97 protein-coding genes, 1 pseudogene and 1 riboswitch (2 of these 99 cut by a window edge) are annotated in these 115,343 nt (G+C 38.6%); of the genes and pseudogenes, 21 read left to right on the forward strand and 77 right to left on the reverse strand.

The features are described 5' to 3' along the window. Positions 1-1,272 carry the 5' portion of a methyl-accepting chemotaxis protein gene (locus ACIQXI_RS15855; protein WP_402926760.1) on the reverse strand. The gene continues 402 nt to the left of window position 1, outside the view, so 1,272 of the gene's 1,674 nt are visible here — the first part of the coding sequence; the start codon lies at positions 1,270-1,272; its stop codon lies off the left edge, out of view. A gap of 186 nt (positions 1,273-1,458) precedes the next feature. On the opposite strand from ACIQXI_RS15855, the gene ACIQXI_RS15860 reads away from it, so the two are divergent. Beyond that, positions 1,459-2,622 carry an FtsW/RodA/SpoVE family cell cycle protein gene (locus ACIQXI_RS15860; protein ID WP_402926761.1) on the forward strand — a complete coding sequence of 388 codons (1,164 nt, stop codon included), beginning with the start codon at positions 1,459-1,461 and terminating at the stop codon, positions 2,620-2,622. Between the two features lie 57 nt (positions 2,623-2,679). Here the strand turns inward: ACIQXI_RS15860 and ACIQXI_RS15865 are convergent, their stop codons facing one another. The 14 genes from ACIQXI_RS15865 to ACIQXI_RS15930 form a co-directional block, all read right to left on the reverse strand. Then, positions 2,680-3,657, reverse strand: coding sequence for an N-acetylglucosamine kinase (locus tag ACIQXI_RS15865; protein WP_402926763.1), 978 nt, complete (start codon positions 3,655-3,657; stop codon positions 2,680-2,682). Between the two features lie 12 nt (positions 3,658-3,669). Beyond that, the gene (locus ACIQXI_RS15870; RefSeq protein ID WP_402926765.1) at positions 3,670-4,671 is read right to left on the reverse strand and encodes an asparaginase; all 1,002 of its coding nucleotides are present in this window, start codon (positions 4,669-4,671) and stop codon (positions 3,670-3,672) included. Positions 4,672-4,689: 18 nt separating this feature from the next. Continuing rightward, on the reverse strand, positions 4,690-5,838 hold the full coding sequence (locus ACIQXI_RS15875) for an ROK family transcriptional regulator (RefSeq protein WP_402926768.1): 1,149 nt from the start codon (positions 5,836-5,838) through the stop codon (positions 4,690-4,692). A gap of 14 nt (positions 5,839-5,852) precedes the next feature. After that, positions 5,853-6,734 (reverse strand): sugar phosphate isomerase/epimerase family protein, encoded by an 882-nt coding sequence (locus tag ACIQXI_RS15880; protein ID WP_402926771.1) that lies wholly within the window; start codon positions 6,732-6,734, stop codon positions 5,853-5,855. Between the two features lies 1 nt (position 6,735). Continuing rightward, positions 6,736-7,794, reverse strand: coding sequence for a Gfo/Idh/MocA family protein (locus ACIQXI_RS15885; protein WP_402926774.1), 1,059 nt, complete (start codon positions 7,792-7,794; stop codon positions 6,736-6,738). 13 nt (positions 7,795-7,807) lie between these two features. Then, complete coding sequence (locus ACIQXI_RS15890) at positions 7,808-8,686, reverse strand: sugar phosphate isomerase/epimerase family protein (protein ID WP_402926777.1); 879 nt, start codon at positions 8,684-8,686, stop codon at positions 7,808-7,810. Positions 8,687-8,704: 18 nt separating this feature from the next. After that, on the reverse strand, positions 8,705-9,670 hold the full coding sequence (locus ACIQXI_RS15895; RefSeq protein ID WP_402926780.1) for an ABC transporter ATP-binding protein: 966 nt from the start codon (positions 9,668-9,670) through the stop codon (positions 8,705-8,707). Next, a complete protein-coding gene (locus ACIQXI_RS15900) occupies positions 9,663-10,655 on the reverse strand; it encodes an ABC transporter ATP-binding protein (protein ID WP_402926783.1) in 993 nt (330 codons plus the stop codon). The genes ACIQXI_RS15895 and ACIQXI_RS15900 overlap by 8 nt, the downstream gene beginning before the upstream one ends. A gap of 11 nt (positions 10,656-10,666) precedes the next feature. Further along, positions 10,667-11,563 carry an ABC transporter permease gene (locus ACIQXI_RS15905; RefSeq protein ID WP_402926785.1) on the reverse strand — a complete coding sequence of 299 codons (897 nt, stop codon included), beginning with the start codon at positions 11,561-11,563 and terminating at the stop codon, positions 10,667-10,669. Between the two features lie 13 nt (positions 11,564-11,576). Continuing rightward, entirely contained in the window at positions 11,577-12,500 is a 924-nt protein-coding gene (gene nikB, locus ACIQXI_RS15910) for a nickel ABC transporter permease (RefSeq protein WP_402926788.1), read from the reverse strand. 72 nt (positions 12,501-12,572) lie between these two features. Then, positions 12,573-14,156 carry a glutathione ABC transporter substrate-binding protein gene (locus ACIQXI_RS15915; protein ID WP_402926790.1) on the reverse strand — a complete coding sequence of 528 codons (1,584 nt, stop codon included), beginning with the start codon at positions 14,154-14,156 and terminating at the stop codon, positions 12,573-12,575. Between the two features lie 437 nt (positions 14,157-14,593). Next, entirely contained in the window at positions 14,594-15,949 is a 1,356-nt protein-coding gene (locus ACIQXI_RS15920; protein WP_402926792.1) for an aspartate aminotransferase family protein, read from the reverse strand. Positions 15,950-15,997: 48 nt separating this feature from the next. After that, complete coding sequence (locus ACIQXI_RS15925) at positions 15,998-17,530, reverse strand: CoA-acylating methylmalonate-semialdehyde dehydrogenase (protein WP_402926795.1); 1,533 nt, start codon at positions 17,528-17,530, stop codon at positions 15,998-16,000. A gap of 14 nt (positions 17,531-17,544) precedes the next feature. Next, the gene (locus tag ACIQXI_RS15930) at positions 17,545-18,966 is read right to left on the reverse strand and encodes an amino acid permease (RefSeq protein WP_402926796.1); all 1,422 of its coding nucleotides are present in this window, start codon (positions 18,964-18,966) and stop codon (positions 17,545-17,547) included. Between the two features lie 236 nt (positions 18,967-19,202). Between ACIQXI_RS15930 and ACIQXI_RS15935 the strand changes: the two genes are divergently transcribed. Further along, positions 19,203-20,780 (forward strand): PucR family transcriptional regulator, encoded by a 1,578-nt coding sequence (locus ACIQXI_RS15935; RefSeq protein WP_402926798.1) that lies wholly within the window; start codon positions 19,203-19,205, stop codon positions 20,778-20,780. A gap of 140 nt (positions 20,781-20,920) precedes the next feature. Here ACIQXI_RS15935 and ACIQXI_RS15940 read toward each other — a convergent pair whose 3' ends face one another. Next, positions 20,921-21,712, reverse strand: coding sequence for a carbon-nitrogen family hydrolase (locus ACIQXI_RS15940; RefSeq protein WP_402926800.1), 792 nt, complete (start codon positions 21,710-21,712; stop codon positions 20,921-20,923). Positions 21,713-22,009: 297 nt separating this feature from the next. On the opposite strand from ACIQXI_RS15940, the gene ACIQXI_RS15945 reads away from it, so the two are divergent. Together ACIQXI_RS15945 and ACIQXI_RS15950 are read left to right on the forward strand one after the other, a co-directional pair. Beyond that, entirely contained in the window at positions 22,010-22,708 is a 699-nt protein-coding gene (locus ACIQXI_RS15945; protein ID WP_402926802.1) for a polysaccharide deacetylase family protein, read from the forward strand. A 163-nt stretch (positions 22,709-22,871) separates the two neighbouring features. Then, positions 22,872-24,041, forward strand: coding sequence for a pyridoxal phosphate-dependent aminotransferase (locus ACIQXI_RS15950; RefSeq protein ID WP_402926805.1), 1,170 nt, complete (start codon positions 22,872-22,874; stop codon positions 24,039-24,041). Between the two features lie 61 nt (positions 24,042-24,102). Here ACIQXI_RS15950 and ACIQXI_RS15955 read toward each other — a convergent pair whose 3' ends face one another. The 29 genes from ACIQXI_RS15955 to ACIQXI_RS16095 all read right to left on the reverse strand — a co-directional run bounded on the left by ACIQXI_RS15955 (position 24,103) and on the right by ACIQXI_RS16095 (position 53,900). Beyond that, positions 24,103-25,302 (reverse strand): glycine C-acetyltransferase, encoded by a 1,200-nt coding sequence (locus tag ACIQXI_RS15955; RefSeq protein ID WP_402926807.1) that lies wholly within the window; start codon positions 25,300-25,302, stop codon positions 24,103-24,105. 235 nt (positions 25,303-25,537) lie between these two features. Continuing rightward, positions 25,538-26,614: a nucleotide kinase gene (locus tag ACIQXI_RS15960; protein WP_402926810.1), complete on the reverse strand. Its 1,077-nt coding sequence runs from the start codon at positions 26,612-26,614 to the stop codon at positions 25,538-25,540. A 263-nt stretch (positions 26,615-26,877) separates the two neighbouring features. Then, complete coding sequence (locus ACIQXI_RS15965; RefSeq protein WP_402926813.1) at positions 26,878-27,510, reverse strand: YczE/YyaS/YitT family protein; 633 nt, start codon at positions 27,508-27,510, stop codon at positions 26,878-26,880. A gap of 99 nt (positions 27,511-27,609) precedes the next feature. Continuing rightward, positions 27,610-28,104, reverse strand: a complete 495-nt coding sequence (gene ybaK, locus ACIQXI_RS15970; RefSeq protein WP_402926816.1) for a Cys-tRNA(Pro) deacylase — start codon at positions 28,102-28,104, stop codon at positions 27,610-27,612. Positions 28,105-28,128: 24 nt separating this feature from the next. Next, on the reverse strand, positions 28,129-28,869 hold the full coding sequence (locus ACIQXI_RS15975; protein WP_402926819.1) for a hypothetical protein: 741 nt from the start codon (positions 28,867-28,869) through the stop codon (positions 28,129-28,131). A 339-nt stretch (positions 28,870-29,208) separates the two neighbouring features. Continuing rightward, a complete protein-coding gene (locus ACIQXI_RS15980) occupies positions 29,209-29,784 on the reverse strand; it encodes a VanZ family protein (protein ID WP_402926821.1) in 576 nt (191 codons plus the stop codon). A gap of 247 nt (positions 29,785-30,031) precedes the next feature. After that, entirely contained in the window at positions 30,032-31,570 is a 1,539-nt protein-coding gene (locus ACIQXI_RS15985; RefSeq protein WP_402926823.1) for an acyl-CoA carboxylase subunit beta, read from the reverse strand. A 24-nt stretch (positions 31,571-31,594) separates the two neighbouring features. After that, positions 31,595-32,380: an enoyl-CoA hydratase gene (locus ACIQXI_RS15990; protein WP_402926826.1), complete on the reverse strand. Its 786-nt coding sequence runs from the start codon at positions 32,378-32,380 to the stop codon at positions 31,595-31,597. Beyond that, positions 32,377-33,294: a hydroxymethylglutaryl-CoA lyase gene (locus tag ACIQXI_RS15995; protein WP_402926828.1), complete on the reverse strand. Its 918-nt coding sequence runs from the start codon at positions 33,292-33,294 to the stop codon at positions 32,377-32,379. Before ACIQXI_RS15995 ends, ACIQXI_RS15990 begins: the two co-directional genes overlap by 4 nt. 12 nt (positions 33,295-33,306) lie before the next feature. Continuing rightward, positions 33,307-33,519, reverse strand: a complete 213-nt coding sequence (locus ACIQXI_RS16000) for an acetyl-CoA carboxylase biotin carboxyl carrier protein subunit (protein WP_402926830.1) — start codon at positions 33,517-33,519, stop codon at positions 33,307-33,309. Between the two features lie 170 nt (positions 33,520-33,689). After that, on the reverse strand, positions 33,690-35,048 hold the full coding sequence (locus ACIQXI_RS16005; protein ID WP_402926833.1) for an acetyl-CoA carboxylase biotin carboxylase subunit: 1,359 nt from the start codon (positions 35,046-35,048) through the stop codon (positions 33,690-33,692). 15 nt (positions 35,049-35,063) lie between these two features. Beyond that, the gene (locus ACIQXI_RS16010; RefSeq protein WP_402926836.1) at positions 35,064-36,704 is read right to left on the reverse strand and encodes an AMP-binding protein; all 1,641 of its coding nucleotides are present in this window, start codon (positions 36,702-36,704) and stop codon (positions 35,064-35,066) included. Positions 36,705-36,737: 33 nt separating this feature from the next. Then, positions 36,738-37,880, reverse strand: coding sequence for an acyl-CoA dehydrogenase (locus tag ACIQXI_RS16015; RefSeq protein WP_402926838.1), 1,143 nt, complete (start codon positions 37,878-37,880; stop codon positions 36,738-36,740). Positions 37,881-37,968: 88 nt separating this feature from the next. Then, a complete protein-coding gene (locus ACIQXI_RS16020) occupies positions 37,969-38,619 on the reverse strand; it encodes a TetR/AcrR family transcriptional regulator (protein ID WP_402927262.1) in 651 nt (216 codons plus the stop codon). A 350-nt stretch (positions 38,620-38,969) separates the two neighbouring features. After that, positions 38,970-39,908 carry an ROK family protein gene (locus ACIQXI_RS16025; RefSeq protein WP_402926840.1) on the reverse strand — a complete coding sequence of 313 codons (939 nt, stop codon included), beginning with the start codon at positions 39,906-39,908 and terminating at the stop codon, positions 38,970-38,972. 26 nt (positions 39,909-39,934) lie between these two features. Continuing rightward, complete coding sequence (locus tag ACIQXI_RS16030) at positions 39,935-40,627, reverse strand: copper homeostasis protein CutC (protein WP_402927263.1); 693 nt, start codon at positions 40,625-40,627, stop codon at positions 39,935-39,937. After that, positions 40,627-42,072, reverse strand: coding sequence for a leucyl aminopeptidase family protein (locus tag ACIQXI_RS16035; protein WP_402926843.1), 1,446 nt, complete (start codon positions 42,070-42,072; stop codon positions 40,627-40,629). The genes ACIQXI_RS16030 and ACIQXI_RS16035 overlap by 1 nt, the downstream gene beginning before the upstream one ends. A gap of 171 nt (positions 42,073-42,243) precedes the next feature. Beyond that, on the reverse strand, positions 42,244-44,238 hold the full coding sequence (locus ACIQXI_RS16040; protein WP_402926846.1) for an alpha-amylase family protein: 1,995 nt from the start codon (positions 44,236-44,238) through the stop codon (positions 42,244-42,246). A 42-nt stretch (positions 44,239-44,280) separates the two neighbouring features. Next, a complete protein-coding gene (locus tag ACIQXI_RS16045; protein ID WP_402926849.1) occupies positions 44,281-45,096 on the reverse strand; it encodes a carbohydrate ABC transporter permease in 816 nt (271 codons plus the stop codon). Further along, positions 45,093-45,980 carry a carbohydrate ABC transporter permease gene (locus tag ACIQXI_RS16050; protein ID WP_402926852.1) on the reverse strand — a complete coding sequence of 296 codons (888 nt, stop codon included), beginning with the start codon at positions 45,978-45,980 and terminating at the stop codon, positions 45,093-45,095. Before ACIQXI_RS16050 ends, ACIQXI_RS16045 begins: the two co-directional genes overlap by 4 nt. Before the next feature lie 197 nt (positions 45,981-46,177). Next, a complete protein-coding gene (locus ACIQXI_RS16055) occupies positions 46,178-47,488 on the reverse strand; it encodes an ABC transporter substrate-binding protein (RefSeq protein WP_402926855.1) in 1,311 nt (436 codons plus the stop codon). Between the two features lie 30 nt (positions 47,489-47,518). Continuing rightward, entirely contained in the window at positions 47,519-48,532 is a 1,014-nt protein-coding gene (locus tag ACIQXI_RS16060; RefSeq protein WP_402926857.1) for an asparaginase, read from the reverse strand. A 56-nt stretch (positions 48,533-48,588) separates the two neighbouring features. Continuing rightward, the gene (fucU, locus tag ACIQXI_RS16065) at positions 48,589-49,017 is read right to left on the reverse strand and encodes an L-fucose mutarotase (protein WP_402926859.1); all 429 of its coding nucleotides are present in this window, start codon (positions 49,015-49,017) and stop codon (positions 48,589-48,591) included. A 20-nt stretch (positions 49,018-49,037) separates the two neighbouring features. After that, on the reverse strand, positions 49,038-49,931 hold the full coding sequence (locus tag ACIQXI_RS16070; protein WP_402926861.1) for a fumarylacetoacetate hydrolase family protein: 894 nt from the start codon (positions 49,929-49,931) through the stop codon (positions 49,038-49,040). Between the two features lie 27 nt (positions 49,932-49,958). Then, positions 49,959-50,732, reverse strand: a complete 774-nt coding sequence (locus ACIQXI_RS16075) for an SDR family NAD(P)-dependent oxidoreductase (RefSeq protein ID WP_402926864.1) — start codon at positions 50,730-50,732, stop codon at positions 49,959-49,961. Further along, positions 50,729-51,544, reverse strand: coding sequence for an SDR family NAD(P)-dependent oxidoreductase (locus ACIQXI_RS16080; protein WP_402926866.1), 816 nt, complete (start codon positions 51,542-51,544; stop codon positions 50,729-50,731). Before ACIQXI_RS16080 ends, ACIQXI_RS16075 begins: the two co-directional genes overlap by 4 nt. A 23-nt stretch (positions 51,545-51,567) precedes the next feature. Then, the gene (locus ACIQXI_RS16085; protein WP_402926869.1) at positions 51,568-52,728 is read right to left on the reverse strand and encodes a UxaA family hydrolase; all 1,161 of its coding nucleotides are present in this window, start codon (positions 52,726-52,728) and stop codon (positions 51,568-51,570) included. A 4-nt stretch (positions 52,729-52,732) separates the two neighbouring features. Next, positions 52,733-53,053, reverse strand: a complete 321-nt coding sequence (locus tag ACIQXI_RS16090) for a UxaA family hydrolase (RefSeq protein ID WP_402926871.1) — start codon at positions 53,051-53,053, stop codon at positions 52,733-52,735. 16 nt (positions 53,054-53,069) lie between these two features. Continuing rightward, the gene (locus tag ACIQXI_RS16095; protein WP_402926873.1) at positions 53,070-53,900 is read right to left on the reverse strand and encodes an amidohydrolase family protein; all 831 of its coding nucleotides are present in this window, start codon (positions 53,898-53,900) and stop codon (positions 53,070-53,072) included. A gap of 590 nt (positions 53,901-54,490) precedes the next feature. Here ACIQXI_RS16095 and ACIQXI_RS16100 point away from each other — a divergent pair. The 3 genes from ACIQXI_RS16100 (at position 54,491) to ACIQXI_RS16110 (ending at position 58,561) form a co-directional block, all read left to right on the forward strand. Next, positions 54,491-55,507 (forward strand): LacI family DNA-binding transcriptional regulator, encoded by a 1,017-nt coding sequence (locus ACIQXI_RS16100; RefSeq protein ID WP_402926876.1) that lies wholly within the window; start codon positions 54,491-54,493, stop codon positions 55,505-55,507. Positions 55,508-55,843: 336 nt separating this feature from the next. Beyond that, on the forward strand, positions 55,844-58,033 hold the full coding sequence (locus ACIQXI_RS16105; protein ID WP_402926878.1) for a DNA topoisomerase III: 2,190 nt from the start codon (positions 55,844-55,846) through the stop codon (positions 58,031-58,033). A 372-nt stretch (positions 58,034-58,405) separates the two neighbouring features. Then, on the forward strand, positions 58,406-58,561 hold the full coding sequence (locus tag ACIQXI_RS16110; protein ID WP_402926880.1) for a hypothetical protein: 156 nt from the start codon (positions 58,406-58,408) through the stop codon (positions 58,559-58,561). A gap of 503 nt (positions 58,562-59,064) precedes the next feature. Here ACIQXI_RS16110 and ACIQXI_RS16115 read toward each other — a convergent pair. From ACIQXI_RS16115 to ACIQXI_RS16135, 5 genes are all read right to left on the reverse strand, one after another. Continuing rightward, a complete protein-coding gene (locus ACIQXI_RS16115; RefSeq protein WP_402926883.1) occupies positions 59,065-60,132 on the reverse strand; it encodes a tetratricopeptide repeat-containing glycosyltransferase family 2 protein in 1,068 nt (355 codons plus the stop codon). Positions 60,133-60,223: 91 nt separating this feature from the next. Further along, positions 60,224-60,970, reverse strand: coding sequence for a hypothetical protein (locus tag ACIQXI_RS16120; protein WP_402926886.1), 747 nt, complete (start codon positions 60,968-60,970; stop codon positions 60,224-60,226). A gap of 1 nt (position 60,971) precedes the next feature. Continuing rightward, on the reverse strand, positions 60,972-64,754 hold the full coding sequence (locus tag ACIQXI_RS16125; protein WP_402926888.1) for an AAA domain-containing protein: 3,783 nt from the start codon (positions 64,752-64,754) through the stop codon (positions 60,972-60,974). Between the two features lie 130 nt (positions 64,755-64,884). After that, a complete protein-coding gene (locus ACIQXI_RS16130) occupies positions 64,885-65,439 on the reverse strand; it encodes an NADPH-dependent FMN reductase (protein WP_402926891.1) in 555 nt (184 codons plus the stop codon). A 131-nt stretch (positions 65,440-65,570) separates the two neighbouring features. Further along, on the reverse strand, positions 65,571-66,407 hold the full coding sequence (locus ACIQXI_RS16135) for an NAD-dependent epimerase/dehydratase family protein (protein ID WP_402926894.1): 837 nt from the start codon (positions 66,405-66,407) through the stop codon (positions 65,571-65,573). Between the two features lie 221 nt (positions 66,408-66,628). On the opposite strand from ACIQXI_RS16135, the gene ACIQXI_RS16140 reads away from it, so the two are divergent. From ACIQXI_RS16140 to ACIQXI_RS16160, 5 genes are all read left to right on the forward strand, one after another. Further along, entirely contained in the window at positions 66,629-67,675 is a 1,047-nt protein-coding gene (locus tag ACIQXI_RS16140) for a PseG/SpsG family protein (RefSeq protein ID WP_402926897.1), read from the forward strand. 208 nt (positions 67,676-67,883) lie between these two features. Next, positions 67,884-68,069 carry an SE1832 family protein gene (locus tag ACIQXI_RS16145; protein WP_402926900.1) on the forward strand — a complete coding sequence of 62 codons (186 nt, stop codon included), beginning with the start codon at positions 67,884-67,886 and terminating at the stop codon, positions 68,067-68,069. Positions 68,070-68,142: 73 nt separating this feature from the next. Further along, positions 68,143-69,708: an ABC-F family ATP-binding cassette domain-containing protein gene (locus tag ACIQXI_RS16150; RefSeq protein WP_402926903.1), complete on the forward strand. Its 1,566-nt coding sequence runs from the start codon at positions 68,143-68,145 to the stop codon at positions 69,706-69,708. A gap of 376 nt (positions 69,709-70,084) precedes the next feature. Then, positions 70,085-70,489, forward strand: a complete 405-nt coding sequence (spx, locus tag ACIQXI_RS16155) for a transcriptional regulator Spx (protein ID WP_036117523.1) — start codon at positions 70,085-70,087, stop codon at positions 70,487-70,489. A 23-nt stretch (positions 70,490-70,512) separates the two neighbouring features. Then, entirely contained in the window at positions 70,513-70,959 is a 447-nt protein-coding gene (locus ACIQXI_RS16160) for a MarR family winged helix-turn-helix transcriptional regulator (protein WP_402926905.1), read from the forward strand. 132 nt (positions 70,960-71,091) lie between these two features. Here ACIQXI_RS16160 and ACIQXI_RS16165 read toward each other — a convergent pair whose 3' ends face one another. Then, a complete protein-coding gene (locus ACIQXI_RS16165) occupies positions 71,092-71,640 on the reverse strand; it encodes an RNA polymerase sigma factor (protein ID WP_402926907.1) in 549 nt (182 codons plus the stop codon). A 619-nt stretch (positions 71,641-72,259) separates the two neighbouring features. Here ACIQXI_RS16165 and ACIQXI_RS16170 point away from each other — a divergent pair. Then, positions 72,260-73,642, forward strand: coding sequence for a dipeptidase (locus tag ACIQXI_RS16170; RefSeq protein ID WP_402926909.1), 1,383 nt, complete (start codon positions 72,260-72,262; stop codon positions 73,640-73,642). A 104-nt stretch (positions 73,643-73,746) separates the two neighbouring features. Here ACIQXI_RS16170 and ACIQXI_RS16175 read toward each other — a convergent pair whose 3' ends face one another. Next, on the reverse strand, positions 73,747-74,319 hold the full coding sequence (locus ACIQXI_RS16175; RefSeq protein ID WP_402926912.1) for a nitroreductase family protein: 573 nt from the start codon (positions 74,317-74,319) through the stop codon (positions 73,747-73,749). A 100-nt stretch (positions 74,320-74,419) separates the two neighbouring features. Then, positions 74,420-74,914 (reverse strand): amidase domain-containing protein, encoded by a 495-nt coding sequence (locus ACIQXI_RS16180; RefSeq protein ID WP_402926915.1) that lies wholly within the window; start codon positions 74,912-74,914, stop codon positions 74,420-74,422. 184 nt (positions 74,915-75,098) lie between these two features. On the opposite strand from ACIQXI_RS16180, the gene ACIQXI_RS16185 reads away from it, so the two are divergent. After that, the gene (locus ACIQXI_RS16185) at positions 75,099-76,121 is read left to right on the forward strand and encodes a DUF2804 domain-containing protein (protein ID WP_402926918.1); all 1,023 of its coding nucleotides are present in this window, start codon (positions 75,099-75,101) and stop codon (positions 76,119-76,121) included. A 96-nt stretch (positions 76,122-76,217) separates the two neighbouring features. On the opposite strand, the gene ACIQXI_RS16190 is transcribed toward ACIQXI_RS16185, so the two are convergent. Continuing rightward, positions 76,218-76,940 carry a glycerophosphodiester phosphodiesterase gene (locus ACIQXI_RS16190; protein WP_402926921.1) on the reverse strand — a complete coding sequence of 241 codons (723 nt, stop codon included), beginning with the start codon at positions 76,938-76,940 and terminating at the stop codon, positions 76,218-76,220. Between the two features lie 137 nt (positions 76,941-77,077). On the opposite strand from ACIQXI_RS16190, the gene helD reads away from it, so the two are divergent. Further along, positions 77,078-79,306, forward strand: coding sequence for an RNA polymerase recycling motor HelD (gene helD, locus ACIQXI_RS16195; RefSeq protein WP_402926924.1), 2,229 nt, complete (start codon positions 77,078-77,080; stop codon positions 79,304-79,306). 80 nt (positions 79,307-79,386) lie between these two features. Here helD and ACIQXI_RS16200 read toward each other — a convergent pair whose 3' ends face one another. From ACIQXI_RS16200 to ACIQXI_RS16220, 5 genes and pseudogenes are all read right to left on the reverse strand, one after another. After that, positions 79,387-79,512 (reverse strand): hypothetical protein, encoded by a 126-nt coding sequence (locus ACIQXI_RS16200; RefSeq protein WP_402926926.1) that lies wholly within the window; start codon positions 79,510-79,512, stop codon positions 79,387-79,389. Positions 79,513-79,654: 142 nt separating this feature from the next. Continuing rightward, positions 79,655-80,521, reverse strand: a complete 867-nt coding sequence (locus ACIQXI_RS16205; RefSeq protein WP_402926929.1) for a GNAT family N-acetyltransferase — start codon at positions 80,519-80,521, stop codon at positions 79,655-79,657. A 523-nt stretch (positions 80,522-81,044) separates the two neighbouring features. Beyond that, positions 81,045-82,877 (reverse strand): annotated as a pseudogene (locus ACIQXI_RS16210) (ABC transporter ATP-binding protein). Continuing rightward, the gene (locus ACIQXI_RS16215; RefSeq protein WP_402926930.1) at positions 82,877-84,601 is read right to left on the reverse strand and encodes an ABC transporter ATP-binding protein; all 1,725 of its coding nucleotides are present in this window, start codon (positions 84,599-84,601) and stop codon (positions 82,877-82,879) included. Before ACIQXI_RS16215 ends, ACIQXI_RS16210 begins: the two are co-directional and overlap by 1 nt. A 75-nt stretch (positions 84,602-84,676) precedes the next feature. After that, entirely contained in the window at positions 84,677-85,570 is an 894-nt protein-coding gene (locus ACIQXI_RS16220; RefSeq protein ID WP_402926933.1) for a DMT family transporter, read from the reverse strand. A 186-nt stretch (positions 85,571-85,756) separates the two neighbouring features. Between ACIQXI_RS16220 and ACIQXI_RS16225 the strand changes: the two genes are divergently transcribed. Further along, the gene (locus ACIQXI_RS16225; protein ID WP_402926936.1) at positions 85,757-87,778 is read left to right on the forward strand and encodes an EAL domain-containing protein; all 2,022 of its coding nucleotides are present in this window, start codon (positions 85,757-85,759) and stop codon (positions 87,776-87,778) included. A gap of 59 nt (positions 87,779-87,837) precedes the next feature. On the opposite strand, the gene ACIQXI_RS16230 is transcribed toward ACIQXI_RS16225, so the two are convergent. Next, positions 87,838-88,305, reverse strand: a complete 468-nt coding sequence (locus ACIQXI_RS16230; RefSeq protein WP_402926938.1) for a threonine/serine exporter family protein — start codon at positions 88,303-88,305, stop codon at positions 87,838-87,840. 12 nt (positions 88,306-88,317) lie between these two features. Next, positions 88,318-89,070, reverse strand: a complete 753-nt coding sequence (locus ACIQXI_RS16235; RefSeq protein WP_402926941.1) for a threonine/serine exporter family protein — start codon at positions 89,068-89,070, stop codon at positions 88,318-88,320. Between the two features lie 371 nt (positions 89,071-89,441). On the opposite strand from ACIQXI_RS16235, the gene ACIQXI_RS16240 reads away from it, so the two are divergent. Continuing rightward, on the forward strand, positions 89,442-90,851 hold the full coding sequence (locus ACIQXI_RS16240; protein ID WP_402926944.1) for a polysaccharide deacetylase family protein: 1,410 nt from the start codon (positions 89,442-89,444) through the stop codon (positions 90,849-90,851). Positions 90,852-91,050: 199 nt separating this feature from the next. Here the strand turns inward: ACIQXI_RS16240 and ACIQXI_RS16245 are convergent, their stop codons facing one another. From ACIQXI_RS16245 to ACIQXI_RS16260, 4 genes are all read right to left on the reverse strand, one after another. Then, positions 91,051-93,150 (reverse strand): beta-propeller domain-containing protein, encoded by a 2,100-nt coding sequence (locus tag ACIQXI_RS16245; RefSeq protein ID WP_402926946.1) that lies wholly within the window; start codon positions 93,148-93,150, stop codon positions 91,051-91,053. A 214-nt stretch (positions 93,151-93,364) separates the two neighbouring features. Next, positions 93,365-94,558 carry an acyl-CoA dehydrogenase family protein gene (locus ACIQXI_RS16250; protein ID WP_402926948.1) on the reverse strand — a complete coding sequence of 398 codons (1,194 nt, stop codon included), beginning with the start codon at positions 94,556-94,558 and terminating at the stop codon, positions 93,365-93,367. A 10-nt stretch (positions 94,559-94,568) separates the two neighbouring features. Continuing rightward, entirely contained in the window at positions 94,569-95,741 is a 1,173-nt protein-coding gene (locus ACIQXI_RS16255) for a saccharopine dehydrogenase family protein (protein ID WP_402926951.1), read from the reverse strand. A 26-nt stretch (positions 95,742-95,767) separates the two neighbouring features. Next, positions 95,768-97,246, reverse strand: coding sequence for an aldehyde dehydrogenase family protein (locus ACIQXI_RS16260; RefSeq protein WP_402926953.1), 1,479 nt, complete (start codon positions 97,244-97,246; stop codon positions 95,768-95,770). Positions 97,247-97,614: 368 nt separating this feature from the next. On the opposite strand from ACIQXI_RS16260, the gene ACIQXI_RS16265 reads away from it, so the two are divergent. After that, complete coding sequence (locus ACIQXI_RS16265) at positions 97,615-98,415, forward strand: TIGR00266 family protein (RefSeq protein WP_402926956.1); 801 nt, start codon at positions 97,615-97,617, stop codon at positions 98,413-98,415. A 98-nt stretch (positions 98,416-98,513) separates the two neighbouring features. Here ACIQXI_RS16265 and ACIQXI_RS16270 read toward each other — a convergent pair whose 3' ends face one another. The 4 genes from ACIQXI_RS16270 to ACIQXI_RS16285 form a co-directional block, all read right to left on the reverse strand. Beyond that, entirely contained in the window at positions 98,514-99,476 is a 963-nt protein-coding gene (locus tag ACIQXI_RS16270) for a 2-hydroxyacid dehydrogenase (RefSeq protein WP_402926958.1), read from the reverse strand. 549 nt (positions 99,477-100,025) lie between these two features. After that, positions 100,026-101,318, reverse strand: coding sequence for a protoglobin domain-containing protein (locus tag ACIQXI_RS16275; protein WP_402926961.1), 1,293 nt, complete (start codon positions 101,316-101,318; stop codon positions 100,026-100,028). Between the two features lie 314 nt (positions 101,319-101,632). After that, on the reverse strand, positions 101,633-102,466 hold the full coding sequence (locus tag ACIQXI_RS16280) for an undecaprenyl-diphosphate phosphatase (protein WP_402926964.1): 834 nt from the start codon (positions 102,464-102,466) through the stop codon (positions 101,633-101,635). A 191-nt stretch (positions 102,467-102,657) separates the two neighbouring features. Continuing rightward, the gene (locus tag ACIQXI_RS16285; RefSeq protein ID WP_402926966.1) at positions 102,658-103,737 is read right to left on the reverse strand and encodes a metallophosphoesterase; all 1,080 of its coding nucleotides are present in this window, start codon (positions 103,735-103,737) and stop codon (positions 102,658-102,660) included. A gap of 159 nt (positions 103,738-103,896) precedes the next feature. Between ACIQXI_RS16285 and ACIQXI_RS16290 the strand changes: the two genes are divergently transcribed. Further along, the gene (locus tag ACIQXI_RS16290) at positions 103,897-105,045 is read left to right on the forward strand and encodes an acyl-CoA dehydrogenase family protein (protein WP_402926969.1); all 1,149 of its coding nucleotides are present in this window, start codon (positions 103,897-103,899) and stop codon (positions 105,043-105,045) included. A 198-nt stretch (positions 105,046-105,243) separates the two neighbouring features. Here the strand turns inward: ACIQXI_RS16290 and ACIQXI_RS16295 are convergent, their stop codons facing one another. The 4 genes from ACIQXI_RS16295 to ACIQXI_RS16310 form a co-directional block, all read right to left on the reverse strand. After that, positions 105,244-107,433, reverse strand: coding sequence for a histidine kinase dimerization/phospho-acceptor domain-containing protein (locus tag ACIQXI_RS16295; RefSeq protein WP_402926971.1), 2,190 nt, complete (start codon positions 107,431-107,433; stop codon positions 105,244-105,246). Between the two features lie 15 nt (positions 107,434-107,448). Next, entirely contained in the window at positions 107,449-107,604 is a 156-nt protein-coding gene (locus ACIQXI_RS16300; protein WP_402926974.1) for a hypothetical protein, read from the reverse strand. Next, positions 107,582-108,274 (reverse strand): response regulator transcription factor, encoded by a 693-nt coding sequence (locus ACIQXI_RS16305; protein WP_402926976.1) that lies wholly within the window; start codon positions 108,272-108,274, stop codon positions 107,582-107,584. Before ACIQXI_RS16305 ends, ACIQXI_RS16300 begins: the two co-directional genes overlap by 23 nt. A gap of 76 nt (positions 108,275-108,350) precedes the next feature. Further along, positions 108,351-109,232: a DMT family transporter gene (locus tag ACIQXI_RS16310; RefSeq protein WP_402926979.1), complete on the reverse strand. Its 882-nt coding sequence runs from the start codon at positions 109,230-109,232 to the stop codon at positions 108,351-108,353. A 143-nt stretch (positions 109,233-109,375) separates the two neighbouring features. Here ACIQXI_RS16310 and ACIQXI_RS16315 point away from each other — a divergent pair, with 143 nt between their 5' ends. Continuing rightward, entirely contained in the window at positions 109,376-109,606 is a 231-nt protein-coding gene (locus ACIQXI_RS16315) for a MerR family transcriptional regulator (RefSeq protein WP_402926981.1), read from the forward strand. A 61-nt stretch (positions 109,607-109,667) separates the two neighbouring features. On the opposite strand, the gene ACIQXI_RS16320 is transcribed toward ACIQXI_RS16315, so the two are convergent. The 3 genes from ACIQXI_RS16320 to ACIQXI_RS16330 all read right to left on the reverse strand — a co-directional run bounded on the left by ACIQXI_RS16320 (position 109,668) and on the right by ACIQXI_RS16330 (position 113,111). Then, the gene (locus ACIQXI_RS16320) at positions 109,668-110,654 is read right to left on the reverse strand and encodes a homoserine dehydrogenase (protein WP_402926983.1); all 987 of its coding nucleotides are present in this window, start codon (positions 110,652-110,654) and stop codon (positions 109,668-109,670) included. Positions 110,655-111,074: 420 nt separating this feature from the next. Continuing rightward, complete coding sequence (locus ACIQXI_RS16325) at positions 111,075-111,461, reverse strand: hypothetical protein (RefSeq protein ID WP_402926985.1); 387 nt, start codon at positions 111,459-111,461, stop codon at positions 111,075-111,077. A 348-nt stretch (positions 111,462-111,809) separates the two neighbouring features. Beyond that, the gene (locus ACIQXI_RS16330; RefSeq protein ID WP_402926988.1) at positions 111,810-113,111 is read right to left on the reverse strand and encodes an O-acetylhomoserine aminocarboxypropyltransferase/cysteine synthase family protein; all 1,302 of its coding nucleotides are present in this window, start codon (positions 113,109-113,111) and stop codon (positions 111,810-111,812) included. A 114-nt stretch (positions 113,112-113,225) separates the two neighbouring features. Further along, positions 113,226-113,340, reverse strand: a riboswitch (SAM riboswitch). A 158-nt stretch (positions 113,341-113,498) separates the two neighbouring features. Between ACIQXI_RS16330 and ACIQXI_RS16335 the strand changes: the two genes are divergently transcribed. After that, positions 113,499-114,140 (forward strand): glycerol-3-phosphate acyltransferase, encoded by a 642-nt coding sequence (locus ACIQXI_RS16335; RefSeq protein ID WP_402926990.1) that lies wholly within the window; start codon positions 113,499-113,501, stop codon positions 114,138-114,140. Positions 114,141-114,377: 237 nt separating this feature from the next. Here the strand turns inward: ACIQXI_RS16335 and scpC are convergent, their stop codons facing one another. Further along, a protein-coding gene (scpC, locus tag ACIQXI_RS16340; protein WP_402926992.1) for a succinyl-CoA:acetate CoA-transferase ScpC crosses the window boundary here: on the reverse strand, positions 114,378-115,343 show its 3' portion. Its footprint extends 555 nt past the window's final position; the window shows 966 of its 1,521 coding nt (coding positions 556-1,521); its start codon lies off the right edge, out of view; the stop codon is at positions 114,378-114,380.

Consider the following 115,343-nt stretch of genomic DNA (forward strand, 5'->3'; position numbering starts at 1 on the left):
ATGAACCGTTTGTTCAGCTAGCTTCCGCACCTCATTGGCAACAACTGCAAAACCTTGACCATGCACACCGGCTCTTGCCGCTTCAATGGACGCATTCAACGCAAGCAAATTGGTTTGTGCCGTTATTTTTTCGATCACTTCAACCATCTGGTCAATTGTTGCAGCTCTCTCTACTAAGTTAAAAATGGCTGCGTTCGATTTTTCTACTGCTCGCTTGATTGCTTGAATTTGCGTTAAATTCGCATGTACAATTTCCGTACCACTTTCCGCTTCACTCGCTGTGTCTTGCGCAAAGCTCTCAACAAGTCGAACCTTTTCTAAAATAATTTGTACACCATATAGCACTTCTTCTAACGAGGCTGAGTTGGACGCTAATTTTGTAGTAGACGTGGAAGTCAACTCCGCAATATTTTTTACGTCCTTGGCAATTTTAACAGTCGTTGTCGACGTATGCTCCGACGATTGCTGTAACTTTTCCGTCATGCCTTCTACCTCTTGTGCACTATTTGTAACCGTATGTAGTAATTGCTTCACTTCAGTTGCCATCTGATTATATGACAACACAACTTCTCCGAGCTCATCATGCGCTACGTAGCTCGCGTTTGCTGTAAAATCTCCCTGTTCCGCACGTTTTAATAATGATTTTAGTTGACCCGTTGGAACATTCACAGCCTTCGTTGCTATAAAACCGATGAAAATAACTAATAACACCACGAACGTACAAACACTTCCTAATAACCAATAACCGAATTGCACATCCTTTTGGTAAGCTTGTTGCTGTTCTTCAGCTCTTTGAACTAAATAGCTCTGAGTCTCTTCCAATATTGCATGACTTTGTTGGCTTACTGGTAAGTAGGACAGCTCATAAAAACGCTGACGATCTTGTGCTTTTAACTGCTGATAGTTTTCAATTAAGTCTTTGTGCTGTGCTAATATCGTATTATATTTCTTTAGCTGATGAGTCATTTTTTTATCGATCGCTAATTTTTCCAAATGCCCTAAAGGTTGTTCAATATTTTTTAAAATAACAATGATGTCTTGATAATCGCCGCCTGCATCCACTAACAAATCCAACTGTCGTTGCGCTTCTTCTAGTTGATTTAGCCAACGAATCGGTACAAGGCCCTCGGCATAACTTTCACTAGCACGCCATGACATTTTTCGTAAATAATCTACACTAAAAATACCGAGCAAAATATTTGATAGTATACATACAATCATCAGGACAAGTAGTTTATCCTTTACCTTAATATAACGAAAAAAATGCATCATCTTCGGCTCCTTCTCCAACGCTTCCCATTAATCATAGTATGGAGATATAAAGCTAGTATTATATTTTTGTAAAATTTTATAAAATAGAGCAAATTTTAATTTTCAGCTTTTCAGGAACCTCCCATATTTCCTATCGTCCCCTATTAATAGCTAGTTTTACCATAAATATAAAAGGGGGTATAACTGTTGCTATTAAAAAGGATTGATAGTAGTTTAACCATTAGCCTACTGTTGCTAGGTACAATTAGCTGTCTCTTCGTACACTCTAGCAGTATTGTTTTTTCTCAATATTCTAATTTATTCATTATAAAGCAATTTATCTATTACAGTCTGGGCTTTTTCATCATGTACGTCGTCGCAACGCTAGATATTGAACAGTTAAAAAAGATTGGCTGGCCTTTTTATTGGTTTATGGTAGCTCTCACATTTGGTTTATTTTTTGCGCCAGAAAGCATTGCGCGCACGATAAATGAAGCCAAATCGTGGTATCAAGTGCCACTTTTAGGATCATTTCAACCTTCAGAGTTTTTGAAATTTGCATTTTTAATTGTTATTAGTAAAGTCATCGTTGCCCACCAAGCCAAATATGAGCGACCATCCTTTTTTTCAGATATGCGCCTGCTATTGACGATTGCGCTAATCACGGTCCCACCAACACTCGCTGTTTATAAACAACCTGATACTGGCATGGTGATGCTATATATGGCGATGATTTTGCCGATGATTTTCTTTTCGGGCATTCAAAGAAAGTTACTCATCATCTTTACAGTCATCCCCGCTTCCATTGTCAGTGTAGTTGTTATTCTTTATGTAAGATTTAATGATTTTTTTACTGAAACACTTTTAAGTAGACTGTCAGGACACCAAGTTTCTCGCATTTATGGGTGGTTACAGCCTTATGAATATACGGATTCATCTTTTCAAACGAGACAAGGTTTTATGGCCATTGGTAGTGGAGAATTTACTGGGAAAGGCTATTTGCAAAATAATGTTTATGTCCCAGAAAAACATACAGACTTTATTTTTTCTGCCATTGCCGAAGAAGTAGGATTCATTGGCGGGGCTTTTGTCATTGCGCTATTATTTTTTGTTATTTATCGTATAGTCCTTATTACAGTAGAAGCTAAAGATCCTTTTATGACCCTTATGGGCGCAGGTATTTCCAGTTTATTAGCATTCCAAATAACCCAAAATATCGGTATGACGCTTGGACTTTTACCGGTAACTGGTGTCACATTGCCATTTTTAAGCTATGGCGGAAGTTCACTGCTATCAAATTTTATGTTAATGGGTATTGTTATGATTATTTACCAATCTTATAAAGGTTACATGTTTAAAGTAGGGGACTAACAAAAGGCAAGTAGAGACAAGTACATATCCTTCTCTACTTGCTAAGTTAAAGGGGGATTAATTCGTTAAAAATTTCTTCAAGCTGGCATTATATTGGTCAATAAATAACTTTGCTTCATGATTAGGCAATTGTAAAGCAGCTAAAGCGGCACCACCCACCGGTAAGCTATAAGCTCCCATGAAGTTATACCGATTACTATGCTTTTTATCAATAGCGACTAATTTTTCACTAAATAGCTTCAACTCATGAAAAACGCCTCCAGCCAGCACCACGTTAACTTGCTCTGCTAAAGGATTTTTTTTGTAACAAGCTTCAATACTTTGATAAAAAACATGACATATTTGATTAATAATGGTATTGGCTTCTTCATCTCCTCGTTTAGCGCATTCGATGGCTATCTTACTGAGAGGAGAGATTGTATCCCTTGGGTGCCTTTCACCATATACAACTTCAATTATTTGCGGAACAGCTTGCACTTGAAAATAGTCTAATACCGCCGCTGTTAGTAGCGTTTCAGGGCCTCTGTTATCAAATGCTTTAAACACCGCCTTTAATGTCCGAATTCCAATATCATAGCCACTGCCCTCATCATCAAAAATATAACCCCATCCTGCTGTACGCTCCATTCTTCCAGAAGCATCTATACTAAGGGTAATCGCACCTGTACCAGCAATTTGTACAATGCCTGGCTGACCGAATGTTCCTGCATACAGAGCATTCAAGCCATCATTCGATAGTGATAGTTGACAGCCTTTAGGTAAAAGTGAGGTTAATAATGCATGCGTCATTATCTCATTATTGTTTTCTGTTACTCCAGATAGTCCCGCATGGCACTTTGTAATGTCTTGAAATTCGTGCAATCGTTGTCTTTTCAAGTCATTTATTAGTTCTGTTATTGTCTCTGTAAATTGCTCTAAGCTCATCGCTGTCGGATTACTTTTACCTGTTTCTGCTAGCGCGATTATATGGCCACAATCAGTTGAGATGGTGGCAATTGTTTTTGTTCCACCACCGTCTATTGCTAAAACATACAAGTGCCTTCACCTCTAACCAATTTTTATGGTAGAAACAATTTCTCCTACTTCAACTCCTGCATCATTACGTACAACTGAAGGTGATAAGGCTTTAATACGTTCAATTGTTTCTTGATTTGTATACTGAATTTGCTCCAATATAGAAGCAATGACATTGGGCCACGGACTTTCGGAGCCATTCATGATTTTCAAGGCAAAACTTAGTCCTTCGTTCCTTAGAGCAAAACAATATACACCCTGTGCTCCACCTTTCGCCACAATATTAGGGTCCTTTAATAATGCTGTACAAATGAAGTTTTGTGAGGCAATAATTTGATTCTCCTCGTTCATTACACTCGTAAGCCGGATGACTGCTTCACGAATTTGTTGATCTTCTATTAATTCTGGTCGCGCTAGCTTTAAATAGGCGATGGCCATATTTTTTAGCGGGATCGCAAAGACGGGCGCACCACAGCCATCCATTCCTGTACGAATTTTATCCACATCATATTCACTTAAATACGCAATATATTTTTTAATCATTTGCTGCAATGGATGATCCGGATGGCAATAGTGCTTGACATCATAGCCATTGGCTAAGCAGGCAGCTAAAAAACCTAAATGCTTGCCCGCACAATTATGAAAGAGTTTACGTTTTTCAAAGCCCTGCTGGATATACTGTATTTTAGGTTCTTCATTTAATGGATAGGATGCTGCACATATTAAGTCCTGTTCAGTAACCGGTATTTTTTCCAACAAAGAGATCAATGCCTCTTGATGATAACTTTCGCCTCTTTGTGAAGCTAAAAATAATGCACTTTCACGTGTAGTAATGCCATACTTATCTATAAAATCGGTCATAAAAATAGGGATGGCTTGAAAAGGTTTTGCTGCAGAGCGGAAATACACAGGCTCAAAATCTTGACCTACTGAGACAAATTCTTCCTTCGTTAAATCCACAGCACTCAATTGTCCATAATGCACATTTTCCATTAATCCCGAACGATATTCTTTTAAAAATTGAGAGTAAGCCATGTATCAATCAACCTTTCCTTAAACAGACAATAACTGCTTTTGTGCTTGTAATGCTGCCCCTTTCACAACCCCTTCTTTTAATTGATTTGAAAATTGCAAATCAAAAGGTTGTAATTCTTTCCATATATACTGCTGGCATTTTTCGCGAAGTAGTTGTTGAAATGTACTATTGTGCTCAATCATTTCTCCACTTACGATGACAGCCTCCGGTTCATATAAACAAACGAGATTATTAATAGCGATTGCTAGAAAAGTAGCGACATCCTGCTGTATATCAACGGCCCATTGCTCGCCTTGATTTACACAATGCAAGAGCTCTTCTATGGATTGAATAGTAAGATTTTTGGGTGTTCTGTTCAACAATGAAGCTTCAGAAACATACATGGATAAGCAACCTCTTTTACCACAGTGACACATTGCACCAAAGGGATTAATCGTTATATGGCTTATTTCCCCTGCTTTATTTTGTATGCCGCGATAGACCTCTCCATTTAATAATATAGATGCCCCTATCCCTGTACCAATTCCGACTAAAATACAATTTGAATACAATGGCGTATAAATATCACCAATTTCAGCATTGATTTGCATTTTCAATTCATTATCTACGATGACTTCACAACCAAAAACTCCATTTAAATCTTCTCGGATGTGGCAGTTTTCCCACTTCAATTGCTCTGAGGAAACGATTATTCCTTCCTCGTTATTAATTACCCCTGGTATACCTATCCCAATACCTAGTAATTTATCCTGAGCAATGTGATATTCTGTCATAATATTATTGATAGACTGTTTCAGTAAATGAATTGCTTCTTCATATCGATGTCTGATGCTACATTTTACTTCCTGAAAGGCAATCAGCTTCCCTAAGAAATCCAATATACCTATACGGATAGTGAGACAATCAAGCTCGATCCCAATCGTATATAAAGCATCTTCGCGCATATGAATTAGCGTAGGTCGTCTACCAATCGCAGTTTCTTCCGATATCCCTTCAAGAACAAAGCCTTCCGCTTCTAGTTCCTGCACGATACGGGTAATGGTCGTAGGGCTCATTTTTGTATATTTTGATAATTGAATTCTTGAAATAGGCGCCATCTGTCTTATTGCGTCAAGCACAATATATTTATTCTGCTTGCGCATCTGCACTTGATCTTGCTTTTTCAAATTTGAATCAACCCCTATTTAAACTTTTCTATGAATCGTACAGCTTCTTCAATGTCATTTTCGGGATTTGATTTCACTTCACGTTCAATAGTTAAATAGCCATTGTATCCGATTTCATGCAAAGCTGAAAAATAAAGCTCGAAATTGACATCTCCTTGGCCTAATGGAAGTTCTCTGAAAAACTCTCCATTTTCCACCATTTCTCCTATTTTATCATGAGATGTTCCAGAATCGTATCCTAAGTACCCATACACATCTTTTGGGTTCGTAGGCTGCAGTTGAATACCATCTTTGACATGTGTATGTACAATATAATTTTGTAAAAGCTTTACGCCAGCTATAGGGTCATCATTTGTTACCATCACCATATTGGCAGGGTCAAAATTAACTGATACACCATTAGTTGATAGTTTATCTAAAAATCCTTTTAATGTTTTACTCGTTTCAGGACCTGTTTCAATTGCAAAGTAAGCGTCTAATGACTTAGCAAATTGGCCTAATTCCTCACAGGCTTCCAGCATCGTTTGATAGATTGGGTCATGTTCATCTTCCGGAATAATACCAATGTGGGTTGTCACGATTGATGTTCCAAGATCCTTTGCTAATTGCAGTATTTCTTTCGATTTTTTTATTTTCCAAGCATTTTCTGTTTGATCTTGAAAGCCATGCCCGCCTAAATCGCCGCATAATGCAGAGATTTCTAGACCTAACGCTTCAATGTACTGCTTCAATTCTGTTCTTTGTGCAGTATTTAAATTATCTGGGTCCAACTCACCTGAAACTGCATATATTTGCACGCCTTGCGCCCCGATTTCTTTCGCCTTTACTAAACCTTGACGAATAGGCAAACGAAAGCTGTCTACGATGACACCAATTTTATTGTCCAATTTCACCATCTTAATAAACCACTTCCTTTCCTTCAGTTGCAGAAATATAAATACCTTCTAAGATTTTCATAATTTCTACCCCATCCTCAACTGGTGCCACTGAATCATACTGATGAAGGCAACAATCAACAAATGCATCAATTTCATTTTGGAAGGCCCTCGCAAAATCAAAAGTTAAATCGTTAATTTGAGGGTGAATATTTAAAATCGTATTATGTTCTTCGCTGACAATTTTTAATTCTGGCTCTAGCTCTGCTCCACCGTTCGTGCCATATAGTTTAATACTGATTTCATCTTTCATGGCATGTAATGTATAAGAAACGTCCACCATTAGCGACGCGCCATTGTCAAATGTAATAAGCGCATTTGCTAAGTCTTCTACTGTATTTTTAGTAGCATCATAGTCTGCTGCCTTATAAAAGGATAAATTTTCAACATGGTTTCGATTTCCCAATTGATTGTAAGTATGACCTGTTATCCTTTTCACCTTTGGTCTACCCATCAAATACCAGCAGATATCAATGACATGTACACCTAAATCAATTAAAGGTCCACCACCAGACTTGTCGATTTCTGCAAACCAACCTCCTGGATTTCCTAATCTTCTTAGACAGGACGCTTTCGCATAATAAATATCACCTAGTTTGTTATCGTCGATAAAGCTTTTCAGAACTTTCGTATTGGTTGCAAAGCGTCTTACATAGCCCACTTGAAATACTTTCTGATGCTTTTCGGCAACTTTTTGAATGTTTAAAGCTTCCGCATAAGTCATCGATAAAGGCTTTTCAATTAGTACATGTAAGTCATTTTCCAATGCAAGAATGGCCAATTCGGCATGCGTATTATTCCATGTACAAATACTGACAGCATCAATATTTTGGTCTGCAAATAGCTCTTCTTTCGAAGAAAAAACATGGCTTGCTCCAAATTGAGCTGCCTTTGCTTTCCCGCGCTCAATGGAGGCATCATACACCCCATATAACTCGACCGCCGGATTATTCATATAGGAACCTAAATGATAGTCGGAAATAGACCCTGTACCGATTACACAAACTTTTAATTTATTCATGTGCTTTCCTCCTTTAGAGCTGGCATTCGTCCCATAAACGACGTACATTATCCATCCCTATTTTTGAACCAACTTGGCAATCTTCCATGCCTTCGAATTCCACCACAATATAACCATCGTAGCCACTGCCTTTTACGAGCTTAATAATTTCTCGAATATTCAGATCACCATGGCCGACAATTGCTCCTCTAATGTAATTGTTATGCACTGTACGGAACCATTCGCCATCACCCGGATTTTCATAATAAGGACGAATATAAAAATCTTTGAAATGCACTGTAGCTGCATAAGGAAGGTTTTTCATCACACCAATTAAAGGTTGTTCATCAATGCATAAAAAATTTCCGATATCTAAAGTTGTTCTAAAGTTGTCTCTGTTTACCGCATGGATTAATTGTTGTACACGATCACTCGTTTGCACATTAAAGCCGTGATTTTCAATTGTTGTCGTAATATTAAATTGCTTTGCGTAATCAGCAATCAACTGACAGCCTCTAACCATTGCTTCAAAATGTTCATTGTAATAATGAATGGTTGTCTGCTCCTTTGGTAACGTAAAAAGCGTAACGTCATGGCGCATAATATTGATGCCCATATGATGCACGACATCAACATGCTTTTTTAGGCGCTCCACTTCTTCTAGAAAAGCTTCCTCTGTATCGTGAATAAAGTTCGCTGGTAATGAATAGCCAGATAGCTCTAAACCTAGCGCTGCTGCTTTTTCTTTAATTTGTGTAGCAAGTTCATAGTTATCTACAACCGTAAATTCATAGGGCACTAATTCAACATGCTGACCTCCGTTGTCCGCCACCCATTGCAAAACATCCAGAACATTCATTTCGCCCTGCCTCATTTTTTTGACCATACTGTATGTGCTTAATCCGATTTTCATTTTGGACCACCCTCTCTATTAGTGAACAAAGTGACATGCAACACTTTGCTCTTCATTAATTTTTTTCATTTCCGGAATAGCCTGCTTACATATATCTGATGCCATGGGACACCTTGTGTGGAAGGTGCAACCACTCGGCGGGTTTTTTGGATTCGGAATATCACCAGTTAAAACCATTTTCTTTTTCCGTAATGTTGGATCTGCGATCGGTACAGAAGCAATAAGCGCTTGTGTATAAGGGTGCTTTGGGTTATTAAATATTGTTTCTTTGCGCCCAATTTCTACAATGGACCCTAAATACATAACCCCTATATAGTGGCTTATATGTTCGACAACACTTAAATCGTGAGAAATAAAAAGATACGATATTTTATATTCTTGCTGCAATTTTTTTAATAAATTCAAAATTTGAGATTGTATAGATACATCCAACGCAGACACAGGCTCATCCGCAATAATTAGTTTTGGCTTTGTGATTAACGCGCGTGCAATACCTAAACGCTGTCTTTGTCCACCACTGAACTCATGAGCATAGCGATCAGCATGTTCAGCGTTTAAGCCAACGACTTCAAGCATTTCGAGAACAAGTTTTTCACGTTCGGCTTTAGACAGTTTTGTATGAATTTCTAAAGGCTCACCAACAAGCTCCTTTACTTTCATTCTTGGATTTAATGAGGCATATGGATCTTGAAAAATCATTTGAACAGTTTGCCTTAAATGCTTTAAATCAGATTGCTTTGCAGTCGCTACTTCTTTCCCGTCCACGACAATACTTCCATTGGTCGGCGCTATTAATCTAGTGATTAATCTACCAGTTGTGGATTTTCCACAACCACTTTCCCCAACTAGACTAAATGTTGTCCCTTCCTCTATTTCAAAAGAAACATCGATGACCGCGTTGACATATTGCTTTTGTTGAAATAAACCACCTGCAATTTGAAAGCTTTTCTTTAAATTCTCCACTTTTAAAATACTGTTAGGCATTTACTTTCACATCCTTTGTCGCATATAGCCAACAGCTACATTGTCGTGTAGCTGAAATTTTCACCGTCGGCGGACTCTCCTCATGGCATATAGACATCGCTTGATTACAGCGCGGGGCAAATTTACAACCAATCGGCATATTTTGTGGGGATGGCACTTGACCATTGATAGAATCTAATATTTCTTTGTGCTCACCGATTTTCGGTACAGATGCAATTAACCCTTGTGTATAAGGGTGCTTTGGGCTCGCAAATAACTCAAAGACATCTGCTTCCTCTACCACTTGCCCTGCATACATAACAACGACCCTATCGCACATTTCAGCTACAACACCTAAATCATGTGTAATTAATAAAATAGCTGTTTCATTTTCTTCTTTAAGCTGTTTCATTAGCTCCAAAATTTGTGCTTGTATCGTGACATCAAGCGCAGTGGTTGGTTCATCTGCAATAAGTAAATTAGGATGGCATGCCATCGCCATTGCTATCATGACACGCTGGCGCATTCCTCCTGATAACTGATGCGGATATTCATAAATGATTTCTTCGGCTCTGCCGATGCCCACATTTTTCAACATTTGGACGGCATGATGCCTACTTTCATTCTTCGGTAGCTTCAAATGCATCTCAATTGCTTCCATTAACTGTTTGCCCACTTTTAAGACAGGATTTAAAGAGGTCATTGGCTCTTGAAAAATCATCGCCATTTGCTTGCCACGAATCTTTCGGATTTCTGATTCGGGCATTTGCGTTAAGTCCTGTCCATTAAAATGGATAGAGCCGTTGACGATTTTGCCTGTCGTACCATGGAATAATTGCATAATAGATAAAGAGGTTAAGCTTTTCCCACTACCAGATTCACCTACTAAGCCCAAAATCTCCCCTTTACGGATGGCAAAATTAACACCTCTTAAAATCTTGATTTCCTTTTTATCACGCGTAAAGGACGTTTCTAAGTCAGTTACGCGCAAGACATGTTCTGACATAGGCATTCTCCTTAATTATTTTTTATTTTTGGATCTAATACATCTCGTAATCCATCACCGATTAAGTTAAATGCTAGTACGGTTAAAAATATGGCAATGCCCGGCATGATGACTACATGTGAGGATGTTCCTAAATAGTCACGTCCGCTACTTAGCATTACCCCCCATTCAGGCATTTCAGGGCTGGCACCTAAGCCTAGGAAACTTAAACCTGAAGCTGCTAAAATAGCTGTTCCTATACGCATTGTGACAAAAATAATTAATTCACTCATCGTTTCAGGGAAAATATGTTTCCACAGCACTCTAACATGCGAAGCCCCCATGGATTGTGCTGCCTCTACGTAGACATTCTCTTTCGCATTTAATGTTGCGCCTCTTACTAAACGAGCAAAAGAAGGTACACTAAAGATCATCACAGCAATAATGACATTATTAATGCCAGGACCCAATACGGCTACAATGGCAATGGCTAATAATAGATCAGGGAATGAAAATAATACATCACAGCTACGCATGATGATTTTGTCAATCCATCCACCAAAGTAACCACTAATTAAACCTAAAATCGTTCCTAGTATTAAGCCTAAAAATACGGCACTAAAACTGACCATCAAAGATATTTTCGCTCCGACTATTAAACGGCTAAAAATATCTCGACCATACTCGTCCGTTCCTGCCAAATGACTAGCACTTGGTCCTTCTAATAAAGCATCATAATTCGGTTCAAAAGGATCGTACGGCGCGATATAAGGACCAATAAAAGCGATTACAATTAACAATCCAATAAAGATACTTGCTAACAATGCAGCCTTTTGTTTTTTAAAAGACTTCCAAAATTCTTTAAAAGGAGAGTATTTTCTTTGTGTAGTTTGCACTTGGCTATTTTGCACAGTAGTTGGTGAAGTCATTTTGTTCCCTCCTTTAAGAATCTAATTGAATTTTTGGATTTAACACTGTATACAGCACATCGACAACTAAGTTCACTAAAATAAATTCAAATGCAAATAACAGCAGTGCTGACTGAATAACAGGATAATCTCGGAAGGCGATTGAATCGATAAGAAGTCGTCCCATTCCTGGAAAACTAAAAACTGTCTCCACGACTACAGAGCCTCCCAATAGAAAGCCAAATTGTAAACCTGCAACCGTTACTACCGAAATCAAGGAATTTCTTAAAGCATGTGTCACAATAACGGAGCGTTCTTTTAATCCCTTTGCTCTTCCTGTTCGTATATAATCTGCTTGTAACGTTTCCAGCATGGAAGAACGAGTAAACCTAGCGATCATTGACATAATGCCCGCCCCTAATGTCAAGGAAGGTAAAATATAGCTAGTAAAGCCATCTAATCCACCTGTCGGTAATAGCCCTAGTTGTACTGAAAATAATTGAATTAATAAAAGTCCTAGCCAAAATCCCGGAATCGAAATGCCTGAAACAGCCGTTACCATGCCAAAATAATCAGGCCATTTATTTTTATTAATGGCTGAAAAAACACCAATTGCTAAACCCATTAATGTAGCCCAAAACATGGAAAGGAAAGTCAGTTGAAGAGAAGGCATAAACCTTGTTTTAAACATATCAATAACAGGTAGACCTGTAGTTAAAGATGTTCCAAGTTCTCCCGTTACAAGATTTTTCATATAATCCACGTATTGCTTTAAAATAGGTTTATCTAAACCCATTTCATGTCGTACATTTTCCACATCTTCTAGCGTGGCATCCTTACCAGCTACTAGTCGTGCAGGATCACCTGGTATGAAATGAATAAATAAGAACGTTAATATCGATATGACAATTAAAATTGGTATCATTTCAACAATTCTTCTCGCTATATATTTCCACATGTCGCCTTCCTCCTTTCTATTTTTATAGAAAAGGAATTGATGAGCATCAATCCCTTTTCCTTTTTCTGTGCATTACTCTATTTTTGCATTCTTGACATCAAGTCCACCTGTAGGGTTTACTAATACACCGCTGACATTTGAGCGCACACCATATACCACTTCATCTACTCCTAAGAAAATCCAAGGTGTATCTTGATAGACGATATCTTGTAATTTTCCATATAATTCAGCTTGGCGATCTACATCGGAAATGGAATTGGCTTCATCCATTAACTGATCTGCCTCCGCGTTATTATAGTAAGCTGTATTGGCCCCGTTTGGAGGGAATGATACGCTATGGAAAAGAGGCTTTGTTGCATTTGTAATATCCGATGCATACGCAGACCAACTCACATACCACATTTGTAATTTCGCATCATCTGGTGTTTGTGCACCATAGATTTCATCTGATAATGTGCCTTCTTCCATTGATTTGATATCTACTTTGACACCGATTTGCCCTAATTGTTGTTGAATAAACTGCATGCCTTTCATCGTATCTGAGTTGGTATTGCCCCAGATTTCAATATCAAAGCCATCAGGATAGCCAGCTTCAGCCAATAATTCTTTTGCCTTTTTAATGTTATGTTCATACATTTTTTGTTGCTTATAATAAACCGTTTTTGAAGGAATAATGGAGTCTAATGGTACACCTAGTCCCGCATTCACTACTTTTAAATAAGCATCTTTGTCCACCGCATAGTTAAAGGCTTGTCGCACTTTAATATCATTCAAAGGTTTTTTATAAGTATTTAATGAAACGTAATGTGCAATTGTAGAAGGAACCTTATTCACTTCTATATCTTTACTTTTAGAAAGTTCTTCAATATTTTGAGATGGCACTGGATAAATCACTTGTGCATCACCCGCTTTTAACATCGCCACGCGCGATCCGTTTTCTGATACTGGTTTATAGGTGATTTTAGCAACGCGTTCTCCCCCATCCCAATAGCCATCAAATTTTTCAATTGTTAAATGATCTCCTTGCACCCATTCCACAAATTTATATGGACCTGTGCCGACAGGGTTTTTAGGGATTTCTGCTGAGTTTTCTTTAATCATTTTTGGACTAATCATTTTAGCAACCCCGAAGCGAGTTATCATTGGTCCATATGGTTCTTTTAAAGTGACTTTAATTTCATAGTCACCTAGAATTTCAACATTACTAATTAAGCTAAAACCACGAGAATTTAAACGTAAACTTTCATCATTCATAATACGTTCAATGTTGACCTTTACAGCCTCCGCATTAAACTGCTCCCCGTCATGGAACGTAACCCCCTGACGAAGTTTGAACGTATAGACAAGCGCGTCTTCACTTATTGAATAATCATCTGCTAAAACTTTAATAATTTGTCCATCTGCATCGAAGCCTAACAACCCTTCTAGCATCGTCTCCTGCACAGAATTCGAATTGGTATCCCCTGTGTTATGTGGATCCATCGAAATAAAGTTTTCATTCACAGCGATAACAAGTTCATTTTTTGAACTAGCTGTGCCTGATTCTGCAGTAGACTTGTCTCCAGTATTTGATGCGTTAGAATTGTCTTTCTCTGCGCACGCCGCCAAAAGAAACGTACATAGAATTACAAAAACCAATTTTTTAACATAATTCATCTCATCTACCCCTTTGTAAAAATATATAAAAATATTTCTTATTTCTTAAATTAAGAAATATAATTACTAAAAGTGACTTATTTTCTCCACTGATGAAAATAAGTAGGCAAAAAATAAACTATACTTCTTCATTAGACAATTCAATTCAGGAAAGTCATTGCTTCCTCAACGATCACAATTGCTTTAAAATCAGAAAGTATAGTTCAAATTACAAGATGTGTTTATTCCACTGCTGAAAATAAGTAGGTAAAAAAATATTCTCTTACGGTTCATTATCAGAAAATTAATTATTTTTTAACAACTATAAACTATGAAAAACATTTTTTCCAGTATTTTTTAAAATAATTTCAGAATTTTAAGTTCATTCATATTGCAAGGAGCCACAATAAAAGTTCTAAAAGCCTTGAAGCCATGGCTTTTAGAACTTTGATGATTCATTATTTAAGCGTATTTAAACAATTTACAACCACGTTTCGTATACGGTCTAGATCTTCTTGTGCAATATTGAGCGGAGGTGATAACGTTAAAACGTTATTAAACCCTGCTACGGTCGCTCCATTTTTCCCAATAATAACACCTTGACCTTTACATGCCGCAATAACGGCGTTCACTTTTTCCACTGGTAAAGGTTCTTTCGTCACTTTATCTACAACTAATTCAATACCAATTAATAAGCCTTTTCCTCGCACATCGCCTACATTCGGATGATGCTGTAATTCTTGTTGCAACATTTTTAGTGTTGCAGCACCAATTTCCTTGGAACGATCAAATAATGCTTCTCGTTCAAGAATTTCAATATTTTTCAATGCCACTGCACACGCTACTGGTGAGCCACCAAATGTATTAACATGACGGAAATAACTGTATGCATCTGAGCCTGTAAACGCCTCATAAATTTCGCGTTTCACCGCCGTTGCAGACAGTGGTAAATAGGCACTTGTAATACCTTTAGCCATCGTAATAATATCCGGCTTGACACCATAATTCATAAATCCAAAGGGCTTACCTGTCCGACCAAAGCCACATATAACCTCATCGACAATCAATAAAGCTCCGTGTTTTTTACACACTTCCTCTATACCTTTTAAATAGTTTTCAGGAGGCATAATAACACCACCACCCGTAATAATAGGCTCTAAGATCATTGCGGCAATCGTATCGCTCATTTCCCATGTCATCATCTTATCGACAGCTTTAACACTCGCTAAATCTAATGGGGCGCATGTATCACTTTCATGTTCACGATATTGATCTGGTGGTGCTACATGAATAAACCCTGGTGATAGTGGTTCATATTTATATTTTCGTTCTGCCTGCCCAGTTGCGGCTAAAGCCCCAAAGGAGTTACCATGATACGCACGGTAACGAGAGACCACTTTATAGCGAGAACTTTGTCCTTTTTGCTGATGATATTGTCGAGCAATTTTAAATGCTGTTTCATTCGCTTCAGAGCCACTATTTGAAAAGAAAATAACATAATCACCGCCAAGTATTTGGTTAATCTTTTCTGCTAATTCAACGGCGGGCAAATGTCCTTGTGACAAAGGTGCATAGGCATTCTTCATCATTTGTTCATGCGCAACATCCGCTAATTCCTTCCGCCCGTAGCCGACGTTTACACACCACAAGCCTGCCATTGCATCTATATATTCATTCCCGTCCGTATCAATGATTTTTGCACCTTCCGATTTTTCTACCACATATGTGGCTTGTGGATTATAAGGTTTCATTGAATGCCAGACATACTGTTCATCCTTTTTTAATACGTCACTCTTCAGATTTGTGTGAACCATTTACAAGCACCCCTTTAATTGATATTGTGTTGCGTTGCAAAAATTTTTCTACTGCCCTTTCGTATCGCTATTACTTGGGAAAGCAAATGAGCTTGTTGTATCTTCCTCTTCATCCGGCCAACGTTCAGAAATCGTTTTCGCCTTGGTAAAGAAACGTGCTTGGTCTGGTCCAAACATATGCCCTTCACCAAATTTTGAACGCTTCCATCCGCCGAAGTTATGATAGCCAACAGGAATTGGAATAGGGACGTTTATACCAACCATTCCAACTTCAATTTCTTCTTGGAATTTACGCGCAGCACGTCCACTACTCGTAAACATCGTCACACCATTCCCAAGCTCGTGGTTATTAATGAGATCAATAGCTTCCTGCAATGACTCTACCCCTACGATAATGCGTGCAGGCCCAAACACTTCCTCTTTAAAAATCTTCATCTCCGGTGTGACTTGATTAAGTAAAGTAGGTCCTAAATAAAAACCTTTCGATGTTTCGCAAATACTCGGATTTCTTCCATCCGTTACTAAGTTGGCCCCCTCTGCTACCGCACCGTCTATATAGTGAATAATTGTATCTTTCGCTTGTTGCGTTATGACTGGTCCAAAATCAATATCTGCCTCTTGGAACGATCCTATTTTTAAATTCAATACTTTCTCTTTTAATATTTCCGTCAAGCGTTTTTCAGTATCTTTCCCTACTACTATCGCACCTGAAATAGCCATACAACGCTGTGAAGCCGCCCCATATGCTGCACCTAAAAAGGCATTAGCTGTTTGCTCAAGATTGGCATCCGGCATCACAATCATAAAGTTTTTCCCTCCACCAAATGCCGCTACACGCTTATTGTGCTTTGTCCCTGTGTGATAAATATATTCCGCTACAGGTGTCGAGCCAACAAATGAAATGGCTTGAATCTCTTTATTTTCAAGCAATTCGTTCACAGCTTCTTTATCGCCATTAATCACTGTCCAAATGCCATCCGGTAAGCCTGCCTCTTTCCATAATTCGCTTAGCAATAATGCGGCATGTGGTACGCGTTCCGATGGCTTTAAAATAACGGCATTGCCAACTGCAACAGCCATACTCGTTATGGCAAGTGGCACCATTACAGGGAAATTAAAAGGAGCGATTGTTGCAACAACGCCTAATGGTGCTTTAGCAGAAAAGGCATTAATGTCACCGCCAACATTTACTGAATATTCACCTTTCAATAACTGTGGTGCACTGATTGCCATATCTACAGATTCAATGCCCCGAGTAATTTCACCTTTGGCATCTTCTTTTGTTTTGCCACTTTCCTCACAGATCACTTGAATCAGCTCATCCTGCCGCTCCACTAATAGTTGGCGGAAACGATGCAATACTTCTATACGTTTACCTATCGATGTTTTTTTCCAAGCTGGGAAAGCTGTCTTTGCAAATTCAATAGCTTGCTTTACTTCCTCTCTTGAAGCTAATGGCACTTGTGCTAGAACCTCTCCAGTCGATGGGTTGTAGACATCTGAAAAACGACCGCTCGTTCCCGTTGCTTTATGGCCATTAATAAAATGTGATAGTACTTTCGTTTGTTGTTGAATTGTCATCTTCTCAACACTCCTTATTCCGTCTCATTATTTAAAATCAAATTGTCCTTTTGGAAGGAAGAACTTGCCTCTTCTATTAGGTTCGTAGTCTTGTTTCTTTGTGTTACTACATAGAGAATCATTACAATGGCTACGACCACACATGTAAATAAAATTTGAGAACGCATAGAGTCGATAAAGAACATCGCTATTAGTAGTGCAGTAGTAGCTAGTATCGTCAAATATGTTAAATATGGGAAGAGCCACATTTTCACTTTTAATAATGCTGGATTTTCTTTTTCTATCTTTTTGCGCATTCTCAATTGGGAGAATGAAATAATTAAATAAAGTATTAACGTTATTGCACTACAAGAGCTTAATAAAAACATAAACACTTTATCTGGCGAAATATAATTCATGATTACTGCAATATATGAGAAAAAAGTAGCTGCTAGAATTGCATTTACAGGAGAGCCCTTTTTATTTAGTTTTAAAAATGCTTTTGGTGCCTCCCCTTTTTCGGCTAAAGAGAAAACCATTCTTGATGTGGCATAGAGAGCCGAATTCAAACAAGATAAAACCGCTGTTAGTACAACAAAATTCATGATTTGTGCGGCCGCTGGAATGCCGATGTAATCTAAAACCGCTACATAAGGACTTGTTAAAATATCAGAGGAGTGCCACGGTAATAATGTAACGACTACCGTTATCGACCCTACATAGAAAAGTAATATACGCCATGTAATGGAATTTGTAGCCTTTGTTACAGCAGCCAACGGTTCATCCGATTCTCCAGCAGCAATGGCGACAATTTCAGTCCCCATAAAAGAAAAAATCACAATGACGACCCCCATAAGTACAGCGCCAAAGCCATTTGGTAAAAATCCACCTTCACCAATTAAATTGGCCGTTCCTATCGCATTGAAATTCGGAGCAATGCCGAAAATAATAAATGCCCCAAGTGCTAGGAAAGCAATAATACTAACAACCTTGATAAGAGAGAACCAGTATTCAAACTCACCAAATGCCTTTACTGATAGAACATTTGTTAAAGTGAGTGCAACCGTTAATAGTAGACTAAGCAGCCATAACGGAATCCCATCATACCAGTATTGGATAATTGCGGCGGCAGCAGTTGCTTCTAGGGCAATTGCGACAACCCAGAAAAACCAATATAACCAGCCAATCATAAAGCCTGCCCATGGACCAATCGCTTCATGTGCATAATGGGCAAATGACCCACTTGTTGGATTTACCGCTGCCATTTCACCAAGCATTCGCATAACAAGAACAACGATAATGCCAGCAAAAATATAAGACAGTATGGCACCAGGTCCAGCCAAGTTAATAACCGAACCGCTTCCCATAAAGAGGCCAGCGCCTATTACCCCTGCGATAGCAATCATCGTCATATGCCGTTTCTTTAAACCTTTCTGTAACTGCGTTTGTTGTTCCATACCTGTCACCCTTTCATCAAGATTGGATTGTTTCTTATAAAAAATCTTACATCTTCCAAAGAACTGAAGTAATAGACAAACTGTAAAATTCTATGATTTTGTTTTGAACATAATGTAAAATAGAAGAAATAAACATGAAGGACAATTTTCAGTTCATTTCTAGCTAAATTAGTGCTTTTCACTTATGAATTAGGTTATTTCTATGTACAATGCCATACTTTGATGGGGGGACTACGATGAGTCAATATAAACTTCAGGTAAAGGACGTATTAGAAAACGAATATTTTCGAAGTGCAGAAGTCGTTGCAGGCCAAGATGGCTTATTACGTATTGTAAAGTGGGCACATGTCATTGAAATTGTGCAAGTGGATAATTTTTTAGCAGGAGACGAATTAGTTTTAACAACAGGGATTAGTTTGCAGCATCATCTGGAGGACTTTCTCTTTTTTGTCGAGTCTCTAATCACTAAAAACTGTGCTGCACTATGTATCGAATACGGCACTTATTTGCAATCGATACCAGAGACAATCCTTTCACTCGCTAACCGGCACGACTTCCCTATCATTGTTTTTCATGAGACAGTACCTTTTGTTCGGATTACCCAAGATTTGCATAGCCAAATTATGAATCAGCAATATTTAATGATTTCTTCTTTAGAAACGTACTCACAAACTTTAAACAAAAATGCTCTGTTAGGACAAAACACAGATGATATATTGCAAACAATCTATCATACATTACGGACACAAATTATTTTTTCTATTAAAGGGCGTGACCCTCTCTTTTTCCCAAATTTACCACTAGTTAAACGACAGCAATTATTAGCGATGCCCAAAACAGCACCGCAATTTAAACATGAGCCTATTTTTATTGTCGATCAACATTATGCAGATTTGACCCTATATCGGGCGGATGGATTATTTACAGAATTTGAATTACTTATTTTAGATCGCACAGCAACAGCACTCGCGCAGCTATTAATGCGAGACTTCTATATTGAAGAAAAAAGGGATATCGAGGATGCCACTATTTTAGCGGATTGGATTGATCAAAAACTGACGAAAGAGGAGATCTTTAAATTTATTGTGGCACACCATTCTAATTATACGTACTATAGTTGCGCCGTTTTTATTTTATCGTCTCCTTATACTATTATGAGAGCGCAAGAGGATATTGTGTATAGCAAACTATATTATCGGAATCTCTTTGAACAAAATGGCTTTACGCTGTTTTTATTCGAACGAAAAAGCTATGTCGTGTTCATTTTACTCCATACAAAAGATAGTAAAGCGAGCCGCGAATTATTAAATTCGCTATTTTCAACGCTCCAGCAAACAGATTTTTATAAAAAGCAAGTGTCACAAGGCTATCAACTAGCGGTTGGTAAGGTCGTTTCAGATGTTGAGGAAATCCCTAAAAGCTATCAAACTGCTTTGGAAACATTATATATTTGCCGTAAAGTGCAAACGACATCCTTTTTTTATGACGATTTACACTTATATCACTTGATATATAAGTTACAAATGCAAGTGAATTTACAAGAAGTTATTCAAGATTATTTACAGCCGGTTATTGACTACGATAAGAAGTACAACAGCAAACTGTTAGAAACACTTCAAGTTTATTTACAAACAAATGGCTCTAAACAACAGACAGCCAAACAATTATTTATCGTCAGGCAAACACTCTATCATCGTTTAAAAAAGCTTGAAAGTCTACTAGGGGAAAACTTTATGAAAGGCCACAACCGCATTACGCTTGAGTTTATGCTTCTAGCCAATTCATTAATAGAAGATAAAACGAAAATAATTTAAAAATTCAGAATATTTCGGGTGCCTGGCACTACAAAGTAAGCCGCAACCCTTCCGTAAGGGTTCTTATGGCTTACTTGGTGTGCTGTTGTGGGCAGAAATATTCATAAATTTCTACTGACAATTGCTCGAGTGCCTGGCACTTACTTTGTTACTACCCCACTATATAATGCGGGTCTTCGGTCGTCATATACTGGTATTCTATCTCGCACCTCATCGACAATGGAAAAATCAACATCAATAACCGCAACTTCTTCATCTTCTGCGCCAACCCATAATACTTCTCCCCAAGGTTGAATAATCATTGATTGTCCATTAAAATTTTCTACTTTGTTAGCTATCCGATTAACGGCAATAACAAAGCATTGATTTTCAATTGCACGTGCTTGTAATAATGTTTTCCAATGATCGATGCGTGGTGTTGGCCATTGTGCAGGCACAAATAACACCTTTGCACCTGCTAATGCATGCGCTCGTAACCATTCTGGGAAGCGAATATCATAACAGATCACGCCACCAGCTTCGATATCTCCAAGTGCGAAGCGGTTCATTTCATCGCCCGCTTCTAAATATAGATGCTCATCCATTAAACGGAATAAATGCGCCTTACTATATTCACCAACTTGCTGTCCTTCCTTATTGAACGAATACATTGTATTGTAAAATTTATCGCCCTTCTTCGTTGCCACAGAGCCTCCCACAATATGTACACCAAGTTCCACGGCTAACGCTTGTAAAAATGCCTTTGCTCGCTGACCATCCACATCTGCAATTTCCGGTAACTTTTCAAGCGCATAGCCAGTATTCCACATTTCCGGAAGTACGATGATTTCCGCGCCCAAACTTGCCGCTTCACGTATTTTCTCCTCGGCTCTTGCGTAGTTTTCTTCCACCTTGCCAAACCTTACATTTAATTGAATACAACCTATTTTCATGTCCATTCCCCCATTAATAAAAAATAGTTTTATAGTTCAAGATATAAGTAATTCCAAAAGCGTTTAGCTCAACGCCATCTATTCTAAAGATTATTATATCACTGAGTGATCAGTGCTTGTCGATGATATAGGTAAATCATCCATGATATTGGTGAAGCGCAGCGCATAATAATATGCTAATAGCAAAGCCCCTTAACTAACACTTTTTTCTTTTCCCCTAACTCAGTTAAAGGGAAAGCGACTTTCGAATAGAATATTACACTGTATTAAAACCCCACTCTGGAAAGAAGGTTTGTTATGAAAAAGAAAGCTGTAAGAAGTGGAACAGCATTGCTAGTAGTCCTCCTTCTATTACTAGGCACCTATAAACTGATGAATGCTAGAACCTATCAGTTGTTTGGAAATATCACCTATCAAATAAAAACAACTCAAAAAGTGGTCGCCCTAACGTTTGATGATGGGCCCTCTGCCAACGTCAATGAGATACTGCCGTTATTAGCAAAATATCATGCCAAAGCGACCTTTTTTCTAATCGGAGAAGAAATTGAAAAACATCCAGCTGAAGCGGAAAAAATAGTAGAAGCAGGCCATCAAATTGGCAATCACACGTATTCCCATCATCGCATGGTTTTTAAATCCCTTACCTACTATAAGGAAGAAATTGAGAAAACCGATTTATTGATTCGCAAAGTTGGATTTAAAGAAGAAATTGATGTTCGTCCACCTAATGGAAAAAAGCTTGTTGGCTTGCCTTATTACTTAAACAAACATAAAAGAGACACCATCACTTGGAATCTCGAACCCGATAGTTATTTCAATTCATCTACCGATAAAGTAAATTATGTAATAGATAATATTGAGCCAGGTTCGATTATTTTAATTCACCCAATGTACGTCGAAACTGAGAGTGCGCTGCAAACAATTGAAAGTATTTTACAAGAGCTTTCAAAGAATGGCTACACATTTGTTACTGTTAATGAGCTCCAGGATTTATGAAGACTACGTGGAAACATATTGTTAGCGTAATGCTAAAAGTGAGTACCTAGTACCCACTATTTTCACCCTTACTAAACAAAGCCTATAGACAAGCTATAAAAAAAGTAATAGTATGTGCAACATACCCTTAATTATTATTAAATTCTGAAAAAGGTGACCATACATGGAATTATCTAAAAAACTACAGCAACTCCCAACGCAATTTTTTGCAGCACTTGTGCAGAAAGTCAATGCGGCCCTAGCAGAAGGGCGCGATGTTATTAATCTTGGGCAGGGCAATCCCGATCAGCCGACTCCACCACATATTGTGAAAGCACTTCAAGAGTCTGCGGAAAATCCACAGTATCATAAATACTCTCCATTCCGGGGTATTGCTGAATTACGTCAAGCTGCAGCGCAATTTTACAAACGGGAATACAATGTTGACATTAATCCCGATACAGAAGTAGCTGTGTTAGGAGGTACGAAGATTGGTCTAGTGGAACTACCAATGGCTGTTTTAAATCCTGGCGACACGATGCTATTACCTGATCCAGGTTATCCAGATTATTTATCTGGTGTTGTCTTAGGTGATGTTCAATACGATGTCATGCCCCTTTTCGCGGAAAATGATTTTTTGCCGGACTATGGTGCATTGTCCGATGAAATAAAGGAACGAGCTAAGCTTCTTTATTTGAATTACCCGAACAATCCTACTGGCGGAACAGCGACACTTGCATTTTTTGAGGAAACTGTCCGCTTTGCTAAAGAACATCAAATCATTGTCTCACACGATTTCGCATACGGTGCGATTGGCTTTGATGGCCATAAACCAGTGAGCTTCTTGCAGGCCGACGGTGCAAAAGATGTCGGTATTGAACTGTATACATTATCAAAAACGTATAATATGGCTGGCTGGCGCATCGGTTTTGCCGTCGGTAATGCCGAAATAATCGAAGCGATAAATTTAATTCAAGATCATTTATTTTGTAGCCAATTCCCTGCTGTTCAGCAGGCAGCTGCTGTCGCACTAACTTCTTCCCAACATTGTGCACAGGAACTTAACGCGACATATGAAGGCCGTCGCAATGTGCTCATTGAAGAAGCGCAGCGCATTGGCTGGAACGTAACTGCTCCAAAAGGATCGTTTTTTGCATGGCTCCCTGTTCCATTAGGCTACACAAGTGAACAATTTGCTGACCTATTGCTCGATAAAGCAGATATTGCCGTTGCTGCGGGAAATGGCTTTGGACAGTTCGGTGAAGGCTATGTACGTGTCGGTTTACTCGTTAGTGAGGAACGATTACGTGAAGCTATCGCGCGCATAGAAAAGCTTCATCTTTTTAAACAATAACTATCTGGACGTATGAAAAGAGGCACTTCTGTTCTAATTGAACAAAAGTGCCTTTACTTTATTATTGAATTACGCCCAATTCACGACCTACTTTTTCGTAAATCGCTAATGCATCGTCTAGCATTTCCTTTGTATGTGCAGCTGTTGGCATATTACGAACGCGGCCAGTGCCTTTTGGAACGGTTGGGAAAACGATAGATTTTGCATAAACGCCTTCCTCAAATAAGCGACGTGAGAACGTTTGTGTTAATTTTTCATCCCCAATAATACATGGTGTAATCGGTGTTTCAGATTCACCAATATTAAACCCTAATTTTTTTAATCCAGCTTTTAAGTAGTCGCCATTTTCCCATAGCTTATCATGCAACTCTGTTGAATCAATAAGCATTTGTACTGCGGCAGTAATAGCAGCAACATCACCTGGTGGTAATGCCGTTGAGAATAAAAATGGGCGAGAACGTACTTTCAGCCAGTCAATTAGGTTTTTCTTACCCGCAACATAGCCACCTACTACACCAATGGCTTTTGAAAGTGTCCCAATTTGGAAGTCGATTTCTTTTTCAAGACCAAAATGTTTAACAGTACCTTTCCCTTTACCTGTCACACCTGATCCATGTGCATCATCAACATAAGTAATTAAATCAAATTCCTTAGCAATTTCAACGATTTCGGGCAGTTTGGCGATATCACCATCCATTGAGAATACACCATCTGTAATGACCATCACTTTATTATACAAACCTGATTCTGTCGCTTCTTTTGCTTTTGCACGTAAATCCTCCATATCTGAGTGATTGTATGCAATGATTTTTGCGCGCGATAAGCGACATCCATCAATGATTGAAGCATGGTTTAATTGGTCTGATAAAATCGCATCGTTTTTATCCATAACTGCTGAAATGGCCGCCATATTACAGTTAAAGCCTGATTGATAGGAAATCGCTGCTTCTGTTCCTTTAAATTCAGCAAGCTTTTCTTCTAATTTGACGTGCAGATCCAGTGTACCGTTAATTGTACGAACAGCCCCTGCCCCTACACCATATTTTTCTGTTGCTTCTTTCGCAATTTGCTTTAATTGCTCATTTGTTGCTAAGCCGAGATAGTTATTAGAAGATAGATTGATAAGTTGCTGTCCTCGAACCTGAATAACGGGTCCATTTGCGCCTTCTACTGCGTCAATTTCATTGTATAAGCCTTGTTCACGTAAGGCTTGTAAGTTTTCATCTAAAAATGTATTTAGTACTTTCGACAAGAGTATCATCCTTTCTAAGATTAGTTTTGTCTCGGCGTCAAAATATTCGGATTTTATTTTATGGATGTGTTCCTACCATTCAAAAACCAAAACATCTACCAGAGGCATTCTCTCCATTCAGCAGACCTCTGAACATTGCTGCAAATAAGGGGTCATTTGTCGCAATCTTACTTGAGTAAAAGCTAGCAGAATAAAGATTAACTAGTCTACCCCTAGTGTAGCATAAGCGCCCAATTAGAATAAATTACTTTGCTAATCTTTCAAATAAAGGCGCAGTTTTTTCACGCCAAAGGGCTGTCGATAAACAATGATCCATTAGCTGGCGGATTGTTTTCTCTGCTTCGGCAAAACGCGTCGTATAGCCAATTGCATCTTGCATTGCGCTTTTATATTTCACACGAATGTCTTCAATTTGGGCTTCAGCTTGCTCTGATAGCTTACAATGTTGCCCCATATCAAAAATGGCATCCCCAAATCTTCCATCCTGTGGATCAAATACATGCGGTTCTGTGCTATCAAATATACAAAAATTTAATTCTGGGATGATGACCATATCCACAGATCCAGCATCTAATCCACACCAAACAATTTGGGCATCTAGCCCTCTTGCATTAGCTTCGTCGGCCAACCCTTTCATTAACGAGGATTTTCCCGTACCCGGTTTGCCTTTAATCATTAATCTTCTCGCTAAGTTTTTTGTAATGCTCTCCACTGTATTTTCTGCGCCACGAGGAGTAAGTGTCCCTAATAATCGGTGTGTACGTCTGCCCGTTTTATTTAAGACGATAGATTGGAAAATATCCGATTTCAAGTTTGTTACTTGGTCATCTAACGCTTGCCAGTCCATGCAGCTTTGCGTCACAATTTCCCAGTCATCATGAATTTTTTTGGCGATTTCCAGCATTGTAATACACTTTTCACGCCATAAATTGCGCTCTTTTATGGCAACAGCTAACTTTTCACCAATCTCTTGAAGTGGTTTATCTTCTAAGCAATCATAAAAGGATAGCACACGATGCTTCGTACCAAGTAAAGTCGGTTCAATTCCCCATTCTGAAGTCCAAATAAACAGTCGATTGCAACCTCGAACAAATACTCCCTCTATAACATTTTCCAGTAAAGCATGTTGGAACCACTCTACAGCAAAGCCTTGCTTAACATAAAAATAGCCAAGCTCTTTCAGAAGCTCTGATCCTTTATAAGTTGATGGTCCTTGCAGAACGTATACTAGTTCCGCTTCGTCCATCATCTCTTTATATAAATGTTTAATTCCTTGCCCTGTCAGTGCGTGTCCAAAGTAGTAGGTCACATTTCCGTTCAATGTCGCTCCCCCTTTTTTTATGCCATGACATTATATGAACTATTACGGAAAAAGATGAAAGGGGGTTCTAAATTGTGTGAGTGCCTGTCACTCCTCACTGTCACTCCTCACTGCACTTTCCGCGAACACAGTGTAAGCCACAACCCTTGCTCGCGTGCGGCGTGTGACTTGTTGCGTCTTACAAGTTGTTCCCGCAAGCGTCTTCGTGGACTATATAGATTTCACCTGCAAAATTCAGAATTGTTTGAGTGCCTGTCACTCATTTAAAAAGGTTGGGTGTCCTCTATATTGCCAATGCATTTCATTAACACTCTTCGACAATATGGTAAGGAGTATTGCACAATATAGCCTGACGTCAAGGCTATAACGACAGTACCCACACCGACAGGTCCTCCGAGCAACCATCCGAGAATCGTGACGAGCACTTCAATGCCCATACGTGCCGTTTTAATCGTCCCCCCAAACTTTTCAACAAGAATCATCATTAATGTATCTCGGGGACCTGTACCCATATTTGGCGCAATATACATACCACAGCCGAAGCTTAAAACAAACAGACCGACAATGAAATAAGTAATTTGAAAACTATAAATATCTGTTGAAGGCAATAACCAATTAAATACATCAATAAATGAACCAATAAGAATCATATTTAGCCATGTGCCTATTTTAGGCCACTGCCTTAAAATAATTGCAGTTGAAACAACAATTGTTAGTCCCGTTATAATGGACCACGTTCCAATTGATAAACCGAAATTTTGAAACAATCCTACATGTAATACATCCCATGGACTTGTTCCTACGATTTTCCCCTTAATCGACATCGTAATGCCTAATGACATAATTATCATCCCCACCACAAAAAACGCCCAGCGCCATCCCATCACTTTTCGCATGTCTTAATCATTCCCTCTATGTAAGATATTTCTCTAACTGTATCATCATTTCCACTATAAAAACCTAAATTTTGCTAAATAAAAAAAACTACCCAAAAATTATTTTTGGATAGTTGTTATGGGAGCAAGCTGACCTTTTGTCACTGCAAGTAAATCATCTAGTTGAACGTACATTTGCATGCCAATTTTCCCTGCACTAACTATAATATTGCCTTGCTCACGTGCTGATGCATCAACAACAGTTGGATACAATTTTTTCATACCGACTGGGGAGCAACCTCCACGGATATAACCTGTATAACCAAGCAGTTCCTTTACAGCTAGCATCTCAATCTTTTTCTCACCAACGACTTTCGCCGCAGCTTTTAAATCAAGTTCCTCAGCTACTGGAATCACAAAGACAAATAGCTTTTCGGCACTCGCCTTTGCGACTAATGTTTTAAAAACTCGTGCTACAGGATGGCCGATTTTTTCAGCAACCGACACCCCATCTACTTGACCATCACCCGTATCATATTCTAAAATATCAAATTGAATTTTTTGCTGCTCCAATAATCTGATAGCATTTGTTTTCGTATGCTTCGCCTTTGCCACAATTAACTTCCCCTATCTACATCATTAAGCAGACATTGAAAAAGTCGAATCTTCTCCAAATCGATAGCCGCTTTTTGCCATTTGAATATGGGCTGCATATTTTGCAGATGCCATTTTAAATGTTCGTGCTTTCAATGCCTCTTCATAGCTCTTACCGAAAATTGTATCTGCAAACGGGTCTAAATTCAAATCTTTTAAAAACCGTTCAGGCACCTGTACATCAATATTTTCCGTTACATAAGGTGGTTCAAGCTCATATAGTGCTGTGTTATCTAGCTGTGCACCACTATTGTCCGCCGCAATTTGTGCATTAGTACTAGCCGCTATACGAAAATCCTGTGAAGCTGGCATAGTTGGTGTTAACGCAACATTTCGAACCTGCGGTAACAATTGAAAACTATCTTTATCCTCATTATCTGATTCTAGTAAACGCGAGGAAAAAAGAGGATCACTGCTATCACTACTAACTGCTTTTACTGCTAGCTCGTGCGCCTTTACATTTTTCTCCGTTTGCTGTAAATCTTGCATCATCGCTTGTTGTTGCGGCGTGACGTCCATTGCCTCTTCTTTATGCTGCTCATATAAATCTTGATCTTTGCGTCCTAATAAGAGATTTTCGAGCTCAAGTAGTATTGGATTTTTTTTAGGTTGGAAATACTGTGCATTTTTGCGATAAGCGTCCCCAGCCTCTTTGCGCTGGAGGATTTTCTTTCGATTATAATATGCTGATTGTCTTTCTTGCTCCATTACATTTAATAATTTCATATTAACACCTCGACTTTCTCTTTTAATATGCAAGATATGCAGTCAATATGAACAATCTCTATTTACTATCTTTCCATCGAATTCATTGTTTCCATACTCTTATTATCGGAATTTTCTTTCTTAAATTCAAGCAAAAATGACTACTAACCTCCTAAAGAAATAATAGTTTATTTTGAAAATAGGTATAAAGAACTGGTTCCCCGGACTATTTTTTTATACATAATACATGCGTTTATTACTTTTTCATTCATTTTCAATAAAAATTATTACATTAATCACCGGTAAAATAGTGTTAATTTCACATAAAAAAAAGCCCGTTTAAGACGGGCTTTTTCCTTTTTACTTACGATTGCTTTTCGGCAAAAGAAGCACGCATTTATATGCTATGTACCCTATCCAAGCACCTAGCGTATTTAGAATTAAATCATCAACATCGGCAGATCCAACCGTAAAAATAAACTGTACGGTTTCTACTGCAAGGCTCGACAAAAAGCCTATACAAATAATAACCCATGCTTTTCGAAACTTCTTTGACAGTAGTGGCAACAAAAAGCCCATCGGTGTAAATATTAACAAATTGCCTAATAAGTTCACAACAATCAAATCTAAATTAAAATATTGTGAGTAGTTGATATAACGTAAAATCGTTTCAAACGGTATAAAATTAGTCGTAACGCGCCAGCTACTATAATCAAACAACCCAATTTCACTGAATGAATTATCGCCTCTAAATAAAGTAATACTGACCTCTACTAAGCGATTAATCACTAATTTGTAAAAGGCGATAAATGTGTAAAAGCTAAAAAACACCCATCCTATTACTTTAAGCTGTGTATAATACGTATCAATCCACGCTCGAAATGGTAATGGTAGCTTGGCATCACCTTGAATACTGGATATATTATTTTTTGCCATGCTTCATTCACCCACTTCCTCTTATCCATCCCATATTTTAATATGTCTGACCGTGCCCATGCAAGGGGTGAAAAATATCAAAAAATGTTCATCGCCTAAACATTTGCAGTAAGAAGGTAATGTACAGACGGATTACTCACCTTCTACGGACATTCTCAATTGCTCCACATTTAGCTGAATGCAACAATAAAAAAGAGTGTAAACAAACTTTGAGTTTGTTTACACTCTAAAAGGCTAGCCAATCTTCTTATACTGGGTTGACGCCATGTTTTCGTTGTGAGAATAACAAGTATTTTGACATATATAATTCCAAACGTGTTTCAAGCGCTTTCCGTAAATCATTTGGCTCAATGACATCATCAACAATCAGCTCGGATGCTAAGCGATAAATGTCAATTTCCTCTTGATATTCCTTACGCTTCTCTGCAATAAAAGTTGCTTGTTCTTCTTTTGGCAGTTCAGCAATTTTATTGGCATAGACTGCATTAACAGCCGCTTCTGGTCCCATTACCGCTATTTGTGCATTCGATAGTGCAATACAGCAATCCGGCTCAAAAGCTGGACCCGCCATTGCGTATAACCCCGCCCCATATGCCTTACGAACAATAACCGTTAATTTCGGTACAGTTGCCTCGCTCATAGCAAAAATCATCTTTGCACCATGGCGAATAATGCCCGCCTTCTCAACCTGTGTGCCAATCATAAATCCTGGCACGTCTACAAGGAAAATTAGCGGAATATTAAAGGCGTCACATAGCGAAATAAATTTCGCTGCTTTGTCAGCGGAATCATGGAACAATACGCCACCCTTGACACGCGGTTGGTTTGCTATAATACCAACTGATTGCCCATTAATACGTCCAAGCCCCGTTATTAATTCTGCTGCAAACAATTTTTTTACTTCACAGAAGGAATCTTCATCAATTAAGCGCTCTATTAATTGATACATATCAAACGGTGAGTTTTGATTTTTAGGAATTAATTCTTCTATTGATTTTTCAAAAGAGGCTGGTGGCTTCGGTGCTTCTACTTTACTACGCTCAGCATAGTTATTCGGGAAATAGCTTAAGTATTTACGTGCATAAGCAATTGCTTCTTGCTCGGTTTTGACAAGCACATCCCCACAGCCAGATACTGAACAATGCATTTTAGCGCCGCCCATAGTCTCTAAATCTACTTTTTCACCGATAACCATTTCTGCCATACGTGGTGATCCTAAATACATGGAGGCATTGCCCTCCACCATTACCACGATATCAGAAAATGCAGGAATATAAGCGCCACCTGCTGCAGAAGGGCCAAACAATAAGCAAATTTGCGGTATTTTTCCTGATAACTTCACCTGATTGTAGAAAATGCGTCCTGCTCCGCGGCGTCCTGGGAACATCTCCAGCTGATCTGTTATACGTGCCCCTGCCGAATCGACTAAGTAAAATAACGGACAATTTAGCTTTTCCGCCGTTTCTTGAATACGAATCATTTTTTCCACTGTTCGTTTTCCCCAAGAACCTGCTTTAATTGTTGAATCATTGGCTAACACACATACTGTACGACCATGGATTTTACCAATACCGGTAATTACACCATCTGCCGGTAAATCACCTGCTAAACAGTTTGCATACAAACCATCTTCAGATTGCAGCCCATCATCAAGCAATAATTCAAGTCGCTCACGAACAAATAGCTTGCCTTGTTGGGCATTTTTATCGTGATATTTTGGCAGACCTCCTGCTAAAATTTGTTCCTTCATCGCATTGGATGTATTTTCTGTGGATATATTACTCATATTCAATTCCCCCTTTGCAGTCCATTACTTCCCTAAGTATTGCGGTGCTCTCTTTTCTTGGAAAGCTTGTAAGCCCTCCAAACGATCTTCAGTTGGAATAAGTGCACTATATGCTAGTGATTCAATTTTCAGGCCTGTAGCTAAATCTACTTCTATCCCACTATTAATCGCGTTTTTCGCCTGAATTAATGATAGTGGCGCATTTTTCGCCATTTCGAGTGCAAGCTGTTGCGCTCTTTCCTGCACTTCCTGCCCGTCATATACATATTCCACAATACCAAGGTGTTGCGCTTCCTCGGCACCGATGCGGCGAGCAGTATAAATCAGTTCCTTCGCCTTGCCAATGCCTATCAGACGCGGTAAGCGTTGTGTGCCACCTGCACCTGGAATAATGCCAAGTGAAGTTTCAGTAAGACCTAGTTTGATATGTGCAGCGGCTATACGTAAATCACAAGCTAAAGCGAGTTCTAGTCCTCCACCAAATGCCACACCATTTAACACAGCAATCACAGGTTGGGCCAATGCTTCCACTTTGGCAATCGTTGCGCCGATTAATTGCACAATTTGTTTTACTTGTCGATCAGACATCCCTTTACGCTCTTTTAAATCGGCCCCTGCACAAAACGCCTTTTCCCCTGCACCTGTTAGTAAAACAACACGTATTGCTGGATCACCATTGATTTTATCTAGCGTCACACTAAGATCATGTAGTAATTGCACTGACATGGCATTTGCAGCTTCTGGTCGAGCTAGTGTAATAAGCCCGATATGACCGGGTAATAAATCAAATTGAACGAGTTGTTGTGTCACGTGACATTCGCACTCCCTTCATTACGAACAATGGCCATTTGCTTCGAAGCAACTTCCTTCTCCAGCTTCTGCTCGATAAATCTTACTGCATCAAGCAGTTTTTCCATATTAACGCCTGTTTCAAGACCCATACCGTTCAATAGGTATAACAAATCTTCTGTTGCTACATTGCCCGTTGCTCCTTTTGCATAAGGACAACCGCCAAGACCACCGAGCGCACTATCAAATTTTGTAATACCCATCTCTAAAGATTTTGTAATATTGGCTAGCGCTGTACCCCGCGTATCATGAAAATGCATAGCAAATTTTTCAACTGGATATCTTTTTAACAGCTCTTCTAAAAGGTACTCAACTTGCGTCGGCACGCCAACGCCGATTGTATCGCCTAGCGATATTTCATCAACGCCCATTGCCAATAATTTATCAGTTACATGTAAAACTTTATCTGGGTGTATGTACCCCTCATAAGGACAACCAATGACCGTTGAGATATAACCTCGCACATGCTTATTGGCAGCCTTTGCACTATCGACTACTTCTTTCAATATTGGAAACGTATCCTGAATCGTTTTATTTATATTTTTTTGATTATGACTTTCACTGGCAGACATAAAAACGCTTGCCTCATCAATGCCCGCAAGCAATGCACGTTCAAGCCCACGCATGTTTGGCACCAGTGCCGCATACGTTATGTCCTTTTCGCGTTTAATAGCTTGCAACACGTCCACTGCATCTGCTAATTGAGGAATCCACTGCGGATGGACGAAAGACGTTACTTCTATATAATTCAATCCCGTCTGACTCAGTAAATTGATTAGCTGTATTTTATCTGCAGTAGCAATGTGAGCCTGCTCATTTTGCAAACCGTCCCGAGGACCAACTTCCTTTAACGTAACATGCTTTGGTAATTGCATAGAAATGCCTCCCTATTCAATTTCTAAAATATCGTCATCAACGTTAATAAAATCGCCCTCGTTCGCAATGATTTTTGTTACAATGCCATCCTCTTCAGCAGCAATTGGAATCTCCATTTTCATAGACTCTAAAATGGCTACGTCTTGACCCGCTGTCACTTTATCTCCTTGTGCCACAACGATTTTCCATACTGTTCCTGCCATGCTCGCTTTTACTGTTGCCATATAAAATCCCTCCAAATTGTTAGTGATAGAAAGTATCACTCAAATCAACACATTATTGTTATTGTGTAACGCATGCTCTGCATAAGCTCCTTAGTATGAAAACACCTTCTCGTAGTGTTGAACTTTGTACTTGGAAGCATTTTGCTACGAAAGCCTATGTCATAAAATCATTATTTTGATTCTGTTAATTGCGGTAAATAAAATTCCTCAACAAATTTTGTCGTTGTATATCCTTTTATAAATTGCTCATGGGTTACCGTTTTCAAAAGCATCGGTATATTTGTTTGAATGCCTTCAATTTTGTATTCTTTTAGCGCTTGAGTAAGGCGCTCACAGGCAATTGCTCGTGTTTCACCCCAAACGACCAATTTACTAATCATCGGATCATAGAATGGTGTCACCGTCGTGCCAGCTTCTACACCACATTCATGTCTTATTCCCTCTCCAATCGGCAATACAAGCTCTGTAATAGTGCCTGGAGATGGGAAAAATGTTGCAGGATTTTCTGCATAAATTCGTACTTCCATGGCGTGCCCTTGTTTGTCGATACTGTCTCGCGTAAAGCTTAACGGTTGTTTCGCTGCCACTCTTAATTGTTGTTCAACAAGATCCAGTTTTGTAATTTCCTCTGTTACTGGATGCTCGACTTGTAAGCGCGTATTCATTTCTAAAAAATAAAAATTTTGCTCTGCATCTACTAAATACTCAATAGTACCCGCATTTACATAACCAATATGCTTCGCTGCTTGCACAGAAGCTTCCAGCATTTTTGCTCGCGTTTCCTCTGAGATAAATGGAGAAGGCGCTTCCTCAACTACTTTTTGATTGCGTCGTTGAATGGAGCATTCTCGTTCAAATAGCGGAACAACATTACCATCATAATCTGCGATTATTTGCACTTCGACATGATGTGGATTGGCTATAAAACGTTCCATATACATCGTGCCATCACCAAAAAATGACTGTGCACGTTTTTGATTACCTTCAAACGCCTTCTCTAGTTCTTCTGCATTTGTTACCAATTGCATGCCGATGCCACCACCTCCAGCAGAGGCTTTTAGCATAATTGGATAACCTAAACGTGAAGCAATTTCAACTGCTTCGGTTACATCTTTGACAGGTGCTTCTACCCCTTCTACAATCGGTACACCTGCGGCTTTCATCGTCTTACGAGCTTCCAGTTTACTGCCCATGGATGCGATAACAGCGGCACTCGGGCCAATAAATACAAGACCCGCTTCCGTACAACGTTTGGCAAAATCAGCGTTTTCAGAAAGCAAACCATAGCCCGGATGTACAGCGTCAGCCCCGCTTTCTTTTGCAATGTCTAGAATGCGCTCGATATTTAAATAGCTTTGTACAACGGGTGGCTTACCAACACAGTATGCTTCATCAGCATCTTTGACGTGTAAACTTTCAGCATCAGCCTCCGAATAAATTGCCAAAGTTAAAATATTTAGTCGCTTGCATGTGCGAATAATACGCCTTGCTATCTCACCGCGATTTGCAATTAATACTTTCTTAAACATTGTCCTGCCCCCTCCCTATTTCACCTTTATTCTTGCAACAAATTCTTCACGAAGTTTAAACTTCTGCACTTTTCCTGAGGCAGTCATTGGGTAACTTTCGATAAAGAAAATATGTCGTGGAATTTTATGTTTTGAAATTTTATCTCGACAATAAGCGCGAATTTCTTCTTCTGTCGCCTGTTCTCCTTCACGCAAAATAATCCATGCCGCGGCTTCTTCACCGTACTTAGGATCAGGGACACCAGCAACCTGCACATCTGCAATTTTAGGGAATGTATATAAAAATTCTTCAATTTCACGTGGATATAAATTTTCCCCACCACGAATAATCATATCCTTCAAGCGACCCGTTACTCTTATATAACCTTGTTCATCCATCGTTGCCAAATCACCGGTATGAAGCCAGCCATCCTGATCGATTGCCAGTTGCGTTTCTTCAAGATTGTTATAGTAACCTTTCATCACATGGTAGCCTCTCGTACATAGCTCCCCTTGCTCATTTGTTGCCGCTTCTTCATCTGTACCCGGAACGACAATTTTCACTTCTAGGTTCGGTAATGCTCTGCCTACCGTCTCTACTTTTAGGTGGAACGGATCATCGACTCTCGTTTGTGTAATAACAGGAGAAGATTCAGTTTGACCATAACAAATAGTTATATCAGTCATCCCCATTTTTTCGATGACCGCCTTCATGACCTCAATTGGACAGTTCGATCCTGCCATAACGCCAGTACGTAATGTCGAGAGATCGTATGACGTAAAATTAGGCAAATTCAGCTCACTAATAAACATCGTTGGTACTCCGTGTAGCGCTGTACACTTCTCTTTTTCTACTGTTCGTAATACTTCAGCAGGTGAAAATTCTTGTACCGGCACCATCGTTCCACCACTCGTTGTAATGGCTAATGTACCGATAACACAGCCGAAGCAATGGAAAAATGGTACAGGAATACATAAGCGATCGTCTGATGTTAAGCGCATACATTCAGCGATATTCACCGCGTTATTCACTAAGTTGTAATGGGTTAGCATAACCCCTTTGGGAAAGCCCGTTGTCCCTGAAGTATATTGAATATTAATGACATCGTCATAATGGAGTGAATCCTGTATGTGCTCTAATTGTTGCTCGGTTACTTGCTCAGCAGCTGCTAAAACATCTGACCAATTCAGGACACCTGGGTACTTAGTTTCGCCGATTAAAATAACATTTTTCAGAAGAGGTAATCGCTTTGACTGCAAATTACCTGGTTCACAATGTTGAAGCTCGGGACATATTTCTAGCAGTGTATTAATAAAAGAGTGGTCTCGGAAATTTTCTATTAAAAAAATCGTTTTCGCATCAGATTGCCTTAATAAATATTCCAACTCATGTGCACGGTAATTGGTGTTGACCGTCACAATTGGCGCCCCCATTTTCCCTGAGCCAAATTGTAGCTGTACCCATTCTGGAACATTTGTCGTCCAGACAGCGATATGATCGCCCTTTTCTATACCAAGAGCCAGTAACCCTCTTGCAACTAGACGACTTTGCGCATTCAGTTCCTCGTAAGTTAATCGTAAGTCTCTATCTGCATACACTAGTGCTTCATTTTTAGGATATTTTTTAGCCTGTTCATCGAGCAATTGACCAATTGTTTGATATACAAGTTGTGCCATGAAAATCCCCCTTAAATATGCTATTGAATGTTTTTAACAGCCAATTAGACGAGAAATCACAAGTCGTTGAATTTCAGATGTTCCTTCACCAATTTCCATTAATTTAATGTCACGCAAATGACGCTCTACATCGTATTCCTTCATATAGCCTGAACCACCATGAATTTGAATTGCTTGATTACAAGTGCGGAAGCCCATTTCAGAAGCGAATAATTTCGCCATCGCTGCCTCTTTGGCAAATGGCTTTTTCTGATCTTTAAGCCATGCCGCCTTATGTACTAGCGTCCGAGCTAGTTCTATTTCCATTGCCATATCCGCTAACTTAAACTGGATTGCTTGTAACTTAGCGATGGGCGCACCAAATTGTTCACGTTCATTCGCATACTTTAATGCCTTCTCATAAGCAGACTGTGCAATGCCGACTGATAATGCTGCTATAGAAATGCGTCCCCCATCTAACGTATTTAAAAATTGGCTGAATCCTCGTTTTTCGTCTCCTAATAAATTCGATTTCGGAACGCGCACGTTTTGCAAAATAATTTCACATGTATTGGAACCACGGACACCCATTTTGTCGTAATTACAGTTGATTGTCACACCAGGTGTATTCGTTGGCACGATGATGGAGGAGATAATTTTTTTGCCATCTTCACGTTTGCCCGTTACCGCTGTCACAATAATTTGGCGAGCATGGCCAGCATTCGTAATCCAGCATTTTTCACCGTTTATAACATAATCATCACCGTCAACTACCGCAGTTGTACGTGTTCCACCAGCATCTGACCCTGCATTAGGCTCCGTTAAACCAAAAGCACCTAATGTTTCCCCTTTAGCCAACGGAACAAGCCATTCACGTTTTTGCTCTTCAGTACCAAAATTATAGATTGGAGCCGCCCCTAGGCTCACGGCTGCTGCATAGCTTAAACCAGTTCCTCCACATGCACGCCCTATTTCTTCAACAGCAATCGCATAAGAAACCGTATCTCCACCAGAGCCGCCATATTCCTCAGGGAACGGGATACCCAATAAGCCTAGCTCAGCCATTTTTTTAAAGCTTTCTATTCTCATTGTTGATGTCTCGTCGACTTCACGAGCATAAGGTTTAATCTCTTTCTCAGCAAAATCACGTACCATGTCTCGAATCATCGCTTGCTCTTTCGTCAATTCAAAGTTCATTCCCATTTCCCCCTAATATCCAATTTGCCATAGCGGATTTCGTTCAGACGACAGTTACATAAAATTCGTACCGACTAGTCGGTCGGTATTAAAGTTTAATAAAACCAGTATCGACTGCTGGCTTCATCTGTACCATAAATTGAGTTGCTTCTTCCATAGCTTGTTCTGTGACAATTGCACGTAATATCATATCTGTAAATACTTCTGTAATTTCCTCCATTGTCAATGGGCCTGTTTGTTTAAACCACATATATGTCCAGTTAATCATCCCCACAATGGCCATTGTGACAATGGTACAAGGCAATTCAGCACGAAAATCCTTGGTCTGCTGGCCTTCTTCAATTACCTTTTGTAATATTTCCCGATATTGATCACGCTTTTTATGAATAATTGCGCTATATTCTTCCGATAGCGAACGGCTTTCTTCATAGAACACTGTAATATGGGCTTGATACACATCAAATACTTGTGTTAGCGTTTGAAGCATTGCACATAAACGTGTAATGGGCGTATCGTATTTGTCATATGCTTCCTGTGATTGTTTAATCACGTAGGAAATAAAGACGTCATGCACTTCATACAACAATTCATCTTTCGATTTAAAATTATGATAAAATCCACCTTTTGATGCACCGATATATTCTACGATGCGGTCAACCGTTACATTATGATAGCCATCTTGCTGAAACAGTACTACAGAAGCATCTACAATTCTTTGTTTTAACGTTTTTTTTACCATAAGCATCTATCATCCTTCTTTATCACACTTACCCCTTTGCTTTCTATAATTAGAATTTACAGAATTGAACTAATTATAAAAATACTATGACACCCTTAATATAGCATTCTCAAAAAATGGTGTCTAGTTCCACACAAAAAGATTTTATGCACGAACGAGAATTTACATAACCACAAACAGAAAAGTGACAGGCACTCAAACAATTCTGAAAATTAAAAACAAAAAAACCATCCTCTTTTTTTAAATAAAAATCCACTAATACTCCGCATCTTACTGGGGGGTGCGAGAGTCATAGTGGATTTTAACGCTTGAAGTACCCATTAAAAGTGACAGGCACTCAAACAATTTGCTTATATCATTAAGTTTGCTGCACCTATTAATGCTGCGTTTTCAAATAATTCCGAGCGTCTAATTTCATATGTGTCGCGATAGGAAGGTAGCACATACTGGTGCGTTACTTCCTGAATTTTTTCCATAAATCGAGCGTTTGTTTTCATGACACCACCACCAAGAACAATGCAGTCTGGGTTAAATGTCTGAATAAAGTTCGCCAACACAATGCCAACATATGTAGCCGCTTGATCTATAATTTGTTGTGCAACGTCATCACCTGACGCATATGCAGCAAACACCATTTTTGTATCAAGCGGTCTTTTTTCTTGCTGCTCCATATCACTTAACATCGATGGGCGGTTTTTAATCGCTTCAACAGCATGTTTTTGAATAGATAAGCCTGACGCATATGCTTCTAAACAACCAAATTTCCCACAATTGCACAATGGCCCATTTGGATTTACTGTCACATGCCCTATTTCGCCAGCTAACATATTACTGCCGTTATACAGCTTACGCTCTAAAATAATGCCTCCGCCGATACCTGTACTAATCGTCATAAAAGCCATATTATGTGCATGACGACCAGCCCCAAAGTTAAATTCGCCCCATGTAGCTGCACTCGCATCATTCACAACAGTCACTTTTTTCTGTAGCTGAGCATATAACATTTTTTCCAGATGAATATTTCGCCAATTAAACGTAGACCAATATTCAATAATCCCTTTTTCTGTATTAACAATGCCTGGTACACCGACACCTATGCTTCTTATATCATAGCCTTCGCTAAGAGCATTAATCGCTTCTACTATTCTCTTCACTACTAGCTCTGGACCTTCGTGCCCTCTTGTGTCCATCCGCATTTCTTTAATAATTTTTCCATCTACACTTAATAAACCAACGGCAATTTTTGTGCCACCCATATCTACACCAACTAGATACTCTTTGTGCTGCATTTTATTCCCTCCAGTAATGACTATGTCTATGCACGGAATAACATAATGTCTCTAATATCTCTAATTTTATTTTCATCTATGAAATGGTCAAAGCTTGCCTGATGACGAACACCAGAACCAAAATGGCATTCAGACACATTAATCTGAGTGATAAAGGATGGAAGCGTAGTAGGTGTCAAACCAGAGCCCGGCATTATTTGTATATGGGAATGGCTAGCTTGTTGCACTAGTGCTTGAATTTCACTTACTGCATCAATTACTTTATTTTTTCCACCTGATGTTAAAACGCGAGATATTTCTTTATAAGACATCAACGTTTCTAGCGCCTTTGATTGGTCCTTTACATCATCAAATGCTCGATGAAATGTAATGTCCAACCCATCAGCCGCTGCTATTAATCGTTTTAAAGTAGGTTCATCTATATCGTGTTCTTCAGTAAGCGTACCAATCACGATGCCACTAGCACCTAACTGTTTGCAAATTTGTATATCTTTTAACATGATTTGAATATCATTTTCATCATAAAAGAATGAACGGCTATGAGGGCGAATCATGACATTTACAGGGATTGTTAGCTCACCACAAACACTTTCTATCATCGCATAGCTTGGTGTTAATCCGCCCTCAACAATTCCTGCGACCAATTCAATTCTGTCTGCTCCAGCTTTTTGTGCCGCTTTGGCATCTGTTAAAGAAATTGCAATCACTTCAATAACCATCACTCTTCATTCCCTTTTTCAAATTTACTATAGCTTTCAATAAAGTCTGCTAATAAACGAACGCCATACCCCGATGCACCGCGCACGTGGTAGCCTGTAGTTTTAGGGGATTGCACAGGTGCAGCCATATCAATATGTCCCCATTTAATGCCTTTAGGAACAAATTTTCTTAAAAATAGTGCAGCCGTAATAGAGCCCGCTAAATCGTCCGAACCAATATTGCAAATATCCGCATAGTCACTCGCTAAAGACTCTTCATATTGATCAATTAATGGCATCGGCCAAATAAAATCACCGTTCTGACTGCCAAGTTCCTTCATTAACGTAGTGATAGCGTCATCACCGAATACTCCAGCATATTTCAAGCCTAATGCGGCACCTATTGAACCTGTTAATGTGGCAATATCCACAATAACATCCGGCTTTAGACGCTCAGAATAATACAGCGCATCCGCTAAAATAAGCCTTCCTTCAGCATCGGTATTGCCAACTTGGACATGCAGACCATTACCAAAACAAATCACTTCACCTGGTAAAAATGCTTTGTCATTTACTAAGTTCTCAGAAATCGGCAACAGTGCCGTTACATTGACATCTAACTTCTTTGATGCGATTAAATCCATAGCACCAAATACCGCACCTGCGCCTCCCATATCCATGCGCATATCGCTAATATTGCGTCCTGTTTTAATGCTAACGCCGCCGCAATCATACGTCATGCCTTTGCCTATCAGCACAATATGTGGCTTACTAGCGTCCGTACAGTATGTAATCTCAGCTAAATAGGATGAATATTGGCTTCCACGCCCTACAGCAAGAAGTCCATTTAATTCAAGCTTGCGCAACTCATCTGTATTATAGATGTTGACTGTTAGCTCTTTTTCACCGAAGTGTTGACGAATCTTTTCAGTAAAGGAATTTGGATTAAGATCAATCGGGTCTGTATTACATAAATCTCTCGTTAGATTCGTACTTGTTGCACGTATCAGGCCAAGATTGACCGCTTCCTTTAAAGCATCTGTTTCTTCTAATAAGAAATAGATATGATGAGGTTGTACTTCTACTTTATCTTTGCGATATTTTTGGAACTGGTAAGCACCTAGTACCCAGCCCTCGACAAAGGCAGACACAGCTTCTTCTTGCTTAAGATTAACCGCTTCTAAAAAATCAAATGTTACTTGGATGTCCGTTTGTTCACAGCCTCTAGCAACTCTCGCTACTTCCCCTGCAGCTTCTCTTAAACTTTCATATGTCACCGTTGCACTGTCTCCCAAGCCAACAATTAAATAATCCTGTGCGCCTTGTGCTGTTTCCTGTCTGAACCAATGACATTTATGTTTGTCATTCATCCATTTTGGGATTTGGAGGGATTGCTGAGCACAAGATTGCAATACAGGATTTACTAAAACGAGCTCATTATTTTGTTGTCCAAAATGAAATTCCATCTGTCATCACATCTTTCATTTTTTCTATTACCCAGGGCGTTTTTAAAAATTGCATCCCCTAGGTCATTATTTTAATTCAACCAAAGTTTGAACATTCACACAATAGTGAAAGGGGAAATATCTAAGTTGAATGTCTTAGAATATTTCCCTCTTACGCATGTTTTCATAAAGTTAATCGATTTGTAACATTACATGTCCTTCCATTTTATCGACAGTAAAGTTAATATATTGCCCATCGGTATTGAAGTGTACCTCTGTTAACTGTGGAAGTATTTTTACAGATTTCACCTTAGTATCACCGACAAACATTTTAAACTCCGTATGATAGAGTGGAATAATGTCTTCGATTGTATAGATATCTTCTGAACGCTTCTCCGTAATATAATGGAGTGCATGTAAAATCTGTGCCCCTGTTGCTTTATCTTCATTTAATGCTGTGAGTAATGTCGACGGACCATTATGCGCAACCAGCTTATTATCTAATAAATTATCAATCGCATCTTTCATCATCCATTTACACCAAGCTGGAGCATTTTTTCGATATAGTTTAAAAATAGGATGTGAGAAATAAATAATATTGTGGTTTTTCGTCACTGCAGCTTGCCCATAGACCTGAGATGATGGGGCATGTTGATGCGAGCAAAATGTCGTACCTTCTCTATTGAAATACGGTTGTACTGTCTGCATCAGTACCTCTGACTGTACTGGTTTTATTTCCAGTCCTTTTAAATACATCACATACTCTTCTTTATGCAACTTTTTGCCAATTACATCATTCGGTAAGACGAAATCTCGGTCATATTTTGATTCGCCAACGTAGACATTTCCGTATAAATCTACTTCATTACTATCTTTATTAACGAGGGATTCATATGTACCGATAACTTTTCCGCCATTGTTAGCATACGTTTGAAGCTTTTGCTGTAATGCAGGAGCGTAGTTAATAACATCCGGCAAAATAATGCATTTATATTCATTAAAATCAACTTGACTGTCGATAATATTAAATTGATATGACAACTCTTGTAGCATTCTAACAGCACCAATTAATGCAGGATGAATCCCTAAATTATGATCCCCTGGTGTATAAAACTCTTCCGGCGTTAATACCCCAATTTCTGCAACTGGTTTAGTATTGATACAGTACTTCTCTACTTCCTTCACTCTGCCATAAACGCCACCGATTAATTCATAAGCAGCCTTCGATAATTTGCCATTTGGATGCAGTTGGTCTCCAATTGAACAACCTGCACCTAAAGCAAGCATATTGAAGCACTCAAACTCTAATGCCGCTTTATTTTTTAAAGAGTGGAAATCACCCCAATAAGTATGGAACTTACCTGTCATACCAATGATATCCTTACCTAAAGTGCGTGAATATCGCATTGTTGCAGGGAAATGATCATACCCCCAACCACCACTTGGTAAAGACTCTAGCTCTAAATGTGTATAATTATTTAAGCTGCTTTTATTCCCTGGGCCAATGTGAGAGCTATTATAAAATATACCTGCATGTGGCACTCTCGTGCTAAGAAATTCAGTAATCTCTTCTTTGAATTCTTCCAGCATCAGCGTAGAATAATAGATTCGATCGACTCTATTTTTTGTGTTTAACCCTTTACGTTCCATTTGTTCATAACAATTTTTACAATTACAATCTACTTTAAATAAAATATCTAAAAAGAAGCCGTCAATATTTTCAACTTTCACTGTATCGATGATATCTTGTAAATGGTCTTTAAAATATTGTCTATAGCCACTATTTAAACAAATCGTATAGTAGAAATGTGGCTCTGGAACACCTTGACTATTAATAAAATCGCCATTTTCATCGATTGATAACCACTCTGGGTGATGTTTACTAATATAACCATCCCATTGAACAGTTGTATAAATCGGCACTTTAATATCATTTTTGTGGCACACTTCAATTTGCTCTAATAACAAATTTTTATTTTCAAGATGTGGATGAATCAAGTCCGGACGATTTTGCGAAGGATAATATAACCAGCCATGATGGCATCTAGCAAAGCACGTAATTGAGTTTACATTTGCTTCTTTTAATGTTGCAACAAACTCCTCCGCTACAAAATCCTTTCCGACGTTAGGGATGTCTTCACTCGTATGAAAATCCAAATGTACCTGTCTATAACGCAATTCGCTCAAATTCATAACCCCCATTTATATTCACTATAGCTCTTTTCTTCACTACTCTTTGACCGAACCTGCCGCTAAACCACTTTCAATTTTTTCTTGGAATAGAAGATAGACAACTAAAGGAACTAATATCGTAATGACGATTGCTGCCATTAATGGCCCATATTCAGATCCTCTTTCACCACTAAAGTTTAATAGACCTAGTGCGATTGGTTTTAATCGATCATCATTAATAAATAATAGTGGGAATAGAATGTTATTCCATGCGCCTAAAAAATTAAAAATCGATACAGTTGATATGGCTGGCACAGACATCGGCAAGATGACTCTAAAATAGATTTGGAAATAACTTGCTCCATCCATTAATGCCGCTTCTTCCAAAGAGGCGTTTATGCCTTTCATAAAGCGTGTTAACACTAAAATACTAAAAGATAAAGAAAACGCCACATACAGTAAAACTAATGCGACAAGGTTGTTTTTCAATTCTAGTGCACCAATAATATAAGAAACTGGGACAAGCACTGTATGCATCGGTATCATCATACCTAGCAGGAAAAACAAGGCTAAAAATTTATTTACTTTAAAGTTAAATCTTGATAAGGTAAAGGACGCCATTGAAGAGACAATCGCTAGGATAATAACGGTTGCCATCGAAATAAGTACACTATTTAAGAAATATCTACTCATATTCGCTTCACGCCAAGCAATTACGTAGTTTTCAAAACGAAAAACCTCAGGCAAACTAAAGGGTGAACTGAAAATTTCCTTATTTCCTTTAAGAGAAGAAACTAATGTAAATAACATCGGTTCAATAAACAATAAAGCCATCGCTATGACAAAAACGTATAATATTATTTTCTTTTTCATTGGTTCTTCTCCTTCCTGTTCATGATCGATTCACTGCCGATAGTTAGTACGAGCGCAATAACAAAAATAATGACCCCTAACGCACTACCAACGCCATAATTATTGTATCGGAATGCTTCATAATACATTAGCGTCGTCGGCAAATTGGTTAAGCCATTCGGGCCGCCCTCCGTCATAACAAAAATTAAATCAAATACTTTTACCGTTCCAATAATATCCATTAAAATACATAAAGTAATAATTGGCTTTAGCATAGGTACTGTTATATGGAAGAACTTCTGTACAGCTGAAGCTCCATCCATCTCTGCCGCTTCATATACTTCTTCTGGTATCGTTGTTAATCCCGCTAATAGGATGACCATGTAATATCCAACGCCTGCCCAAATGTTTACAAAGATAATGGCACCCATCGCAGTAGATGAATCAATTAACCAACCTTTAGCTAAATCCGCTAGCCCAATAAATTCTAATAAGCTATTTAAGGAGCCATTCGGCATAAAGATAAAGTACCAAAGTAAACCGATTGCAGTTAAAGGGAAAATAGTTGGTACAAAATAAATTACTTTAAAGAAACGATGTCCTCTAAATTTTGTGTTTATGGCAACTGCTAATAATAAAGCGATTGGTGTATGGAATAAAACACTAAAAAATACCATCCCAAACATATTCTTTAACGAAATAAGAAAGTCTTTATCCTTAAATACATTTAGATAGTTTTCTAAACCAACAAATTGTAAAGGTGCCCCTTTAATGCCATTCCAGTTGACAACGGAAAAGTATAGGGCACCTATCATAGGTACAATAAGGAATAGAATATAGATTACTAAAGCCGGTACAGAAAATAGAAAAATTTTCGCCTTATCCTTATTAGTTTTTACATTCATCTATTCCCCTCCATTTCTTAATTTTTTTACCATATGGCCAACATATATGAACATTTCAAATTTAAACAAATCAGGTTATGCTACAGGCGAACGACTGCGCTGGAAGAATCAAACCATCGTCCTTGCCATGCTCAGTCCATAGCCTGGACTTGCTATCCTACTGGAGCCGCCACCTGTTACTCAACCTATTTGTTTACTTATTTTGATTTATCAATTTCACTTTGAATTTCTTTTGCTGCATCTTTAGCTTTACCACCAATTAAGATACTCACAATAGAGTTTCTTGTTCTATCTTGCATAGATGGTAGTGGATCAAAGTCAAACACATCTACTGCAATACCAGTTGATGTAGAACCTAATTCAATATTGTGTAAGAATAAATCAGAAACTTTTGATTCATCAATATCGATATCAGATCGTGGAATTAAAAACTGTGCTTCCTCTGCAAAACGTTTAGCTGCATCTGCTGAAGTCAGCATTTTTAGAAGCTCAATTGTATATTCTTTCTCTTTTCCTTCAAGTTTGCCATTGACCATATATGGACTGATGATTTGCATATCTTCATCTTTAAATTCTGGTTTTTCCTCAAAATATGGGAATTTAGCAAGTTTAATAGAATCAGCGTATTCTGTCTCACTTGTATTTGTAAATTTACCAATGTTCCAAGGACCTGTAATAATCATTGCTGCCTTACCTTCAAGGAAATCTGCTACAGCGATTTCATCGCTTATACCAGCAGCACTTTGACCAAATGCATCTAATTTATTTAATTCATCAACATACTCAAGTGTTTTTACAACATCCGGATCTGTCCATTTTAATTCTCTTGTACCTAATTTTTTAGCAGCTTCTGTACCCATCCATTTATAGAAAATTTGGTTGTGTAAATGTCCTGCCATATACGTTGCTTTTGCACCAAGTGCAATCGGTGTAACATCGATACCTTTTAACTTTTTAATTGCAGCTGTTAGATCACTCCATGTTTCTGGGAATTCACTTACACCAGCTTTTTTAAGTAATTCTTCATTATAGTAAACACCAATTAAGCCAGACTCCATCGGAATACCATAAGTCCCTTCATGACCTGGTACTTGATAATACTTTAATGCACCTTCTGTAAAATGCTCGCCCCACTCAGGATCTTCTTTTAAAATTGGATCCATATCCATCAGCAAGCCACTTTCAATATACTCATTTAAATTTGCAACACCTTGAACTCTAAAAATATTCGGTAAAGTACCAGATGCAAGATCTGTTTTCAGCTTATTGTTAAAAGCTGATTCATCACCTTGAGATTCATCCACAACGACAACGTCCGAATGCTTCGCTTCAAATTCTTTAATAATATCTTTGTAAATTTGCGCCTGTGTGCTTGTCCCAGCCATTCTTGTTAGCATTCTGATTTTTACCTTGCCATCTTCATTACCATTAGCATCATTCGAACCACCACAAGCTGTTAGAATAGTAGCTAATACAACCATCAAAACTACGAGCATCTTTTTCTTCATAAATTTCATCCCCTTTGTAACAAGTTATTTTTATTTTGTATTTGGTGTTAATGCAAATACCTCTCGGATTGCTCCTACTTCAAGGCCGCCATCACTTTTAATGATGCTTGGTCGAAGGGAGCGGATGTTAGCAATTGTTTCTTTATTTTCATAATTTATTTGCTCTAAAATAGACGCAATGACATTTGGCCAAACATCTTCAGAACCATCTAAAACTTTCAAAGCAAAGCCTAAACGTTCTTTTTTCAAGCCGAAGCAATAAACACCTTTTGCCCCGCCCTTAGCGACAATATTTCGATCTTGCAATAATGTAGAGCAAATAAAGTTTTCAGACGCTACCATATTGAATTCATTGTTCATAATCGTTGTCATGCGCTCTACCGCTTCTCTAAGCTCCGCATCGTCAATTAAGTCTGGGCATGCTAATTTCAAACTGGTAATCGCCATATTATGCAACGGTATAGCGAAAACTGGCACACCACAGCCATCTACTCCTACATGAATGTCAGAGAGCGGTGTTTCAGATAAATAAGATAGCGTTTTCAAAATAAGCTGTTGTAGAGGATGATCCACATTCCAATAGCCCTCTGTTGGAAAACCTAATTCACGGCATGTTGCAATAAAGCCCATATGTTTACCTGAGCAATTATGATAAAGCTTTCTTTTCTCCATATTTTTTCTTAACATCGCCTCTTTCGGCTCAGCATTTAAAGGATAAGAATACGGACAAAACAATGCATTTTCATCAATTGCAAACTTCTCTTTCATTGTTTCAAGCGCTTCAATATGATACGTTTCTCCACGATGTGAAGCAGTAAATAAAGCTGCCTCTCTGTCAGTTAAGCCATACTTTAAATCAATTTTAGATAAAAAAGCAGGTAATGCTTGAATTGGTTTGGCAGCAGAACGGTAATATGTATTATGTTGGATATTACCAACTTGATAGATAGCCTCTTTGCTGTCATTCACTCCACAAACAACACCAGAATGAACATTTTCCAGTAAGTTCGCTCGTGTTTCTTCTACTAAAACTTTAGAATTCATAATTCGCTTTCCCCCATTTTTAAGAATGACCATTTGCCGATACGCGAAAATACCGTTTATTTAATAACACCTTTTTTTAAAATAATATTGGCGTATTGCGCTTTTTCACTTGTTGCTACTACAGCAAAAGCTTTTTTTGTACGTTCGTAAAACTCAAAACGCTCTATCAATTCAAATGGGCCAGAACATTCGGTGTGACGTTGAACAATTTGTTCGTAGTCTTTCCAAATCGTTGGTTCCACTGGATCTCCTGGGACAACAGCCATTAATTGAATAGGATGTTCGACATACGTATCGATAGGGAAGAATGCTAATATTGCTTCCAGTAATGCCGGTATTGTATGTCCATCACAACGAATGAGCTGTTGGGCATGGCTGGCAGCCGGAAAATTGCCGTCTGCCAACACAATCTCATCTCCATGACCCATCTCCATTAGTACCTTCATTAAATCCGGTGAAATAATTGGAGGAATCCCTTTTAGCATCGTTATTCACACTCATTTCTTTAATCTTCTGCTACAAAGTAGTTTGTCAGAGAACCTAATTTCTCGATCTCTACAGTTACTTCATCTCCTGGTTGAATATACACTTGCTGTTCTTGAGGGTATCCGAATACTACGCCTTCAGGTGTACCTGTCAAAATAATATCGCCAGGCTCCAATGTCATATGTTGAGAAATATAACTAATAATTTCAGCACAATTGAAAATCATATCGGCCGTATTTGAATTTTGTCTTATCTCACCATTGACGTATGTTTTTAATGCTAAATTATTTGGTTCCGTAATCTCATCTGCCGTCACTAAGTACGGACCAATCGGACTGAACTTATCGCAAGTTTTTCCTAATAACCATTGATGCGTTCTCATTTGTAAATCACGGGCTGACAAATCATTCACAGTGCAATAACCAAAAACATAGTTTAACGCATCTTGTTCAGTGACATTTTTTGTCTTTTCACCGATAACAATCCCTAGTTCTACTTCATAATCGAGTTCCTTTGTAACATTTGGAATAGCAATCTCACTATTATGCCCTGTTAACGTATTATCAAATTTATTAAATAAAATAGGCACTTCTGGATACGGCGCATTCGTTTCATCCGCATGTTTGCGATAATTTAAACCAACACAAATAATTTTATGTGGTTTTGTCACACATGGTCCCCATGTGATTTGCTCGTCCTCTACAAACACAGCGCTTTGTTGCGCGTCCATAGCTTGAATAAACTGCTGAAGCTTTACTATTTGTTCTTTATTGCAAGTCATAAGAGATGTGTAATCTGGTAAATTATTAAGATTAGCATTTTTTTCAATAGATGCCGCAATATCAATAATGCCTTGCTCCGTTTGAACGCCTAATTGGTAGACGCCTTGTTTCTCAAATGTTAATAGTTTCATAGTCAATCCTCATATCATTTCGTCATATTAAGCATTTTTTCCAAAGACCACGCCACCATCAATATAAAGTGGCGATCCCATCATAAAACTCGAATCATCAGATGCTAAAAATAAAGCCGCTTTTGCTACATCCTCAGGTTTTCCTAATTCGCCACTAAGCTGTCTTGTTTTAATACTTTCAATAGCCTCTTGTGGATTGTCGTATGCATTCGCTAAATAATTTTCAACAAATGGCGTGAAAATAGTGCCTGGTAATAATGCATTGACACGAATATTGTACGGTGCATAATCTACTTGCATCGCCTTTGTTAAAGACAAAATAGCGCCTTTAGTTGCCGAGTATAATGCGCGTTGCTTTAAGCCCATTTCTGCCGCACACGACGACATATTAATGATGCATCCGCTCTTCTGTTCCATCATGTAAGGGACAATATATTTGCTAGGTAAGTAAACGCCCTTCACATTGACACTCATCACTTTATCCCATACGTCAGGCTCTACTTCATCTATTCGTCCAACATTACTAATGCCCACATTGTTAAAAAGGATATCAATTTTTTCGAATTGCTTTGTAATGTGGTCAACCATGTCTTTCACTGCTTGAGGAATCGTCACATCTGCATGATAAAATGTTGCGTTCCCTCCATGAAGTTGAATGTCCTTTACTGTACCTTCACCGTTTTCTTTGTGCACATCGTTGATGATTACGTGGGCGCCTTCCGCTGCAAAGAGCAGAGCTGTCGAGCGACCAATACCACTACCACCACCAGTAATAAGCGCTACCTTGCCTTGTAATCTCATAGCAACATTTCCCTTTCTTGTTCTAAATGGTCTTCGGGTTGTGCAGCTTTCACAGTAAGTCCCCCATCTACCATGAGTAAATGGCCATTAATTTGCATTGCGTCATCAGAAACTAAAAATACGACTGCGTCACCAATTTGCTTTTCCGTCCCCAATCTTTTCATTGGATTCGCTTGAATTTCTTTTTCTAAAATGCTTGGATCTTGAAGATATTCTTGGCACATATCTGTCGCCACTGTACTTGGTCCAACAGCATTGACGTTAATATTGTATTTGCCTAATTCAATCGCCAGCGCTTTAGTCAAATGACTAGCCGCTGCTTTTGATGAAATATAATGTGGAATAACCGGGCTTGTCACAAGTAAGCTAGCCGTAGATGTAATGTTAATAATTTTCCCGTAACGATTAGCAATCATTTTTTTCGCTACTCGCTGTGTCGTTAAGAAAATCGATTTAACATTCGTTTGATACGTTGTATCCCATGTCTCTTCTGTTAATTTCATAAATGATTCAAATGGCGCTATGCCAGCGTTGTTCACTAGGATTTCTACATCGCCTAGTGTTTTTTCAACTTCTTCAATCATTTGATCGACTTCTTGTTTAATACCAACATTCGCTTTGACAACCATTGCTCGAACATTAAAACGTTCCTCGATTTGTTGCTTTAATGCTTGTGCCTTTACGAGTGAGCTTTCTGATGTATAGTTAATGGCAACATGGGCTCCTTCTTCTGCTAATCTTTCGACGATAGCAGCCCCTATCCCCCTGCTTGCTCCTGTTACTAGAGCAACGCGGTTTTCAAGTTTTTTCATATGGATTCTCCCTACTTTGCTTTTTATAAACTAATGCCGATGCGACTAATACTGAATTCTTGATGCCCTAAAATCTCCGCTTTCGTTTGCTGACCTTGTGCGACATTAACAATCGACTGTAAAATGCGTTCACCAGATTCATCTAGCGACTCCTTGCCTTGTAATACAGGGCTAACATCTACATCGATATTGTCTGCCATTCTTGTACCAGTCATCTCGTTCCCTGTTATTTTAATAACCGGTATAATCGGATTGCCCGTTGGTGTTCCTCTACCTGTTGTAAAGCAAACAACATGTACACCCGCTGCTGCCATACCTGTAACACATTCAATATCATTACCTGGTGAATCCATGAAGTAGTAGCCAGTGCCAGGAATTTCTTCGGCGAAGTCTACAACGCCTTGCAGCATGGCCGTTCCAGCTTTACTGATACAACCTAAAGACTTTTCCTCAATCGTCGATAAGCCGCCTGCAATATTGCCTGGGCTTGGGTTTCCTCCGCGCATATCGACACCCATGCGTTCTACTTCAAGTTCAAATTGTTCAACACATTTATATAATTTTTGTTGGACATCTTCATTAATGGCCTTTGCCGCAACGAGATGCTCCGCACCAATAATTTCAGTTGTTTCTCCCATCACAATCGTGCCACCTGCGTTTAAAATGGCATCTGCAGCTCTACCAAGAGCGGGGTTACTACATAATCCTGATGTAGCATCTGAACCGCCACATTTGACACCTACAATAAGTTCGGAAAGTGGAATATCAATTAACGGCGTATCTTCTATTTTTTTTAGAAGTTCCTTTGCCAGTTCCACGCCTTTTTCTATCGTTTTAACAGAGCCACCCTCATTTTGAATATCAATCCACACAACGGGCTTACCTGTCTCTTCAATTTCTTGCTTAATGTCTTGCGCATTGATGACTTCACAACCAAGACTGACAATTAACACAGCCCCTACATTTGGATTTTTCCCCATACCGACTAATACTTGATGTGTTCTTTCTTTATCAGCACCTACTTGACTACATCCATGTTGGTGAGGGATTGCTACTGATCCTGGCACTTGTTGCTGAATTCTTGACGTCACCTGATTTGCACACACTACTGTTGGTAAAATTAAGAGATGATTGCGAATGCCCATTTTTCCGTTATCTCTTCGATAGCCTTTAATATATGTCATCTATTTACACCCCCGACCTTTTATCTCCACGCCCACGTATTCCTTCGATATTGTGAACATGTACATGTTCACCTGGATGAATGGTCGTTGTTGCTGCACCAATAACTTCTCCGTATTTCTTAACTTCCTCACCTTGATTAATAAGCGTAATTGCTACTTTATGTCCAAATTGAACATCTTGTAGTAAAGTTAATTCACACGTTTGATTGCCCTTTGTATAAACGATACTTTCGCCTTTTTTCATATCAGCTAATAACGTTGTAACATTATCTTTTTCATCCATTACGATGCAAGTTACCCCTTGTTGAAATGCCATTTCTGCCATGCCTTTGCCCTCCTTCTTACAATTTGTAAAAACGCTTTGCATTTTCTCCAAATATCATTTCTAAATCTTTGCCAAGTAATTTTGCTGGTAAGTTTTCCATCAGTATCATCAGTACGTCATTGTATGTACCCGATAAATTACAAACTGGCCAATCACTTCCAAACATCACCCGTTCCGTCCCAAAAACATTGACCACATGGGTAATAAACGGTTGGAACTCCTCTAATGTCCAATTTTGATGTGTGGCTTCTGTTACTAATCCTGAAAGCTTGCACATCGCATTTGGATACATCGCTATTTTTTCTATTGCTTCTTTCCAGCCATCTAACTGTTGCTCTGCAATATTTGGTTTAGCAATGTGGTTCACTACGACTCTTAGCTTTGGAAACAATTTTAGTAATTCTAGTATGTAAGGAATATGTCTTGGCTTTATTAACAGATCGAGTGGAACATCATGTTGGACAAGTAATTCCACGTTCTTTAAAACTTCTGGTCGTAAAATCCAATCATCTTCATGTAAATCTTGTAACATTGGTCGCACACCGACAAAACCTGGGTGTCTCAGTAACACTTCAAAATTTTGCTGGAAGTTCACTGAGCTAAAATCTAACCAGCCAACTACGCCCGCAATCCAGTCATACTTTTCAAATAAAGTTAATAAAAATAACGTTTCCTCTATCGTTGGTGCCGCTTGAACGACAATTGTTTTATCAATTTGATGTTCGTTTAAAATGGGATAAAGATCATTTGGCATAAAATCACGATAAAGTTCTAGTAAATCTTCTGTTAACCATTTATAATCATTTCTTGATAACTTCCAAAAATGTTGATGTGAATCAATAATCATATTCAACACCACCTTTGTTAACTTTTATGTTACCGGTAACGTAAAAATAACAAACATAAAAATACATGTCAATACTAATTTCTGAAAATAATCAAAATTCAAAACCTAGTTAAATAGGTGGTATTGAGAAGGATTTTTCATGCTTAGTAGAGTAGAATAGTGAAAAACTCTAGAGAAATAACAGCTTTTAGTAACGCCCATGCCTTTGCCATTAAATGCACATTTGACAAATTTGATTATTCAGTAAAGTTAGTGGTAATGTCGATTTTTGGACACTCATGCTATAATGACTTGTGAAAAATGTTCAATTCAAATCGGGGAGCAATAACGGGGAATGTCTTAATTATTTTATTTTTGGCTCATTTAAAGCGCTTTCCCTCTCGGAACTAAATATTGGAAAGTGTAATGTTATAAGAAGTACAATTATATTAGAACTAATTTTATAAAAATATTCCAACAACAAGACTAATCACGATGACTTTATTTTGAAAATAAAATGTATCTCCGTCCAACAGATGTTTTGTGCAGAAACGTTGTGCCAGCAGTAGGTAAAATACAAAAAAATTTACAATGTAAGGTAGGTACGATAGGTGACAACAATTTATGATATTGCCAAAAAAGCGAATGTTTCTCCTATGACTGTTTCAAGAGTCATTAACAATAAAGGGAATATAAGCGAGAAAACAAGAAAGAAAGTAGAAGCTGTCATTCAAGAATTAAACTATATCCCTAACTACGCCGCTAGAAGTTTAAATATTAAAAAAACTAAAATCCTGTCTTTGGTGATTCCTGATATTACAAACCCCTTCTTCACAAAGGTTGCCAGAGGAGCAGCAGATAAAGCCAATCAACTAGGCTATCAGCTGATGTTGTGCAATACGGATGAAGATCCAGAAAAAGAAAGTGGCTACATAGAGGCTCTTATTTCAAAAATGGTAGACGGTGTTATAATTGCGCCTACTGGTAATCAATCTAAAAAAAACTTAAAAAAGTTAGTAAAAAACAAAATCCCATTCACATTAATTGACAGGATGATAGATGATTTACCTTGCGATATGGTATTAGGGAATAATCATGAGGGAACGAGAGAGTTAGTACAACACTTAATTGATCGTGGGCATAAAAAGATTGCCATTATCCATGCTCCTTTAGACATTTCTACATCGAAAGAAAGATATCAAACATATGTAGAAACGTTGAAAGTTAATGATTTATCGTTTAATGAGAACTTAGTTATCCAAGCACATTATAAGCAAGAAGAAGAATGGGATACGATTAATGGTTTACTGTTATTACCGGAAGAAGAACGACCTACTGCTATTTTCGCCGCTAATAACTTTATCGCGATTAATGCTATTACAACACTGCGTAACAAAAATATCCGAGTGCCAGAAGATATTGCCGTTGTGTGCTTCGACGACTTAGAGCCCTATTCAAATTTCGATCCTTTCTTCACTGTAGCTTCACAGCCTGCCTATGACTTTGGCTATATGGGAACGCAATTAGTCATCGAAAGAGTGGAAGAAAACGGTCCTAGTGAATATCGAAAAATACATCTTCAACCAACGCTAATCGTTAGAAAATCTTCGAATGCATTTATTGAATAAGTAACAGCTAATAAAGAAAAAGTGTTAGATTGACCATCGTCATTCTAGCATTTTTTGCTTTGTCGTTGTTGGTCACTACAGCGGTCGTCCCGCTCAGCATAGTCAACTCCCCCTCTTATTAACTCAGATGTCATACCCTCGCTATCATCAACTAGTTGCCCCTGTATTTCACTAATACTTTTGTCACTTTTAACTATTACGTCGCGTCATAAACTACAAGCGAAGATGATTAGCTGCTAGTTGAACAATAGCTTACTATCTCTAAACTTCTTCTTTACCATAACAATAAAGCTCTATGATATAGTAAACACAAGGATTTACGAAAGGATGTTATGAATGGCTAAAAGTGTAGTAATCGCTGAAAAACCATCAGTAGCTCGCGATATTGCGCGTGTATTGAATTGTAATAAAAAAGGAAACGGTTATCTTGAAGGAGATAAATACATCGTTACATGGGCATTAGGTCATCTTGTAACGTTAGCAGACCCAGAAAGTTATGACGTCAAATACAAAACGTGGAATTTAGAAGATTTACCAATGTTACCTGAACGTTTAAAGCTAACAGTGATTAAACAAACAGGTAAACAATTTAATGCGGTAAAAAGCCAGCTAACGCGTGGAGATGTAGGAGAAATCATTGTGGCCACTGATGCTGGCCGTGAAGGTGAACTTGTAGCACGCTGGATAATTGATAAAGTGAAAATTAATAAGCCGATTAAACGATTATGGATTTCTTCTGTAACTGATAAAGCGATAAAAGATGGCTTTGCCAACTTAAAACCAGGTAAAGCTTATGATAATTTATATGCTTCTGCTGTTGCTCGTTCTGAGGCGGACTGGTATATCGGACTAAATGCTACGCGTGCTTTAACAACACGCTTTAATGCACAGCTCAACTGCGGTCGTGTGCAAACACCGACTGTAGCAATTATTGCAGCACGCGAAGATGAAATTAAACATTTTAAAGCACAAACCTATTACGGTATCGAAGCACAAACGACCGATCATTTAAAACTGACATGGCAGGATGTAAAAGGCAATAGCCGTAGTTTTGATAAAGATAAAATAGATGCTATCGTTAAAAAGCTAGGCAGAAACAACGCAACTGTCACTGATATTGAAAAGAAACCGAAGAAAACTTTCGCTCCTGGCTTATATGATTTAACAGAGTTACAACGGGATGCCAATAAAATTTTCGGTTATTCTGCAAAAGAAACGCTAAATATTATGCAAAAACTCTATGAACAGCACAAAGTATTAACGTATCCACGTACAGACTCACGCTATATTTCACAGGACATTGTTGCAACGATACCGGAACGTTTAAAAGCTTGTGGTATTGGCGAATATCGACCACTTGCCAATAAACTTTTAAATAAACCGATTAAAACGTCGAAGGCATTTGTCGATGATAGTAAAGTTTCTGATCACCATGCCATTATCCCAACGGAAGGCTATGTTAATTTCTCTGCTTTCTCTGATAAAGAACGGAAAATTTACGACCTTGTTGTGAAAAGATTTTTAGCAGTTCTTTTCCCTGCTTTTGAATATGAACAACTGACATTACGTGCAAAAATTATGAATGAAAGTTTTGTCGCACGCGGAAAAACAATCCTATCAGCTGGCTGGAAGGAAGTCTATGAAAATCGCTTTGACGATGAGGATACAGCAGATGATTTGCAAGAACAAATCCTTCCACGCATCGAAAAAGGTGATACACTTCACATTAAACTAATTGCGCAAACTTCTGGTCAAACGAAGCCACCAGCTCGCTTTAATGAGGCTACCTTATTATCAGCTATGGAAAATCCAACGAAATATATGGCGACAAACGATAAAAAATTAGCCGATACGTTAAAATCGACAGGCGGTTTAGGTACAGTTGCCACGCGCGCTGATATTATTGACAAACTCTTTAACTCATTTTTAATTGAAAAACGTGGTGCGAAAGATATTTACATCACATCAAAAGGTCGACAATTGCTTGATTTAGTGCCGGAAGAGTTAAAATCCCCTACCCTTACTGCTGAGTGGGAGCAAAAGCTCGAAGCCATTGCAAACGGTAAGCTGAAAAAAGATGTCTTTATTAGTGAAATGAAAAATTACACAAAAGAAATCGTTTCAGAAATTAAAGCAAGCAATAAAAAATATAAACATGACAATATTTCTACTAAATCTTGCCCTGACTGTGGAAAACCGATGCTTGAAGTGAACGGCAAAAAAGGCAAAATGCTCGTATGTCAGGACCGTGAATGTGGTCACCGCAAAAACGTAGCCCGTGTAACAAACGCCCGCTGCCCTCAATGTAAGAAAAAACTTGAGCTTCGAGGCGAAGGCGATGGCCAAATCTTTGTATGTAAATGTGGTCATCGTGAAAAATTATCTGCATTTGAAGCCCGCCGTAAAAAAGAAGGTGGAGGTAAAGTCGATAAACGCTCCGTGCAAAAATATTTAAAGCAACAAAATAACGAGGAACCCGTAAATAACGCCTTGGCTGAAGCATTAAAAGGATTAAAACTCGATTAGTTTAAAGAAAAGAAGCCAGGACATAAGCGTTAGCGAGGGTTGCGGCTTAAGGTGTGCCCGCGGAAAGCTCCGCCGTAGTGGACAACAACGGCATTGCAAAAAAGTGTTAGATTGATGGCCATCAATCTAACACTTTTCACTTTTGTCCCGCTATTTTTTTGCCCGCTTAAATCTTGAATTTTTTCTTTTTCATCTAGTAAAATATACATATAGTAGTAGCAGTTTTAGCTACTGCAACACAATTCACCGTTTCCATCCCTCATGTTTTTTCAAACCTTTACAAAAAAATATTTTTAAAATTGCATACTCTAATTCCTTTAACATATATTGAATTGTCGCAATATTCACTAAATTACAAAGGAGGAGAAGAAAATGCAAGCTCAAGACTTTAGACCACGTAATGTGATTATTATTACAGTTATTGTTGTGCTATCGCTAATCATTGGTCATGCGATCTATGTAGATTATATTGAGGTTTCTTCAAATGCACAGGAATTTAGTGGTTTTATTAGTGACGGCAATACCTAGTGAAACTAATGAAAGTACATGAAGTGCAGCTTGTGGCAATCGTCAATATTATGTAAAAGGAATTACTGCCGTCACGGCTATCTCATAGAATAACTCGAATTAAAAAAGAAGAATCTGCTCCCGCCCTTTTCCATGCGGCCTACAGCGGATTCTTTTTGTCATGCATAATGAATGGTAGGGTTCATGTTGCTTTTTTCGGGATTGTCTCCTCATTTTGCGGAATTTTCTGCTCGCTCCGCGGGATTATTCCCTCTTTCCGCGGAATTACCGCTCCCTTTCGCGGAATTATGGCTCTGTTCCGCGGGATTATCCCCTCTTTCCGCGGAATTGACGCGTTGTTCCGCGAATCCTCACATCACTCCGCAGGTTTATCGCTTCGCTCCGCGGAATTTTCTGCTCGCTCCGCGGGATTATTCCCTCTTTCCGTGGAATTACCGCTCCCTTTCGCGGAATCCACCTCAATCCGCGGAATCTCCCTCCCTCCCACACGTAGTCCACTCCCATTATTTAGTCAACTGCTTCTTAAGATATTGTTGATGGTCTCGAATGCACGCATCATTTGGTTTATAGTGCAATGCTTTTGCATTGTGCTCATAGGCATTTTCGTAAAGCCGTAAGCGATCGTATAACATGCTTAATTGTAAATGCGGTATCCACGTCGAGTATGCTCGCTTATAAACGCCCATCGTGCAAGGAGATACTTGTAATGCTTGGGAATACCAATAAATCGCTTCTTTATTTTTCGATTGCTCCATGAAGTAATGGCCGATTCGACAGCATGTTTCTGGTTTAGGTTGATCATACAATAACGATTGAAAAACTGCCTGTGTCGCTTGCTTGGTATCTTTCAATTGCTCATAACAATCAGCTAAATGGAGGCAAGCTTCAATAGAATCATCAGCAGTACCTAATGCTGTATCCAAAAATGTATGGTAATTGTTAATGGCTTCGACAAAACGTTGATGTTCTTTTAATTCATTAGCATAGTGAAAGAAATCTCTAGCGGCAAATGTATGCCCCTCTGCTTTTAAACGTTCATAAATGCCAATATTGCGCGCTTTGTCTTGCTTAATTGGTAAGTGGACAACGGCTATATCACTATGACACATTGGGCCCGTTACATCCAAGTACTCATGTACTGCTCCTTGCCACTGAAAATTTCGTGACCGCTTTACTAAACGGCATCTTCGTTCACTAGATGCAACAGTGCCATCCGTTTCTAACATCACATAGTAATCCATGGAAACCGCATCGATATTCGGATAAAGATATTGCTTTAGTTCCATCAGTTTGTGCTGATGTTCTGTTGTAAGTACATCGTCAGCATCCAGCCATAAAATATAATCCTTTGTCGCTTGTTGGAATGAAAAATTCCGCGCCTGTGCAAAATGGTCGCACCATGGAAAGTCAAAAATTCGAGATGTATACTGCTTGGCAATATCCTTTGTACGATCGCTTGAACCTGTATCGATAATATTAATTTCATCGACTAAATGCTGGACACAATCCAAGCATCGTTCGAGCACGCTTTCTTCATTTTTCACAATCATACATAGACTAATCGTTATCATCGGGTCCCTCCTTTATGTATGTAATATATGCACGCCGTTGTTTCAATGCAAAAAAACGAACGGTATATTGCGATACCGTTCGTTCTGTTATTTATAAATATTGTTCGCGCCATTGCAGCTGCTCTTTTTCTGTTAGTTGCTGTTCCAACTTTTCATCCCATTGGTTTAACAATGTATTCCATACACGGACGTAGACAATATTTTTTTCCTTATCATACAGTATGAATTGTAAACACGGGATATCATTAATCTGTTGCGCTTCTGCCGTCACTATGGTTTCTACTATTTTTTGTGCGCTAGTTGCTTCTTCTTCCTGCTGCAATGCCGCAAGCAGCATAGCCTCATCGAATTGTTCTTGCTGCTCAGCCTCTTTATCGACATAGCGATAAGGCTCAGGCAACTCATCAAACTCCTCTATATCTTCTTCTCCTGCAGGAAGAATAGCTTGGTGGCATGGACTAAATAACAACGTAGCCGTTTCAACCTCTAGCTCCTCCTCAAAAATACCACGTGCTAATTGTTGTTCTCCTTTAGGTGTTAACCTATAGAAGCCGTCTGTTTGTTCAATAAGACGTACGCGAGACATTAACGATACTAAATCCCCAATAAACAGTGGATCTACTAGTAATAGCTCACTTAATTCTTCTACATTTTGAAAATTCGCTTCTTGCATGCTAATTAATAGCATTTGCATTAAAACATCCATCGTTGAGCGCCGAATCGGCTCATACGTCACTTCGATTGTGCGAATTGGAATACACCAATGTGCTGATTTTACTATTTTGACATGCCGATTTTGCTGTAACTCTCTCGTTAACCGTTGCTGTAATTTCAACACCTTACATCACCTGCCCATTATGATTACGTAAGCCATTGTAGGATTTCACCGTCGTTAAAAGATTGCTATACATATCTCGTGTATCTTGATGTTTCGCCCGTTTGGCAAACATATCAGCACTGCCGACTAGCATTAACAACTCACGAGCACGAGAAAGCGCGACATTTAGCCTGCGATAATCTCTCGCAAAGCCAATGTCCCCGCCCTTTGGCGTATTACGAACCATACTTACTAATATGACATCCATCTCCATCCCTTGAAACTTATCGACTGTTCCCGTTCTAAATTGGAGATGTGGCAACTGTAATTCTTGCTGAAGCAGGCGATTTATTTTCTTCACTTGCTCACCATAGAAGCTAATGACGCCGACACTTTTCTGTACATCTTGTGCAATACGTCCTGCCTTTTTCGCTTCCATTACAGCACTATTTAAGTCTGTTAAAATACTGCGGATTGTTTGTAGTTCTCCTTCGTTATAACGACTCGTTCCACCTTTAACCTGTTCCTCTAAAAACGGTTTTTCAGTTGGCATATCAATCCATAACAAATGATCGTCACGATCGACAAACTGTCCTTCTAAGCCATGATCACGCGCTGCATCCGAATCCGGCAATCCGCATTGCAAGCCGTTTTCTTCCTTGGCGTAAAATGGTGTAATACTGTGCATAATTTTTTCATGCATTCGGTATTGCAAGGCAAGCATTTGCTTATGTGTTGACGGTAAGTTATTAAATAATCGCTCAAATAACGATTCACGCAGTAAATTTTTCAGCTCTTGCGCCCCATCGAAGTTTGGATTTTCTTCGAGCATGCCTTTCAGCGTTTCCTCTAGCGTATCATCACCAAGAAGTGGCGGTAGCTGATGATGGTCTCCCACCAAAATAATTTTTTTACCTTTTAACATCGGTAATAATAGCTCTGGAGGGGTTGCTTTAGATACTTCATCAATAATCACGACATCGAAGGTTGGATAGTTTTCCATGAACTCCTTACTTGCTGAAGCAACGCATGTAGTACCAATAACGTTGGCATGTCGCACATATAATTTACGAATTTCATCTAAATCATATTCCGTTGCATTTTGTAGCTTATCACGCCATTGCTCTTGTAATTTCTTGCGTAGTGGCAGCTGTTGTTCTTTACGCTGTAACTCTGCTAAGCTGTCTTGCGTCGTTTGAATTGCTTCCTGGACTTCCTCAAATGTCCGTTCAGGCGTAGCTTGTAACAATGCTGTTAGCGCTGTTAGTTGTTTTTCCTTTTTCAATCCTTCTATATTAATAGTCTTAATTTTGTCTTCTAATTGCGCTAGCTCTTCCTCAACCTCTTGTAAGCTCGCCTTAGCTTTTTGATGTGCCGCTCTTTTTGGCAGTAACTGTGTATTTGCTTGTTCAACAGCCTGCAGTTGTTGACGTGCAGTTTGTAAAGAAGTTTGGGTACTAGTTATTAACATTTTCAACTGCTCTGCCGATTCCTCTGGTATAGCATCCACTTGCAATGAATCAACGAGTTGCTGTAGGCGCTTAGTATGTGCTAAGTACGGCTGTAATTGTCGTTGCAAACTTTGTACATCAAAGCTTGTAATGGCACATTCTTGGTGTATTAAGCTGGCAATATTTTTGCGTAGCGACTCAAATTCGCGATCTTTATGATCCTGTTGTTGTCTAAGCGCCATACCCTTTTGCCAAACAAAATCGCGACGCATATACAATCCAAGTAAATAGCTCTCTAACTGTTCAACAGGTGGGGTTTGCCCTTCTGTAAATGACTCATTTAATTGCGCAAAGACACCCGTTAAATTTTGTAATGAGAACGACTGGACAGGCTGTTGTCGACTTTTAGTCAATGCCCGCTCTTGCTGCTCAGATGTTAATAATGCTTCAAGCTTGGCAATCGCTTTTTGTAGACGCGTATTAATCGTTGCCCAAGCCTCTAAATCTTTGGCGTCCTCTAAATGCTCTAATCGTGCTATTTGTTGAGCTAATACATGTGAAGGACGTACTTGATAATGCTGTAAAAATCGATGAATACGCTCAAAGGACGTTAGTGTACTGATATATTGTTGACTGTCCTTCAATAATTGCAGGCGTTGATTTTCTTGTTCATGCTTTACTTGAATATCTTGAAACTGGGTTGTTAACGCCTGCTTTTCACCAAGTAATTCTTTATATTGCATGACAGCTTGCCATTGTTCTATTTTGTTCGTGCTCTCTTGTATTAATTGCTGTAGCTGTTCCTGCGAATCATAGTCACTTAAAATTTGTTCTTGTGCTTGGATAGCAGCCTCAAGTTGCGCCAATTGTTTCTCATAATGCTCTTTATGTGCTTCATGCGCTTCCTTCTCCGTTTTTGCCGTCTTCAATTCTTTTTTGAGCGCTTGAATGTCTTGTTGCAAAATCGGTTCGTCAATTGCCGCTTGCTCTTTCGCCGCAATTTCCTTTGTTAGCTCCTCAAGCCAAGCTTGCAACTTCGCTAGCTCATCTGTTGTTTTCCGAATACTCACCTGTAATTCCTGCTCACGCTCAGTAAAAGCGATAATTTCTTCTTCAACAGCTGCTAATGTTTGTTCACGCCAATGGAGAGCCACATTTTCCTCAATGAATTTTTTTCCCTCTTCTTCAATACTTTCCGTTCGACCGTAACGTAAAATTCGAATTTCTTGATTAGAGAGGAGTCTTCCTAATGCATTATCTACAGCTAAATTTGATTGAGATGCAACGAGTGTTTTCAAGCCTGCTTTGACATTTTGTTGGCAAATCTCTGAGATTACAGTTGTTTTCCCAGTGCCTGGAGGTCCTTGAATTACGTACAAGTCTTCAACAGATAACGCTCCAATAACAGCTTTCCGTTGATATTCATTTAAATTATTATGGAACACAATATCATCGCGCAGCTTGGCCGTTCGGACGGTTGGGCGTTTTTCAAATAATATTGTCTCTAAGCTTGCATTCACTGCTTCGCCCTTTTCGAGCTTCGTAAAACCATTGCGTAAGCGTCGTATTTGGCTTAGTGTTGCAAAATTACTAAAGCTCGCATGCTTTGAGCGCAAGTTAAGCTGATCTTTACGAGCCTGATCCTGTGCAAAAGGCTTTAAATCAATTTCCACCGTTTGCTTGCCAGCATTCGCTTTTAACACTTGTCCGATTTCGCCCCGTACACCTTGGATGCTTACACTTAAACCTTCAAGTTGCTTCCATTCCTTCGCTTTTACATAAGGACATACTAGTGTTAAACGTGAAAAGTCTTCATTGAAGTAGCTTTGTTTAAATTCCGTATGAATATCATCAATTGTTGCATCCCGTTCTTGGATTTTTAAATAGCCTTCCCAGCTGGCAATGCGCTTTTTCACATATTCGGTGCGTTCTTCAGCAATCGGTAGCTCTCTTATTTTCGTATGAAGATCAAGTGGGATACCAGCGCCATTATTAGGTTTAGTGACAAATTGCAATGCAGCAGGTAAGCGACGGTTCGTATTTACTGGACCACGCATATGTACAAAACGAATATTGGTTGCTAATAATCCTTCCACCTTTAGCACGCAATCCATAATCGCCGTCTTCCCTGCTAATACACTCTCTAATTTTTCATTATGCTCTGCATTAAAATAAATGGATAAAAACGTTTCACCAATGGTTTTGGCTTTTCTTTTTTCAATATAAACGGTAATTGTTTTTTGTAACGCAAAAAAGGCATGCTCATTTGCCGAGCATTCCTCTACCGCCTCCTTCGCCTTATTCGTCAAAATTAAATTACAGCGTTGTTTCTCTAGTAAAGCGATGTTCTGCATGAGCTGCCCTCCCTTCCGAATTCACTAAAGTATTATTTTATCATATCGTAAAAGGAATCTCGCAAAGAAAAATCCCCTGCACAGTGATTTCCTTCCACTGTACAAGGGATCTATAGTTAGAGACCGTCATTTAATGTTGGTCTATTGTTTCTTTTGGTAATGTTTTGCTCATTTCACAGTACTGAACGAAAACACGTGCCATTTCACGTAAACGATTATGAACATCCTCGTCTACAATTTTATTATTTGCATCAAAATGTGATGTATGTGTATAGACATAGTTCGGCGTTACAAGTGCGCGGAAGTAGTCTAAAATTGGTTTCAGTTGATTTTCAACTACTAAGTGATGCTGATACGTGCCACCATTCGCTACGATTGAAACAGGCTTATAACGCATTGTCTTTGGATGTAAAAAATCAAATGCATTTTTTAATACACCTGGAATCGAAGCTTGGAAAATCGGTGTTGCAATAATATACGCATCCGCTTCTTCAAATTTTTGAATCATTGTTTTCATATCGTCATTTAACGGTGAACCATCGACAATTTGATGCTTATATTCACTAAAATGCATAATTTCTAAATCGAAACTAGCATCGAATTCTTTAATATAATGCTCTACTTGCTCTAAAATAGCACCAGTTTTACGCCCAAACATCGTGCCATCGACGAGTAAAATTTTCATATACTTTTTGCCTCCACATTCATCTTCTACAATAATATTGTAACAAATGAATAGTGACTCGGGAAGAATTGTAGCAATTAAAACAATAAATTCAGTCTTTAGGCGGAATGTGGTTTTTAATGGCTAGTCGCTTATTTTTCATTTTGCCGATTAAATGTCACGTCGTCGTCTACAACAGTTTCTTCCACTTTAAATTTAGCCCGATTAATAATAACCTCTCGATTGACCTTCTCCTCATCATTCGAATCTAACCCTTTATGCTTGTGCCAATTAAATAGCTCTTCACGTGGAGATGCCTCTTGTGTCACTTTCGGGAAATCCATGTTAGCTAAGTCCTGCGATGAATAAATTGTCACCGGCTGTTTTTGGCCATGCAATGCAATAACAATCATCGCTTTCGCAACCTGCGATGCCTCAATTGAGCGTACACGCTTTAACGGACCAACTAATAACGGCTTAGCAAGTTTTAATAGCTTTTCACCTACTTTTTCACCAAAGCGAAATTCTTGGCGTTGTCCAACCAACAGTGAAGGACGAATAATAGATAGACGCTGCAAACCAAGCTCGAATAATGCTTGCTCAAGCTTGCCTTTCACACGATTATAATAAATGCTCGATTGCTCATTAGCTCCCATCGCAGTTATGACAAGCATATGGGGAATGCCACGCTTTTTAGCCAATGAGGCAATGGCTAGCGGATATTCAAAATCTACTTTTTCAAATGCCTCCCGTGAGCCTGCCTTTTTTATTGTTGTACCTAAACAACAATATAACTCATGTGCGAATTCAATATCTCTTTCTTCTAGTGTATCGAAGTTACGAATTTTCACCTCTAATTTCGGGTGTTTATATTGTAGTTCTCGTCGCGCTATAACAATTACAGAAACATAGTCATCATGTTCACATAACTGTTCTATTAGCGAGGTGCCCGTCAAGCCAGTGGCACCTACAACTATTGCCGATCGCATGCCCAAATTCATACTCCTCCAATCTGTCTTCATATAGACGCTTACTAAATATGTATCAACAGGAATGAGCACATTTGCTTATCCTCTCTATTATTCATCGGCAAAGCGAGCACCATTTTTGAAGTTTTATCCTCTACATTATTTATCTAATGTTAATTTTTACACATACTTGCCCAATTTTGACCATAATTTAAATAGACAGATGAAAGGATGGGATACATTTGCAAAACGAAATACAAACAATTAAACCGAAAAAATCGATTGTTTTCATAATTGAAAGCTGCATTGATAAAGGGCTGTATCCTTTTGAGCGGGTAGCAACATTAGCTAAGTTGCTTGGACAAGAGGAAGTTTTCATATTCGTAAAAACCCCTTCGAATGATGGGATTCAAATTTTAATGAATGAAGATCTTTCACCAATACTATTCGATCATTTCGATGAATTACCAAAGCAAATAAAAGCCATACAACCCGATTTAATTGTGAGGGACGGTCGTAACTCCGAAAGTTGGCAAGTTGAAAATTTACGACCATTTTGTAAAACGATTATTCATTTTGATGATTTTGGTGATGGTGGTCAAGCCTGTGACTGTGTCTTACTAGCACTCTATCAAGAAGTGAAAGATTTTTTCCCACCTCATTATATTGGAGGCAGTTTCGCTTTTGCATTACCAGACGCTTTTCAACATGCAGAACCATTACCTGATCTTAAAACGCCTGAAAATCCCCCTCATATTGTTGTTGCTTTCGAGGATGGGGACGAGCATAACTTAACATATCGAACTCTTCGACATTTAACCCAGCTACAAATCCCACTACAAATTACAGTAATGATAGATGAAAGCTATCGACATGCGACAGATGACTTGCAAATGATGGTACTAAGTCGTCGCAATACCGCTATTTTGCGTGATAAAGACGCGCTCCTTAAATTATTACCCAAAGCTGATGTCATTATTTGCAATGCCAACTACACACCATATAAAATTGCTTCTTATGGGGTACCTTGTATTACACTCGCACAAACAGAGAATGAGTTATTAAATGCCTTCCCTCGTGAGCATAATGGCTTTATACATCTCGGCCTTGGTAGAAAAATGAAACAATCGCAAATACAAAACGCCGTGATGGAGTTTTTATTGCATGAGGCTCGCAGTGAACGTGCAGTGAAGAAACAGCGTCAGCTGAATCTCGCAAGCAATAACAATACGCTAGAATCTTTATTACTTGATTTCGCGTATGATCGTCATAATATCGCTTCAACTTAGTGATTCTTTTAAGGTGGATATGATACAATATACTAGAATTTTTCACTTTCATTTCCCCTACTTCTTTTACAAAGTAGGCATGAATTTTCAAGGAATCTCAGCATCAGCACCCGATTAATTTTAACAATTAAGCGGTGGGGGATCACAAAACCTCCATCGCTTTTACACGCATTCGTTATACAAATACATCAAAAAGGAGCTAACAATCATGCCATCAAAAAGCGATATTGAATATGAAATTAAAGAATTAAAAATGGATTATATGAATTTACAAGGTGACATCGAAAAGCTTGAATCTACAGGCCATAACGACCAAGTCGCAAAAGCTGAACAACGTCTTGCCAACATGGAAGCAAAGCTAGCAGAATTAAATAAACAACTAGCTGAACTATAAGGAAATAGCAGTTGTACAGTGCTCGCTCTATCTATACAAGACCTAATTGAATTATTTTGGAGGAACCACATATATGGCAATATTAACAGTTGAAAATTTAGGTCATTCTTTCGGTGACCGCACACTTTTTAAAGATGTTTCTTTCCGTTTAGTTGAAGGCGATCATATCGGTCTTGTCGGCGCAAACGGTGTAGGAAAATCTACGCTAATGGGAATTATTACAGGACAAACAATACATGATGCTGGAAAAGTTGAATGGCTACCAGGAACACATTATGGCTATTTAGACCAACATACTGTGCTTACAGCTGGCCGTACGATGCGTGATGTTTTACGTGACGCCTTCCTTCCTCTCTATAAAAAAGAAGAAGAGCTAAACGAAATTACAGGTAAAATGGCTGAAGCGACACCTGAAGAATTAGAAGAGTTGCTAGAGCAAATGGCAGATGTTCAAGATGCACTTGATGCTGGAGATTTCTACTCACTTGATATGACAATCGAAGAAGTTGCACGTGGTTTAGGTTTAGATGCTATCGGACTAGAACGCGATGTAGCTGCCCTTTCTGGTGGTCAACGTACAAAGGTTTTACTGGCTAAGCTTTTATTAGAGAAGCCAAAAGTATTATTACTTGATGAGCCGACGAACTATTTAGATGAAGAGCATATAACTTGGTTAAAAAACTATTTAAAAAACTATCCGCATGCATTCTTATTAATTTCCCACGATACGGAATTTATGAATGAGACAGTAGATGTTATTTTCCAATTAGAGTTTTCAAAACTAACTCGCTATACAGCTACGTATGAGAAATTTTTAGAGTTAGCTGAAATCAATAAACGTCAACATATTGATGCCTATGAAAAACAACAAGAATTTATCAAAAAACAAGAAGACTTCATTGCAAAAAATAAAGCGCGTTACTCTACAACTGGTCGTGCAAAATCACGTGCGAAACAGCTTGATCGTTTAGAGCGTATTGACCGCCCTGAAACAGCAGTTAAACCTGAATTTGGTTTTAAAGAGGCACGTACACCGAGCCGCTATGTAGTGGAAGCAGAGAATTTAGTAATTGGTTACGATAAAGACAAACCACTTTTACCGCCTCTTTCATTTATGATTGAACGTGGAGAAAAAATTGCCTTAGTCGGCATGAATGGTGTTGGTAAATCTACATTATTAAAAACGATGCTTGGTAAAATTAATCCACTTGGCGGTACGGTTATTCGCGGTGATTACTTAGCACCTTCTTATTTCGAACAAGAAGTAAAGGCAGATAAAATTACACCGATTGATGATGTGTGGAACGCCTTTCCTTCTATGGAGCAAGCACAAGTGCGCGCTGCATTAGCACGTGCTGGATTAAAAACGGATCACATTACGCGCCCACTTAATTCATTATCTGGTGGTGAGCAAGCAAAAGTTCGTTTATGTAAGCTCATGATGGAAGAAGCCAACTGGTTACTATTTGACGAACCGACAAACCATTTAGATGTCGATGCAAAAGAAGAATTAAAACGTGCTATGAAAGAATTTAAAGGCACAATCGTACTTGTTAGCCACGAACCTGACTTCTATGAAGGTTTAGTAACAAAAGTATGGAATGTACAAGACTGGTTCACTTCTGGTCAACAAAGCTAAGGGGCTAGCCTCATATCATCATATGTCATTCTAAATCGTAAAAATCCGCTTTGCTTTCCGCCGGCACAATGTATGCCGCAGGAGTCTAGGCGGATTTTTACTTTAATTTTCAAAATTGCTCGAGTGCCTGACACTCAAAATTCCCTCTATTCAAAATCTTCTAAACTTACATCATTGTAAGCTAAATTAATGAAACTTTTTACTCTTTCAAGCGTATATTTAGTATAGATTAAAAAATATCATACTCTATTAAAAGTTTTTTAAATAACTATTGATTTATAAATAGCTTACTAGTAAGATATATGTATAACCTATTTAACTTACTAATAAGATATCCATAAAATATAATTCTAATAAAGAAAGCGGGGAATGAAGAATGACAGTTACAATTTACTCACAAGCGAGCTGTTCTTCATCCAGAAAAGCACTAAAATGGTTAAAAGATCATAACATCGAATATAAAGAAAAACGCATTACATCTCATCCACTTACACTTGCTGAATTTAAAGAAATTTTAAGCATGACTGAAGATGGTACTGATGAAATCATTGCAACAAACTCAAATGATTTTAAAAATCTTAATATTGATATCGACCAGCTTTCTATCCAAGAGCTGTACGCTATTATTCAAGCACATCCAAGAATGTTACGCAGTCCTATCCTGATAGATGAAAAACGCATTCAAGTTGGGTACAATGAAATGGACATCCGTCGTTTTATTCCACGTAAAGTACGTGCTTACGAATTAAATGCGATGACAAGATTGGCACAAGAAAGTTAAAACAGTTTTGGAGATGACCTTATATGGATCAAGAAAAACAACAAGCCATTACCTCCTTGTTTGAAGTGGTCTCTTCCATCGAGCGTAAATGGGCAAACGAGTGGAATAATCATAATGCACTCGGCTTTTCAAAATCCCATATTTTAATTTTAGACTACTTATCGCAGGAGGGACCGAAGCGCCCTTCTGCAATTGCAGAGCGCTTAAAAGTAACAACAGGTGGCGTCACAGTATTAACGACGAAACTAATTAATGCTGGGTTTATTGAAAAAACTCAGCATGCTACAGATCGCAGAGCGTCCCAATTAGTTATTACTACCGAGGGTGAAAACATACTTGAAGAGTCACGTCAACAAGTGAGTGAAATTATTAACAATATGTTTGGCATGCTGTCGGCAGAAGAAGTGCAAACACTGCGTGATATCTTCGCCAAATGTTTAGTATCTGCGGATACAAATCGGCAAGATTAAATGTTCCACTATATGTTGAAACGAAAAAGGATGCATCGCAAATGTTTGTTTGCAATGCATCCCTTTTTTGAGATTGGCCGAACGAATACTTCCGTCTAAGTAGTTATGTTGTGGCGACCAATGTTTTTAAATTTACGCTGGCAGCACAGCCTCAACAATCGACACGTCAGCCATTAGCATTTCTTTTAAACGTGCTTTTGCACGGAATAAACGCGATTTCACTGTACCGATTGATACTTTCATAATAGTAGAAATTTCAGCTAGTGAATATTGGTCTATGTAGAAATACCATAAAGTTTTTCTATAGATTGTATCTAATTGACCCATTTTGTCCTGTACTAACTTTGTCACAATCTCTTTTTCAATTTTTTCTTCTGTAGAAATCTCATTATTGGGAACCAAATCTAAAATCGGTACGTCTAATGTTTCAGGTTGGTTCATCATATACTTACTGCGTCGTACTTTTTTTCGATAACGATCTCTAAATGTATTCATTGTAATTGTTGTCAGCCAAGCTTTAATATGCTCCACCTCGGCAACGCTGTCTTCATAGCGTACAACTTTTACCCAAACTTCTTGCATGAGATCTTCTGCCTCTACATTATTACGAGTCAGTTTCAAACATAAGTGGTATATATAACGATTATATTCCTCATATACGCCTTCTAATTTTTCATTCATTGTGTATTCCTCCGCTTCTTGTTCTTGCTTCTATACACATTCTCGCAAAATAATGTATTACACTCTATCGTATTGGCTTTCAATTTCATTACAATCGTGTAAGCTTAAATGCTTTTGCTTGTAATATTCGTAAAAATTGTTTTACTACTATATCTCTTTTACATCAAATGGCTTTTAAAGTAACCTTTCAAATCAAGGTATACACAGTTAACCCATTAATTGTATATCGGAAATTAATTTTCTTAATATTGCAAACACTTCACTTATACTGAATGTCATTCTATGTTTTCCGTATTTTTTATCATAAATAAAAAGCTCTTAAAGTAATTACCCGCTTTAAGAGCTTTTTAAGCTAGTTACTCAAAATCAATGATGATTTTGAGGGCATTTTCTTTCGCTGCATTTGCGAAGGTTTCATATGCCTCTATCATATTGTCAAAACGCTATTATAAGGAAGCTCCTCACTTTTAATTATTCTTCATCCTGCCTTGCTGTTTAAATGTTAGCCAGCGCCTTAAGCCTTCATAAAAACTGTAGCAACCATTGCTATCACAACATTCCCCAACCACATTATGCTATACTATTTCTATTATCGAAATATTGAAAGAGGGATGCTTTTATGACGCAATTAGAGACATTAAATGCTTATTTTACTGAACATCGCGAGACTCACTTAAATGAACTAAATGAATTTTTACGTATTCCAAGTATTAGTTCGTTATCAGAACATAAAGGCGATATTCAACATGCTGCCGAGTGGCTAGCTGATGCTTTCAAGAAGCTTAATTTAGAAAACATCTCCATTACACAAACTGCTGGCCATCCTGTTGTTTATGCTGATTGGTTACATGCAGAAGGCAAACCAACGATTCTGTTTTACGGACATTACGATGTACAGCCGGTTGATCCATTACATTTATGGGAAACCGAGCCGTTTAACCCTACAATTCGTGATAACAAATTGTTTGCACGTGGGGCAAGTGATGATAAAGGGCAAGTATTTATGCACTTAAAGATGATCGAAGCGCTATTTGCGACAACTGGCACTTTACCAGTGAACGTGAAATTCATCTATGAAGGTGAAGAAGAAATTGGTAGTCCTCATCTTCCTGCCTTTGTTGAAGAGCATAAAGAACAATTAGCCGCTGACTTGATCTTGATTTCAGATACAGGTCTTTACGGTCCTGGCAAGCCAGCAGTATGCTATGGCTTACGTGGACTAACAGGCGTTCAAATTGATGTTCGTGGAGCAAAGGGTGATTTACATTCAGGTCTTTATGGTGGAGGCGTACAAAATGCCATTCATGCATTATCGGAAATTTTAGCATCCTTCCGTGATGAGCACGGCACTATTCAAGTAGAGGGCTTCTACGACAAAGTATTGCCATTATCAGAAGAAGAACGTGAAGCTTACCGTGCACTAGGCTTTGATGAAGAATCTGTAAAAGAAGAAGTTGGCGTATCTGAATTATTTGGTGAAGCTGGCTATTCTTATTTAGAACGCACATGGGCTCGTCCGACATTAGAAGTTAATGGTATATTTGGTGGCTTCTCTGGAGAAGGTATTAAAACTGTACTACCTGCTGAAGCTGGTGCAAAAATTACTTGTCGCTTAGTACCAAATCAAGATCCAGAAGAAATCGTTGCACTATTAAAAGCACATATTGCAAAACATAAACCAACTGGTGTAGAAGTGACGATTTCCGAATTCGATAAAGGGCGTCCATTCTTAACACCATTCGATCACCCATTTATTCAAGCGGCTGGTCGTTCTTATGAAAAAGTTTATAATGTGCCAACTGCATATACACGTGGTGGCGGTTCGATTCCAATCGTCGCTGCATTCGATGAAATTTTAGATTTACCAGTTGTGTTAATGGGCTTTGGTTTATCGAGCGAAAACTTCCATGCACCAAACGAGCACTTCCATTTAGAAAACTTCGACAAAGGCTTACGTGTGTTAGGCGATTACTTATATGAGGTTGCCGCGTTAGAAAAATAAGTGCCAGGCACGCAAACAATTCTCACACAATTTCGGCCACTTGCAATGCTTAGCACTATAAAACCCCTCGCCAGTTCACATTGGCAAGGGGTTTTTGCATTTGTCTATTGACCGAAATTTGTTACAAATTCAGCTGATTTTTTTCGTTCTTTACCTTTTGGCACTTCATCGAAATATCCGACTTGTAGCATCGCAATTACGCGTTCACCCGGTTGTACTTTTAAAGCATCACGGAATTTCGGATTGTCTAAGAAACCTGGTGTTTTCCAACAAGATCCAATTCCTTTTTCCCATGCTAACAGCTGCATATTTTGAATAAAAATGCTCGCTGCTGCATAATCTTCTAAACGTTCTTTTTGGCGTGCGTCCTCTGGCACAATAACAAATGCGTACCCACCTGGTAGTGTAAATTTCGTCATTTGTTTAGCTAAATCTTCACTCGAAAGATCCTGCCACTTTGGAATAGCTAAATCACGTAATAAATGTTGTACTGCAACTAAATCTTCGTCGCAAGCAATAACTAAACGCCAAGGTTCACGATTACCATGGTTTGGCGCCCAAATAGCATCGTCAATAATACTCATTAAATCAGCGCGCTTCACCAACTGCCCATTAAACTTCTTGATAGAACGGCGATTAATAATAGCTTCTCTAACTGATAAAAATTGTTCGCTCATGTTCTCCTATCTCCCTCTACTAAAATTAGAATGTATGATTGTTTGTCAATTCTATGTTCAACATTATCACAAAATGGGGAGCTTTAAAACTGCCAGCTTCCTAGGCAAAGCTATCATCTATATGGTAAAAGTAATAGGTCATATTAGGGGTATACGCCGTGGAATCTTCATAAAAATAAGGTCTATTAATACTGTCCGAAGTATGCGCATTCACATAAGGAATCCCATTTTGGATGCTCGTAACAATGACAGAATGATCTATTCTTCCATCCCCTTGAAAATCGTAAAATATAATGTCCCCAAGCTCTAATTGTTCTGCCGATTGTACACGCGTAGCTTTCAATCCCGTTTTGGAACCCTCTAAATACCATCTCAAAGAATGTGCGACGGACCAGCTAAAGCTCCAGTTGCCTTGCTGAATCCACCAACCCCGTTCTCTATTTGGTGCGCCTCGCATTGGTGCACCTCCAGCAAGTAAGCATTGCGAAATATAATTGGTACAATCGACATCAAAGTTTGGAAATGCCGGATTGCGCCTATTCCACCACAGATTCGCATATTGAACAGCTGCCTGTCTGTTATACATTTTGGCCACGCTTCCCCTCCTTATGACCATCATATGACTACATCAAACGTTCTATTAATTAGGTCATTCATCGTAAAATTGCTGAATACAGTTCTATCAGGCGCTATCTTTACCAATTTTAAGATAGTTTTTGCTACAATAAGATTAAACAATTTGGCATATGTTTATTTTACGAACAGAAGGGATGTTGAATGTGAAGCAGCATGCTGAGAAAGAAATTTTACAGCCTACTCTTTTATGCGATAAAAAAGGTAATTTAAATCCAGCTGCTATTGGATTTGCACGAAAACCTCTCATAAATAGCAATTTAAGCGGTCATATCATGCGGAAAAAGAAATGGAATTATTGGTGTATTTATGGTGATGAGATATTATTCTCCGCAACAATCAGCCATCTCGATTATGCAGCTGTCTGCTTCGTCTATTTCCTTGAATATGAAACTCAGCGCTATTTTGAAAAAACAATAACCATTCCACTTGGTGGCAAGCTCAAAATGCCAACACATGTGCTTGAATCCGTCTCGTTCAGCAGTAGTGAAATGACGATTGATATGACTTATATTCAAAATGAAACACATTTGTCTGTTTCCATCCCTACGTTTGATGGAGATGCACTACGCGCAAATTTAATTATTCAGCATCCACCAACAGACGAAACATTGAATGTCGTTATTCCTTGGAATCGTAAAACATTCCAGTTTACAGGGAAACATCATACCCTCCCTACATCAGGAGTTGTCACTATTGGCAATCGTCACTTTACGTTTACACCAGAGGAAAGCTTTGCTGTTCTTGATTACGGACGGGGTGTGTGGCCACGGCAAGCCACTTGGAATTGGGGAATGGCATCACAACGAGTTCGTGGCAGACGTATCGGACTCAACTTAGGTGGTAAATGGACCGATGGTACGGGTATGACAGAAAATGCTGTCTTTGTTGATGGTAAAATGACAAAAATACATGAGGATTTGCTGTTCAGTTACGATCGTGAGGATTATATGCAGCGTTGGACAATAAAGACAAAATTTACAAATCAAGTTTCGCTAACGTTTTCCCCATTTTTTGAACGTATTGCCGCAACAAATGCAAAACTCGTTAAATCAGAAGTACATCAGATGTTTGGCTATTATGACGGAACAGTTTTATTAGACAACGGTGAAACGCTCGTTATTAAGCAAATGCTCGGATGCATTGAGGAACATCAAGCAAAATGGTAACAACACTCCCTCATTAAGAGGTCATAGCATGCAAAAAAATTCGCCTTCCTTGTAAAAGTACCGCGAATTTTTTTGTTTGTATTAAATAATAGACCCTCATTCCTCTGTCAAACCATCTAATAAAGCTTGTGGATCATCTGTAAAAACCGCGTGGATGCCGAGCTGTTGCAATTGCTTTGCATGTTCCACGTCATTTACGGTATATACTCTTATTGGTGTATTTTTTTCAAGAGCAAAAGCAATTGATTTCTTAAATGCTGTCGGCAAACTAACATGGATTGCATTGGCAGGAATAGTAGCTGTGTACGTTGTGAAATCAACTAACACTTCAGCAAATAACGCGGCCGTTTCAATATATGGAGCCATTTGAACTACAGTTTGCAGCGATTCATGGTTAAATGAAGAAATAATGACCCTCTCCGTCATTTGGTGCTTCGCTACTTCTTTTATTACCAATGCCTCAATCCCTTCATAGGGAAAGATATCGGTTTTCAACTCAATATTTATGCGATGCTGTGTAGCTACAAACAGCTCTAAAACGTCCCCTAATGTTGGAATACGTTCACCTGTAAAGTGCGCTGCACACCACGAACCATAATCATATGATCGAAGCTGTTGTAACGTTAAATCCTTTACATACCCTGTACCATTTGATGTACGGTCAATGGTTTCATCATGGATAACCACTAGTTCTCCGTCTGCAGTTACATGGACATCTAACTCAATGCCCGCAATTGGTAGCTTGGATGCCGCATAAAAAGCCGCTATCGTATTTTCAGGATAGTGTGCGGACACACCTCTATGTGCAAATAGATCCAAATGCAAAACCTCCTTATAATATCTTTACTAAATAGTATAACAAGAAGCGAAAAATGACGTTTACACTTGATAGGGAAAATTTTGTATAGTAGTATGAGAATCTACTTAAAATTGTAAGTACTTAGGAGGTGCTAAATATGACTACACAACACCCGGATTTTCAAGCTGAACAACAGAGACTAGCCTATACTAAAAATTATATGCAACAAATATTAAATGAATCGCAACGAGATCTGCAATCAGCACAAGAAAATATTCGCAAGTCCATGGCCGATCTTGATTATTTAGATTCCAGCTTAAGTTATTTGAATATTTTAACAAACGCTCGCTTTTTTGAAATGGCTCGCACTCAAAAGGAAGGTTTAGAGGCAGTCCAAAAAAAGCCCTATTTTGCTCGCATTCATTTTCAAAAGACGGGTGATCCTGAAGAATTTTTATATATCGGGAAAACCTCTTTGTTTCACCGTGAAACACATGAACCAATTATTGTCGATTGGCGTTCGCCTGTAGCAAACGTCTATTATGATGGGCGTCTTGGTGATATGGAATATGATGTGCGTGGAGAAACTCACAAAGGCCATCTATTCGCCAAGCGCCAATATAAAATTGAACAAGGTGAACTTCTCGATATTCGAGATATTGATTTAACGACAAATGATGAATTACTGCAAGAGGCATTAGCAGGCAAAGCCGATGTGCGCTTAACAGAAATCGTCTCTACCATTCAAAAAGAACAAAATGATATTATTCGGGCACACCTTCGCCAGCCCATTATTGTTCAAGGGGCCGCAGGTAGTGGTAAAACGACCATTGCTTTACACCGTATCTCTTACTTTTTGTATACGATGGGCGAACATTTTAATCCTGAGCAGCTCATGATTTTAGCACCAAATAAGCTATTTATTGATTATATCGGTGATGTCCTACCGGAGCTTGGCGTTGATAAAATATGCCAAACAACGTTTACAGATTACGTCCTTGCCGCGACAAAACTAAAATTAAAATTACGCAATCCAAACGAGCAATTGGAATCTTTAGTAATAGGCGGCGCTGATCAGCCCACTGCTTGGATTTCTGAGGTGAAGGGTTCCCTCTATTATCGAGATATGATTGAACGTTATATTCAAAAAATCGAACTGCAAATTGCTGAACAATTCGAGGATGTTTTTATTGAGAAATACCGCATTATGCGTGCCTCTCATCTAAAAAAATTATTCTTATACGAATTTTCCTATATGCCGATTGAAAAACGACTCGCACATATTAAAAAAGTGCTTACTAGTCATGTTCGACAAAAGAAACAAGCCGTTTTAAGTATGCTGCACGCCAAATATGATGAAGCACTAGGCAAAGCGCTTAATGGTATTCGGAATGCCGAAAAACGTAGACACCTTGTCACGAAATTTATCGATGAACGCGATGAGCGTATACCTGCAATTGAAAAGGAAGCAAAATCGACCGTAACCGTTTATATGCGCCGCTTTTCAAAATACAATGTGAAAACGCTCTATCGCTCGCTGCTAACAAATGCTGAGCTATTAGCAGAAGTCGCCCCAGAATGGCACTATATAGAGCAACAACAGTTTTTACAAGCTCATGCAAAAGAACAATGGATGTTAGAGGATTTGGCCGCGCTCTATTATTTACAAGCCCGACTTAAAGGAATAGCAGATGAATGGAAAATGCGCGTCGTCTTTATCGATGAAGTACAGGACTACAGTTTATTCCAACTAGCTGCGCTAAAAGCAGGTCTAGAAACTGATATGTTTACGATGGTTGGCGATTTGGCACAAGGCATTCATAGCTATCGTTCACTAACAGCGTGGGAGCCTGTGCAAAATTTATTTCCTCGTGCTAGCTTCAGAACTTTACAAAAAAGTTACCGAACAACTATTGAAATAATGGAAGTCGCTAATAAAATTTTAATGCAAATGGAAGAGCAACTACCATTAGTTGAACCTGTTGTTCGACATGGAGACGCGCCAGCTTTCATTCAGGCCGATTCCTTTAATTCAAAGCAAATTCAGGAAATTTTTGCGCGCATTAAAGCTAATGGGCATCAGTCAATTGCGCTAATTTGTAAAACGACAGCAGAAGCCAAATCAATGCAGCAAGCTTTAACGCATGACGCAATCCCTTGTCAACTTCTTACAGAGGATGACTCTATTAATCAGCAAGTATTACTTGTTGTACCAAGCCATTTAGCAAAAGGCTTGGAGTTTGATGCTGTCATCGTTGCTGCCTTTGATACACCTTTCTTTGATACAAAAATTGATAGAAAGCTACTTTATGTCGCTTTAACTCGTGCCATGCATGAACTTTATTTAATTGGTCCAACACAAAAGACATTTCTTTTAGAAAATTAATAGCAAAAATAAAAATAGCATAGTAGGATCGTTTCCTAGCATGCTATTCCTATACCCTTGCTCAATCATATTGACCGACATTATTTATTTCTTGGCGGCACGCGGTAAAACTTCCCTTTGGATAAATACGCTTTTACAACCTTCCACCATGAGCGAGGTGCTTCCCTCGGAGCAGACTTTTTCTTCGGCAATGCAGGCATACGCATAAGTACGACTCCTTTCTACTGGCTTATTAATACTATATGGACATAGTACACATTTATGATAAAAAAGGAGATTTTAACAGCGACTTAACATCTGACAATAAAAAAGTGAGGCGCGAGCTCATTGCTCACCCCTCACCTTTCATTAATTTTTTACATAATAGTCTAGTTGCTGTGCTTTCATAAAGCCAGCTTTCTCATAAACAGACAGTGCTTTTCTATTTTCAATTTCAACATCGAGCATAACAAATTTAGCATTTTGTTTACTTGCATAATCTTTTGAAAAGGACAATAAAGCAGTACCGATGCCTTGCCCTTGATATTGAGGGTGCACGGCAAGCGCTGTTACCCATTGAATTTCATTTTCCTCAGCGGTTGTCACCGTTCCTACAACTTGACCGTCTTTATGTGCTACCCATAGTCTCCGTCCAGTCGTTGACGTATTAAAGGCAATAAGCTCCTCAGATTCGGATGGCAAATCACCAAATGCTTCACTATAAATAGCAATTAGTTCGGACTGTTCTCCTGCAAATGGTGCTATCTGGATATCACTGCGTAATTCAACTCGCTCTGCTTTTGTTTCTAGCGTTGCTTCTGAAAAACTATAAGAGTAGCCAAATTTTTCGATAAATGTATGACCATAAGGAGAGCCGTCGATGACTACTGCTAATTGACCTTCTGCGCCTCTATCTACTAGTCCAGCTTGTAAGACGTTTACTAAAGCTGTGCCAACTCCTTTATTACGAAATAGTGGTGTAACGACTAACGACCACTCATACGTATGTAGACCCATTAAATCAATTGCACTAGCAGCTCCGACTAATTCATCACTGTCATCTTCATAGGCTAGCACCATAAATCCTTTTGATTCAAATGAGCCTGCTAATGGTATATTCATAATCGTTTCATATACACGATAATCTTGTAAAGTTGCTTCTTCGCATAATATTTTTAATTCATTCAATGTTTCCCCATCCAACGGGAAGGACACTGTAATTACTGAAATGTTCATCGTTTACTCCGTTCTTATACCAGACTATTGCCCTATTGTAGCAAGAAAGAAAATGAACTGGCAACAAATTATCATACCCGTCTCTAATAATCAGTAATATTGCTTCCAATACAGGAAAAAAAGACGGATTTATACTACTGCCTTCCTGAAAAGTAAAGGAATTTTACTAGTATTCATTAGTTATAATTCATTAGTTTCAAGTCCATTTTGCCACAACTATAATATACATTTATTGTAATTATTATAACATTTATACAAATTAATTACATTATCAAAATTTCTCCATCTTAATATTTTATTATACTATTGCAATACGATTTGTGTAAAAAAAGTGTTAGATTGACTGAAATCAATCTAACACTTTTCTGCTGTGGTTGTTGAGGTCCGCTTCGGCAGTGCTTTCACCTGTTTTATCGGCGATTCGCATACCTCTATCAGCGATTTCCACCGTTTTATCGGCGGTTCGCAGGCTTCTATCAGCGATTTCCTACGTCATGTCGGCAATTCGTCAACTTACTATACCTTACTCTTCTAAATGGTGGGATGACGAGTTTAGCATTTGGGCGTAAATGCCTCCTGACTCGATTAACTCATGCTGTAATCCAGCTTCTACTAGCTCACCCTTTTGCATAACAAGTATGACATCCGCATTGTGTACGGTATTTAATCGATGGGCAATGACAAAGCTTGTGCGACCTTGCATAAGCCGATCAAGTGCCTCTTGGATGGCTAATTCTGTTACGGTGTCAATACTACTTGTTGCTTCATCGAGCAATAATATTTTTGGATTTGCAATAAGGGCACGCGCAATGGACAGTAATTGCTTTTGTCCTTGCGAAATTTCACGACCGTCTGCCGTCAAAATCGTGTCATAACCATCCTTTAGTTTCATTATAAAATCATGGGCATTGGCAAGCTGTGCTGCTTCCACAATTTCTTCATCACTAGCATCCAAACGACCATATCGTATATTTTCTCTGACCGTTGTTTCAAACAAAAATGGATCCTGTAATACAAAGGCCATTTGCGAACGAAGTGCCTCCCGTTCAATATGTTTTACATTAACTCCATCAAATAATACTTCACCTTTAGTAACTTCATAAAACCTAGCGATTAACTGTAAAATTGTTGTTTTTCCTGCACCTGTTGCACCAACTAATGCAACAGTTTGCCCTGGCTCAACCGTAAAATTAATATCCTTTAATGTGTAGGATTCTTGCGCAGTATCATACTTAAAAAACACATGTTGGAATGTTACCTGTCCTAATAACGTATGGTTTTTCGCAGTAGAAACTTCCTCTTCGGGCTGTTCATCAAGTAGTGCAAATACCCGTTCAGCTCCTGCAATTGCAGATAATACCGTATTAAACTGGTTTGCCAAATCATTTAATGGACGTGTAAACTGCCGAGCATATTCTGTAAATATAACAATAACCCCAATGGACACATGGCCGTATAATGCCAGTACACCGCCAATCCCTGCAACAATCGTGAAACTCATATTATTTAAAAAGTTCATGACCTTTGGTATATAACCCGAGTATGTCTGTGCCTAAAAGCCTGTATTCTTCAAACGCAAACTTTTGTCACGAAATTCTGCCTTTACACGCTCTTCTTGTGAAAAGGCTTTAACAATGCGCTGCCCGGAAATTGTCTCTTCGATCATGCCATTAAGCGCTCCAATTGCTGCTTGCTGCTGCTTAAACAGTGGCGCTGTTCGACGGGTAATCCAGCGCATCGCCCAAAACATTAGTGGGATTATAGTCATAGTTAACACTGTTAGCAACGGACTCAAGCTCAGCATAATAATAACCGTGCCACCGAGCGTTAAAACACTCGAGAATACTTGGATAAAAGAACTATTTAAAGTCGAGCTAACCGCTTCAATATCATTCGTCATACGACTCATTAATTCACCATGTTGGCGTCTATCAAAATATGCTATAGGAAGCTTTTGAAAATGTGCAAAAACACTTGTACGCAGTCGGAAAATCGTCTGCTGGGCAATGCCAATCATCCAGTAATTTTGTAGAAATAATGCGACTGCTAAAAGAACATAAATTCCAATGAGCAATATTACTTTACTGCCTAATCCGTTTAACTCCCCATGCATGACATATATATCAATGATTTTGCCGATTAAATATGGACCTAGCAGCGCTAAAATGGAACTAGCCATCACAAGTAACAGGACCACTATTAACAACATACGTTGTTCATCGACAATCTTCCATAATCGCCAAAGTGTGCTTTGCCAATCAGCTGCACGTGGCCCTTTCTTTTTCTTTACGACCTGCTTGACATCATCCTTCGATAAAATCGGCTCATAACCAAAAGGCTTTTGGAAAAATCCCATTATTCCACCTCCTGTTGGGAGATTGCGATTTTTTTATACAGTTCAGAGGTTTCCAGAAGCTCTTCATGTGACCCATAGCCGACTACTTCCCCTGCATCAATTAACAATATATGATCTGCACCTTTAGCAGTACGAATTTTTTGCGTAACAACGAGCATCGTTGCCCTTTCCTCACTAAGCGCGTCCCATAGCGCTTGCTCTGTTTTAACATCGAGCGCACTTGTACTATCATCAAGCATTAAAATATGCCCTTTTCTTAATAATGCCCGTGCAATCGATAATCTTTGTTTTTGACCACCCGATAAATTAACACCCTTTTGCCCAACACGCGTCTCATAACCGCTTGGGAAATCTTCAACAGATGCATGAATCTGTGCTTGCATCGTGGCATGCAGTACCTCGTCCATGTCGGCTGCTGTATCTCCCCACCGAACGTTATCTGCAATACTTCCTGTAAATAATAATGATTGCTGAGGTACATATCCTATAATGTCACGCAGCTCTTGCAAATCCCATTGCTGAACATCTTTTCCTTCTACAAAAATATGGCCTTCTATCACGTCATAAAAACGTGGAATAAGCTGTAGTAATGTCGATTTACCAGCACCTGTAGCGCCCATAATGGCTAATTTTTCACCCGATTTCACTTGGAAGCTTACATTAGATAATACAGCTGTTTCTGTACCAGGATAGCGGAAGCTTACATTTTTAAATGCCAGCTCCCCTAAGTTCAATTCGCTGGCCCCATCTTGTTCTTTAGATAGCGATGTAATTTCTACTTCATTGTCAACAGCAAGTACCTCTGTCATACGTTCTGCTGATGCTTTCGCACGTGCATAAAAAATAATAATAAAAGCAAACATTGAAAACGACCCTGTCATACGCATTGCATAATTGACAATCGCCACAATATCACCAAGTGGTGTTGTGCCTGTAGCAACTTGCTTTGTACCAAACCAAAGAACGGCTAATAAACTCATATTCATGACGAGCAATAATACAGGCATAATGTATTCCATCGTGCGCAACGCTTTAACCGTATCTACCTTTAAACGTGAAGCTACTTGATCAAAGCGTGAAGCCTCATATGCTCCACGTAAATATGCCTTAACTAAACGCATTGCTTGCAAATTTTCTTGGAGCACACGATTTAACCGGTCTACGCGCTTTTGTACCTTGCCAAAATAAGATACACCTTTTGCAACCATAAAAATAAGGAATACCAAAATAATTGGTGCACCAATGACTAAAAATAACGCTAGCTTTGCATTAACAACAAAAGCCATAATGATGCTCCCAATTACAGCAAGTGGCGCACGTAGCATAATGCGAAGACTCATAAACAACACTGTTTGTACTTGCGTTACGTCATTCGTCAGCCTTGTAATCAGTGAAGCCGTGGAAAACTTTTGATAGGTTGCCAATGTAAAAGATTGAATCTTTTCAAATAAAGCATTGCGCAAATCAAAAGCAAAACTTTGCGCAGTGTGTGATGAAAAATAAGAATTGACGATGCCTGCTAGGAAGGCCACAAATGATAAACCAAGTAAAACCGCTCCCCATTGTACAATCATATGATGGTTTTGAGCACGCACACCCTCGTCAATAATTTTGGCCATAATAAGTGGCTGAACAAGCTCGACAAATAATTCAATAAACATTAAACATAATGCAAAAATGGCAGTCCATTTATAAGGTTTTACATACGAAAAAATTGTTTTCACATTCTCTCCCCCTTGTTTGAGAAGAATTATCATGCATACGATGTCTAGTTAATATCGCCTACACAAATAATATTTTTATGCTTTTTCACCGGCAATAGATAGCCACGTTACACATACAAGCATAACGAAAACTCCCACTAATTGCCACAAACCGAGCGATGTACCAAATACTATGACTGAAATTACCATCGCTGTTAATGGTTCAATACTAGATAAGATACTTGTCTCTACAGCAGTAATATACTTCATGCTACTTAAAAATAAAATGAAGGCAACTGTACCTGTTATGATTAATGCCAACATTAATGCTGTAATTTTCAAATCTACAAAGACCGTCCATTGAGTCGATTGCCAAACACGGCTTATTATACCTAATGTTACACCACCGATTAGCATCCCCCAGCCTACTACGAGGAGCACATTCCATTCTTTCATAAGACGGGCTGGATATAGCGTATAAAAGGCAAATGTCAATCCAACCGCTAATCCCCACAGTAAGGCTTTATTACTAACTAACAAAGAGTCAAATGAAGCGTTCGTTAGTAACAAGAATAATCCTATTAACGTACCCATAATACCTAATACTTGATATTTAGGTGGCCATTTCTTTAAACTAAGAGAGACATAGGCAACTACAAATATTGGCGCTAAAAATTGAAGTAACGTCGCTAATACAGCATTACTTTCATTTATAGCTCCGACAAAAGCGTATTGCACACCGAGCATGCCTATAATACCAAAGGTAATGAGCTGTCTACTCCAAAACTTTTGTTGCCAAATACTAATGATATCTTTACCCGTTAACAACAAATATGTAAGTAAGAAAATACCTGCAACTGACAAGCGAATTGTCAGCATAAAGGAAACTGTCAATGCTGTATGATTAAGTAACCATTCCATTAAAGGGCCTGTCGCTCCCCACAACATTGCTCCAGTGATAATAAAAAGTATACCTTTTAAACGTTCCATTCAATTCCCGCTTCCTATATACGTACTAAAAATTGTTATTTTTCTTCAAGTCTTTTCATTTAGTTCACTAGAAAAGTCCTATTTTTTACGATTATCAAATATTTACAATTATATTCATAATGACTAATTCCCGATAATTCTCTATAATATTAGTATATATAGATTACCCAAGGAGATCGAATAATCATGAGTCTTAAGCATAAATCATTTACGATAGATGAACATTATATAAATTCACTTCCTTTTCCTGCAATTGTTATTAAACAAAATGGACAAGCAAAAATTTCAGGAAAACACGCTGAAGAACTTTTTGGCTTTTCAGTCAATGACATTACAGGAAATACTACTCCATCCATACATGAAAATCTACTAAGAAATCTTTCAATTGAGACGTTTCAATCGATTTTACAAAATGAAGAAAGTACATATATAGACAATATTCAAGTGTACACACAGTCGAATGATGAAATATCGTCAGCATTGCTGGCCAAACCATTCTTTGAACAAGGTGAACACCTGATTCTCATTATGTTTATGTTACCAGAGTTAATGATTAATTCAGTTTCAAACAGCAGTACTTACGCTGACTTAAAGCAAGGTCTAGACTCCACTTTTATGACTGTCACACTCGATCGTGATGGATTTATATTAGAATGTAATGCAGAGTTTTTAAAAATTAGCCAATGGACACCAAAACGCGTAATCGGCAAAACATTTTGGCAATTATTCCCCGAAAATGAAGCGAGCGAGAAGATTACAAATACCATTTGGCGCAATTTAAATAATGGTCATACGTGGCAAGGTGAAATCGAAAAAGTGACGAAAACAGGACAGTCCTATTGGGTACTGCTAACTGCTATTCCAACTTTTAATTTAGAGGCAAATGAACAACAATTTATTTTAATTGAAAAAGATATTACAAAATCTAAAACGATTCAACATCAGCTTGAAAAAATTGCTTATATCGATACAGAAACAGGCTTAATGAATGCACATCGCCTAGAAAAAGTTATTTCTAAAATGATTGAAGAGGAAAAACACTTCTCCTTCGTCTATTTAAGTATCGATAAATTTTACACTTTAAAAGAATTACATGATCAACAACTTAACCAAAGTCTTATTATTGAATTTACAAACCGTATTAAAATGTACTTCCAAGATAGTACAATGGCACGTATTAATGAAAACGATTTTGTTGTCATTACACCATTAAGTGAATGGTTTATCCAAGGATTCTTGTCCTATTTACAACAACATCCAATTTATAGCAGCAATATTGCCGTACCTATTTCAATTAGCGGCGGTATTACACGCTACCCTGAGGACCAAGCAACCTTCTCTCAACTTATGAAGGCATCCATCGCGACGATTACTAACGTACGTGAAGCTGGTGGAGATAAAGTTGTCTCGCTTTCAAAAGCGACACATAAAGCTTTGAATCGTAAAGCTTTAATTGAAAAACGTCTATTGCAAGCACTTGATCAGAAAAACCTAAAAGTCCTTTATCAGCCACAAGTTGACTTAAACTCAGGGAAAATTACAGCTGTCGAAGCGCTTGTACGTTGGGAAGATGAAGAAATTGGCGTAGTGTCACCAGATGAGCTTATTCCAATTGCAGAAGAGACAGGGCTTATCAACAATATCGGGTCATTTATGCTAGAAAAGGCTTGTGAGCAAGCACTGATATGGAAGAAGGCAGGGCACAATTTAAAAGTGGCCATTAACTCGTCTGTCCGTGAATTCCGTGATAAAAACATGGCCAAATCAGTCCTTGATACGTTAGCCAAAACGAATTGTCCAGCAAACCTTATTCAAATAGAAATTACTGAAAAATTTGCATTGGAAGCAGAAGCTGCAACCTTTATTACACAACAAATGCGCAAACTTGAAAATGAGGGCGTCGCTTTTGTATTAGATGATTTCGGTACTGGTTATGGTTCATTCCGCTATATGCAAATTTTACCGATTGAGACATTAAAAATTGATAAAACCTTTACTAGTTCATTATTAAAGTCCGAAAAAACACAGAAGCTTATGCACGGTATGGTGCAACTAGGCAAGTCTATGGAGTTAAAAGTAGTAGCTGAAGGAGTGGAAACAGCCGACCAAGCTGACCTGTTAGTTACTTATGGCTGTGATGCTATGCAAGGTTTCTATATTAGCAAGCCCGTGACACCAGAAGAAATCGAGGCATTACTTGTAAAATAATAAAAAGAGCTGTTCCTAAGTATTCCAACTTACGGATCAGCTCTTTTTAATAGTGCGCTTTATTTCTTGTAGGACTTGTGTAGTTTAGCTTTGCTCAAACGTACAGCTCGAAACACAAACTGCATTAATACCTCTGCAAACACTAATCCCATCACAATGGCACCAGTAATTAAAAATGCCTTTAGCCCATACTGTAGGCCTTGTAAATAATCATCCTCGACTACATTACGCATTGCATTGTAAGCCATTCCCCCTGGCACAAGTGGAATGATGCCTGCTACAATAAAGATAATCATCGGCATTTTAAAGCGTCGTGCATATAAATGTGCAACAATCGCTATGATAAATGAGCTAAAAAACGATGCATCTACTACGTCCATACCACGCTCAGTTAACAAATAATAAATTATCCAGCCAATGACACCTACAAAACCACAGTGAAATAAGGTTTTTCTAGGTACATTAAAAATAATTGCAATTCCTGCAGTTGAAAAAAAGCTTACGATTAATTGTATGATGATATCCATTTTTCCCGCCTCCTAAAACGATAGGATGACGGCAATTGCCGAGCCGATAGCAAAGGCAGTTAAAAACGCCTCCGCTCCCTTTGCCATCCCTGACATAAAATGACCTGCCATTAAATCCCTTACCGCATTGGTAATTAAAATACCTGGCACTAATGGCATCACAGAGCTAATGATGATTTTATCAATTTCTGTGCCATAGTTAAATTTCACTGCAAAAAAAGCAATGCTACCAATAATTAACGAAGCCGTGAACTCTGAGAAAAATTTCACTTTTGTTAAATGATTCATTAAAACGAGTGTGAGAAATCCAAGTCCTCCTGCTATAAATGCTGCAGGGAAATCTGACCAACCGCCTTTAAACATAATCAAAAAACAGCCACTTGCAAGTGCTGCTGCAAATACTTGTATATAAATTGGTAAAAAATAATTTGTTTTTTGTATCGACTTTAGCTCGTCATAAGCGTCTTCTAATGATATTATGTGAGATGTGAGTCTTCTAGATACTGAATTTACCAAGGATATTTTTTGCAAATCTGTGACCCTACTGGAAATCGAAGTGATTCTCGTCGGCTGTGTCTTGCCTAACGAAAAAATGATCCCTGTAGGTGTAGCATAACATTGCGCATCTAGCATATTTTGAGATTGTGCCATACGCAACATCGTATCTTCCACACGATATGTTTCTGCACCACTTTCAATCATAATTCGTCCTGCAAGTAGCAAGCAGTCAATAGTAAGTTCATTATCCACTTCATGTGATTGCATTCCAGTTATCTACCTCCTTCAAAAGGTTCCTTGCATATAGTAACGAACTGCAAATAAAAACTCAACCAAAAATCTTCGATATTATCAATTATATTTTGGAATAATTGTATCTGTCGCTACATGATACAATGCCTTCAGATTAAAATCCATTTTTATTCGATTTTTAGTGAGCTTTATTTTGTAAAATAGGGTTTGCTCAAACAAGTTTTTTTACGTTCTTTTCTCGGCGATTACGAAATACTGTTACATATACTATATTTTTATTATATTTCTATTTAATTCAAAAAAACTTCATAGATTTCTATAACTTTTCCAGTGTCTTGCACGTCTGATTTTATAGAAGAATAATTATAGAAAGGAGCATATCCACATTGGTACAGGAACGCAGAAAAAGACGCGGCCCATTAATTGATTTTCTATTAATCGGGCTTATTGTTACATTAATATCCATTATCCTTGTCATTATACTGTCTAAGGACGATTTTAAGTTCCAAAAAATTAGTGCCTCGAAAGACACAGCTGGTGAAACTACAAGTAAAATATCCACAGAAAACTCTGCGTTTCCGGGCATACGTATTGTATCTGATGTTTCTAAAGACAAACGCACACCTTTTGCCTTACACTATCCACAAACAGAGCATAAAGTTTTTGACGATGCCGTACAACAATATATTACGGATGCTAAAGAAAACTATCTGTTAGCAATGCAAAAAAATAAGAATAAAGAGGCATCGGGCGAGCTTACGATAAATTTAGAAACCTTCCCCTATCACGAACACTATTATTCTTTTGTCCTGACAAAAATGCTGTATTTAGGTGGAGCAAAACATATTGTCTCAACAACAACATTTTTCTTTAACGCCGAGACAGGTGAGCAGATTAAAATACAGACGTTATTACAGAACGATACTAATAACCTGGCAACTTTAGCTGCATATGTTCGCAAAGACTTACAGCAAAACGTTCAGTTAAAAGATCAGCTGAATGAAACTGAGTTGCTTAAAGTAACTGAGCCAAAGTGGGAAAACTTTAAGCGCTTTGCTATTATCGATGATTCCATCCTTTTTTACTTTGATGAAAACGAAGTAGCGAATAGCTCAGCAGGTGCGCCAATCGTGAAGCTTTCTCTATCACTGATTAACCCATTGCTAGCCTCAGAGTTTCAGATTGCTATGGAGCAGATGGAACCAACGAAACCTGCGACCCCAGGAGATTCAAATGTTAAACGGATAGCGTTAACGTTTGACGACGGTCCACATCCAAAAGTAACAGAACAAATTTTAAATACGCTTGATAAATACCATGCTAAAGCTACATTCTTTATGCTTGGCAGTCGTGTTAAGCACTATCCTGATATCGCAAGAGATGTGCTGGCGCGTGGTCATGAAATCGGCAATCATACATGGAACCATCCAGTATTGACTAAAATGCCAATGGAGCAAGTTTTAAAAGAATATACGTCTACTGCCAATGAAATTGAACTAGCACTAAACCAAGGTGCAACAGTTTTTAGACCTCCATATGGCGCTACGAATGATGACATCGATGCGCAAATACCTGTTCCCGTTGTACTATGGAGCATCGATACATTGGACTGGAAACATCGCAATTCACAATTAGTATTAACATATATTAAAAATAATTTACACAACAATGCCATTGTTTTAATGCATGATATCCATCAATCCACTGCTGATGGTCTTGATGCAGTTCTTGCCTACTTACAGAGCGAAGGCTATGAATTTGTAACAGTATCTGAAATCCTTCCATATCGCCAATAGGAAAATAGAAAAAGTGTTAGATTGACTGCAATCAATCTAACACTTTCTTTTATTAAATCCCCTCGGTTTATCGGCGATTTATGGGGCTTTACCAGCGATTTCTCCTGTCCTATCGGCGATTCGCGAACTTCTATCGGCGATTTCCCCCGTCTTATCAGCGATTTATCTACTTCTATCGGCGATTTCCTTCTCTCATTGCTTATTTAATAATTAATGTATCAAGCGCTTTAAAATCGTTCAGTTGGTAACTTTTCACCTCATTGCGTGCAATTGTGTATAAAGCATCCCCTACATACACTACACGTTGGACAATATGCTCCCAATTTTCATACGGCTCACTCGTGTTTTTATCTATAATATTACCTTTTAATATAATACCGTTCTCTGCTGTAATTTCGTATATTTGTGCGCCTTGACCTTGGTATACGACTTCATCGTTACTTGCTGCTTCATATAGCACAACCGGGAAGCCGTAGTAATGATAGTCTTTATTGCGGAATAATGCTTTTGGTTTGTATTGTACGTCCGAATAAGAACCTTTTCCGCCTATTTTCACCGTAGATTGCTCTTTTGGATTGTTGAAATCTGTTACATCAAATAGCGACAATTTCATATTCGTCGTTACGGTGAACTTACTTTTCGTAAAGTTATCAAAGCGTTCTTCGGTATCATAACCAATGCCGATTAGATGCGTATCATCTAACGGATGTAAATAGTTACTATACCCTGGTATTTTTAGTTCCCCTAGCACCTGCGGTTTTTTCGGGTTTGCTACATCGATTACAAATAGTGGGTCAACTTGTTTAAATGTTACGACATAAGCTTTCTCCCCCATAAAACGAGCAGAATACACCTTTTCCCCTGGGGCTAAATTTTTCACTGCACCAATTTCCTTTAAATTTTTATCTAAAATAAATAGATGATTGCGAGAAATATTTTTTTCGTCCCACATATTGCCCTCGGTCGTAACAATGCGGAAATTCCCCTCGTATTCATCCATAGAATATTGGTTTAACACCGAACCTTTGACTTCACTTGTGCCGACAAAATTCAAGGCCGTTCCATCTACGTCCCATTTAAACACTTGTGTATTACTGGATACAGGCATCCAGATTCTATCCATCATGCCTCCTGTTGGCACAACTTGATTCCCTTCATAAATTGGTGTCGTTAAATAAAGCGCATCCTCTGACATATAGAGGCCACTACTACCACCTAAGTAGCCTTTTGTCTTAGCAACCGTTTTGACGCCATTTTTTAAATCTACTGCCGTAATTAAACTATAGGTGCCGTCCATTGTATTTGGTAAAATCGAAATTTTATCAACAGGCAAGCTTGTGTATGCCTTGCTGACAGCACTATCATACATTTTTGGTTTTAAATCCGACGTCCCTTCCTCTTGCAGTATCCAATAATTCGGATGCATAGTGCCAATTAAATACAGCGTATCTTTGGTGATACGGATATCCTGTAAATAACCTTCTTGAGCAACTTCCCGGATCAATTGTGGTTTTAATGGATTAGTAATATCGTAAAACATGGCTGTCGACATGCTTGTGTTTGCTTTTTCAATATATTCTTCTCCGATAGCAATTAACACATTATCGTATAGCGCTAACTTCGTAATATATTGAGATTCCTTTTGTTTAATTGTTGTTGCCAGTTTTAAGCTTTTTGGATTATTTGCATCAACAACCGTTATAACTTGATCTTTAATAGCGTAAATAAAGCCATCTTTGACAACAACTATATCGCCTTCCTCTACACCTTCTACTTGGTTGTTTGTTGTAGAAGCATTATCAGCTAAAGAAGCGCTATCTTTACTACTTGAAGAACTATCTTCAAGAACGCTCACTTCCCGCTCTACATTACCATTTGCCACAAGTGCTTCAAAATATTGTTGCAACTCTTTATCGGATTTGACCGTCTCTAGTTTATCAATCACCGTAAATGCAACTTCATGAGTTTTTGTTTTAAGTGAACTAGAAGCAAAAGCTCCTTTTTTCACATGTATTTGATAACTTCCCGGGGAAAGTTTATTAACAACAAGCGATTTTTTATCATCCCCTAATGTAATCGTTGCTGTCACCTTTTGCCCCTCTTTATCAGTAACATAGACATATTCATCCGTTATATTTTTTGCCTTTAATGTTTGAGAAAAAGATACCGTCCAACTTTGCGTTGACATAATGGTACTTGCCGCTTTAGCATGTGCCGTCGGGGAAATCATTACTGTGAATATCCCAGGCAAGACAGCTAAAACAACAATAATCATGATAGCTAACCATTTACCTCTCATTATTTTCCACCCCTTCATATACTTGTTTTATAGTTAGACTATTTTAAGGTTATAAAGTTACATTTCAAGAAAAAATTTCATAAAAATAAACGCAATACGTGAAATAAATATTCAAAATTGTTTGAGTGCCTGGCACTCAAACATGACGAAAGGCATCTGGAATGGATTTTCCAGATGCCTTTCGACTTGAGTAACCTTACATTAATGGCTTTGTTTACTCTTCAAATGGCCACTTTGGTAGCATTTTAGCTAGTGGTTTATCTTTGCGTCGACCTAGTACATAATCGGCTTGCATAATGGTGTGAATTTCACGTGTTCCTTCATAAATAACTGGTGCTTTCGAGTTTCGTAGGTAGCGTGCAACAGGGTATTCATCTGAATAACCGTACGCACCATGAATTTGTAATGCGTCATCTGCTGCTTTATTGGCAAAATCGCACGCTTGCCATTTTGCTAATGACGTTTCCCTTGTATTTCGAATACCGTTATTTTTCAACTCGCCAACTCGATAAACGAGCAAGCGACTCATTTGATAGCCCGCTTCCATCTTCGCTAGCATTTGACCAACAAGTTGGTGTTCACCGATAGGCTTACCAAATGTCTCACGCTCATGACAATATTTCACACTAGCTTCAAGACAAGCTTGAATAAGGCCAACTGCGCCTGCTGCCACTGTAAAACGACCGTTATCCAGTGCAGACATAGCAATTTTGAAGCCCTCCCCCTCTTCACCTAAACGATTTTCAACAGGAATACGAACATCCTCAAAAAATAGCTCGCCCGTATTACCAGCACGAATACCGTACTTTCCTTTAATCGCCTTAGAGGTAAAGCCCGCCATCGAGCGTTCCACAATAAAAGCACTAATACCATGATGCTTTTTAGCTTTATCAGTATAGGCAAAAACAATAAAATGATCCGCGATATCGCATAAGGAAATCCATGTTTTTTGCCCATTTAACACATAATAATCACCATCTCGTACTGCCGTTGTTGACATGGCTGCTACATCCGAACCTGCTCCAGGCTCAGTCAGCCCAAAAGCACCTATACGAACACCTTTCGCCTGTGGCACAAGGTATTGCTGTTTCTGCGCCTCCGTGCCCCATTGCATAAGTGTCATACTATTTAACCCGATATGGACGGATACAGCTGTTCGAAAAGCTGTATCCCCACGCTCCAGTTCCTCACAAACAATGGCAAGTGCATTATAATCCATGCCACTACCACCGTACTTTTCAGGAACACAAACACCCATTAAGCCAAGTTCAGCAAGCCTTGACCAAATGCTTGCATCAAAGCTTCCTTCAGCATCCCACTTTGCAATATGTGGCATGATCTCATCGTCAACAAACTGGCGTACGGTTTTCCGTAGCATTTCCTGCTCAGTTGTAAATTCGAAATTCAATGCCCTTCACCTACCATTTCACAATCATTGCTGACTTATGAGATGTTTCTTTAATGACAACACCACGTTGCGCCATTTCCTTAATATATGTCTCACCTGGCACAATCGTTTCTGGAGCAAAGACACCACGTTTTGTAATCGTGCCCTCGCCAATCATTTGGGCCACGACAGAAATGGTATTCGCTGTTGCACGCGCCATCGCTGTTTCATTATTTGTCATATCTTTGCGTACTACCAATTCGTATTCATATGTGACCTGCTGTTGTGCTTTTTCACCTGCAACAATTACCCGTAAAAGGACCGCATCAGGTTTTGTGCCAAGTTCTAGTTTTTTCTTCAGTGCTTCTCTGACAACTGCTCTTACAGGCACTTCTTGATTTTCTACTTCTACACTATTACTAGCATCTAAAAACCCTAAATCGGCCAACAATTTAAATTTCTCAGCATGCCCTTTATAACGAATTGTTTTATATTCTAATGTGTGGACATTCGGGAATGTTTTATAAAGAGTGGATATACCACCCGATGTATAGAATGCCTCAAGCACACCAAATCCATCGAAATAGATAGGCTCAATGCCAGATAACGACGGCACTTCTTCTAGTTTACCTTTTTGAATCATTTTAGATGGTTGGGTATAGTGGTCAAACACACCTTCTAAAGAAAAGACACGTGTATAGTGAAGTGGTGGCTTCGGTTCTGTTGGAATACCACCTACATACAGTTTAATCGATGCAACTTCATCTAATTTCGTTGCGCCATAGCCTGCTAATATATTGACCATCCCTGGAGCTACCCCCAGGTCAGGAATAATAGTTACACCTTTTGCTTGTGCTTCTTCATGTAATGCCAAAATTTTGTCAGTGACACCACCGATATGTCCGCCTAAATCGACTGAATGCACACCAGCTTCGATTGCGGCCCTTGCAACTCGCTCATTAAACGAATAAAACAGTGCATTAACTACAACATTACCTTTTGCAATAACTGATGTTAAGGAGTCATCGTTTTCTGCATGAAGCTCCACAACTTCAACTTTATCTGTGTTTAATGTATCTACAAAGTTTTGAGCTGTCTTTACATCGATATCCCCTAAAATGACACGTTCAACATTGTTATTTTTTATTAAATCACGAGCTACTTCTTTCCCCATCAATCCTGCACCTAATACAACAACTTTCATCAAGAACATCCCCTTTCATTGATCTGTTATTTTGTATCGATTTGTGCTCTTTGTAATTTCCCGCTGTAGTCAACGTAAATGCTCTTCCATTCCGTGTAAACATCCAGTGCTGCAACACCGGAATCTCGATGGCCATTTCCTGTCCCCTTTGTGCCACCAAATGGCAAATGGATTTCTGCACCTGTTGTACCTGCATTGATATAAACAATACCAGTATCTAAATCGCGTTGCGCGCGGAAAATTGTATTAACGTTTTGTGAGAAGATAGAGCTTGATAAGCCAAATTTCACACCGTTATTGACTTCAATTGCTTCATCTAAGGATGCAACTTCAATTAAAGAGACGACAGGACCAAAAATTTCCTCCTGTGCAATAATCATATGAGGCTTTACATTCGTAAATAATGTTGGCGCATAGTAAAAGCCTTTATCGTAAGGTGCCTCATTTAAAATTTTGCCTCCTGCTAATAATGTTGCACCTTCCTGTTTGCCAATCTGTACATAATGATTAATTTTTTCCAACGCTGCTTTATTAATCACCGGACCGATTTTGACACTTTCATCTAAACCGTCTCCTATTGTTAAAAATTGCATTGCTTCTAGCAGACGATTTTCTAATTCCTCTCTTACATCTTTATGCACAATGACACGACTACATGCTGTACAGCGTTGACCTGCAGTACCAAATGCACTCCATAATATCGCTTCTGTTGCGAGCTGTAAATCCGCATCATCCATAACAATGACTGCATTTTTGCCGCCCATCTCTAGCGAAATTTTCTTTAAATGTTTGCCGCCAAGTTCAGCTACCTTACTACCTGTTGAAGTAGAGCCGGTAAATGAAATCACCTTTACATCTGGATGCTCTATTAATGCTGTTCCTACTGTCGGCCCCGTGCCAAAAACAATATTGGCTACCCCATCTGGCAGGCCTACCTCTTCAAAAATTTTTCCCATTTCATAGGCCATCATTGGTGTTTCATTGGATGGTTTCCATATGAACGTATTGCCTGCGACAATAGCAGGGAAAGACTTCCACGTCGCAATAGCAACAGGGAAGTTCCACGGCGTTATAAGGCCAACTACCCCTATTGGTGAACGCACGCTCATAGCGAATTTATTAGCAAGCTCTGACGGCGTTGTTTCCCCAAACAAGCGTCGTCCTTCTCCTGCCATATAATACGCCATATCGATGCCTTCCTGTACCTCGCCTCTTGCTTCTTCAATCACTTTGCCCATTTCTTTTGTTAAAACGGTCGCCAAATACTCTTTCTTTTCCTTCATCTTTTGACCGATGGCATATAAATAATCTGCACGCTTTGGTGCTGGCACAAGTGCCCAATCTTTTTGTGTTGCCTTCGCTACAGTAACCGCTTCCAATACTTCGTTTGCAGTTGAGAGTGGTATTGTTGCTAAGTGCTCTCCATTTGCAGGGTTCGTTACTGCTATACGTTGTAAATGCGAATGTGTAACCCACTTACCGCCGATATAGTTTTTAATTTCCATTACAAACACCCCCTGTTATGTCTATGATGCCTTGGCTTTGAATACGTCGCTTGCGCTTTTTTGCGCACTACATCGCTTCTATGCATTGTGAAATGCCAAAAATCCGATTTTCCTTATTGAGCTAGGCTACAAGTACAATCGGTGACATTGCCAAAGGCTTTATCATGTTATCAGTCATACTAAAGTGCATTAATTCAGCACTTCGAAAAGCGACTGACTACAAAGATAAATAATACACATTCTAGTTTTTTATATTCGACATTTTCTATCTTAATCCCTTTTTTTCTAAAATTAATAATTATGTAATGAAACTAATGTGACGTAAAATCGTATACATTAACATTACACGAAATTGGAGGAATTACACGATGAATAACCATGAAATCGACTACAAATTATTTGGAGATGACATGCAGTATGTGCAAGTTGAACTTGATCCACAAGAGACGGTCGTAGCAGAAGCTGGTGCTTTAATGATGATGGATGATGCTATCCACATGGAAACAATTTTTGGTGATGGCTCAAGAGGTAGTTCACAAAGCGGTTTTATGGGGAAATTACTTGGTGCTGGTAAACGACTAGTGACAGGTGAAAGCTTATTCATGACAACCTTTACAAACGTTGGAACTGGCAAGCGCCATGTCTATTTTGCATCGCCTTATCCAGGTAAGATTATTCCAATGGATTTAAGTCAACATAAGGGCAAAATTATTTGTCAAAAGGATGCTTTTTTAGCAGCTGCTAAAGGGGTTTCTGTTGGGATCGAATTTCAGAAAAAAATAGGCGTAGGCTTCTTTGGTGGTGAAGGCTTCATTATGCAAAAGCTTGAGGGCGATGGTATGGCCTTCGTACACGCAGGCGGGGCAATTCATCAAAAAACGTTACAACCTGGTGAAGTATTACGTGTTGATACTGGGTGTTTAGTGGCAATGACATCTGATGTTGATTACAATATTGAAATGGTTGGCGGCGTAAAAACTGCACTATTTGGTGGTGAAGGTATCTTCTTCGCAACTTTACGCGGTCCTGGTACGGTTTGGGTTCAATCATTACCATTTAGCCGATTAGCAAGTCGTGTCTTTGCAGCTGCTCCAATTTCGCAAGGCGGTGGTGGACATTCATCAGGTGAAGGCGGTATTGGTGGATTATTTGATATGTTCAATAAATAACGAAACTCGTTCTGATATGCTTGATTCGCTATTGAAAACGTAGTTGATTTCTTGTTAGGGTTGCTTGCTTTAAGCAACCCTACAATCTATATCCCGTTTTAGTCAATTCTATTGGATATCGGCTTGCCCTGCCCAAAAGCGATAAGTGCATTGACATTAAGCATGAGCATAGCAGTTCTTGTTTTTAACGATGCACTACCAACATGCGGTAACGCAACAACATTAGGCAAGGTTAGCAATGGATGATCTAATGCAACTGGTTCCTGTTCAAAAACGTCTAACCCAGCAGCCCAGAGCTTGCCATTCTTCAATGCTTCATAAAGAGCATCTTCATCAATAATTCCTCCACGCGATGCGTTAATTAATACAGCATCTTCCTGCATTAAAGCAAGCTCCTTTGCGCCTATTAAACCAACAGTATCGCTATTATAAGGTGTCATAATGACAACAAAATCAGCTTTTGTTAAAAGGTCTTCTAGGGACGCGTAACGAAAACCATACATTTCTTCTGCTTCATGGCGACGTCTACGGTTATGATACAAGACATTCATATCAAAGCCCTTCGCTCGTCTTGCAACAGCCTGCCCTATTCGTCCCATACCGATAATTCCTAGCGTCGAACCAGATACATCCTTACCAACTAGCTGCATTGGATACCAGCTTTCCCACTTGCCCTCTCGTAAATAGCGCTCGCTTTCTGGTATTCTACGTGCAGTTGCTAGTAATAGGCCGAATACTAAATCAGCAGTCGTGTTTGTTAAAACACCTGGCGTATTAGTCGCCATTATGCCTCGTTTGCGCAGTGCAGGCACATCAATATTATTAAAGCCAACTGCTAAATTTGTTACTAATTTTAAATTGGGGGCGTGTTGAAGTAATTCCTCATCGACTTGATCTGCAATCGTTACCCACAATACTTCGCAATTTGCTACAGCAGCTAAAAGTTTGTCTCGCGGTATAACTGTTTCTTCTTCTTCCCATTGTTCGATATGATAATATTCCTCTAAAGGCTCAACAAATTGAGCAGGGAATTTACGTGTAATAAATAATTTCTTTTTCATATTTCAACACCCCTTATTCATTTCCCCATGTTGCCTTTAGCGTAACACTAATATTGTAAGGTCACAAGCAAGCTTTTATATCCAATCTTTGCATGTATCACGTTAAAAATAGGTATTTTTTAGCGTTATGTAAATCTATCCTTGATTTGTATGAATTCATCCTACCATTACGGGGTTTTATCCTTTATAAGAGAAAAAGTGTTAGATTGACTGCTTCCATCAATCTAACACTTATTTTACTTTGCCATGGTTGATCGCTACGGGGAGCTTGTTGTGTCTTTCATCGTAGCGCTTTGAGCAGGAGTGACCACTACGGGCGGGCGCTTTCCGGGGGCACATCTTAGACGCAACCCTCGCTATTGCGCGTGAGGTACCCGCGTCTTACATGTTGTGCGTATTGAGCAAGAGTCACCGCCCTCCGCTACCATCCTAGCGTTTTATAGCTGTCCGCAATAGTAGGTGCTTTCTGCTCCCCACTGGAAATCGCCAGAGTCGTCAGCTTTGCTGATGTTCATTGTTAAGAGACTTAACTCTTGGCAAACATCTTTGTTAAAAATCTTTAATCGTCGCATCAAGACGACTTGCGGCACGTTCTAATTCCTCAGAAGATTCACCAATGGATTCAATAATATTCGCCAACTCTGTTATTTGACTACCGACATTTTGAAAATTAACGATAGAACCCTCTACGGAGCCCGATATAGCATCAAATGCTTGTAATGAATTTAAATTTTGTTCAATACTCTTATTGACTAGTTCTTGAATTTCTTGAATCGCTTGTACAACATGTTTCGTAATGCCATTAGACATACCGATTAAATCCGCAATTTGTTCCACAGATCCTTTCGTTTGGTCTGCTAGTTTCCGTACCTCATCTGCCACGATTGCAAATCCTTTTCCATGTTCCCCTGCTCTTGCAGCTTCAATAGCTGAATTTAATGCTAGCAAATTTGTCTGACCCGAAATATTTTTTACCATTTCAATTACTTTATTAATTTTTGAGGAAGAATCGTTTAACTCCTCCACCATCATCGCCATCTCAGCTGTCTTGTCATTAATTTTTCCTGTTTGCTCATTTAATAAGACAATTTTCGAATAGCCTTCCGATGAAACCTTTTGCATCGTTTTTGCTTCATCAATACTTTCTTTTAAATAAGCATTTACTTGCTTTGTACTGGATATAAGCTCCATAACGGACTCATTTGTTTCATGGGATTGCGCCTCTAATTGCGTCGAAACCCCACCGACAATCCCCTTTATATGTGCCCGCACACTTTTTCTTTGCTCCTCTACTAAAGAGTTTGAGTAATTGTTATATTCCTCTAGAACAATTTGTTGTTCGAAATTACAAATTTTACTAATAGCATCACAATACTTTTCCTCTTCACTTTTCGATAGTTGTAAATTATATACAATTTTAAGTAAAGATTTTTCTAAATTTTGGAAAGATGCTAAATACCACTTTGGATATAAATTAATTTTCACATGCATCTTTCCTACACTACGCCGTTTTTCTATAAAAGCATCATCTATTCGCCCTTCGAACATTTCAATAATATGGTGACGTAGTGTTTGGCGAAGACGCTCACTAGAACTGTGCTTTTGAATAACCTCTTGTAAAGAAGGAACACTTTCTACAGCGTTATAAAATGTTTCAACAACTTCCACAACATGTTGCTCTACATATGGCTTTAAACTTTTTATTAACTGTAAATCTTCTTGCGTGAGATTGACTAGATGCAACTGTAACAGACGTTCCTGATCTTGTAAAATTACACCTGTATTTGACACATCATTTATAGCAATTGAATTTTGCTTAGGTCTATTCCTAAATTGAAACATCTTTCCACCCCATTATTGTGTGATTCTTTTTTGTTTGCTAAAAATCAATTATCAGAAAAAGGAAGATGTCCTTTCTCTATATGATTATAGAGTTTTTGTAATACTAGTTACAATAGTTCAGTAAGAATTATCTACAACACTACCAAATGACACTCACAATGCCTAATATGTAATTATAAATACCTATAAATTAGTTTTTTATTTGTTATCATTTAGATAGCTATAATATTTTCATGTTCTATATCAAGGAAGATCGCTCTATATTCCAACAAAAAAGCCACTCATTGTTGTGACAATTGAGTGACTTTTTTCGTTTACATAAAAATGATAATACTTAGAATAGCCGCTAATACCAAACGATAGATTGCAAATGGCATTAGTTTTACTTTGGAGATCAGTGCTAAGAAAAACTTAATAGATAGTAATGCGAAAATAAATGAACTAATAAAACCGACTACATAAAATCCTAAATAATCCATTGAAAGCGTATCCCAGTTTTTCAATACTGATACAAGGCTGGCACCTGCCATAATTGGTACAGCCATAATAAATGTAAAATCAGCAGCTACACGGTGACTAATGCCAAAAAGAACGCCACCTGAAATTGTTGCACCTGAACGAGAGAATCCCGGCCATAATGATAAACATTGCACTAAGCCAACTTTAAATGCCATGCCATAAGAAATATCATCTAATGAGTCCACTTTAGGTCTTCTTGGTGCAAATTTATCGGCTGCAATCATTAAAATGGCTCCAGCAACTAATGCATAGATAACATGCTCTACTTTAAATAAATGATCGTCAATAAAGTCTTTAAATGCAAAACCTAGGATAACTGCTGGCAGCATGCCGACAATGACATGCATTAAGTTGAAGCGACCTTTCATTGACCTCGATTGTCCATCAATATTATATAAGCCAACTAAGCTTAGCATACGCTTCCACATTACCACGATGACTGCTAAGATTGATCCTAGCTGTACAACGATTTTAAATGTATTAGCTGGATACTTCCCTAAAAACTCCTCTGTCTTTAACCACATATCATCCACAATGATCATATGACCTGTAGACGATACAGGTGCAAACTCTGTCATTCCTTCGACAAAGCCCAAAATTAGTGCCTTTAATAATTCAATTATATCCACAATGTCACCTTACCTTTAACGTTATTCTACATTTGCTTTCTGTGGGGAAAACAGCATTAACCTAATAATAATGTGATTCCATTTCCTCCGACCTACAGTTGATTAGGGCGAACATCAACCTACGTAGCGCGGGTTTGTTTAAGAATGCACCAACCTATTATAAGCTACTCTTTTTTCTTATACTACCTCTTTTACTGAAAAGTAATATCAACGACCCATAACTCTGAACGGCTGCCTATGCGCATTGGTGGCCCCCAAAAACCAAAGCCCGATGAAACAAGTGTATGCATTTGTCCCTTCTTCTTATAACCATAATCTAGCTCAAAAACACGTGCCGTAATAAACTGATTAGGCCATAGTTGTCCTCTATGCGTATGTCCAGATAGATGAAGGTCTACTCCTACTTGCGCTGGTGTTATTAAATCATTTGGCGTATGATTCATCACAAACCAAGGCAATTGGTCGTTCAATTTCAAGTCAGCGAGTTGGAGCCTTTCTTTATTCGTAATATCTTCTTGGCCTGTTATTATAAACGCATTGTCAATTAGAATTGTTTCATCACGTAAAATTTCCACACCGGCTTTTTTCATTTCCTCTACAAATGCAGGAATTTTCTTTCCATAATATTCGTGATTGCCAAGTACACCATATACACCATAAGTAGCTTTGAGCTGTTTCATGACATCTGCCATACCATCTTGCACAAACCATTTTGGATCATGCTCAACAATATCTCCGGCTAAAAAAACAACATCCGGTTTTGCTTCATTTGCTAAATGAACAAAACGTTGTAAATGTTTTTTATTTGATAGCACACCTAAATGGAAATCGGAAGCCACAACAACTCGCATCGACGATAGCTCGCTATCCTTTTTATCCATCGTAATATTTAACTGGCGCACGACTGGAGAATAGGCCAAATATGAACCGACAATCCCCAATATGAAAAATACAATAAGGGCTACACTGCCAACTAGCCGAATATTGTTCAACGGCGTTAGCCACAGTACAATTTGTGCTGTCACACATAGCAGTAAGCCATATTCAAATATGAACATCCAGTAATTCCCTATCACTGAAAACAATCGTAGTGACTCATGTATTCTTCCTATAATAACGCTAAAAGAAATAATAAACAGCACTAGCCAATACAGAACTGGAAAGTGAAACCACTTCATCGCTTCAAGCCATTGCTTTAAGCTCCACCCTAAATAAAAAGTTAAAGCACTATATATACCTACAATAAGAACGCCTATACTAATTTTTGCCATATACTGGTCCTCTTCTTTCGTATATTCATAGTGATTATAGCATTACATTATCCGTCACGTATTTTTAAAAGCACTTTAATTTCACATCATATTCCAGTAACATTTAATATCAATAGTAAATTAATTAATAAAAAAGCAAAATAAGGGAGGTATATGCAAGTGGCTAAGTATAAATTTGAATCAACAGAACATGAGCTTTTCCGTAAAACATTGCGTAAGTTTTTAGCTGATGAAGCTGAGGTCCAATATAATCAATGGGAAAAGGACGGTCTTATTCCACTTGATTTTTGGCGTAAACTTGGTCAATTAGGATATTTATGTCCGCAAGTAGAAGAACAATATGGTGGACTTGGCTTAGATTTTAGCTTTAGTGTCATTATCCAAGAAGAACTGGAACGTATAGGTTCAAGCCTGATCGGTGTCGGTTTGCATAATGATATTGTTGTCCCGTATATTGAGTCCTATGGTACAGATGCACAAAAAACACGTTGGCTCCCCAAATGTGTAACTGGAGAAACGATTACAGCCATTGCTATGACGGAGCCAGGGGCGGGCTCAGATTTAGCCAATATCCAAACGACGGCAATACGAGAAGGGAATCATTATATTGTTAATGGACAAAAGACATTTATTACAAATGGTATTCAGGGTAATCTAGTCGTTGTTGCAGTAAAAACGAACCTTCATGCTGAGAAAAAGCATCGGGGTATTAGCCTGCTCGTTATTGAGGAAGGTACAGCAGGTTTTACAAAGGGGCGCAAACTGGAAAAAGTGGGCATGCATGCGCAAGATACAGCAGAACTATTTTTTGAAGATTGTCGTGTTCCAGTAGAAAATTTACTAGGGGAAGAAGGTAAAGGCTTTTCCTATATGATGGAAAAACTCCAACAAGAACGCTTAGCTGTAGCCATTGCGGCTCAATCAGCGGCGGAAGATATGCTCGCTTTAACAATCGATTATGTGAAGTCTCGTCAAGCTTTCGGGAAATCCATTAGTGATTTCCAACATACACAATTTAAAATTGCCGAAATGGCGACTAAAGTAGAGCTTGGGAAAACTTTTTTAGAATCATTAATCGAAGAGCATATTGAAGGTAAGAACGTTGTGACAAAAGTTTCGATGGCGAAATATTGGATTACGGAAAATGCTCGGGATATATCTGCCCAATGCATGCAGTTGCACGGTGGTTATGGCTATATGGAGGAATATAAAATTGCCAGACGTTATCGTGATATACCGGTAATGTCCATCTACGCAGGTACAAATGAAGTGATGAAAATGATTATTGCAAAAAATATAGGGTTATAAAGCATTGTTAGTGTTGGTAGCGGAGGCGGCGACTCCTGCGGGAACAGCAGCACAGTACGTAAGACGCAACAGCCCGCGCGTCAGCGAGGGTTGCGTCTTACGACGTGCCCGCTGTAGCGGACAACAACGGCATAGAAAAAGTGTTAGATTGATGGCAATCAATCTAACACTTATCTCTTTGTACCGGCCTCTTGCCTTTTACACTGCCGGTATACGCACAATGACTTTGAACAAATCGCCGTCTACTTCTATGCTCATACGTGCACCATGTAAGTCTACAATGGATTGGGCGATGGCTAATCCTAGCCCTGAGCCTTCTGTATGACGTGAAGCATCTGCTCTCTTAAAGCGCTCAAATAACTCATCAGCATTTTCGCTTATTTCATATTTTGCCACATTTTTTACCGTAAATTCAGCATCACCGTTCGTCGTTCTTTTCAGCGTAACGTAAACCCGTGTACCTTCTAACGCATATTTCAATACATTGACGATTAAATTATCGATTAATCGCCACCACTTTTGTCCATCTACATAAGCGTAAATAGCATCTTGAGGCATCGACATACGTAAATCTAAGCGCGCCTTACATAAATCCTCTTCATGCTCCCCTACCGCCTGCTGAACGAGCTGTGTAACATCCACACGGCTGCGATGAAGCTCAATATTACCACTCGCCATTTTGGACACTTCAAAAAGGTCTTCAATCAGTACTTTTAAACGGTCGGATTTTTTATCGAGAATATGAATATACTGCTTTCGCTCTTCTTCCGTAATATCCGGATTTTTCAGTAAATCTGTATACGTAATAATCGATGTTAAAGGCGTGCGTAAATCATGGCTAACATTTGTAATTAACTCTGTTTTTAAACGTTCACTCTTCGCTTGTTCATGCATCGATGTACGAACACCTTCACGCAAATGATTCAGATTTTCCGCATGGGCTGCTAATGGGGATTTCCCCTTCACTTTTACATCACGGTTAAGACGCCCTTCTGCCATATCTTTCGTATCCTTCATAATGCGATTTAAATAGCCCATTTTTGACAGGAAGACTACCAATGCTGGGATACCGACAATCGTACATATGCCGAAAACCATAATCGGAAATCCTCCGCCTGTCACCACACTCGCAACAAAACTACCTCCACCAAAAAAGGCAGCTGCGACCAAGACAATGGAATGTAGTGCGATAGAACGATTTAAAAATAAATCAGTCATCGATTCTCCAATTCCCCATAAATAACTATCTTTCACATTTTCACTTAACTTTTCAACTGTATTTACGCGTTCATACAACCAAATGGCTTGTACGAAAAACACAACACTAATAATTATTAAAACTAATAGTATAAATACAAAATCAGTTAAAAAACGTACATAATTGGATTGATACGTATATTCAATTGTTTCAAAGGCAATCGATGAAGACATCCAGTACAGACAACCTGTAATGAACAGTAACGCAATTTGGACATCAATGCGTAGCTTAGCTAGCGTCTCTTTTTCCTTTAAGGAACCTATTGTCGGCAACAATTCTTTACGCCATTTCCAAACAAATACTGCTGCTATAAGACATGTTAGCCAAATAACAGAAAACAAATATTGATTGCGTTTAAATTGATCATAACCAGCCATCACCTCTGCGGATTGTGCAGCATTTTTAGAAATTGAAATCGTTCCTGTATATTCAGTCGTTTCATTCAATAGTTCAGATTCAAGGTAAACTTCTGAGCCGTATAAAAGATGGCTTGAATTATTACTAATGACTCCTGTTCTTAGTGGATGATTTATAAAAGATTTTTTGTATACACTACTTTCAGAAATGTCACCTGAACGATATGTTTCTTCTGTTTCTGTATTTGTTAATTCATAAGACCAATATTTATATCTCTTCCCAAATTCCTTCGATTCATCTTTTATAGCTTTTATATATTTATCGACGAGCGCACCTTTCTGCGCCACAATTTTCTTTCGAACATATTCATCATCTTCAAAGTTTTTCGTAATATCTTTTATTTTAGCATCTCGTTCATTTTCAAGCTTTGTCTTTAATTCTACTGCATTATTATCTGCTGCTTCCTGTATTTTCTCTTCATATTGACTTTTTATATTGTCGATTTGCGTACCTAACGAACCATAGTAATTACGGTGTTCTTCAATCTCACTATCCGTCACTGTAATCTTGCTTTTTAATTCTTCAGCAGTAGGTACGTTTAGTACTAGCGGTCCTAGTTCTGCTTGAAAAGCCTCTAATTCATTTTGGAAATTTGTCGATTGGAAATATGACTTTCCTACATATTGATAGCCAATTTTAGAAAATGTAAATATACCGAAAATAAACCATGTTAAATAAATAAGTGCTAGTAGAGGTTTCCATTTTTCCCTCATATTTTCGACTCTCCTCTAAAAAATTTTTTCTAAAAACTGTAGCATTTCGGAGGAGCGGGCATTTACAAGTTGATATGCATAAATGCCGAAATAAACGAGACCGATTACACCTGCCACAAACCCTGCTATCGTAATATACTTCTCTATTTTATTTTTCCATTTTATAGCCAACGCCCCATACCACCTTTAAGTAACGTGGGTTTTTCGGATCGGCTTCAATTTTTTCACGTATTTTTCGAATGTGGACCGCTACAATATTTTCAGCATTATAAGCTTCCTCATTCCAAACACGTTCATAAATTTCTCGAATCGAAAAAACACGCCCTGCATTTTTCATTAGTAATTCTGTAATTTTGTATTCAATTGGCGTTAAACGAACAGGTTCACCTTCTAACACAACTTCCTTAGCATCTTCATCTAGCACTAAACCATCAATCTCGACCTTTGCCGTGCCGTCATTGTACGTCCCAAGTTGTACATAACGACGCAATTGTGATTTAACACGCGCCAAAAGCTCTAAAGGATGAAATGGTTTCGTAACATAATCATCCGCTCCTACGGATAAACCATGAATCTTGTCGCCATCTTCCGCTTTTGCACTCAGCATTATAATTGGAATATTGCGTTCTGCTCGAATTTTAAATGTCGCCGTAATGCCATCCATATTAGGCATCATAATATCTAAAATAATTAAATGTACTTCATTGTGTTCCAGCTTCTCAAGAGCTTCCACACCGTCAGCTGCTTTAATGACATGATAGCCTTCATTTTTTAAGTAAATTTCAATACCATCACGAATATCTTGATCATCATCTGTTACAAGAACTGTTAACTTCGTCATGATATACACCTCGCTCTCAATTAATAGTGTACATATAAAATCTTAAAAACCAACAAGGATAAAAATGAAGAATTTCTTAAGCTTTTATTTTTTCATTCGTACTATTTTTTCTGCCTGCAAATGTCAATACTACAATACCTCCAAGTAACATTGCTACACCACACCATGATGTGAAACTTAAATGTTCCCCTACGAGCAATACACCGAGCATAGCCGCAGTTAATGGCTCTGCCAGTGACAAAGTTACAGCCGATGATGAGTTAATTTTCTGAAGCCCACTTAAAAACAATAAATACGCTATGCTTGTACACATAACGCCCATAAAAAGCATTGTCCACAAGTTGGAGGTAACGGCTAACCAGCTAAAACCGCTGCTGATGGAAAACGGTAGTAATAAAAGTGCACAAATTGAAAATGTCATGGCCACTGCAGGTAATGCTTCCTGCTGTGCCATTAGTTTTTTACTCATATTTGTGTAGACGGCAAAAGATACCCCTGCACAGATAGCTAGCCCAATTCCTCCTATGTGAATGGCGCCATCTTCATTATTGATGAACAGTAAAATACACCCTGTAATGGTCATAATCGTGGCTATCCCCCACACTTTCGTTGGACGTGTTTTCCATAGTAGCCACTCTATTACACCCGCAAACATAGGAGCACTGCCTATTGTCACAACCGTTCCAAGCGCTACACCTGTTAGACGGATGGATGTGAAAAAAAGTCCTTGGAATAAGGCTATACTTGCGGCTGCTAATAGTGTCCATTTCCACGACCATGTGCGAAAAGATATTTTACGTAGCAACACAACGATAACTAATAGTAATCCTCCACCAATTGCGGAGCGAATAGTTGCTACGCTGATAGAGGAGACATCTTTATCTAAAAAGGTTTGGGCTGTCCCTGTCGTGCCCCATAAAATAGCTGCTAGAAGTACAAAAAAATATGGATAGACCATTGCTTATTCCCTCCTACTTATAACACCTTCACTAGTAACTATACAGATTTATCCAAAACCAAACAATTCCCTATCTACTTTCTCTTATTATGTTTTCTATAAAAGAGAAGGTATAATAAGTACATTAAAAGGAGCGACCAATTATGTATAAAACAATTGAAGAAACAGCCATTGAACTTGGCATGCCAGAGGAACAAGTTCGACGACTTGTCTACGAAGGACGCATCCGTTCAATTTACGATGGTGATCAAATACTCATCAATAGCGGACAATTTAGCACCTATTTTGAACAATTAGAACGGATAAAAGAAGAAATAGAAATATGGCGTAATACACCTATTCCTGAAGATATCGACGTGAAAGACGAAGACTAAACTTCAAAGTGCCAGGCACTCAAACAATTTTGAATTGTTTGAGTGCCTGGCACCTAATGAACTAAATACTTACTACAAAGCCAGCACGTTTACCGATAATCTCAGCGTAATCCTCGACCATCACACTTGCCGTTGGATACATACCTGCACCTGGTCCTACCAATGTTAATGTACCAATATAATTGGTTTCTAGCGCGACGGCATTATTGACATCATCGACTGGATATAACGGATGCTCTTTGTCTACTAATAGTGGGCCGACTTTTGCTACTACTTTGCCATTCGCTAATTTCTCCACTTCAGCTACATGGCGGTAACGCAAGCCTTTTTCACATGCTTCCTTGACCTGCTCTGCTGAAATACAATCAATGCCAATGACTTCAACGTCTGCCCAATCCGGCTGCTCACCAAATGCTAATGCACTTAAAATCATTAGCTTCTTAAAGGCATCTTGACCAGATATATCATTATATGGATCTGCTTCTGCATAACCTAAGTTCTGTGCCTCTTTAAGGGCTTTTTCAAAAGACCAGCCCTGTGCACGCATTTTCGTTAAAATATAATTGGATGTACCATTTAAAATGCCTTGAATACGACTCACATCATTGACAAGCAAAATATTTTTCATCGTTTTAATCACAGGTACACCACCTGCAGTTGTTGCTTCAAAGCCAACGAATACACCATTAGCCTTTGCCAGCTCTTGCAACTCTAAGCCACGTTTCGCAAACATCACCTTGTTAGCTGTAATAACGTGACATTTATGTTCCACCGCACGCTTTAAATAACCGAAAGCTGGTTCTTCATTGACAATGGCTTCAAATACTACTTGCATACCAGGTTCCGCTAACACCTCATCCATACTCGTTGTCATTAAATGTGCTGTACCTGGAACACGTTCTCGACTAGCATCGGTTACTAAAATTTTTGCTACTTCTAATTCAATGCCTAATTTATGTTTTAGTTCTTCACGTTTTTCATTTAATATATGGTAAATCCCTTGACCAACAGTTCCAAATCCTAAGATCGCTGCCTTTATAGTTGCCATACTAGTTATTCCCTCCAACGTACTTTTCTCCAGTTTTCTATCTATATAAAGTCTGTGCCTACATGCACATATTCAAATAATTCAAAATTCAAATCTAAAGAAAATTGTAACGCAAACAAATACATTGCACAAGAAAAATCTTTCTAGGATGGACATTTGTTTTCCCTAGGCGTGCAAAAGAAATCGGTTTCATTGCCTTTATTATACGTTTTTTTCATAAATCTATAATTTTTGAACAATTATTGACGATTCTTTTAGCTAAAAATGAATTGCCTTTCTTCTATTATATATGTATGAAGATAGTCCTTATAGAATGGCTGTTTTAAAAAGTCTCAATTAATTTAACAAGTCTAGCGTAACATAATAAAAAAACTCATTCCCTATAGCAGTAGAGAATGAGCTAAATAATATAAGGGAAGGTTAACTTGCCTGTAAAAATAAGCGCTCTCGATATTGTGCTAAAACTGACTGCACTAACTTTACTTCTTCTTCTGTAAAGTTTGGTACTGCATAAGTGCGTTCAATTAATTGAAAAGATCCATATTGCAAATAATACTCTGTTGCCGGAAGAACAATATGATCTGAACCGTGAGCTTTATACTCTTCAAAAACTTCTTTTACTATAAATCCTTCTTCTTTAGCATAGATAATTTCATTGAAAGCACTATGTCCAAAAGTTTGTTGCCATTTCATTTCAACTGTCGAAAGTAAGTTTTGAATGGACATGTTGTTCACAAAATGCTGACTTTCATTTAATTCATAAATAAAATATGCAGTTATATTTTGTGCACAATAGACATTTCCCATTTCTAACACTCCTTTTCGATCAGTTTTTTAAGTGGGAGTAACTACTGGCTATGTAGCTACTCCCTTTATTCAAAAGTGGGGGAGCACTTATGAAAACAAATGTTTGTTCGTTTGTGTATTACACGGTTTCACTTTGTTCGAGGTTGGTAGCCGAGCGAACATTTAACTTAATTCCTAGTATATAACATGGTATTCACTAAGTCAATAAAACTTATAAAATTACTTGGTATTAATGAAAGCAATAGCCGAATGAGGCTATGAGTAATGTTGCAACGTTATACGCATTACCAAATGAGGCATTTCGAATGAGAAAATACGTTAACGCTACGACACCATCCATTTCTATTTTTATGCTTCTACTGTTTGTTCAGTAGTTGTTACTTGTGCGATAGCTTGCTCTAAATCTGCAATAATATCCTCTACTGCTTCTAGTCCGATTGATAAGCGAATGAGCGACTCGGAAACGCCAGTTTGGATAAGTTCCTCTGCAGATAATTGTTGATGTGTTGTAGATGCCGGGTGAATAATTAATGATTTGGCATCGCCAACGTTTGCAACGTGTGAAAATAATTTTACGTTGTCTATTAATTGACGCCCTGCTTCACGGCCACCTTTAATGCCAAATGTAAGCACTGAACCGAAGCCATTTTTTAAATATTTCTTCGCTAAATCATGGGAAGCAAAATCCTCTAATCCATTATAATTTACATATTCCACAGATGGGTGGTTACGTAAATACTCTGCAACTGCTAACGCATTTTCATTGTGTTTAGGAATTCGCAAATGAAGCGTTTCTAAACCTTGCAATAAGTTAAATGCAGCATCTGCACTTAATGTTGGTCCAAAGTCACGAAGTAATTGTACACGCAGTTTTGTGGCAAATGCAGCCGCTGCAGTATCAATTCCGTAACGTAAACCATGATAAGACGCATCTGGCTCTGTAAAACCAGGGAATCTTCCCTGAGTCCAATCAAATTTCCCAGCATCTACAACGATGCCACCTAACGTGGTACCATGACCGCCAATCCATTTTGTTGCTGAATGTACAACGATATCTGCACCGAAATCGATTGGTGTTGCTCCGTATGGTGAAGCAAATGTGCTATCAATTATTAACGGCAAACCATTGTCATGCGCAATTGTTGCTACTGCTTCAACATCCAGCACTTTTAAACTCGGGTTGCCATAAATTTCAGCGAACACTGCTTTTGTATTCTCATTGATTGCTGAACGGAAATTTTCAGGATTCGTTTCATCTACGAAAATCGTTTTAATACCGTAGTTTGGTAGTGTATTTGCTAATAAGTTATATGTGCCTCCGTATAAAGAGCTTGCTGCTACGATTTCATCCCCTGCTCCTGCAAGATTTAAAATAGAAAATGCGATTGCTGCTGCACCTGATGAAAGTGCTACTGCTGCTGTACCACCTTCTAATAAAGCGACGCGTTTTTCAAATACATCTACAGTCGGGTTTGTAATACGTGTATAAATATTACCCGCTTCTTCTAATGCGAAAAGACGTTGCGCATGAGCAGTGTCTTTAAATACGAAAGCTGTTGAACGATACACTGGTACTGTTCGAGAACCTGTCACTGGGTCAGGCTCTTGACCACCGTGTAATAGTAATGTTTCTGGTTTGAAATTCGACATGTTTTCTTCCTCCTTAGTGGTTTTGACGATGGTACCGGAGATGAGGAGGATTTATGTGTAGAAAACAAAAACCCTCTTCAGTTAAGAAGAGGGTTGCGGTTGCAAGTTTTCCTCCCCTTATCTGCCAGATCCAAGTAAGAATCTGTAGGAATTAGCACCTTAGCAAGTTCGTCACTCACTGGTTGCCGGGCATCATAGGGCCTATTCCCTCCGCCGCTCTTGATAAGAGTATGTGATTCAATTTCCATCGTTGTTACACAGTATAAACATAGACTTTTTTTCTGTCAACAGTAAAAATTATTTTTTTCTGAAACTTCTGTCTGCTCCATTACGTAATAAGAGCACATATACTATATTAAACTTATAAATTGAAAGGAGCATTTGTTAATGGAAAAAGCCATGATATTTTTTATTATGATTGTTATTGGTTATTTAATTGGCTGCATTCATGGCTCTAAAGTGGCACAATTTTTATCAGGTGTAGATTTAAAAAAGGCTGGGCATGGCAATGCCGGTGCCTCCAATGCAACCCTATCGCTCGGCTGGAAATACGGGGTTTTAGTAGCAGTAATTGATATTGGTAAAGGGGTCCTTGCCGTACTCTGTGCCCTCAACTACCTTGCCACACATGCCTCAAACTATACTGATATACAAATGTGGCTCTTAATTTATACAATGGCTGCTAGTGTTATTTTAGGTCATAATTTCCCTTTTCATATGGGCTTCAAAGGTGGCAAAGGGACAGCATCCATTATTGGCATTTTACTTGCCGTCGATTGGAAAGTCGCGTTAATTGCACTTATATTATTTGTTATTTTATCTTTACTAACAAACTATTTAATCATTGGAGTGCTTGAGTTTTATCTTGCTTTTTGTATGGCGACCTATTTATGGATACCTGGCATTGGCCCAACTATTATTTCAATTCTACTGTTATGCTTAGCACTCATCTTGCATATCGAAAATATCAAAAGGCTACTCAATGGTACCGAACCGAAAGTAACATCTGCCTTTAAAAAATCGTTATGAATTAAGATGGGTGCCAGGCACTAAAACAATTTCCATGCTAGGCATGTATTTATGACCTCCAGTAAAAATCCACGTAGACTCCAGCTTAGAACGCACGCAACGTAAGCGCAGACACCTTGCGCGTTAGCGAGGGTTGCGGCTTACTATGTGCCCGCGGAAAGCATCGCCGTAGTGGACAACAAACGCATAACAAAAAGAGTTAGATTGATAGCACTCAATCTAACTCTTTTTAATATATTATTTAGCAAACGATGGATCTAGCATTGTACCGTTCTTCGCTAAATTCACATGCCAAGAAAGTGCTTTTTCTAAAATATGTGGTGTATGATGTCCACCTGTCGCTTCATTCGCTTCGTTAAAGTACGCCCATAACTGTTCTTTATAATCTGGATGCGCACAGTTATCAATAATACGGCCTACACGCTCTTTAGGTGCTAAGCCTCGTAAATCTGCAACGCCTTGCTCTGTGACGATAATATCGACATCGTGTTCAGTATGGTCTACATGCGAAACCATCGGCACGATACTCGAAATTTTGCCGCCTTTTGCATACGATTTCGTTACAAAAATACCTAATCTTGCATTACGAGCAAAATCACCAGAACCACCAATACCGTTCATCATCTTCGTACCTGAAACATGTGTTGAATTGACATTTCCGTAAATATCCAATTCAAGTGCTGTATTGACCGAAATTAAGCCGAGTCGGCGGATAATTTCAGGATAGTTAGAGATTTCCTGTGGGCGTAATACTAATTTATCAGCATATTTTTCAAAATTCCCATAAACGCGGTTTCCTACTTCTTCAGATAGGGTAATAGAAGTAGCAGATGCAAAGCTTACTTTTCCGGCATCCATTAATTCAAATACTGCATCTTGTAGTACTTCTGAATACACTTCTAAATTCTCAAACTCAGAATCTTTGAAGCCTAGTAATACAGCATTTGCTACTGACCCTACTCCTGATTGTATTGGTCGTAAACTCGTAGTTAAACGACCTACTTTAATTTCTTCACGCAAGAAATTCAGTAGGTGACTTGCCATAATGTCCGTTTCTTCATCTGCAGGGACAATTGTCGATGGCGCATCTAAAATATCTGAAATGACAATGCCTTTTACTTTATCTAAATCTAGTGGAATACCAATTGTGCCAAGACGATCTGACGCTTTTAGCATTGGAATTGGATCGCGTTTACCCTGAGG

The organism is Lysinibacillus sp. NPDC097195, from assembly GCF_044762075.1.
Classification (GTDB): domain Bacteria; phylum Bacillota; class Bacilli; order Bacillales_A; family Planococcaceae; genus Lysinibacillus.

What these genes read in the sequence shown, in the direction of transcription:
- ACIQXI_RS15870 (WP_402926765.1), bottom strand. Translation starts at nt 4,671, where the DNA reads ATGGCTTACTCTCAATTTTTAAAAGAATATCGTTCGGGATTAATGGAA.
- ACIQXI_RS15880 (WP_402926771.1), bottom strand. Translation starts at nt 6,734, where the DNA reads ATGGTGAAATTGGACAATAAAATTGGTGTCATCGTAGACAGCTTTCGT.
- ACIQXI_RS15885 (WP_402926774.1), bottom strand. Translation starts at nt 7,794, where the DNA reads ATGAATAAATTAAAAGTTTGTGTAATCGGTACAGGGTCTATTTCCGAC.
- ACIQXI_RS15890 (WP_402926777.1), bottom strand. Translation starts at nt 8,686, where the DNA reads ATGAAAATCGGATTAAGCACATACAGTATGGTCAAAAAAATGAGGCAG.
- ACIQXI_RS15895 (WP_402926780.1), bottom strand. Translation starts at nt 9,670, where the DNA reads ATGCCTAACAGTATTTTAAAAGTGGAGAATTTAAAGAAAAGCTTTCAA.
- ACIQXI_RS15900 (WP_402926783.1), bottom strand. Translation starts at nt 10,655, where the DNA reads ATGTCAGAACATGTCTTGCGCGTAACTGACTTAGAAACGTCCTTTACG.
- ACIQXI_RS15905 (WP_402926785.1), bottom strand. Translation starts at nt 11,563, where the DNA reads ATGACTTCACCAACTACTGTGCAAAATAGCCAAGTGCAAACTACACAA.
- nikB (WP_402926788.1), bottom strand. Translation starts at nt 12,500, where the DNA reads ATGTGGAAATATATAGCGAGAAGAATTGTTGAAATGATACCAATTTTA.
- ACIQXI_RS15915 (WP_402926790.1), bottom strand. Translation starts at nt 14,156, where the DNA reads ATGAATTATGTTAAAAAATTGGTTTTTGTAATTCTATGTACGTTTCTT.
- ACIQXI_RS15920 (WP_402926792.1), bottom strand. Translation starts at nt 15,949, where the DNA reads ATGGTTCACACAAATCTGAAGAGTGACGTATTAAAAAAGGATGAACAG.
- ACIQXI_RS15925 (WP_402926795.1), bottom strand. Translation starts at nt 17,530, where the DNA reads ATGACAATTCAACAACAAACGAAAGTACTATCACATTTTATTAATGGC.
- ACIQXI_RS15930 (WP_402926796.1), bottom strand. Translation starts at nt 18,966, where the DNA reads ATGGAACAACAAACGCAGTTACAGAAAGGTTTAAAGAAACGGCATATG.
- ACIQXI_RS15935 (WP_402926798.1), top strand. Translation starts at nt 19,203, where the DNA reads ATGAGTCAATATAAACTTCAGGTAAAGGACGTATTAGAAAACGAATAT.
- ACIQXI_RS15940 (WP_402926800.1), bottom strand. Translation starts at nt 21,712, where the DNA reads ATGAAAATAGGTTGTATTCAATTAAATGTAAGGTTTGGCAAGGTGGAA.
- ACIQXI_RS15945 (WP_402926802.1), top strand. Translation starts at nt 22,010, where the DNA reads ATGAAAAAGAAAGCTGTAAGAAGTGGAACAGCATTGCTAGTAGTCCTC.
- ACIQXI_RS15950 (WP_402926805.1), top strand. Translation starts at nt 22,872, where the DNA reads ATGGAATTATCTAAAAAACTACAGCAACTCCCAACGCAATTTTTTGCA.
- ACIQXI_RS15955 (WP_402926807.1), bottom strand. Translation starts at nt 25,302, where the DNA reads ATGATACTCTTGTCGAAAGTACTAAATACATTTTTAGATGAAAACTTA.
- ACIQXI_RS15965 (WP_402926813.1), bottom strand. Translation starts at nt 27,510, where the DNA reads ATGCGAAAAGTGATGGGATGGCGCTGGGCGTTTTTTGTGGTGGGGATG.
- ACIQXI_RS15975 (WP_402926819.1), bottom strand. Translation starts at nt 28,869, where the DNA reads ATGAAATTATTAAATGTAATGGAGCAAGAAAGACAATCAGCATATTAT.
- ACIQXI_RS15980 (WP_402926821.1), bottom strand. Translation starts at nt 29,784, where the DNA reads ATGGCAAAAAATAATATATCCAGTATTCAAGGTGATGCCAAGCTACCA.
- ACIQXI_RS15985 (WP_402926823.1), bottom strand. Translation starts at nt 31,570, where the DNA reads ATGAGTAATATATCCACAGAAAATACATCCAATGCGATGAAGGAACAA.
- ACIQXI_RS15995 (WP_402926828.1), bottom strand. Translation starts at nt 33,294, where the DNA reads ATGCAATTACCAAAGCATGTTACGTTAAAGGAAGTTGGTCCTCGGGAC.
- ACIQXI_RS16000 (WP_402926830.1), bottom strand. Translation starts at nt 33,519, where the DNA reads ATGGCAACAGTAAAAGCGAGCATGGCAGGAACAGTATGGAAAATCGTT.
- ACIQXI_RS16005 (WP_402926833.1), bottom strand. Translation starts at nt 35,048, where the DNA reads ATGTTTAAGAAAGTATTAATTGCAAATCGCGGTGAGATAGCAAGGCGT.
- ACIQXI_RS16010 (WP_402926836.1), bottom strand. Translation starts at nt 36,704, where the DNA reads ATGGCACAACTTGTATATCAAACAATTGGTCAATTGCTCGATGAACAG.
- ACIQXI_RS16015 (WP_402926838.1), bottom strand. Translation starts at nt 37,880, where the DNA reads ATGAACTTTGAATTGACGAAAGAGCAAGCGATGATTCGAGACATGGTA.
- ACIQXI_RS16020 (WP_402927262.1), bottom strand. Translation starts at nt 38,619, where the DNA reads ATGGTAAAAAAAACGTTAAAACAAAGAATTGTAGATGCTTCTGTAGTA.
- ACIQXI_RS16025 (WP_402926840.1), bottom strand. Translation starts at nt 39,908, where the DNA reads ATGCAGCACAAAGAGTATCTAGTTGGTGTAGATATGGGTGGCACAAAA.
- ACIQXI_RS16030 (WP_402927263.1), bottom strand. Translation starts at nt 40,627, where the DNA reads ATGGTTATTGAAGTGATTGCAATTTCTTTAACAGATGCCAAAGCGGCA.
- ACIQXI_RS16035 (WP_402926843.1), bottom strand. Translation starts at nt 42,072, where the DNA reads ATGGAATTTCATTTTGGACAACAAAATAATGAGCTCGTTTTAGTAAAT.
- ACIQXI_RS16045 (WP_402926849.1), bottom strand. Translation starts at nt 45,096, where the DNA reads ATGAAAAAGAAAATAATATTATACGTTTTTGTCATAGCGATGGCTTTA.
- ACIQXI_RS16050 (WP_402926852.1), bottom strand. Translation starts at nt 45,980, where the DNA reads ATGAATGTAAAAACTAATAAGGATAAGGCGAAAATTTTTCTATTTTCT.
- ACIQXI_RS16055 (WP_402926855.1), bottom strand. Translation starts at nt 47,488, where the DNA reads ATGAAGAAAAAGATGCTCGTAGTTTTGATGGTTGTATTAGCTACTATT.
- ACIQXI_RS16060 (WP_402926857.1), bottom strand. Translation starts at nt 48,532, where the DNA reads ATGAATTCTAAAGTTTTAGTAGAAGAAACACGAGCGAACTTACTGGAA.
- fucU (WP_402926859.1), bottom strand. Translation starts at nt 49,017, where the DNA reads ATGCTAAAAGGGATTCCTCCAATTATTTCACCGGATTTAATGAAGGTA.
- ACIQXI_RS16070 (WP_402926861.1), bottom strand. Translation starts at nt 49,931, where the DNA reads ATGAAACTATTAACATTTGAGAAACAAGGCGTCTACCAATTAGGCGTT.
- ACIQXI_RS16075 (WP_402926864.1), bottom strand. Translation starts at nt 50,732, where the DNA reads ATGAGATTACAAGGCAAGGTAGCGCTTATTACTGGTGGTGGTAGTGGT.
- ACIQXI_RS16080 (WP_402926866.1), bottom strand. Translation starts at nt 51,544, where the DNA reads ATGAAAAAACTTGAAAACCGCGTTGCTCTAGTAACAGGAGCAAGCAGG.
- ACIQXI_RS16085 (WP_402926869.1), bottom strand. Translation starts at nt 52,728, where the DNA reads ATGACATATATTAAAGGCTATCGAAGAGATAACGGAAAAATGGGCATT.
- ACIQXI_RS16090 (WP_402926871.1), bottom strand. Translation starts at nt 53,053, where the DNA reads ATGGCAGAAATGGCATTTCAACAAGGGGTAACTTGCATCGTAATGGAT.
- ACIQXI_RS16095 (WP_402926873.1), bottom strand. Translation starts at nt 53,900, where the DNA reads ATGATTATTGATTCACATCAACATTTTTGGAAGTTATCAAGAAATGAT.
- ACIQXI_RS16105 (WP_402926878.1), top strand. Translation starts at nt 55,844, where the DNA reads ATGGCTAAAAGTGTAGTAATCGCTGAAAAACCATCAGTAGCTCGCGAT.
- ACIQXI_RS16110 (WP_402926880.1), top strand. Translation starts at nt 58,406, where the DNA reads ATGCAAGCTCAAGACTTTAGACCACGTAATGTGATTATTATTACAGTT.
- ACIQXI_RS16115 (WP_402926883.1), bottom strand. Translation starts at nt 60,132, where the DNA reads ATGATAACGATTAGTCTATGTATGATTGTGAAAAATGAAGAAAGCGTG.
- ACIQXI_RS16125 (WP_402926888.1), bottom strand. Translation starts at nt 64,754, where the DNA reads ATGCAGAACATCGCTTTACTAGAGAAACAACGCTGTAATTTAATTTTG.
- ACIQXI_RS16130 (WP_402926891.1), bottom strand. Translation starts at nt 65,439, where the DNA reads ATGAAAATTTTACTCGTCGATGGCACGATGTTTGGGCGTAAAACTGGT.
- ACIQXI_RS16135 (WP_402926894.1), bottom strand. Translation starts at nt 66,407, where the DNA reads ATGCGATCGGCAATAGTTGTAGGTGCCACTGGCTTGACGGGCACCTCG.
- ACIQXI_RS16145 (WP_402926900.1), top strand. Translation starts at nt 67,884, where the DNA reads ATGCCATCAAAAAGCGATATTGAATATGAAATTAAAGAATTAAAAATG.
- ACIQXI_RS16150 (WP_402926903.1), top strand. Translation starts at nt 68,143, where the DNA reads ATGGCAATATTAACAGTTGAAAATTTAGGTCATTCTTTCGGTGACCGC.
- spx (WP_036117523.1), top strand. Translation starts at nt 70,085, where the DNA reads ATGACAGTTACAATTTACTCACAAGCGAGCTGTTCTTCATCCAGAAAA.
- ACIQXI_RS16160 (WP_402926905.1), top strand. Translation starts at nt 70,513, where the DNA reads ATGGATCAAGAAAAACAACAAGCCATTACCTCCTTGTTTGAAGTGGTC.
- ACIQXI_RS16165 (WP_402926907.1), bottom strand. Translation starts at nt 71,640, where the DNA reads ATGAATGAAAAATTAGAAGGCGTATATGAGGAATATAATCGTTATATA.
- ACIQXI_RS16170 (WP_402926909.1), top strand. Translation starts at nt 72,260, where the DNA reads ATGACGCAATTAGAGACATTAAATGCTTATTTTACTGAACATCGCGAG.
- ACIQXI_RS16175 (WP_402926912.1), bottom strand. Translation starts at nt 74,319, where the DNA reads ATGAGCGAACAATTTTTATCAGTTAGAGAAGCTATTATTAATCGCCGT.
- helD (WP_402926924.1), top strand. Translation starts at nt 77,078, where the DNA reads ATGACTACACAACACCCGGATTTTCAAGCTGAACAACAGAGACTAGCC.
- ACIQXI_RS16200 (WP_402926926.1), bottom strand. Translation starts at nt 79,512, where the DNA reads ATGCGTATGCCTGCATTGCCGAAGAAAAAGTCTGCTCCGAGGGAAGCA.
- ACIQXI_RS16205 (WP_402926929.1), bottom strand. Translation starts at nt 80,521, where the DNA reads ATGAACATTTCAGTAATTACAGTGTCCTTCCCGTTGGATGGGGAAACA.
- ACIQXI_RS16220 (WP_402926933.1), bottom strand. Translation starts at nt 85,570, where the DNA reads ATGGAACGTTTAAAAGGTATACTTTTTATTATCACTGGAGCAATGTTG.
- ACIQXI_RS16225 (WP_402926936.1), top strand. Translation starts at nt 85,757, where the DNA reads ATGAGTCTTAAGCATAAATCATTTACGATAGATGAACATTATATAAAT.
- ACIQXI_RS16230 (WP_402926938.1), bottom strand. Translation starts at nt 88,305, where the DNA reads ATGGATATCATCATACAATTAATCGTAAGCTTTTTTTCAACTGCAGGA.
- ACIQXI_RS16235 (WP_402926941.1), bottom strand. Translation starts at nt 89,070, where the DNA reads ATGCAATCACATGAAGTGGATAATGAACTTACTATTGACTGCTTGCTA.
- ACIQXI_RS16245 (WP_402926946.1), bottom strand. Translation starts at nt 93,150, where the DNA reads ATGAGAGGTAAATGGTTAGCTATCATGATTATTGTTGTTTTAGCTGTC.
- ACIQXI_RS16255 (WP_402926951.1), bottom strand. Translation starts at nt 95,741, where the DNA reads ATGAAAGTTGTTGTATTAGGTGCAGGATTGATGGGGAAAGAAGTAGCT.
- ACIQXI_RS16260 (WP_402926953.1), bottom strand. Translation starts at nt 97,246, where the DNA reads ATGGAAATTAAAAACTATATCGGCGGTAAGTGGGTTACACATTCGCAT.
- ACIQXI_RS16265 (WP_402926956.1), top strand. Translation starts at nt 97,615, where the DNA reads ATGAATAACCATGAAATCGACTACAAATTATTTGGAGATGACATGCAG.
- ACIQXI_RS16270 (WP_402926958.1), bottom strand. Translation starts at nt 99,476, where the DNA reads ATGAAAAAGAAATTATTTATTACACGTAAATTCCCTGCTCAATTTGTT.
- ACIQXI_RS16275 (WP_402926961.1), bottom strand. Translation starts at nt 101,318, where the DNA reads ATGTTTCAATTTAGGAATAGACCTAAGCAAAATTCAATTGCTATAAAT.
- ACIQXI_RS16285 (WP_402926966.1), bottom strand. Translation starts at nt 103,737, where the DNA reads ATGGCAAAAATTAGTATAGGCGTTCTTATTGTAGGTATATATAGTGCT.
- ACIQXI_RS16295 (WP_402926971.1), bottom strand. Translation starts at nt 107,433, where the DNA reads ATGAGGGAAAAATGGAAACCTCTACTAGCACTTATTTATTTAACATGG.
- ACIQXI_RS16305 (WP_402926976.1), bottom strand. Translation starts at nt 108,274, where the DNA reads ATGACGAAGTTAACAGTTCTTGTAACAGATGATGATCAAGATATTCGT.
- ACIQXI_RS16310 (WP_402926979.1), bottom strand. Translation starts at nt 109,232, where the DNA reads ATGGTCTATCCATATTTTTTTGTACTTCTAGCAGCTATTTTATGGGGC.
- ACIQXI_RS16315 (WP_402926981.1), top strand. Translation starts at nt 109,376, where the DNA reads ATGTATAAAACAATTGAAGAAACAGCCATTGAACTTGGCATGCCAGAG.
- ACIQXI_RS16320 (WP_402926983.1), bottom strand. Translation starts at nt 110,654, where the DNA reads ATGGCAACTATAAAGGCAGCGATCTTAGGATTTGGAACTGTTGGTCAA.
- ACIQXI_RS16325 (WP_402926985.1), bottom strand. Translation starts at nt 111,461, where the DNA reads ATGGGAAATGTCTATTGTGCACAAAATATAACTGCATATTTTATTTAT.
- ACIQXI_RS16330 (WP_402926988.1), bottom strand. Translation starts at nt 113,111, where the DNA reads ATGTCGAATTTCAAACCAGAAACATTACTATTACACGGTGGTCAAGAG.
- ACIQXI_RS16335 (WP_402926990.1), top strand. Translation starts at nt 113,499, where the DNA reads ATGGAAAAAGCCATGATATTTTTTATTATGATTGTTATTGGTTATTTA.